The sequence below is a fragment of the Frigoribacterium sp. CFBP9030 genome (assembly GCF_034045195.1).
Classification (GTDB): domain Bacteria; phylum Actinomycetota; class Actinomycetes; order Actinomycetales; family Microbacteriaceae; genus Frigoribacterium.
This window is the reverse complement of record NZ_JAXCWG010000006.1, coordinates 1-115,343: the sequence shown is the minus strand read 5'-3', so window position 1 is coordinate 115,343 and position 115,343 is coordinate 1. Positions and strand designations below refer to the sequence as shown.

Sequence of the window (115,343 nt, the reverse complement as noted above, 5' to 3'; positions counted from 1 at the left end):
TCGGCCCGAACGCCTCGCCGGGCACCACGGCGACGTCGGCCTGCTCGAGGATGAGGTCCGCGAGCTCGAGCGAGGTGGTGGGCGTGACGCCGTTCCACTCGCGGCCGAGCAGACCGGTGACGTCGGGATAGACGTAGAAGGCGCCCTCGGGGGTCGGGGTGACGACGCCCTCGATGGCGTTCAGCTCGCGCACGATCGTCGCGCGACGGGCGTCGAAGGAGGCGCGCATCGCCTCGACCGCGTTCTGGGAGCCGGTCAGCGCGGCGATCGCGGCGCGCTGAGACACGTTCGACACGTTCGAGGTCAGGTGCGACTGCAGATTCGCGGCACCGGCGATCACGTCGGTCGGGCCGATCATCCAGCCGACCCGCCAGCCGGTCATGGCATAGGTCTTCGCGACGCCGTTGACGAGGATCGTCTGGTCGGCCAGCTCGGGGACGGCCTGCGTGATCGAGGTCGCGACGACCCCGTCGTAGGTGAGGTTCTGGTAGATCTCGTCGGTGACGACCCAGACGCCGTGCTCGAGGGCCCAGCGGCCGACGGCCTCGACCTCGGCGGGGGAGTAGACGGCCCCCGTGGGGTTCGACGGCGAGCAGAACAGCAGCACCTTGGTCTGCTCGGTGCGGGCGGCCTCGAGCTGGTCGACGGTCACCTTGTAGCCCTGGTCGGCCCCCGCGAAGACCTCGACCGCCACGCCGCCGGCGAGGGCGATGGCCTCGGGGTAGGTCGTCCAGTACGGGGCCGGCAGCAGGACCTCGTCGCCGTCGTCGAGAAGCGCTTGGAACGCCTGGTAGACGGCCTGCTTGCCGCCGTTGGTGACGATCACCTGCGAGGTCGTGACCGTCGTGCCGCTGTCGCGGAGCGTCTTGGCGACGATTGCCTCGCGCAGCTCGGTCAGACCGGCGGCCGCCGAGTACCGGTGGTTGCGGGGGTCGCGAACCGCAGCCGCCGCCGCCTCGACGATGTGGTCGGGGGTGGCGAAGTCGGGCTCGCCCGGACCGTAGCTGATGATCGGACGCCCTGCGGCGACGAGGGACTTCGCCTTGGCGTCGACCTTCAGGGTCGCGGACTCGGCGATGGAGGCGATGCGGGACGAGAGGCGGCGCGCTGGCGTGGTCACGCCCGCCAGCCTAGCCCGCGGCCTCGGCTTTACACCGGCCCGGGCGGTCGCCTACACTTGTCGAGGCGGTCGATGATCGCCAAGCTTTTGCGCGCCTCACGGCGTCGCTCACCGCCGTTGTTCAGGTGGTGGGGGCTTGGCATCGACACCGAAGGGCGGTGGCTCAATTGGTAGAGCAGCGGTCTCCAAAACCGCAGGTTGCAGGTTCGAGTCCTGTCCGCCCTGCAGCCCGGTCGGGCCGTCGCGACTGATCCAGCAGGTTTCAGCGCGACGGTCCGAATCACGGACACAGGCCTGCGGGCCGAGCTCGGAAGGTACCCACAGTGGCGAGAAAAGACGTTGACGTTCCCAGCGAGGACGTCGTCGACAAGGCGAAGAAAGACACCGCGGCACGTCGCGGTCCCTTCGCCCGGATCGCCCTGTTCATCCGGCAGGTGATCAACGAGCTCAAGAAGGTCGTCACCCCGACCCGCAAAGAGCTGTTCAGCTACACGGGCGTCGTGCTCGTCTTCGTCGTCATCATGATGGCGCTGGTCAGCGGTCTCGACACGGTGTTCGGCATCGTCGTCGGCTACGTCTTCGGCAACGGCCCCACCGGCAGCTGAGTCCGGCGTCGCTCCTGACGCCACACGCGATCCGGCCCCGCCCGACGGCCAGCCGATCCGAACCCCACGAACGGAAGTAGAACCCTTTGCCTGACAACGAGCGCGACGACATCGATCTCGCCACCGCTGCGGAGCAGTCCTCCGAGGTCGAAGAGGCCCAAGAGGGCGGCACGCTGGCCGCTGACGAGGACTCCGTCGAGCCCGCCGAGAGCGAGGCCATCACGGTCGTCGACGACGGCGAGGCCGGCACCGACAGCACCGACGACCTCGATGGTCTGCTCGACACGCTGGCCGAGGCCCGCGACCCCGAGGCCGACGCCATCGTCGACGACGCTCTCGACATCGACGACGCCGCCGAGGCGGAGGCCGCCGTCGAGGCGACCGACGATGAGGCCGAGACCGAGGCCGAAGACGCCGCGGTCGAGTCCGACACCGTGGTCACCGCCGACGCCGACGTCGAGATCGACTCCTCGTCCGACGACGTGGTCGTCGCCGAGGCCGAGCAGTCCGTCCAGGACGCCGACGCGCAGGCCGCGTTCGGCGACGAGGTGCTCGACGGCGACGACGTCGCCACCGACGACGAGGCCGAGCCCGTCGAGGTCGACCCCTATGAGGAGTTCCGCTCCGAGCTGCGCGGCAAGCCCGGCAAGTGGTACGTCATCCACAGCTACGCCGGCTTCGAGCGCCGCGTGAAGCAGAACATCGAGAACCGCATGGTCTCCATGACCATGGAGGACTACATCTACCAGGTCGAGGTCCCCATGGAGGACGTCGTCGAGATCAAGAACGGGCAGCGCAAGCTGGTCACCCGTGTGCGGATCCCCGGCTACGTGCTGGTGCGCATCGATCTCAACGAAGACAGCTGGTCGGTCGTCCGCCACACCCCCGGTGTCACCGGCTTCGTGGGCAACGCCCACAACCCGACGCCGCTGCGTTTCGAGGAGGCCTTCAACATGCTGAAGAGCCTCGTGCAGATCGACACGACCCCGGCACCCGTCAAGGGCGGCGCCAAGGGCGGCAAGCAGGCCCAGCGCGTCATCCCCGCCGAGGTCGATTTCGAGATCGGCGAGACGATCACGATCAAAGAGGGGTCGTTCGCCGGTCTTCCCGGTACGATCAACGAGATCAAACCCGAGAGCGGCAAGCTCACGGTGCTCGTCTCGCTCTTCGAGCGTGAGACACCGGTCGAGCTGAGCTTCGACCAGGTCACCAAGCTCTAACACCTCCGTGACGTGGTGCGCCTCCGGGCGGACCACCCCACGCCGACAGATCACCGGAGTCCGCCAGCGGGCCACCGGGAGAGCGGACTGCGACCGCAGCCGGCTCGACACCCACAAGAAGGAAAAGAAGAATGGCACCGAAAAAGAAGGTCACGGGTCTGATCAAGCTTCAGATCAACGCCGGCGCCGCGAACCCCGCCCCGCCCATCGGCCCGGCCCTGGGTCAGCACGGCGTGAACATCATGGAGTTCTGCAAGGCGTACAACGCCGCGACCGAGTCGCAGCGCGGCAACGTCGTCCCGGTCGAGATCACCGTGTACGAAGACCGTTCGTTCACGTTCATCCTGAAGACCCCGCCCGCGGCGGAGCTCATCAAGAAGGCGGCCGGCGTCGCCAAGGGATCCGGCACCCCGCACACCGACAAGGTCGGCAAGCTGACCATGGACCAGGTCCGCGAGATCGCCACCACCAAGCAGGCCGACCTGAACGCCAACGACATCGACGCCGCGGCGAAGATCATCGCCGGCACCGCCCGTTCCATGGGCATCACGGTGGACGCGTAAGCACACGCCCCCGGGCACCCCACCACCCCAGACATCCGTGGGAGAGCCGGCCAGGCTCGTAACCACACTCTCGAAATCAGGAGATTTCCGCATGGCTCAGAAGTCCAAGGCGTACCGCGCCGCTGCCGAGAAGATCGAGGCAGGCAAGTTCTACAGCACCAGCGAGGCCGTCGCCGTCGCTCGCGAGACCGGTTCGAAGAAGTTCGACTCGACCGTCGAGGTCGCGCTCAAGCTCGGCGTCGACCCCCGCAAGGCGGACCAGATGGTCCGTGGCACGGTCATCCTGCCGCACGGCACGGGTAAGACCGCCCGCGTCATCGTCTTCGCGACCGGTGCGGCAGCCGAGGCGGCTCTCGCCGCCGGCGCCGACGAGGTCGGTGGCGACGAGCTCATCGAGAAGGTCGCCGGCGGTTACACGTCGTTCGACTCCGCGGTCTCGACCCCCGAGCTCATGGGCAAGGTCGGCCGTCTCGGTAAGGTCCTCGGCCCGCGCGGTCTGATGCCCAACCCGAAGACCGGCACCGTGACGCCGAACGTGGCTCAGGCCGTCAACGACATCAAGGGCGGAAAGATCGAGTTCCGTGTCGACAAGCACTCCAACGTGCACTTCGTCATCGGCAAGGCCGGCTTCTCGGAAGAGCAGCTGAACACCAACCTCGACGCCGCGCTCGACGAGGTCGTCCGCCTCAAGCCGTCGTCCTCGAAGGGCCGTTACATCACCAAGGGCACGCTGTCGACCACCTTCGGTCCCGGCATCCCCCTCGACATCAACGTCTTCTAGGCTTCAGCCTCGATCACACCGATCGTCACGACAGGCCGTCCCGCTCTCGAGCGGGGCGGCCTTCGTCGTCCCCTGGCACGATGGCCGGGTGACCGTCTCCATCCGCCTCGCCGCCGCTCCCGACGTCCGACCGCTCGCGCACGTCGCAGCCGTCACGTTCCCTCTGGCCTGCCCACCCGGCACGCCCCTCGTCGAGATCGCCCGGTTCGTCACCACCACCCTCAGCGCCGAGCGGTTCGCCGAGTACCTGGACGACCCCGCGCGGACCCTCCTCGTCGCCGTCGACGAGGAGATCGCAGATGTCGTCGGCTACGCGATGCTGATCGATGGCGAGCCGTCCGACGCCGACGTCGCCTCAGCCGTGACGGCCCGGCCCACGGTCGAGCTGAGCAAGTTCTACGTGATGCCCGACCGGCACGGGCAGGGCGTGGCGGCGCGCATGATGGCCGCGGTCTTCGAGGCCGCCGCCACCGATGGCGCCGAGTCCGTCTGGCTCGGCGTCAACGGCGAGAACGTGCGCGCTCAGGCGTTCTACGCCGGGCGGGGCTTCGAGACCGTGGGTGCGAGGCGCTTCGTCGTGGGCGGTCGCGAGCACGACGACCTCGTGCTCGAGTGCGCCGTCTGACACGCTGCCGGCAGCAGGGTCACTCGTCGCCGACGCGCAGCACCAGCTTGCCGCGGGTGTGCCCCTGGGCGAGCCTCCGCTGGGCGTCCGCCGCGTCAGCGAGGTCGTAGACGTCGTCGATGTACACCCGGACGTCGCCCGAGTCGAGGAGGCGCGTGACGACGGCCAGGGTCGCCGCGTCGGGGGTCACCGCGAAGCCCGTCGAGCGGACGCCCGCCTCGGTCGCCAGCTCGGCGACGGCGGGCCAGGTCGACGGCGACGCGTGCACGAGCAGCCCGCCCGGTCGGAGAACCGGGAGCGATCGTCTGGCGACGTCGACGTCGTCGAGGAGGTCGACCACGACGTCGATGTCCCGCACCGTGCGGTCGAACTCCGAGACGGAGTAGTCGACGACCTCGGCCGCTCCGAGTTCGCGGAGCCAGCCCGAGTTCCGACTCGAACCCGTCGCCACGACGTGCGCCCCGAAGTACGAGGCGAACTGCACGGCGAAGTGCCCGACCCCGCCCGCGCCCGCGTGGACGAGGATGCGCTGGCCCTCGTGGGCCTTGGCGAGGTCGACGACGAGGCCCCAGGCGGTCAGGGCCGCGAGCGGCACACCCGCCGCCTCGACATGCGAGAGCGCGGGGGGTTTGCGGGTGACCGACTGCGCGGGCACGCTGACGTAGGGGGCGTAGCTGCCGCCTCCTCGGGGGAACGCGGTCATGCCGTAGACGGCGTCGCCGACCCGGAGGGGATGGGCCGCGTACGGCGTCTCGACGACGACCCCGCTGAAGTCGCGCCCGGGTACGACGGGGAACGCGGTGGGGGCGACGCCGTCCCCGAGACCCTCGCGCGCCTCCTCGTCGCAGCGGTTGACCCCGGCCGCCACGACCTCGATCAGCACCTCGCTGCCGATCCGTCGGGGCCGGGGGACGTCTCGGGCGACGATCCGATCGGCACCGCCCGTCTCGTCGATCACCATCGCGCGCATCGTCGTCGCCATCGTCGTCGTCATCGCTCTCCCTCGGACCCCTGGGCGCGGTGCACGTCAGGTGCACGGCCGGCCTTCGCGGGTCCTCCCCAGTAAAGGGCGACCGTGAGTCGGACGTGTTTCGACGGTGTCACTGCTCGGAGAAGTCTCGACGGGGCGAGCGGAGCAGCAACGCGCGGCCCGGCCGCGGAGTCAGCGCAGCGGGTCGTACGGCGGGGGCTCGTACGCGCGGCGACCGAGCGCGAAGGGGTCGACGGGCGCCTGCCGCGCGAGGGTGTCGAGCACGTGGTCGGCGAGCGTGACGAGGCGGTGGATCTCGTCGTCGTCGCGGTCGACCCAGCGGCTGAGGGGCACCTCGTCGACGGGCACGAAGTCGAGGTGCTGCTCCCAGACGACGAGGGTGCGCTCGGCGCCGAGCACGTACTGCTGCCAGAACACCTGACGCAGGTACGTGCGCGGGATGCTCGTCCACGCCTTCTTGGTCGTCTTGATCTCGCAGAGCTCGACCCGGCCGTCGGGCCGGACGGCGACACCGTCGGGGGTCGCGAGGTGGCGGCGCTGGTCGGCGGCGTGGAACAGCTTCGAGCTGGGCTCGATGCCGTGCTCGCGCAGCACCCAGCGGGCGATCTCGGGCTCGCGCGCACGACCGTGATCGGTGTAGGCGTTGCCGCCGAAGCCGTTGCCGTACATCTTGTCGAGCACGACCGCCTGCACGGCCTTCGCGCTCGACAGGCGGGCCACGTCCGTGGCCGTGATGCCCTGGCTGCGGGCCCGGAGCCAGGCGATGCGGTCGGTCGAGTCGGCCAGCACGCGGGTCTCGTGGGCGGGGAGGCGGAGTCGCCGAGGAGGCGCGGGCTCGGTCTCGTCGTCGTCCCACAGGGAGAGCATGGGCTGGACGACGGTCATGCCTCCATTGTCGCTCGTCGAGGCGGCTCGATCGAACCGGCGGAGACCGTGTCGGCCGGACTCGGCCGGAGTCGGGGCGTGTCGCACGGAGCGGGCGCCTGCCTCGTGCGTCAGACCGCGGCGGCGAGCTCGTCGATGGCGGCGGGGGAGAGGGCGTGGTGGATCGCGAGCATGCTCGCCCCGATCATCGCCGCCCGGTCGCCCGACCGGGACTGCACGATGCTGAGGTGCTCGGTGGCGAGGGGCATCGACCGCGTGTACACGATCTCGCGCACCCCGGCGATGAGGTGCTCGCCCGCCTGGGCCATCGAGCCGCCGATGGCGATGACCGACGGGTTGATGACGTTGACGCAGGCGGTCAGGACCTCGCCGAGATCGCGACCGGCCTGACGGACGGCCTGGATCGCCTCGATGTCGCCTCGACGGACGAGATCGATGACCTCGCGACCGCCGGCCACGTCGCGGCCCGAGGCGCGCAGCGCGCGGGCGATGGCGGGCCCCGAGGCGACGGCCTCGAGGCAGCCCACGTTGCCGCAGTGGCAGGCGATGCCCGCGCCGCGGGGGATCTGCACGTGCCCGATGTCACCGGCGATCCCCTGCGCGCCGCGCTGCAGGCGACCGCCCGAGATGATGCCCGAGCCGATGCCGGTGGCGACCTTGACGAAGAGGAAGTGGTCGGTGTCGGGGAACGCGTGACCGCGCTCGCCGAGGGCCATGATGTTGACGTCGTTGTCGACGAGCACGGGCACGTCGAGGTGACGCCGCATCCAGCCGGGCACGTCGAAGCCGTCCCAGCCGGGCATGATCGGCGGGTTCACGGGGCGGCCCGTGCCGAACTGGACGGGGCCGGGCAGGCCGATGCCCACGCCGATCAGGTCGTCCCGACTGCGGCTGAAGCCCGAGAGGAGCGTGTCGGCCGCGGTGAGGAGGGCCGTCAACCCGGCCACCGGGCCGTCGGCGATGTCGATCTCGGTACGCAGCACGGCGAGCTCGTCGCCCATCAGATCCGTCAGGGCGACGTTCAGATGCCCCGCCCCGAAGTCGGCGCCGAGCACCACCCTGGCCGACGGGACGAGGGCGACCCGCGACGGCGGGCGACCCCCCGTGGAGACCGCGTCGGCGAAGGGGCCGACGAGACCGAGCTCGATGAGCGCGTCGAGTCGCAGGCCGATCGTCGAGCGGGCCAGCCCCGTCATGGTCGCGAGCTCGGCGCGAGTCCGCGGCCGACCGTCGCGGAGCAGCTGGAAGAGCTCGCTCGCGCCGGCGCTCCCCAGCGCCGACGACCGGGTCGTGTCGGACATGTGAGCAGTAAAGCACAGGCGGAGATGACGATCGAGACAAGCTCGTCGATTCACGACGACTTTTGCTTGCGCGTCGACAGAAGCGGTCCTATGGTGAGTCTCGATCACCGGCGATCGACTCCCGAACGGGGGTGGTTCCGTCGGTGCCGCCACCACTCGAAGAGGAGTCCATCAGGTGACATCACCGATCTCGGTCCAGCTCTACACCGTCAGGGACGCCATCGCGGCGGACCTGCCCGGCACCCTCCAGCGCCTCGCCGACATCGGCTACACGCAGGTCGAGCCGTGGGGGTTCGTCGAACGGGTCGACGAGTACGCGGAGGCCCTCCCGGCCGCCGGCCTCACCGCGCCGAGCGCCCACGCCAAGCTCGTCGGACAGGACCTCCAGCCGATCTTCGAGGCCGCGGTGCGCCTGGGCGTCTCGACGGTCATCGACCCGCACATCGACGAGACGCGCTGGATCACCCGCGAAGACGTCGAGGCCGTCGCCGCCGAGCTGGGCGAGGTCGCCGAGGCGGCGCGTGCGCACGGTCTCACCGTGGGGTACCACAACCACGCGTTCGAGCTCGAGAACCTCATCGACGGCACCCCGGCCCTCGAGGTCTTCGCGGCGGCGCTGCCCGCCGACGTCGTGCTCGAGATCGACACCTACTGGGTGGAGGTCGGGGGCGTGGACGCCGCCGAGCTGCTCGCCCGCCTGGGCGACCGCGTGCGGTTCCTGCACATCAAGGACGGTCCGAAGACGAAGGACGACACCGAGCAGGTCGCCGTCGGCCGGGGCACGATGCCCGTCCGCGACATCCTGCGCGCCGCACCGCAGGCGCTCGCCGTCGTCGAGCTCGACGATCACAACGGCGACGTCTTCACGGCGCTCGAGCAGAGCCACTCGTTCCTGGACGGGGTGCGCGCATGACCGACACGACCACGGCCTCCGCGACCACCGCCTCCTCGGGGGGCCCCTCCGCCGTGGCGAAGACCGGGCCCGTCGGAGTCGGCGTCATCGGCGCCGGCGTCATCAGCGACCAGTACCTCGGCAACCTGACGCGGTTCCCCGATCTGAAGGTGCTGTTCATCGCCGACATCGACGAGGCGCGCGCCGCGGCGCAGGCCGAGAAGTGGGGCGTCCCGGCCAGCGGTTCGGTCGACGACCTGCTCGCCGTCGACGACGTCGAGATCGTCGTCAACCTGACCATCCCGGCCGCTCACGTGGAGGTGGCCCTCAAGGCCGTGGCCGCCGGCAAGCACGTCTGGGGCGAGAAGCCCTACGCGCTCGACCGCGAGAGCGGGGCGCGACTGCTCGCCGCGGCGAAGGAGGCCGGCGTGCGGGTGGCCGTGGCCCCCGACACGTTCCTCGGCGCCGGGCTCCAGACGGGTCTCCGCGTCGTCCGCCGCGGCGACATCGGCACGCCTCTCACCGGGCTGGCGCTGTTCCAGGTGCCCGGCCCCGAGTCGTGGCACCCGAGCCCCGAGTTCCTGTTCGCCTACGGCGCCGGGCCGATGTTCGACGTCGGGCCGTACTACCTCACGACGCTCGTGCAGGTCTTCGGCCCGGTCGCGAAGGTCACGGCGACGTCGTCGAAGGCGCGCGACACCCGCACGATCGGCTCGGGCCCCAAGGCGGGGACGGTGTTCCCCGTCGAGGTGCCGACGCACATCAGCGCGCTGCTCGAGTTCGAGAGCGGCGCGAGCGCGCAGGCGGTCTTCAGCTTCGACTCGAAGCTGGCCCGTGCGGGCTTCGTCGAGATCGCCGGCACGGAGGGCACGGCCGTGTTCCCCGACCCGAACGAGTTCGAGGGCGACACGCTCGTGCACACCGGCGCCGACGAGCCGACGGTCGTGCCGTCGAGCGGATCGACCTTCACCCGCGGCACCGGCGTCGCCGAGCTGGCGCAGGCCATCCGCGGCGGTCGGCGCGAGCGGGTGCCCGGCGAGCTCGCGTTCCACGTGCTCGACGTCATGGTCTCGCTCGCCGAGTCGGCCGATCGCCACGAAGGCGTCGTCGTCGACTCGACCCTCGAACCGACACCCGAGCTGCCGGAGGACTGGGACCCTTCGGTCGCGACCCTCGGCTGAACCGCCACCGACGCCCGGCCCCGGGCGCCCCTCGACGACGAGACCGGCACCCGGGGCCCCGGGCCGCAGCACCCCCGCCCCACCCCACAGACCGCACCACCGACGCACAGCACCAGAGACACAGCACCAGAGACACAGCACCACCAGCACCTTCCCTACTCGAAGAAGAGAAATCTCGAAGATGAGACACCAGGAGAAGTCATGACGAACAAGACCCGTTGGATCGCAGCACTGGCCGTAGGAGTCGTGGCCGCAGGGTCGATGACCGCCTGCTCCGCCTCAGGCGGCGACGGCGACAGCAAGACGATCACGTACTGGGCCAGCAACCAGGCCCCCACGGTCGAGAAGGACGCGGAGATCCTCCAGGAGTCCATCGACCGCTACACGGAGGAGACCGGGGTCGAGGTCGAGCTCGAGGTCATCCCGTGGTCCGACCTCTACAACCGCATCCTCACCGCCGTGTCGAGCGGCGAGGGCCCCGACGTGCTGAACATCGGCAACACATGGGCGGTGTCGCTGCAGTCGAGCGGCGCGTTCGTCCCGTGGGAGGGCGACCCGCTCGAGGCCGTCGGCGGGCAGGACCGCTTCGTGCAGTCCAGCTTCGCGACCGGTGGCGCCGAGGGGCAGGCTCCGACGTCGGTGCCGCTCTACGGTCTCTCGTACTCGCTGTACTACAACACGGCCATGTTCGAGGCGGCCGGCATCACCGACCCGCCCGCCACGTGGGACGAGTTCGTCGAGGATGCCAAGAAGCTGACGATCGACACCGACGGCGACGGCGAGATCGACCAGTGGGGCGTGACCATGGCGGGCTCGAGCATCTCGAACAACTCGCACCAGGCGTTCGTCCGGGGTCTGCAGAACGGCGGGGCCCTGTACGACGACAGCGGCGAGCCCGACTTCGCGAACGACGGCGTCGTCGCCGGCGTCAAGCAGTGGGTCGACCTCATGGCCGTCGACAAGGTCGTCTCGCCCTCCGACGCCGAGAGCGTCAACGGCTCCGACATGGCGGCGACCTTCGCCGACGGTCAGGCCGCGATGTTCTTCGACCAGGCACCCGACGCGAACCTCGCCGCCCGTGACTTCACGGACTACGCCGCGGCACCGGTGCCGATGGAGAGCGCCGACGCGACGGGTCTGCTCGGCACGCAGAGCCACGTCGCCGGCATCAACGTCAGCGTCTTCGACAACTCGGATAACAAGGATGCGGCGATCGACTTCGTCAAGCACCTCACGAGCGACGAGGAGCAGGTCTACCTGAACCAGTCGTTCAGCTCGCTGCCCGTCGTCACCAGCGCGTACGACGACCCGGCGTTCCAGTCGGAGACCATCAAGCTGAAGCAGGTCACGCTCGCCGACCACGCCCAGCCGATGCCCCTCTTCCCCTCGGAGGGACAGATGGAGACCCTGGTCGGCACCGCCGTCAAGGGACTCCTCGCCACCGCTGCCCAGGGCGGTTCCGTCAGCGAGGACGACGTGAAGTCGGCCCTCGAGGACGCGAACAGCCAGATGAGCTCGGGTCAGTAGCCCGTCCCACCGCTGCAGGTCGGGGCGGCCGGTCGATCGACGACCGGCCGCCCCGGCCGAGGCCCCGAGAGGACCCTCATGACCGTCAACGTCCTGCCCCCCGCGACGTCCGAGAAGGACACGCCGCCCGATCCGCATCAGCTGGCTCCGATCGAGCCCGCGAAACGCAAGAGGCACCGCTCACCCCTGGCGTACCTCCTGGTCACGCCGGCCGCCCTGGCCGAGCTGCTCGTCCACATCGTCCCGATGGTGCTCGGCATCTGGATCGCCTTCATCACCCTCAACCAGCTGAGCATCGCGAACTGGGTCAACGCCCCCTTCGTGGGGCTGCAGAACTTCGTCACCGCGCTGAACCCGAGCTCGCCGATCGCCACGCAGCTCTACGGGGCGCTCGGACGGACGCTGCTCTTCACCGTGATCGTCGTCGCGATCGCCTGGAGCATGGGCATGCTCGGAGCGGTGCTGCTGACCAGCTCGTTCAAGGGCCGCGGAGTGCTCCGCACGCTCTTCCTGGTGCCCTACGCGCTGCCCTCGTACGTCGGCACGATCGCCTGGGCGTTCATGTTCAACCAGCGCGACGGCGCCATCAACCGGTTCCTGGTCGACGACCTCGGGATCCTGCAGGACCGCCCCTTCTGGCTGCTCGGCGGCAACTCGTTCTGGGCCATCGTCATCGTCACCGCGTGGCAGTTCTGGCCGTTCGCGTTCCTGATGCTGCTGGCCGCGCTGCAGAACATCCCGGGCGACGTCTACGAGGCCGCCAGCCTCGACGGCGCGAGCCTCTGGAAGCAGTTCACGCAGATCACGCTGCCGATGGTCAAGCCCGCGAACGCGGTGCTGCTGCTGATCATGAGCCTCTGGATCTTCAACCAGTTCAACGTGCCGTACGTGCTCTTCGGCCCGGCGTCGCCCGAGCAGGCGACGTTGATCTCGCCGCTGATCTACCAGCAGTCGTTCAACAACTGGAACTTCGGTCTCGGCGGTGCCATGAGCGTCATGCTCCTGGTGGTCCTGCTGATCGCCTCGGCGTTCTACATCCGCATGGTGCTCCCGAAGGGACAGAACGACAATGATTGAGACCCGCGGCTTCAAGATCTTCCGCTTCTTCGGGCTGGCCTTCCTGTCGCTGGTCGTGGTCATCCCGCTCTACGTGGTGCTCACGACCTCGATCAAGCCGCTCGCCGACGTGCAGGGGCTGTTCACCTGGATCCCCTCGCGGGTGACGCTCGAGCCGTACGTGCAGATCTGGCAGACGGTGCCCCTGGCGACGTACTTCAAGAACAGCCTGATCGTCACGGTGTCGGCGACGATCCTGTCGGTGTCGATGGCCGTGCTGGCCGCCTACGCCCTGGCCCGCATGAGGTTCCGCGGCCAGCGCAGCTTCAGCCTGGTCGTCCTGTCGACGCAGATGTTCCCCGGCATCCTGTTCCTCCTGCCGCTGTTCCTCATCTTCGTGCAGATCCAGCGCACGGTCGGGGTGCAGCTGACGGGCAGCTACCTCGGGCTGATCATCACGTACATGACCTTCTCGCTGCCGTTCTCGATCTGGATGCTGACGGGGTACTTCGCGTCCATCCCGAAAGAGCTGGAGGAGGCCTCGATGATCGACGGCACGGGTCGCCTCGGCGCCCTGTTCCGCGTGATCATCCCGGTCGCGAAGCCCGGCATCATCGCCGTCGCCGTGTACGCCTTCATCACCGCCTGGGGCGAGGTGCTCTTCGCCTCGGTGCTGACCAGCAAGGACACCCGCACCCTGTCGATCGGACTCCGGGCCTACGCGTCGCAGCAGGACGTCTACTGGAACCAGCTCATGGCCGCCTCGGTCGTGGTGTCGCTGCCGGTTCTCATAGGCTTCATGCTCGTGCAGAGACACTTGATCACCGGGCTCTCGTCGGGGGCCGTGAAGTGACCCCTCCGGGCGAGGTCGCGGCGGTCGGTCTCGCCCTCCAGGGGGAGACCGCCGGAGGCGCGGCTCCGGTCGAACCGCTCCGTGTCGGCATCGTGGGCGGGGGCTTCATGGCCCGCGTCCACGCCGGCGCGGCACGGGCGGCCGGTGCCCGAGTGGTCGCCCTCGCTTCGTCCAGCGCCTCGAGCGCCGGCCGCGCGGCCGGCGCCCTCGGCGTGGACACCGCGCACGAGACGGTCGACGACCTCGTGCGCGACCCGCGGGTCGACGTGGTCCACGTCTGCTCGCCGAACGCGACGCACGCCCCGGTGGCGCTCGCGGCGCTCGCGGCGGGCAAGCACGTCATCTGCGAGAAGCCGTTGGCGACCTCGGCCGCCGAGGCGACGGCTCTGGTCGAGGCCGCCGCCGCGGGCGGACTCGTCGGCGCCGTCCCGTTCGTCTACCGCTACCACCCGATGGTGCGCGAGGCCAGGGCCCGGGTCGCGGCGGGCGAGGCCGGTCGGGTGCTCAGCGTGCGGGGCTCGTACCTCCAGGACTGGCTGCTCGACAGCGGCGACGTCGACTGGCGGGTCGACTCGGCGGCCGGCGGGCCGTCGCGGGCGTTCGCCGACATCGGCAGCCACCTGGTCGATCTGCTCGAGTTCGTGATCGGCGATCGGCTGGCGCGGCTGACGTCGACCACCAACCGCGCGCACGACAGCCGGGGCGGCACCCGCGTCGACACGGAGGACGAGGCCGCGGTGGTCTTCGAGACCCTCGGCGGTGCGATCGGGACCCTCTTCGTGTCGCAGGTCGCCCCGGGTCGGAAGAACCGCCTCCTGCTCGACGTGTCGGGCACCGCCGAGAGCCTCGAGTTCTCGCAGGAGGAGCCCGAGACCCTCTGGGTCGGCCGCCGCTCGGGCGCACGCCTGGTGCCGCGCGACGCGTCGATCCTCTCGCCCGACGCCGCACGGCTCTCGACCGTGCCGGCCGGCCACCCGATGGGGTACGTCGACGCCTTCGCGGCGTTCGTCCGCGACGCCCACGACGCCGTCCGCGGCGGCGCGCCCGAGGGGCTGCCCACCTTCGCCGACGGCCTGCGGGCGGCACGGGTCACCGAGGCCGTGCTCGACTCGGCGGCCGGCCGCACCTGGGTCGACGTGCCCTGAGCAGGGCGACCGCACCCGCGCCGAGACCGACGACCGCCCCGAACGAGAAGGACCCATGACCGAGAGCTCCCGCCCCGTCACCCTGTTCACCGGCCAGTGGGCCGACCTGCCCTTCGAGGAGGTCGCCGCGCTCGCGGCCGGCTGGGGGTACGACGGGCTCGAGATCGCCGCATCGGGCGACCACCTCGACCTCGAGCGAGCGGACGTCGACGACGCCTACCTGCGGTCGCGACTGGAGGTGCTCGACCGTCACGGGTTGAAGGTCTGGGCGATCTCGAACCACCTCACCGGGCAGGCCGTGTGCGACGATCCGATCGACTTCCGACACCAGGCCATCGTCCGCCCCTCGACCTGGGGCGACGGCGACCCCGAGGGCGTGCGGCAGCGCGCCGCCGAAGATATGAAGCGCGCCGCGCGCGTCGCCCGCAAGATGGGGGTCGACACCGTCGTCGGCTTCACCGGCTCGAAGATCTGGCCCTACGTGGCGATGTTCCCCCCGGTGCCCGCCTCGGTGATCGACGCCGGCTACCAGGACTTCGCCGACCGCTGGAACCCCATCCTCGACGTCTTCGACGCCGAGGGGGTCCGGTTCGCGCACGAGGTGCACCCCAGCGAGATCGCCTACGACCACTGGACGAGCGTCCGCACCCTCGAGGCCATCGAGCACCGTCAGGCGTTCGGCTTCAACTGGGACCCTTCGCACATGCTCTGGCAGGGCGTCGACACCGTGGGCTTCATCACCGACTTCGCCGACCGGATCTACCACGTCGACTGCAAGGACACCCGGATCAAGCCGCCGTCGGGTCGGTCGGGCGTGCTCGGCTCGCACCTGCCCTGGGGCGACCCGCGGCGCGGCTGGGACTTCGTCTCCACCGGTCACGGCGACATGAACTGGGAGGACGCCTTCCGCGCCCTCGACTCCATCGGCTACGACGGCCCCATCTCGATCGAGTGGGAGGACGCGGGCATGGACCGCCTGCACGGCGCTCCCGAGGCGCTCGCGCACATCCGTTCGCTGCTCTGGAAGCGGCCCACCGCCTCCTTCGACTCCGCCTTCTCGAACCAGTAGCCCGAGAGACCTCGACATGCCCCGCACCCTCCTCCCCGGCCAGCGCTGCCGCGTGCTGATCGTCGACCCCGCGACCGGGGCGACCGAGACCGTCTTCGAGAGCCGCACCCTGCTGGTCGAGGCACCCAACTGGAGCCCGGACGGCCGCTGGCTGGTCGTCAACGGCGACGGTCTGCTCTGGCGCCTGCCGGTCGACGCCCGCGCCGTCGACGAGACCGCGCTCGAGGCCGTGCCGATGGGCGACGTGCCCGAGATCAACAACGACCACGTGATCGCGCCCGACGGGTCGGTCGTCTTCGTCAGCGCCCGTGACGGGCACGTCTACGAGATCCCGTGGGAGGGCGTACCCGCGGGGGAGTCGGCCCGCCGCGTCACGCGTCCGCACCCCGAGGGGCGCAACCACAAGAACTACCTGCACGGGGTCTCGCCCGACGGCGGCACGCTCAGCGTGATCGTGGGCGCCCTGCCGGCGCCGGTCGCCGACCCCGGAGCCGAGGAGGCGCGGGTCGACTGGCGCACGAACGTCGCCCTGGTCGCGGTGTCCGACGGCGCGGCCACCCCGGTCACGGACGACGAGCACCCCGACGACGGGGCCGAGTTCGCTCCCGACGGCGCCCGGCTGTGGTTCAACTCGGAGCGCGCCTCCGGGGGAGTCGCCGGTCACGCTCAGCTGTTCCGCACGGGTCTCGACGGCGCGGGGGCGGTGCAGGTGACGCACGACGAGCGGGTGAACTGGTTCCCGCACGTGTCGCCCGACGGCTGCACTCTGCTCTACGTCTCGTTCGAGCCGGGGACGCTCGGTCACCCCGAGAACCGCGACGTCGTGCTGCGCACCCTCCCGCTCGGCGGCGACGGCCTGCCCGAGCCGGGGGCGACGCCGCACGACGTCCTCGCGCTGTTCGGCGGCCAGGGCACGGTGAACGTGCCCGGCTGGTCGCCCGACTCGTCCCGTTTCGCCTGCGCCGACTACCCCCTCGCCTGAGCGACGTCACGGCTCGTCCATCGGCGCTGCACAGTCCGCTCATAGGAATCTCCCGATACTGGAGAATGTGACCACGACGCCCCCCGCCACCGCAGCCGCCCCGAGACTCACCCGGGCCGACGGATCGCCTCTCCGAGTTCTCGTCGTCGACGACGAGAACAGCCTCACCGACCTGCTCTCGATGGCGCTCCGGTACGAGGGGTGGGACGTCAAGGCCGCCTCCGACGGGCAGAGCGCGCTGACGCTCGCCCGCGAGTTCAAGCCCGACGCGATGGTGCTCGACTGGATGCTGCCCGACATCGACGGTCTCCAGGTGCTCGGCCGCCTCCGTCAGGGCGGCGACGACACCCCGATCCTGTTCCTCACCGCGAAGGACGCCGTCGAGGACCGCGTGCAGGGGCTCACCGCCGGGGGCGACGACTACGTCACCAAGCCGTTCTCCCTCGAGGAGGTCGTGGCTCGACTCCGCGGGCTGATCCGTCGTTCGGCGTCCGCGCTCAGCGAGAGCGCCGACTCGCGCATCACGGTGGGCGACCTCGTGCTCGACGAGGAGAGCTACGAGGTGCACCGAGGCGATCGCGAGATCGAGCTGACGGCGACCGAGTTCGAGCTGCTCCGGTTCCTGATGCGGAACCCGCGTCGGGTGCTGAGCAAGGCGCAGATCCTCGACCGGGTCTGGAGCTACGACTTCGGCGGCAAGTCGAGCGTCGTCGAGATCTACATCTCGTACCTCCGCAAGAAGATCGACGCCGGCGAGGAGGCCATGATCCACACCGTGCGCGGCGTGGGTTACGTGATCAAGCCCGTCTCGTGAGTCGGCCCCTGCCCTCTCCGACCGGGTCGCGCCTCCGGAATTCCTGGCGGAGCCTGGGGCGGAGCATGCCCGGTGTCGCCGGCCCCCTCACCCTCCGGCAGCGTCTGATCCTCAGCATCGTGGCGCTCGTCGTGCTGCTGACCGTGGTGATCGGCTCGCTCAGCGTGCTCGTGCTGCGCGTGTCGCTGATGGACCAGCTCGACGGCGAGCTCGCCGGGGCCACCACGCGGGCGGCTTCTCAGGGCGGCGCGTCCGAACCCTCCCTCTCGCCCGACGGCGACGAGCTCAACGGACCGCGTCAGGCTCCCGGCACGGTGACCGCCGTGGTCGTCGACGGAGTGGTGCGGGCCGCCTACCGCATCACCGACGGGGGCGACCTCGAGACCGTCGACCTCGGAGGATCCGGCGACTCGCTGGCCGCCGTCGTCGAGAGCCCCGTCGACGGCGACGGGCGGACGCCGGCGATGACGGTCGACCTCGGCGGCGATCTCGGGTCGTACCGGGTCGAGGCCCTGCGGGGCACCCTGCTGTCGAGCTCGACGCCGGCCTATCTCGTCGTCGGTCTGCCCACCAGCAGCGTCGACCGCACCATCACCGTCATGGTCGTCGCCATCGCCGCCGTGACGATCGTCGGTCTCGCGGTCGCGATCGCCATCGCCTTCGCCGTGGTCCGTTCGGCGCTGCGGCCGCTGCAGCGGATGTCCGACACGGCCCTCCGGGTCGCCGAGCTGCCGCTGGACCGCGGCGAGGTGGCGCTCGCCGAGCGCGTCGACGAGCAGGACACCGACACCCGCACCGAGGTGGGTCGCGTCGGCGCGTCGCTGAACCGCATGCTCGGCCACGTCGCCGGAGCGCTGGAGGCGCGGCAGCAGTCCGAGAACAAGGTGCGGCAGTTCGTCGCCGACGCCTCGCACGAGCTCCGCACCCCGCTCGCCTCCGTGCGCGGCTACGCAGAGCTCACCCGTCGCATGAACACCGATCTGCCCGACGACGTCGTCTACGCCATGGGGCGGATCGAGTCCGAGGCGCTGCGGATGACCTCGCTCGTGGAGGACCTCCTGCTGCTGGCCCGACTCGACGAGGGGCGCGACCTCGTGCTCGCCGACGTCGACCTGACCCGCATCGTGCTCGACGCCGTGAACGACGCGCATGTGGCCGGACCGTCGCACGACGTCGACGTCGACGTGCCCGACGAACCCGTGGTCGTCTCGGGCGACGGCATGCGGCTGCACCAGATCGTCGCCAACCTGCTGACGAACGCCCGCACCCACACGCCCGACGGAACCCGCGTGCACGTGACGCTCTCGGTCGAGCCGGGCGCCGCCGTCGTCCGGGTCGCCGACGAGGGCCCGGGCATCGACCCCGGGGTGCTGCCCGTGCTGTTCGAGCGGTTCGCCCGGGCCGACAGCTCGCGGTCGCGCAAAGCCGGATCGACCGGTCTCGGCCTGGCGATCGTGCAGGCCGTGGTGCAGGCGCACGGCGGTCGGGTCGACGTCGACAGCTCGCCGGCCGGGGCCGCCTTCACCATCCGACTGCCGTTCCCCGCGACGGCCGCCGCTCGGCCCGACGCGAGCTGACGCCGGCGCAGGAGGCGCGACTTGCGTGATCGCGCCTCCTGCGTCTACTCTGTTCACAGCCCAAGACCGCCGGTCGTGTTCGCCTGCTCGCAGACGGATGCCGAAGGTTCTCGAGAGAGAGCGACCAGCGCAGGTGTGTGAAGTCGTTCCTCTTCTCGAAGAGATCCAGCTCCGTGCGCTTGCGCCGGAGCTTTTTTCTTTGTGCTGAACACCTCAGACCCGAGATCAGTCCTCTGATCTCAGACCTGAGGCGTGCAGCGTTCGAGGCCGGGGGGCTACCGGCACACCCACGTTTTAGGAGAGCCATGGCGAACAAGGAAGCATCGGTCGCCGAGCTCACGGAGAACTTCCGTGACTCGACCGCCGTTCTGCTCACCGAGTACCGCGGTCTCACTGTTGCCGAGCTGAAAGAGCTCCGCAAGTCCATCAGTGCAGACGCGACGTACGCCGTGGTGAAGAACACGCTCAGCAAGATCGCGGCGAACAACGCCGGAATCAGCTCGTTCGACGACGAACTCGTCGGACCTTCTGCGATCGCCTTCGTGCACGGAGACCCTGTCGCCGTCGCCAAGAGCCTGCGTGACTTCGCCAAGGCACACCCCGCTCTGATCGTGAAGAACGGTTACTTCGACGGTAACCCGCTCACGGCAGACGAGGTCAAGCAGCTCGCCGATCTCGAATCCCGAGAGGTGCTGCTGGGCAAACTGGCCGGCGCCTTCAAGGCTTCGCTGTTCGGTGCTGCCTACCTGTTCCAGGCACCGCTGTCGCAGGCCGTTCGCACGGTCGAGGCGCTGCGTGCCAAGCAGGAAAGCGACAGCTGAACAGCTGTCGTACCAACCCACACTTTAGAAAACCCATAAGGAGAACACCATGGCGAAGCTCACGCAGGACGAACTGATCGAGGCCTTCAAGGAGCTCACGCTCATCGAGCTCAGCGACTTCGTGAAGAAGTTCGAAGAGGTCTTCGAGGTCACCGCTGCTGCCCCCGTGGCCGCCGCCGGTGCCGCCGGCCCCGCCGCCGCCGCTGAAGAGGTCGAAGAGCAGAGCGCCTTCGACGTCGTGCTCGAGGCTGCTGGCGACAAGAAGATCCAGGTCATCAAGGAGGTCCGTGCGCTCACGAGCCTCGGTCTCGGCGAGGCCAAGGCCGTCGTCGACGGTGCCCCCAGCACCGTCCTCGAGGGTGCTTCGAAGGAAGCCGCCGAGAAGGCCAAGGGCCAGCTCGAGGCTGCCGGCGCCACCGTCACCCTCAAGTAATTCCGCTTCACCGCTTCACACGAAAGGCGTCACCCTCCGGGGTGGCGCCTTTCGCCGTCGCGCCCCGTGCGCGTGCCCGTGCGTGCGGGCGTGCGTGCGTGCGAGCGTGGCAGGGGCTTCGGCGGGTTCCCGTCATCGGCGGCGGGTCAGCGCTGACCCGCCGCCGATGACGCGGACCCGCCGCACCTGGACCCAGGGGAGGGCCACCTAGAATCGGGGCATGCCAACGGAAGCCGGTTCGGCGCCCTCCACGATGACCGAGAACTACCTCAAGGTCATCTGGAAGGCAGACGAGTGGGCCGTCGACGGCGACGCCCCCGGCATCACGACGAACGAGATCGCGGCCACGCTCGGGGTCGGCGCCTCGACGGTGTCGGGCAACCTGCGGAAGCTCGAACGCGACGGCTTCATCGACTACGAGCCGTACCGCCGCATCGCCCTGACCGAGACCGGTCGCGCCGTCGCGATCGCCGTCGTGCGCCGTCACCGACTGATCGAGACGTACCTCGTCGAGCGCCTCGGCTACGGGTGGGACGAGGTGCACGACGAGGCCGAGATCCTCGAGCACGCCGTCAGCGACCGCCTGCTCGAGGCCTTCGACGTCGAGCTCGGCCGACCGACCGCGGACCCGCACGGCGACCCGATCCCCGCGAGCGACGGCACCACCGTGCGCCCCGTCGCCCACCGGCTGGGCGAGTTCGCCGAGGGCGAGTGCGGCTACGTGGTGCGCGTCTCGGACGACGAGCCCGAGCTGCTGCGCTACCTCAGCTCGCTCGACCTGCGGGTCGGCGCCCACGTGCGGATCGGCGAGCGCCGCGACTACGCGGGGTCGTTGCAGGTCGTCGTCACCGACGCCCACGACCTGCCCGTCGAGACGGTCGAACTGGCCGGGCCGGCCGCCGCCTCGGTCTGGGCGAACTCCGAGCCGCACACGCACGTCTGACCCCGGGGAGGGCAGGCCGCTCGCGCACCCGGTCTCGGACCGGACCCGATCGACGCGGCCGGGTGGCCGGGGCAGACGGGCGGCTAGGGCAGACGGGTGCCGGCCGGGTCGGCGAGGAGGCGCGCGAAGGCGAGCTCGGCGGCCCCGATGGTGAGACGGTCGGCTCCGAGCTCGGCCGGGACGATGCGCAGATCGTCGGCCGAGCCGGGCAGCGCCTGAGCGGTGACCCCGGCGAGCAGACGCTCCGGCTCGGCCGCGAGCAGCGACGCGAGGAACCCGCCCAGCACGATGAGACTCGGATCGAAGACGTTGACGACGTTGCGGAGGGCGATCGCCAGGAAGTCGACCTGGCGCTGCACCTCGACCCGCGCCTCCGACCCCGGGGTCGACGCGACGAGCGCCGCGGCGAGCTCGTCGACCTGCGACCGGTCGAGACCGGTCACGGCCAGCAGCTCGGCCTGACCGACCTCGGTCTCGAGGCAGCCGGTCGCCCCGCAGTGGCAGAGTCGCCCGACCGAGTTCACGAGCGTGTGACCGAGTTCGCCCGCGTAGCCGCCGGCTCCGACGAGCGGGGCGCCGCCGACGAGGACTCCCCCGCCGACACCGCTCGCCCCGCCGTTGAGGAACACCAGGTCGTCGACCCCGCGCCCGGCCCCGAAGCGCCCCTCGGCGAGGGCCGCGGCGGACGCGTCGTTCGCCGCGCGAGCCGGCAGACCGGCGGCGTCGGCGACGAGCTCGGCGAACGGCTCGTCGACCCAGCCGAGGTGCGGAGCCAGCCGGACGAGACCTCCGTCGGCGCGGACGAGACCGGGCACGGCGAGGCCGACCCCGACCTCCACCACGCCGGGCGACGCGGCGCGCAGCTCGTCGATGACCGAGGCGGCGACAGCCGCCGCGCCCCGTGCCGTCGGGATGCCGTCGGTCTCGTGGCGGATCCGCGAGCGCACGACGCCGTCGAGCCCGACGACCCCGACGGTCACGGCGTCGATCTCGGGGTTGACGGCGTACGCGACGACGTCGCGGCTCGCGGCGACCACGGGGCTCGGTCGGCCGACCCGGGCGATGCCCACGGGGTCGGTCTCGATGACGAGTCCGCGCTCGGCGAGCTCGCCGACGAGAGCCGCGATGGTCGATCGGTTCAACCCGGTCGCCTGCGTCAGCGCCGAGCGCGAGCGCGGGCCTGCCGCGTGCACGAGCCCGAGCACCGCCGACAGGTTCGTCTGGCGCACACCGTCGGCGCGCGCCCCGGGTTCGATCGTCACGTGGCCTCCTCGGCCGAGCGTACCGGCTCGCGGTACGGGGGCGGCAGGCGCCGTGTCAGTCCCAGCCGACGCCGAAGCGCTCGAGCTGCGGAGCCACGCGCGTCGACCCGGACGAGGAGGCGGTGGTCTCGACCGACACCGCGCCTCCTGCCCGCGTCACGACGAAGTCGGCCGTCTCGCCGTCGGGCGTCGTCACGGTCACCGTGCGGGCGCCGTCGCCGCCGGGGAGCACCCGCAGCACGAGCCCGTCGAGGTAGTCGTGGTCGGGGCGGTCGTCACGCCCGCCCATCGGGATGACGGCACCCTCACGGACGTACAGCGGCAGGGTCAGCACCCCGTGGGTCTCGGTGCGCCAGACACCCGCCCCCGCGTCGACGACCTCGCCCGTGAACCAGTTCGTCCAGCGCCCGGCCGGCAGGTAGACCTCGACGGTGCCGTCGGCGGAGAACACCGGCGCCACGAGCAGGTCGTCGCCGAGCAGGTACTGCGTGTCGATGTGCGCCGCACCCCGGTCGCCCGGGAACGCCAGCGCCATCGGCCGCATGACCGGCAGCCCGGTGCGGGTGGACTCGAGCCCCGCGGCGTAGAGGTAGGGCATCAGCCGCAGCTTGAGCTTCGTGAAGACCCGGGTCACCTCGACGGCCTCGTCGTCGAACGCCCACGGCACCCGCACCGAGCTGCTGCCGTGGAACCGGCTGTGGCTCGAGAGGAGACCGAACGCCGTCCAGCGCTTGTAGACGTCGGGATCGGGCATGCCCTCGAAGCCGCCGATGTCGTGACTCCAGAACGAGAAGCCGCTCATCGCGAGCGACAGACCGCCACGCAGCGTCTCCGCCATCGATTCGAAGGTCGAGGTGGAGTCGCCGCCCCAGTGAACGGGCAGCGCCTGGCCGCCGGTCGTCGCCGAGCGCGCGAAGACCACGGCGTCGCCCTCGCCGCGGACCTCCTCGAGGACGTCGAAGACGGCGCGGTTGTAGAGCTGCGTGTACCAGTTGTGCATCCGCTCGGGGTCGGAGCCGTCGTGCCAGACCACGTCGGTGGGGATGCGCTCGCCGAAGTCGGTCTTGAACGCGTCGACGCCCTGGGCCTGCAGCCGACGCAGATGGCCCTGGAACCAGGCCGTCGCGTCGGGGTTCGTGAAGTCGACCAACCCCATGCCCGCCTGCCAGAGGTCCCACTGCCAGACGCTGCCGTCGGGGTTCCTCACGAGGTAGCCGGCGTCGGCCGCCTCGCGGAACAGCGTCGAGCGCTGCCCGATGTACGGGTTGATCCAGACGCAGACCCGGAGGTCGCGCTCGTGCAGACGCGCCAGCATGCCCTCGGGGTCGGGGAAGACCCGAGGGTCCCATTCGAAGTCGCACCACTGGAACTCGCGCATCCAGAAGCAGTCGAAGTGGAAGACGCTGATCGGCATGTCGCGCGCGGCCATCTCGTCGACGAAGGCGGTGACCGTCTCCTCGTCGTAGTCGGTCGTGAACGAGGTCGAGAGCCACAGGCCGTACGACCAGGCCGGCACGTGCGCCGGGCGACCGGTGAGCCGCGTGTACCGGTCGAGCACATCGGCCGGGGTCGGGCCGGCGATCACCAGATAGCGCAGGGTCTCGCCCGCGACCGAGAACTGCACGCGTTCGACCGCCTCGGAGCCGATCTCGTACGAGACGTGCCCCGGGTGGTCGACGAGGACGCCGTACCCGCGGTTCGTCAGGTAGAACGGCACGTTCTTGTAGGCCTGTTCGCTCGAGGTGCCGCCGTCGGCGTTCCAGACGTCGACGGTCTGCCCGTTCTTCACGAGCGGACCGAAGCGCTCGCCCAGCCCGTAGACCAGCTCGCCGACGCCGAGCGACAGCTGCTGCGAGACGTACGACGGGGCGTGGTCCGTCGCCGTGCCCGGACGCCCCGCGCCCTTCAGCACGGCGCCGACCATGGCGCCGTCGATCCGCGCGTCGGGGGCCACCTGGTGGTACCCGACCGACTTCGCACCCGAGCGCGTGAGCACGGTGTCGCCGTCGCGGAAGACGAGGTCGAAGGGACCGCCGCGACCCAGGGAGGCGGTGAGCCGCCCCGAGGACAGCGTCGCACCTCCTTCGGTCACTTCGGCGACGCCGACCCCGGCCGGGCCGCCCTCGGCGCCGACCAGGTCGAAGCCGATCTCGTCGCGACCGCCGGCGAAGTGCGTGACCTCGACGGCGATCACGCCCTCCATCGGCGAGCTGAGGCCCACGGTGAGCACCGGCCGGTTGAGCGTGTCGCCGCGGTGCGCGATGACCTTGGTGGGGGCCGTGACGGCGAGCGAGCGCCCGTCGTCACCGGTCTCGACGTCGTAGACCTCCTGGCCGAAGAGGGAGGAGACGCCGGGACGCGTCTGCCAGAAGCCGTCGGTGAACTTCATGGGGTGCCTTTCGAGCGGTGCGCGCTACTTGACCGCACCGGCGGTGATGCCGCGGGTGAGGGTGCGCTGGAAGAGGAGGAAGAACACGAGGGTCGGGATCAGGCCGAGCAGCGCCGAGGCGCTGGTCGTCGTGACGTCCATCAGGCGGTCGCCCTGCAGCGCCGTGATGGCCACCGGCACCGTCTGGTTCGCGTTCGAGACGAGGAAGGTGAGCGGGATGAGGAACTCGTTCCAGGTCCAGATGAAGAAGAAGATCGCGAGCACCGACAGGGTCGGGCGGCTGATCGGCACGATCACGCGCCAGAGGATCTGCCACCGGCTGGCCCCGTCGAGCGACGCGGCCTCGAGGACCTCCTTCGGGAAGGTCCCGTAGACGCTCGACAGGAGGTACGTGCCGAACGCGCTCTGGATCACCGTGAAGATGATGATGACCGCCCAGATGTTGTCGTAGAGCCCCACCTGCTTGAACAGGAAGTACAGCGGGTAGAGCAGGGCCTCCTGAGGCAGCATGTTCGCCAGCAGGAAGAGCACGATGATCCAGGTGCGGCCGCGCACCCGCCCGATGCCGAGCGCGTAGGCGTTGAACACCGAGATGACGACGGCGAACACCGCGACGAGGCCGGCGATCACGAAGCTGTTCCAGAGCTTCTGCGGGAACTCGACGCGGTTCCAGAAGTTCACGAGACCGTCGAAGTAGAGCGACGTCGGCAGGCTCAACGGCCCGCCGGCCGTGTAGTCGGCGGGCGACTTGAACGAGTTGACGAGGATCAGCAGGAACGGCAGCGCGATCAGCACGCCGAACAGCACGGCCGCGGCGAGGATCGCCCAGTCGGCGGCCGTCTTCTTGCGCCCCCGCTGCTTCGCCTTCGGGAGGCGCGGGTCGGCCACCGCAGGACGGATGCGGTCGTCGTCGACCGGGGGTACGACGGTCGTGGCCATCAGCGGCCCCTCTCTGCTCGTTCGGCCCGGTTCTGGGCCTTGATGAAGAACACCGTGATGACGACGATGACGAGGGTCAGCGCCGTCGCGATCGTGGCGCCGTAGCCGACCTGCTGGCTCTGGAAGAACTCGCTGTAGGCGTAGTAGCTCGGCACGATCGTCGAGTCGCCGGGCCCGCCGCGGGTCAGGGCGTAGATCGGACCGAACACCTTGAGCGCCGCGATCGTGCAGGTGAGCACGACGACGAAGATCTCGGGTCGGATGATGCTGACGGTGATCGCGCGGAACCGCTGGAACCAGCCGGCCCCGTCGAGCTCGGCGGCCTCGTACAGCTCGGGGTCGACCCGCTGCAGGGCCGCCATGAAGATGACCACGGGGTAGCCGAGCTGCACCCAGACCATGACCACCATGATGCTGAGCAGCGCCGTGTCGGGGCTGCCGAGCCAGTTGTGCTGCAGCGCCCCGAGCCCCACCGCCTCGAGGACGGTGTTGAGCGCGCCGTTCTCGGGTCGGAGGATCCAGCCGATGACGATCGCGGCGATGGCCACGGGCAGGATCTGCGGCAGGTAGTACGTCGCCCGGAGGAACGACGCGAGTCGGCCGCCGAACTTGCGGCCGATCAGGTCGAACAGCATCGCGGCGAGCAGCAGGCCGAGCAGGGTCGGGACGACGACCATCGCGATGATCAGGAACACGCTGTTCTGGAACGACGTCCAGAAGCGCTCGTCCGACATCAGCTCGCGCCAGTTGTCGAGGCCGGCCCAGGTCGGCGGCCGGATGCCGCGGTAGTCGGTGAAGCTGAGGTAGACGTTCCAGACCAGCGGGACCAGCACGACCACCGTGAAGAGGACGAACCCCGGGATCAGATAGAGCCAGAACCCCCGGCGACCGGAACCCGGCAGCAGGCTCTCCTCCGGGGGGAGGGCGGGGCGGGCCACGCGACCGGAGTCGCCGGCACCGCGGCGGGGGCGCCCGGAGCCCGGGAGGGCCGGCGACGTGGGCCGACCCTCCTGGGCGCGCTGCGCCTCCTTCGTGTCGACGGAGGTCATCGCGTCACTCTCCGGTGATGTCGTCGACGCCGCTCTGGTACTGGTCGCCGAGGGTGCTGAGCATGTCGTCGGGTGAGGTCGAACCGTTCACGAGCTCTTGTGTGCCGGCGACGAGCTGGTCGTAGAACGTGGGCGTGGGCCAGTCGGGGTAGAAGGCGAGCCCGTCGCGCTCGAGGAGCGTGTTGAAGTTCGCGATGAGCTCCTGGCTCTTCGGGTCGGTGATGTCGGCCGGGTCGGCCTTGACGGGCACGCCGCCGTTGTTGCCGATGAGGTTCTGGATCTCGGGGCGCATCGTGATGTCGATGAACTTCGTCGCGAGGTCCTTGTTGGCGGCGTTCTCGGGGACGACCCAGAGGTTGCCGCCCGAGCCCGGAGCCATCTCGCTGCCCGGGAACAGGAACGTGCCCCAGTCGAAGGTCGCCTCGTCGGCGACACGGCCGGCCCACCAGCTGCCGGAGACCATGATCGGCGCGCCGCCGCTCATGAACGTGGTGCCCATGTCTTCCGCCTTGATGCCCGTGACGTCCTTCGAGATCCAGCCGTTGTCGACGTACTCCTGCAGCTTCTCGGCCGCGTAGGTCAGCTCGGGGCCCTGCCAGTCGACGTCGCCCTCGTAGAGCTGGTAGTCGTCGACGAACGAGCGGTCGGCCTGCGAGAGGGCGAGCTGGTAGAAGAGCTGCCCCAGCGGGTACTCGGCACCGGCCTCGGCGAGCGGGGTGATGCCGGCGTCGGCGAAGGTCTGCAGCGCGGCCTCGAACTCGTCGTACGTGGTCGGCACCTCGATGCCCTGCTCGGCGAAGGCGTCCTTGTTGTAGAAGACCTCGACGTACTCGCCGTAGTTGGGGATGCCGTACCAGCTGCCCGAGCCCATGATGCCGCGCTCGTCGTACTTCGACGTCGTGGCGATCGACGGGGCGAGGTCGTCGTCCCAGCCGTACTCCTCGACGGCGTCGTCGAGGTTCGACAGCAGCCCCTGGCTGGCGAGCAGACCGGCGGTGGCGTTGCCCTTGTTGTACTCGAGGATGTCGGGGGCCTCGTCGGAGTTCAGCACCTGGCTGGCGGTGGAACGGATCTGCTCGAAGCTCTTCGCCTCGAACTCCACGGTCGCGCCGGTCTCCTCCTCGAAGGTCTCGATGGCCTGGTCCCAGGCGATGCCCATCGCGCTGGTCTCGCTCTCGAAGTGCCAGAGCTTCAGCGTGTTCGGGTCGGATGACCCTCCGCCGCCGGCGGAGCAGCCGGCGAGCAGTGCGGCGGTGGCCACGAAGGCCGTGCCGGAAGCGGCGATGCGTCGTTTGTTCAAGGTTCTACCTCCTCGTAGAGTGCCCGTCGCCTTCATCGTCGAAGCGTTTCGACGATGAACAGGGGGCGACGGAGCGGGTGGTGATTCGGTGGTGCGGTGGTGCGGTGGTGCGGTCGGGTGGGTTCAGGAGGCGCGGGCCGGCTCGATGACCGACCCCTTCGCCAGATAGGTGGGCGCGATCAGCTCGACACCCGTGTCGACGCGGCCGTCGATGCGGTCGAAGGCGGCCTCGACCGCTCGCGAGCACATCTCGTCGATGGGCAGCGGGATGGTGTCGAGCGGCGGGTCGAGCTCGTCGGCGGGGTAGCTGGCGCAGGCGGCCAGCACCGAGAGGTCTCGAGGGATGTCGACGCCGAGCCTGCGCAGATGCTGCATCGCGGCCTCGGCGGTGGGCTCGCTGCAGTGGAGCACCAGTGCGGTCATGTCGGGCAGTCGACCGCGGAGCTCGTCGACGGCGCGGATCGCGGAGGCGCGACCGAGGTCGGTCGCGACGGTCAGGCTCTCGACACCCCGATCGGCGGCGCGGGCCGCGAAGGCGTCGTCGAAGCGTCGGATGAAGCCGGTGTCGCGCTCGAGGTACGAGGCGGGGTGGCCGATGACCCCGATCGACCCGTGACCGTGGTCGGCGAGGCGGTCGACGACGAGACGCGCGGCCGACTCGAAGTCGAGATCGATGCAGGCGAGGTCGTCGACGTCGCGCGGGATCCCGATGAAGCCGGCCGGGAGGTCGAGCTCTCGCACGAGGTCGACGCGCTCGTCGACCGTCGCCACGCCGAGGGCCACGACCCCGTCGACCAGCGAACTCGAGGCGACCCGGCGGATGCCCGAGACCTCGTCGTCGGTGGCGAGCAGCAGGACGTCGTAGTCGCGACGGCGCGCGGCCTCGACGACCGCGGTGACGAACCGCATCTGCGTGGGCTGGTGGTTGTCGGCGCGGATCGGCGCGCTGAGGGCGAGGATGTTGGTGCGCGCGCCGGCCAGCATGCGGGCCCCGGCGTGCGGGCGGTAGCCGAGACGCTCGACGGCGTCGGTGACCCGCTGCCGCGTGCTCGAGGCGATCGAGCGTTTGCCGGAGAGGGCGTACGACACCGTGGAGATGGAGACGCCGGCGGCCTGCGCCACATCGTGGATCGTCGCCATCGTGACCTCACCGTCTCGTCGTCGTGTCGTCCGACCCGTCGAGGCGAAGCGCTTCGACGAGGTTCGAGAGGAGACGATACGACAGCTCCGACCGATGCGCAAGGTGTTTGTCGCCGCCGTCAACAAATGCCCGCAGCCCCTCGACCGAGCCGCCTCGGACGTATAAGTTGTAAGCGACAACAATCGCGACCAGCGCCTCCGGCGACTCGCGCCATCGACCACGAAAGGGACACCGATGTCCGTCACCCCCACCCGCGAAGACAAGTTCTCGTTCGGCCTCTGGACGATCGGCTACACCGGAGCCGACCCGTTCGGCGGCCCCACCCGCCCCGACCTCGACGTGGTCGAGGCCGTCGAGAACCTCGACCGCCTCGGCGCCTACGGCCTGACCTTCCACGACGACGACCTCTTCGCCTTCGGCTCGACCGAGGCCGAGCGTCAGAAGCAGATCGACCGCCTGAAGGGCGCGCTCGACGCGACCGGCATCGTCGTGCCGATGGTCACCACCAACCTGTTCAGCGCACCGGTCTTCAAAGACGGCGGGTTCACGTCCAACGACCGCGGCGTGCGCCGCTTCGCGCTCCGCAAGGTGCTTCGCAACATCGACCTCGCCGCCGAGCTCGGCGCCGAGACCTTCGTCATGTGGGGCGGCCGCGAGGGCGCCGAGTACGACAGCGCCAAAGACGTGCAGGCCGCCCTGTCGCGTTACAAGGAGGGCGTCGACATGCTCGCCCAGTACGTGACCGACAAGGGCTACGGTCTGCGCTTCGCCATCGAGCCGAAGCCCAACGAGCCCCGCGGCGACATCCTGCTGCCGACGCTCGGCCACGCGATCGCGTTCATCGACACGCTCGAGCGCCCCGAGCTGTTCGGCGTCAACCCCGAGGTCGGCCACGAGCAGATGGCGGGCCTGAACTTCACGGCCGGCATCGCTCAGGCGCTCTACCAGGGCAAGCTGTTCCACATCGACCTGAACGGTCAGCGCGGCATCAAGTACGACCAGGACCTCGTCTTCGGTCACGGCGACCTGCAGAACGCGTTCTCCCTCGTCGACCTGCTCGAGCACGGCGCCCCTCAGGGCGGCCCGTCGTACACCGGCCCCCGCCACTTCGACTACAAGCCGTCGCGCACCGAGACCATCGACGGCGTCTGGGAGTCGGCCGCGGCCAACATGCGCATGTACCTGCTGCTGAAGGAGCGCGCGCAGGCGTTCCGCGCCGACCCCGAGGTGCAGGAGGCGCTGGTCGCCAGCCAGGTCGCCGAGCTGTCGACCCCCACCCTCGCCGAGGGCGAAGGCTACGACGCCCTGCTCGCCGACCGCGCCTCGTACGAGGACTTCGACGCCGACGCGCACTTCGGCGGCCACGGCTACGGCTTCGTCCGCCTGCAGCAGCTCGCGGTCGAGCACCTGATGGGCGCTCGCGGCTGAGGGCGGACGCGCCAGCGTTCGCGCCGCGAGCGCTGACGCGCCCCAGCGCGTCAGACGGAGCTAGATGCGGCTGAGGCCGATGACGGGTCGCCCACTCACCGGTGGGCGACCCGTCGTCGTGCGTCGACCCCGATCAGTGCAGCATGGACGCGCGGTGCGACGATCTCGGCCCACCGGCGGTGCAGGGTCGACCACGAGAACAGGTCGCGGACGGTCATGTCCGCGAGGGCCGCGAGCGGGAAGTCGACGTGGTCGACGCCGATCAGCTCGCGCGAGAGGCGCTCGGTGACCGCGTTGAGCCGGTCGACCTGCCCCGTGATCAGACGGGAGGCGAGCGGCGGGAGCGGTCGGAACTGGGCCATCGGCGGGATGGCGGCGAAGACCACGGCGCACTCCTCGCCGGCCTCCTGCCGGATGCGGCCGACGAGCAGCCGCAGATCGCGCTCCCACGCGCTGGGGCTCGTGGCCGACAGCACGTCCGCGATCCCGAGGAACACGACGGCCGCGCTGGCCCCCTCGGCCGAGAGCGACGGCATGGTGACGGCGGTGCGCGCCGTGAGGACGGGCGAGGTGAGCTCCGACCAGGTGAGGCCTCGACCCCGGGAGTGAGCCACGCGCGAGGCGACCTGACTCGATGTCGTCATGCCGTGGCTCAGCACGCCCATGCCCGCGACGGCGATGCTGCCGATGAAGGCGATCCGCTCGGGGGACGGCCCGGTGATCGCCGGGCTGCGCTCGTCGCGGGGGAAGACGGCGGACGCGAGGTCGCGTCGGTACATCTCCAGGTGGAAGGCGAACAACGGCCGCCCGAGGGTGACGAGGACGGCCATCGGCCCCGAGAAGCGGGTGGCGACGGTGCGGTCGGGGTGGGGCTGGGGCATGCGGTCCTGGTGACGTCATCGCCGCGGGCGGCGAGGGGATCTCCGAGCGAGACCGCTCACGAGTCTCTGGGGGGAGCGCCCGTGGATCCAGACGCATTCGCAATGGGGACAATGCCTGCGTTCCGCTCATCGTCCCCTCAAATGCGGACACGGCCGGACGAAGCGCTGATGAGAAGGTCTTTCCATCGAGGGGAGGCATTCGAGAGGTACGAGTGGACGCGGGAACGGCCCCACGAATTGGGGCCACGTCGTGACGACCCAGGGAGCCATATTGCACACTGCTGTGCAAGATCGTAAGATCGCACCGTGACCACGACTCCTTCGACCCGGCGAGCGCCCCGGCGCGACGCCACCGCCAACCGCGAGGCGCTGATGGCGGCCGCCGTGCGCCTCCTGAACACCGACCCGGGGGTGCCCCTCGAGGCCATCGCGGCCGAGGCGGGGCTGTCGCGGCGCAGCGTCTACGGGCACTTCGCGACCCGCGACGACCTCGTGCGCGAGGTGACGCTGCGCGGCGCGGCGCGCATCGGGGCCGCGGCCGTCGTGCAGCCGAGCTCGAGCGATCCGGTCGTGCAGCTCGCCGCCCTCGGCGCGCGCCTGTGGTCGGAGGTCGAGCACGTGCGGGTCATGGCCCAGTTGACCGTCCGCGGCCCGTTGATGCACGTGGTCGGCGAGGCGCTGGCGCCCCTGCGGGCGTTCGTCCGCGAGACCGTCCGGCGCGGCGTCGTCGAGGGCCGGATGCGCTCCGACATCGACGTCGACACGCTGGCGCACCTGGTCGAGGGTGCCGCGTTGTCGGTGCTGGACGAGGCGACCGCGCGCGATCTCGGTCGCGCCGAGGGGCACCGGCTCGTCATGCTGGCCGTGCTCGCCGTCGTCGGCCTCGGCTGGCGCGAGGCCCAGGAGCTCATCGCGGGCAGCCCCGAACTCGAGCTGGGCGCCCCGGCGGCCGGCGGCGCCCCCACCGACGCCTCCGCATCCCTCGGCGACCCCGCCGACGCGGCGGTGTCCGCATGAGACTCGAGCTGCTCGGCGCGGCAGTCGGCGACGGCCCCGGCGCCCCTCTCGCCCCGCTCACCGTCACCGCCGACCGGGGCATCCCCGGCTTCGTCGCCGTCGAGACCGAGAACGGCCCGACCGTTGCGAGCCTCGTCGCCGGCGGACGGATGGCACCCGAGCGCGGCCGCGTCCTGCTCGACGGGAGCGACGACGCCGACGCGATCCGCGCCTCCTTCGCCCTCGTCGACACCCCCGGCGTGGCCGAGCCGTTCGGCTCGCTCACCGTCTCGCAGGTCGCCCGCGAGGAGCTCGCCCTGGCGGGTCTCCGCAGCGACCGCGCCTCCGTCTCCCTCCTCGTCGAGTCGCTCGGTCTCGACGAGCACCGGCGCACCCGCCTGCACGCGCTCCCCACCGAGCGCCGCGTGCGACTGCTCACCGAACTGGCCGTGCTGCGCCCCGACGTGCGCGGAGTCGTGCTCACGACGCCCGAGCGGCACGGCGGCGACGTGCACGCCTGGCTCGACGTCGTCGGCGATCTGGTCGCCCGCGACTACACGGTGCTGACCGTGACGAGCTACGCGGCCCTCGCCCAGGCCTCGATCCCCTCGCCCGACGTCGACGACGACGCCCCGTCTCCGACACCCGAAAGCGACCCCTCGTGAAGATCGTCACCCTCGTCCGTTCCGAGTTCCAGCGGCTGACCTCGACGGGGCTCGCCCGCCTCGCCCTCGTCGCGCTGATGACGGTGCCGCTGCTCTACGGCGGCCTGTACCTGTGGGCCAATCAGGACCCGTACGCGAAGCTCGACAAGGTCCCCGCCGCGCTGGTGAACGCCGACTCGGGCGCCGTGTCCGACGGCGAGACCGTCGACTACGGCGCCGATGTCACGAAGGAGGTGCTCGACGGCGGCGACTTCGACTGGCACGAGACGACCGCCGAGGAGGCGCGGGCCGGCCTCGAAGACGGAACGTACGACTTCACGTTCACGATCCCGACGGACTTCAGCGCCGACCTCGTGTCGGCGTCGAGCGACGACCCGCAGCGCGCGCAGATCGTGCTCGCGACCAACGACTCCAACAGCTATCTGTCGACGACCATCGCCGAGCAGGCCGCCAAGACCATCAGGGCGTCGGTCACCGAGCGGGTCGGCAAGGAGGCCGCGACGCAGCTGCTCGTCGGGTTGTCCGACATCCGCACCAGCCTGGGCGACGCGGCCGACGGCGCCGCGCAGCTGAACGACGGCCTCGGGACGAGCGTCGGGGGCGCGGATCGACTCGCCACGGGTGCGGCCGACGCCCGTGACGGCGCCGACCGGCTCGCTGCCGGCGCCTCCGACGCCCACGACGGCGCCGACCGGCTCGCGACGGGGGCCGCCTCGGCCGACACCGGCGCTCGCACACTCGCCGACGGCGTCGGAGCGCTGAGCACCGGCGCGACGACGCTCGACGCCGGGTTGCAGCAGCTGCGCTCGAGCACCGCTGAGCTGCCCGCGCAGACGCAGGCGCTCGCCGACGGCGCCGCCCAGGTGGCGGCGGGTAACGATCAACTGGCGACGACCGTCGCCGGGGCCGCCGCCGACAGTCAGACCGCGGTCGACGCGCTGCCCGAGGCGCAGGCCGCCGCGCAGTCCGACATCGCCGCCGCTCTGGCGGCGCAGGGCTACGACGCCGATCAGATCGCGGCCATCGCCGCCACGTTCGCCCCCGTCACCGACGACCTCACGACACGACTGACCGGCGCGAACACGCAGCTGCAGGCGCTGAACGGCTCGGTCGCGCAGCTCTCCGCCGGTGCCGACCAGGTGGCCGCGGGCACGAGCACCCTCGCCGAGCAGACCCCGGCGCTGACCTCGGGCATCTCGTCGGCCGCCGACGGCTCGGCGCAGCTGTCGACCGGCGCCGCGACGGCGGCCTCGGGGGCGACCGACCTCGCGACCGGACTCGGCACGCTCGACTCGGGCGCCGCCTCCCTCGCCGACGGCCTCGGCACCCTCGACACCGGCGCGACCACACTCGCGTCGGGGCTCGACACGCTCGCCACCGGCACCGTCGATCTGCACGACGGCCTCGTGCAGCTGCGCGACGGCAGCACGACCCTCTCCGACGGGCTGCAGAACGGGCTCGCGCAGATCCCGGCGAGCACCGACTCGAGCCGTGACGACCAGGCGTCGGCGATCTCCGACCCGGTGTCCGTCACCGATCGCGCCCTGACCAGCGCCGGCACGTACGGCGCCGGGCTCGCCCCGTTCTTCATCAGCCTCGCGGCGTGGATCGGCATCTACGCGCTGTTCCTGATCGTCAAGCCGCTGTCGAAGCGGGCGATCACGGCCGTCAAGGCGCCGGGTCGCGTCGTGGCCGCCGGCTGGCTGGCGCCCGCGCTGCTCGGCCTGGTTCAGATGGTGGCGCTGTTCGGCATCGTGACCGGCCCGCTCGGCTTCGACGTCGTGCACCCCTGGGCCATGGTGGGGCTGATGGTGCTGGCCTCGGCCACGTTCGCGGCGATCATCATGATGCTGAACGTGCTGCTCGGCAGCGTCGGGCAGTTCCTCGGGCTCGTGCTGATGGTCGTGCAGCTCGTCACCGCCGGCGGCACGTTCCCGTGGCAGACCCTGCCCGCCCCGCTGGCGGCCCTGCACTTCGCCCTACCGATGAGCTACGCCACCGACGGACTGCGCCAGGTGATGTACGGCGGCAGCCTCCCGACCGCTGCCGGAGACGCCGGCGTGCTCGCCTGCTGGCTGCTGGCTGCCCTGCTCGTCTCGTACCTGGCCGCCGCCCGGATGACCCGCCGACGGACCCTCCGCGACCTCCGACCGTCGCTGATCGGCTGACACCCGGGCGCCAGGGGCGGCACCGCCCGAGGTGGTGAACCGAGGAGGCGCGGGTCGGGACCATCCCGACCCGCGCCTCCTTCCGTGGCATGTCGCCTTGACGTTCCACATGCCGGTGAACAAAACTGTCGTGATGCACACGCACCGCGCGACACCCACGCCCGCCGTCCTGGCCTACCCGATGCATGGGCAGACCAAATTCACGACCGAGGGGTACCGGACGCGCGACGCCCACCTCGTGGAGTGGCTCGGGCACCTGACCGGAGACCGCGGGGGCGTCGCCGTGGTGTCGCGACCGGAGCCTGCGGTGCTCGCGGTCGGGGGGTCGTGGCGGGGCGGGCGGCCGGGGCGGCGACGACCGGGCGGGCCCCCCGGTGTCGCGGCAGGGACGCGGCCGATCGAGACGACCACCTGGCGGCTGCCCGACCCGCGCGACCGACGGCGGTGGTGGGTCCGCTCCGCCGACGCCTACCCGGGGCTGCCCCATGCCTGGCGCGATGTCCCCGCCGTGGTGTGGAACCCCTTCACGGCACTGGCCCTCCCGCACGCGAACCCGTTCGTGACCGGACGCACGACCGTGCTCGACCTGCTCGACGACTGGACCGTGCACCACGCGTTCGCGGGCATCCGACCGGAGGTCGAGCGCGCCTACGCCGCCGCCTTCGCCTCGGCCTGCCAGGTGACGGCCAATGCCGAGGGCACGGTCGAGCTCGCCCGCCGCTTCGGCCGCGACGACGTCGTGCTGCTGCCGAACGGCTGCGACCCCGAGCGGTTCGACAGCACGTCGGCCGCGACGGGTCCGCTCACCGTCGGCTACGTCGGCAAGATCGGACGGCGTCTCGACCTGGGCGGCATCGTCGCCTGCGCCGAGGCCGAGCCCGACGTGCGCTTCGTCTTCGCCGGCCCCGTGCTCGACCGCGAGTACCACCCGCCCCTCGCGACGCTGCCCAACGTGACGCTGCTGGGCGACGTGCACTACGACGACGTGCCCGCCCTGCTGCGGACCTTCGACGTCGGCTGGGTGCCGCACCGGGTGGGGAGCGGGGAGCGGGCCGGAGGCCGGGGCGGCGGGGGCGAGGTGGGGGGCGACATCATCAAGACCTACGAGTACCGGGCGGCAGGGCTGCCCGTGCTGACGACCCCGGTCGACGGCTGCGATCGCCGCGGCCTCGACGAGGTCGCCGTCCTCCCCATCGATCGGCACGCCGAGCGGATCGGCGCCTTGAGTCGATCGGGCCCCCGCGTCGCTCGCCGCCCGGCCGCCATCCCCCGTGAGGCGACCTGGCGACTCAAGGCCGAGACCGTCCTCGGCGCCCTCGCCCCGGCGACGGTCGCGCGGAACCCCCGATGAGGGTCGCTCTCGTCGCCGCCCCGCTGATGGCCCGGAGCGGCGTGCACCGCTCGGCCCACGACCTCGTCGCGGCCGCCCGGGCACGGGGTCTCCCCTGGACCGCCCTCCTCGGCATGCGACCCGACGCGGCCGGTGCGCCGATCGAGGCCCCGGGGGTCACCGAGACCGTGCTCGTGCGCCACGGCGTCGACGTGCTCCGCGAGGTGCATCGCGCCGTGCACGCCGACCCCGACGTCCGACGGGCCGACGTCGTCGTCTCGCTGGTGCCGCAGAGCGACATGGTGATCGCGGCCTCGCGCGCCCTGCGCCACACGCCGCGGGTCGCGTGGGTGCGGGGTCTGCCCTGGCCCGCGGCGGGCGAGCAGCGTGGTCTCCGTCGACGGCTGCTCGCCGCCCTCGAGTCCAGGGCGCTCCGCACCCTCGACGACGTCTGGGCGACCTCCCCGCTGCTCGCCGGCCAGGTGTCGCGGGCGCGGGTGCCCGCGATCGTGCCCGCCGGCGTACCCGGTCTCCCCCGCACGAGCCACGGCGATCAGGAGGGGCCGCTCGTCTGGGCGGGTCGGCTCTCGGTCGAGAAAGGGCCCGGCGAGTACCTCGATCTCGTGCGCCGCGTCGGGGGTCCGGCGCGCCTCCACGGCTCCGGTCCGATGGAGGACGGACTCCGCCGTCGACGGATCCCCGGTCTCGACTGGGCCGGCTGGCTGCCGGCCGAACGACTCTGGCGCGACGCCGGCATCGCCGTGACGACCTCGTACCGCGACGCCTTCGGCCGCAGTCCGGTCGAGGCCGCGTCGGCCGGCGTGCCCGTGCTACTCAGCGACGGGACGGGCGCGGCACCGGCCCTGTACGTCGATCCCGAGCTCCGGCGGCGATTCGTGCTGCCCCTCGGCGACCACGACGCGTGGGACTCCGCCGTCCGCGACCTCCGCGGCGACGCCGATCTGCGGCGCCGAGTCTCGGACCACGTGCACGCGAACGCCTCCGAGCTGACCATCGAGCGATCCCTCGACCACGCGCTGCAGCGGCTGCGCGCACTGGCACCGCACCTCCACCCCACCACCGAACGGACGACAGGCTCATGACGCTTCTCGACCTCGTCGGCGCCCTGCGCCGGTCCGCCCTGCTCGTCGTCGCGATCACACTGGTCGGCGTCGCCGCCGGCGCGGCCGTCGTCGCGCTGACGACCCCGCTCTACACGTCGTCGACCCTCCTCTTCGTGTCGGTCCGTTCTGCGGCGGCCACGACGGCGGGCGAACTCGTCCAGGGCAACGCCGCCGCCCAGCAGAGGGTGCAGTCGTACGTCGGCGTCGCGACGAGCCCGCGGGTGCTGCAGCCCGTCGTCGACGAGCTCGACGACGGGACGACCCTCTCGTCGCTCGCCCCGCAGGTGTCCGCCGAGACCCCGGTGAACACCGTGAACATCCGCATCACGGTCGTCGACGCGGACCCGGCACGGGCCGCGAGTCTGGCCGGGGCGATCGCCGAGAGCTTCCGCACGGTCGTCGTCGACGAGCTCGAGACCCCCGCGCCCGGCGGCACGAGTCTCGTCGGGGTCGAGACGCTCGCTCCCCCGGTGGTCGCGACGGCGCCGTCCAGCCCCGACCTCGCCGTCGACGTGCTGCTGGGCGGCCTCGCCGGCCTGGCCGTCGGCGTCGCGGCCGCGGCGCTCCGAGCCCGTCTCGACACGCGGATCCGCAGTCGCGCCGACATCGAGGCGGTCACCGGCGGCACCCTCCTCGGGGCGCTCGGCTTCGACCGCGACGCCGAGCAGAGACCTCTGGTCGTCGCCGCCGACCCGCGCAGCCCGCATGCCGAGTCGTTCCGCTCGCTGCGGACGAGCGTGCAGTTCATCGGCCTCGACCGGACGGCGCGCTGCCTGGTCGTCACGTCCGCACTGCCCGCCGAGGGCAAGACGACGACCGTGGCGAACCTCGCGATCGCCCTCAGCGAGACCGGGTCGCGGGTGATCGTCGTCGACACCGACCTGCGCCTGCCTCGGCTCGCCGACGTGCTGGGCCTCGAGGGGGTCGTCGGGGTCTCCGACGTGCTGCTCGGCAAGGCAAGTCTCGCCGACGCCGTCCAGCCGTGGGGGCGGGGCGGACTCGACGTGCTGCCGGCCGGGACGCTGCCGCCGAACCCGAGCGAGCTGCTGGGGAGCAACCGCATGGCCGATCTACTCACCGAGCTCGCGCGGCACTACGACCACGTGCTGCTCGACGCCCCGCCGCTGCTGCCGGTCACCGATGCAGCCGTGTTGAGCCGCCTCGCCGACGGTGCGATCGTCGTGGCCGCGGCGGGCCGATCGACCCGAGGGCAGCTGACCGCCGCCCTCGAGATGCTGACGGCCCTCGACGCGACGTCGTTCGGCGTCGTCGCGACGATGCTTCCCGCGACCGGGCCGCAGGCGTACGGGTACGGGTACGGGTACGGGTCCGCCGGGCCGCAGGGGCGGAAGCGTGCCGCGGCCTCGGAGCCGCGCCCACCCCGCGCGACCGAGGAGCCCAGCCCCGCGCCGTCCTGAGCCCGGCCACACGCCCCGCCGCCTCCTCCACCTCGCCCCGTCTCCTCCACCTCGTGCGTGCAAATCGCGACCAAGTCGGCGTCTGAAGGCGGTTCCGGGGGCGATGAGGAGCGTTTCGGCACCGTTTTGTCGGGTTCGGCACGCCCAAGCCCACCGGCGCGGTCGGGTTCGGCCCGCCAGACGCCAGCGACACAGCCGTCCCCGCCCACTCAGCCGACGCAGCCGACTCAGCCGACTCAGCCGAGGAGGGCGCGCAGCTCGGTCTCGTAGGCGGCGCAGACGTCGCTCCACGCGTAGTGCCTCCGGGCCCGCCGCCGCCCCGCCTCGCCCAGCTCGGCCCGTCGCCCGGGGTCGTCGAGCAGATCCGTGACGGCGAGGGCGATCGCGCCGGGCTCGGGGGCGACGAAGACGCCGGCCGCGCCGAGCACCTCGCGGTTGTACACGGTGTCGCGGGCCACGACCGGGGCGCCGCAGATCATCGCCTGCACGAGTGCCGGGTTCGTGCCGCCGACGCTGTGCCCGTGGAAGTACACGCCCGCGTTCCGCCAGAGGGCGAAGAGACGGCGGTCGTCGCGGAGGTGCCCGAGGTGCACGATCTTCGGCGAGCGCGCCGCCAGCTCGGCCACGCGGTCGTCGAGCTCGCCGCCGTAGCCGCTCGACCCGACGATCACCACGGTGTGCCGGCGAGCGACGACCTCGGCCGCCGCGACGAACTCCGCGACCGTGTTCTCGGGGACGAAGCGGGCGACGAACAGCGCGTATCCGCCCGGCTCGAGGTGGGCGTCGGCGATCGACAGCTCGGCGGTGACGGGGTCGGGTTCGTCGGCTCCGTAGGGCACGAAGACCCCGTCGACCCCGAACTCGTCGAGCCAGCGACGCTCGATCTCTCGGGCGTCGCAGACGATGCGGTCCGCCCAGCGCGCCGTCGCCATCGCCCCGCCGCGGAAGACCGCGCGCGCGACGCGACCCCACTTGGCGCGCTCCCACTCGATGCCGTCGACGTTGACGAGCGTCGGCACCCCGCGCCAGCGCAGCAGCGGCAGCCAGAAGCCGTTCGCGCAGTTCATCACCAAGGCGACGTCGGGGCGCCTCCGCACGGCATCGACGATCGCGGTCAACCCGTAGGTCAGCGTGCTGAGCGACCGGGTCTCGAGACCTCGGGTCTCGCGGCGCAGGATGCGCGGGTCGGCGCCATCGGCGCTCGTCGCCCCGGGTCGACCGTAGACGGTGACGTCCCACCCGGCGTCGGCGAGCGCGGGGGCGAGTCGGCGGACGGCCGTCTCGAACCCGCCGTAGTGGCTGGGGTAGCCGCGAGTCCCGATCACCGCGACTCGCGGGCGCCGCCCGGACGGGCCGAGGGGGCCGCCCGGGATCGCGGCGGCAGGACGACGGGACGGGTGGCGGGTGGGTGTCATGCGAGGCTCTCCGGTCGGTGGGGGTCGGGCACGGTCGGTCGGCCCGCGAGCGCCGTCGCCCCGGCGGCGAGGACGGTCATAGAAGGCCAGAAGACGTAGTCGAAGGTCACGAGCATCCCGACGAAGACGGCGCAGAGGGCCCGGGCGAGGGGATCGCGCGTCGCGAGGGCGACGACGAGCACGGCGATCATCAGGGCGACGCCGATCACCCCCTGCGTGGCGAGGGTGGTGACGAGCTGGTTGTCGAGCACCCAGAACCCGTCTTGGGGGAACAGCCCCTCGTCGTAGAGCCGCTCGACCGTGCCCACGCCGCTGCCGAACAGGACCTCGGCGAACGGGCGACCGAGGAGGCGCGGCACCGATCGGAGGGTCCCGGCCCGGTTCTCGTACGAACCGGACGACAGGAACCGGTCGGACGCCACACCGAGCTCGTCGACGAACACGACGACGACGACCAAGACCCCGAGGAGCGCCGCCGCGGCACGGACGACCCCGCGCCCCTCGGTGGCCGACACGATCAGCACCGCGACGGCGAGCACGGCGGCGAGCACGATGCTGCGACTGCCCGAGAGGAGCATCCCGGCGACGAGGGCCGAGCCGACGAGCACCCTGACCGGGCCGGGGACGCGGCGCCGCGCGGTGATCGTCACCACGAAGGCCACGCAGAGCACGACCCCGTAGGGGATGGGGTGCCCGAGCGTGCCCTGGACCCGCTCGAGCCCGCCGGGCAGGAGCGTGTTCACCAGCACGTACGCGTTCACGTCGCGGTGGCGCAGCCCCCAGGGCACCGGGTCGCCCGTGACGAACTCGACGACACCGAGCGCGACCTCGAGCAGGCCGAGCACGACGACGCCGACCCCGAGCACTCGGAGGTCGGTCTCCGTCACGCGCAGCAGGCACCACGCTGCGCCCACGGCGAGCAGGCCCACGCGCACCGTCAGACCGATGGCCTCGGGGTAGCCGACGGCGGTGGTCACGAGGGCGAGGCCGAACGACGTCGCCGTCAGCCCGACGACGACGCCGCCTCGCCGCCTCACGGGTGCCCCCGGCAGCACCGCGGCGACGGCCAGCAGCCCGATCGCGCCATGGACGGCCCCGGTGCGGATGCTCTCGGGGGCCGCCGACGACGCGGTGCCGACGAGCAGCCCGAGTGCGACCACGAGGAGGGCGCCCCGGCGTGCGGCGGAGGGCACGAGCAGAGCCCCCACCACCATGACGGCCAGGACGATCAGCCCCGCGGCGATGACACCCGGCCCGGTCGTCGACATGCCGCTCACGCGACGGCCCCCGAGGAGGCGCGGTGCGCGCGGACGAGGAGGGGCACCACCACCGCCGCCTGCACCCCGATCGCCACGGCCTCGGCCGCCGCGAGACCCGCGAGGGCGCCGGTCGCGCCGCCGACCGCTCCGCCCCACAGCACGCCCGTCACGCCGACCACGGCGGCGGCCGTCGCCGCGGTCGTCGTCGTGCGGACCGCGTCGAGCGTCACGAGGGCGAGCCCGAACGCCCTCGACTGGCAGGTCAGGGCGACGAGCAGCGCCGTCGCGACGACCGCCGACCCCTCGACCGTGACGGCACCCGTGAAGACGACCGCCACGACCGGCGGCATGGCCGTCAGCACCGTGACGGCCGACGCCGCGGCCAGGCCGGCGTTGAGGACGAGCGACGCGACCGTGCGGCGCGCGGCCACCGTCTCGTCGGGCGAGCCGACCCAGACCTGGAGTCGCTGGGGCACGACCGCGACGATGCCGAGCCCCGCGCGGGCCAGCCGGTCGACGGCGGCGAAGGCGGCCACGGAGCCGGGCGCCACGGCCTGCAGCAGCGCGGCCGGCAGGGTCTTGTACAGCGCGGTGACACCCCGCCCGGCGGTCACCACGAGCTGCCCGCGGACGATCGACGGCACGGCCAGCAGACGCTCGCGGGCCGGTGCGACCCGGACGCCCGCCGCCCGCGCGGTCGCGACCAGGGTGACCACCACGGCGAGCAGCGAGGCGAGGCCGTACGCCTCGAGCGGCCCGCCGAGGGCGATGACCCCGGCAGCCGACAGGGCGAGGACGACCCGCGGCAGGGCCTCGCAGAGCAGCGTCAGCCCCGGTCGACCGAGACCCACGAAGAGCCAGGTCGGGCTGAGCGCACCACCGGCGACGCCGAGGGTCAGCAGCACCGCCGCCCCGCGGTGCTCGTCGACGAGCAGCGTCACGGTGACGACCGCGACGGGCGCGAGGACGGCGAGCGCGACGAGGCGAGAGGCGAGGGCGTCGTGGTGGATCTCGGCGTGCCTCTGCGGATCGCGCGCGACGCGCTGCGGGCCGACGACCACCCAGCCGAGCTCGGCGACCACGGCGACAGCGGCCCCGACGGACAGGGCGACGGCGCAGACCGCCCAGCCGTCGGCCCCGAAACGCGTCGTCACGGCCGGCACGACGGCGAACGGGGCGAGTGCGACGACGACGGGCGAGGCGCCGTAGAGCAGCAGGGTCGTCAGGTGCCCGACGAGGCGCCTCACCGTCCGACGCCCGGGACGCCCCGGTGCGCCCGCTCGCCGAGGTGCGCGCCGAAGTGGGCGTCGAGTCGAGCGAACCCGCGTGCGACGAGGGCCTCGAGCGCCGGTGCGATCGGTGCGGCTCGCTCGTCCGAAGCGATCGCCGAGGCTGCGACGGCGCCGGTGCCGCTCGGGCGCCCGCGCCTCTCGTCCACGTCGATCAACGCGGCGGCCAGGGAGGCGGCGTCGCCCGGCTCGGTCTGGACGAGCAGCGGCCCCACCACCGCCTGCAGCTCGTCGAGCGCCGCGCTGCGCTGCGTGACGACCGTCCGCCCGCAGGCGAGGCCCTGCCAGACCTTGTTGGCGACGACCGAGAGGGCCTTGGGCGAATCGCCGAAGACGCCGAGCACCACGTCGCTCCGCCCGATCAAGGCGAGGAGCTCGCTCTCGGCGACGGGGTCGACGAACCGGCAGGAGGCGCGGAGCCCGTTCCGCTCGACGAGCCGGCGGATGCCGTCGCGGCGGGGTCCGCCTCCGACGAGCATCAGCTCGACCGGGCGCCGCCGCCGCACGAGGGCGAGCGCCTCCACGACCCTCTCGGTGCCGTGCAGGGGGATGTAGTTGCCGTAGTAGAGCACCCGGAGGACATCCGAGGGCGGGGGCGGCGGCAGATCACGGGCCCAGGCGGGGGCCCCGACGGGGAGGGCGACGACGGGGGTCGACCCGGCCACGGGGCGGAGCGCCTCGGCGCGGGGCTCCGTGTCGATCAGGACCACGTCGGCGAGCCGGACGGCGAGCCGATCGAGCAGCCGCAGCCGCAGCGCCCGTGCCGATCTCGGCGGGACGACCCCCCAGTCGAGCACCGCCGTCTCGTGCAGCCCGATGAAGCGGTCGACCACGAGGCGGGCGCCCCGTGCTCTCGCCACCAGCCAGGCCCACGGCGCATGAGTCGTCCGCATCTCGGCCAGCACCACGACGTCGGCGTGACGGGAGCCCTGCCAGAGACCCCGGGCGTCGACGAGCGCCCGGGTGAGGCGCGAGCCGTGCCGCCGGCGGGCGACGACGGTGATCTGCGCACCGAATCGATCGGCCAGGTAGGCGCGGATGCGCGCGTTGCGGGGGTACGCGACGTCGTGGACGCCGTAGTAGAGGACTCTCACGGCCCGCGTCAGAGGGCGACGACGTGGTCGCCCGTCAGCACGTGGCGGGTGTCGAAGGTGGGCACGCCGTGCAGAAGCGACAGGTCGACGCCGTCGTGGTCGGTGACGACGACGGCGGCGTCGACCTCGGCCACGACGTCGCGGACGAGATCGACCCGGCGGATGCCCTCGGGCCAGTAGCGCTCGTGCACGTGCGGATCGACGGCGACGACCTCGGCGCCCTGCTGCAGCAGGGACTGGGCGATCTTCAGCGCCGGCGCCTCGCGCACGTCGCCGGAGTTCTTCTTGTAGGCCAGACCCACGAGCAGCACGCGCGACCCGCGGACCGATCGAGAGCAGTCGTTGAGCATCGACTGGACCCGCTCGACGACGTGGTCGGGCATGTGCTCGTTGACGTCGTTCGCCAGATCGACGAACCGGAACGGCTGACCCAGCTGGCGACGCACCTGCCACGACAGGTAGCTCGGGTCGATCGGCAGGCAGTGCCCGCCGACGCCCGGGCCGGGGGTGAAGCGCATGAAGCCGAACGGCTTCGTGGAGGCCGCGTCGATGGCCTCCCACACGTCGACGCCGAGGCGGTGGGCGAACACGGCGAGCTCGTTGACCAGCGCGACGTTGACATGGCGGAAGGTGTTCTCGAGGAGCTTCGTCAGCTCGGCTTCGCGGGTGCCCGAGACCGGGACGGTGCGGAGGACGAGATCGTCGTAGAACCGCGTGACGGCCGCCAGCGAGGCGGCGTCGATGCCCGAGACGACCTTGGGGGTCTCGACGAAGCCCCACTTCCGATTGCCCGGGTCGATGCGCTCGGGGCTGTACCCGACGTGGAAGTCCCGCCCGGCGCGGAGCCCGGAGCCGTGCTCGAGCAGGGGCACCACGAGCTCCTCCGTCGTGCCCGGGTACGTCGTCGACTCGAGGATGACGGTGGCGCCGTGCCGCAGTCGCCCCGACAACGACCTCGAGGCGCTCTCCACGAACGAGAGATCGGGCAGCCCGTCTCGGAGCGGCGTGGGGACGGTGATGACCGCGACGTCGAAGGCTTCGCCGATCTCGTCGTAGTCGGCGGTGACCCGGTAGCGACCCGAGTCGGAGGCCGCCCGGAGGGCCTCGTCGGTGACGTCGTCGACGTACGACGAACCCGCCAGGAGACCGCCGATGCGATCCAGGTCGAGATCGACGCCGACCACCCGGTACCCGACCTCGACCGCCCGCATGGCCAAGGGCAACCCGACGTACCCCTGCCCGACGACCACGACTGTGCTGCTCATGTCAACGCCCCTCTCGACGCCCCCTCGTGGGGAGTCTGGGACGATCTAAGCACAGACGATATAGCAACCGAAGAATATTACATGGGGCTGTTCATGACTCGATGCCGTCGACGGCCGCCGGGTCGGCGTCGTGCAGGAAGGTCGCGAGGCGCTCGACCTCGGAGGTCTCGCCGATGGCCGCCGCGCCCCGACGCAGCGCGTAGAGGGAGCGGAGCACCCCACGGTTGGGCTCGTGACTCCACGGGACGGGCCCCTGACCGCGCCAGCCGGCGCCGCGGAGGGCGTCGAGTCCGCGGTGGTAGCCGACCCGTGCGTAGGCGTAGGCCTCGAGATGGGCCCCTCGCGCCTCCGTCTCGTCCGACAGGAGAGCCCAGGCCAGTGACGACCGAGGATGCGCGGCCGCCACCTCGGCGCGGCTCATGGTCTCGAGGGCGGCCAGCACCTCGGGCTCGGCGGGCAGGAGCGTCTCGGGCACGCCGAGGAGGTTCTGAGAGGGCATGCGGATCAGGTTATCCGGCGACGGGGCGGATCGCCTGACCCTTCCGATCGGCAGTATTTCATGTAACGTATCTCATGTTTGCCGATCCGACTGGAGAATGATGTCCGAGCCCCACGAGCCCCTCGTATCCGTCGTCATCCCCGCCATCGCCGTCGACGACCATCTGCTCCAAGCGGTCTCGTCGGCGCTCGGCCAGACGTGGTCGCGGCTCGAGGTCGTCGTGGTGCTCGACGGGGCGACGGGGGACGAGAGCGACCTGCCGGTCGACCCGCGCCTCCTCGCGGTCCGCCTCGAACGACGGAGCGGGACGCCCGTCGCCCTTAACACGGGGATCGCCGCATCGCACGGCGAGTTCGTCGCCCGCCTCGACGCGGACGACCTGGCCGAGCCCCAGCGCATCGCGCGACAGATGTCGGCCTTCGCGTCGCGACCCGAGCTCGTGGCCCTCGGGTCGTCCGTCACGGTCGTCGACGCCGACGGGGCACCCCTCCGGCACCTCGTCGCCCCCACCGGGCCCGATCTCCGACGCTTGCTGCTCACGCGGAACGCCCTGACGCACTCGGCCACGACCTACCGCCGCTCGGCGTTCGACCTCGTCGGCGGCTACGACACGCGCTGCACGCGCATGCAGGACTACGACCTGTGGCTCCGCCTTGCGACCGTCGGCCCGATCGACAACGTGCCCGAGGCGCTCATCTCCTACCGCGTGCACGACGGGCAGCACAGTCGGCGGACTCCGCCGTGGGGCCCGGCGACCCGCAGCGTGCTCGCCGGCCGACGCCGACTGGCGGCCGCGCTCGGCTCGCCGCCGGCGGCCCAGCGGGCCCGCGACGCGGTGTGGATCGCCGCCCAGTTCGTGCGTCACGTGGGCCTCCGCCGCCCCCGGTACCTCCCCTCCCGGCTGACGCGGGGTCCGCGCCGGGGCGTGCTGCTCGTCACGACCGCCGACGGCAGCCTCGACGTGCTCTACGCGGGTCAGCTGCGGCGCTGGATCGCGCGAGGTGTCGGCCCGCTCGCGGTCGCCTCCGCCGACACGGGCCGTCTGGCGGCGGTCGGGCGCCGGGAGCGCGTGGCGACGCACGCGCTCCCCCTCGTCCGCGAGCCGGCTCCCGTCGACGACGTGAAGGCGCTCGGGGCGGCGACGAGGCTGCTGCTGCGTCTTCGCCCTGCCGTCGTGGTCTACGGGACTCCCAAGGCCTCGCTGGTCACGGCCCTGGCGGCGACGATCGCTCGGGTGCCCCGACGGGTCCATGTGCTGCACGGGCTGCGGCTCGAGACCCAGACGGGTCTCCCCCGTCGCATCAGCCTTCTCGCGGAGCGCCTCGTGGCCGTGCTGTCGACCGAGACGGTGGCGGTGAGCCGCCCCCTCGTCGACGTCTGCCGCGAGCTCGGCATCCCGACCGGCCGCACGACCGTGCTGGGCCACGGCTCGGTGGGCGGCGTCGACGTCGAGCGCTTCGAGGCGGCGGGTCGCGACCCCGAGCGGCGGCGCACCGTCCGGTCGGCGCACGGCCTGGACGACGACGACCTCGTCGTGGGCTTCGTCGGGCGGGCCTCCGCCGACAAGGGACTCGTCGAGCTCGTCTCGGCAGTCGACCGGCTCCGCCGGGAGGGCCTCGCCGCGCACCTCGTGATCGTGGGCCCCGACGAGGGCCTGGCCGACCTCCCGCCCGAGACCCGTCGGCTGCTCGGCCAGGAGGGGTTCGCCCTGCACGGTCCCGTCGACCACGCGTCCGAGGTGCTGGCCGCGTTCGACGCGTTCTGCCTCCCCTCGCACCGCGAGGGGCTGGGCTCGGTCGTGCTCGAGGCGAGCTGCGCCGGGGTGCCCGTCGTCGTGAGCGACGCCCCGGCCCTCGCCGAGGTCGTGAGAGACGGCGTCACCGGGCTCGTCGTCCCCCGACGGGACGACGTCGCGCTCGCGGACGCCCTCCGCACCGTCCTGACCGATCGGCGAGTCGCCTCGGCCCTCGCCACGGCCGCCGCAGCCTCGGTGGCCGAGCGCTTCGATCACCGCGACGTCTGGGATCGGGCCGCCGAGCACCTCCTCGGGCACCTCAGCGCGGCGGGCGCTGCGGGCGCCGCAGACCCGGCGAGCGCTGCGGACCTCGCCAGCGCCGCGGACCTCGCGGGCGCAGCGGGCGTCAGAACCGGTGCCGACGCACCCACGCGTGCATGACCACGGCGGCCGCCGCCGACGCGTTGATGCTGCGGGTCGAGCCGAACTGCGAGATCTCGAGCACGGCGTCGGAGGCCGCGATGGCCTCGTCGCTGAGACCCGGGCCCTCCTGACCGAAGAGCAGCACGCAGCGCTCGGGCAGGTCGAACGTCTCGATGGGCACCGATCCCTCGACGTTGTCGACCGCCAGGACGGGCAGCCCGGCCTCCCGCGACCACGCCAGGAAGGACGCGACGTCGGGGTGGTGCAGCACGTGCTGGTAGCGGTCGGTGACCATCGCCCCGCGCTTGTTCCACCGCCGCCGACCGACGATGTGGACGGTGTCGGCGGCGAAGGCGTTCGCGCTCCGCACGATCGACCCGATGTTCATGTCGTGCTGCCAGTTCTCGATGGCCACGTGGAAGGGATGGCGGTGCTCGTCGAGATCGGCGACGATCGCCTCCATCGTCCAGTACCGGTACCGGTCGATCACGTTGCGGGAGTCGCCGTCGCGGAGCAGCTCGACGTCGTAGCGTTCGTCGACGGGCCAGTCGGACTCGCCGCCCGGCCAGGGCCCCACGCCGTGCAGGGGCTGCAGGGCATCGGCCGGCGTCGGGTCGGAGGCGTCGTCCTGGGACATCAGGCCAGGGTACGGGTGTCCGCGTCGAGGAGGCGCGCCTCCTGAGCTCCTGGAACGTCGCGTCGTGATGGCGAGGGCGGGAGCCGGGGGCACCTCAGTAAGGTGGCCGCATGGCTACCCGCGACGAAGTCGAATGCTGGCTCACCGACATGGACGGCGTGCTCGTGCACGAGAACCATGCTCTGCCGGGGGCGGCCGCACTGATCCAGCAGTGGCAGGACGAGGGCACCCCGTACCTGGTGCTGACGAACAACTCGATCTTCACACCGCGCGACCTCGCGGCCCGGCTGCGGGCCTCGGGGCTCGACGTGCCCGAGGAGCGCATCTGGACGTCCGCGCTCGCGACCGCCGACTTCTGCCGCTCGCAGATGCCGAACGGCTCGGCGTTCGTGATCGGCGAGGCCGGCATGACCACGGCGATGCACGAGGCCGGGTTCATCATGACCGAGACCGCCCCCGACTACGTCGTCGTGGGCGAGACGCGCAACTACTCGTTCGACGCCATCACCAAGGCCGTGCGACTGATCCGCAGCGGCTCGCGCTTCATCGTGACGAACCCCGACGCGACCGGACCGAGCGCCGAGGGGGTGCTGCCCGCCACCGGGGCCATCGCGGCGATGATCCAGGCGGCGACGGGGAAGTCGCCGTACGTGGTCGGCAAGCCGAACCCGATGATGTTCCGGTCGGCCATGAACCGCATCGGCGCGCACAGCGAGAACACGGCGATGATCGGCGACCGGATGGACACCGACATCATGGCGGGCATCGAGGCCGGCCTGCACACCATCCTCGTGATGACCGGCATCAGCGACCAGGCCGAGATCGAGCGGTACCCCTTCAGGCCGAACGAGATCCTGACCGGAGTGCACGAGCTCGTGCGGGCCGAGCCGGTCGAATCCGACGTCGTCCCGTCGGAGTTCTGACCCTCTGCTCGGCCCGCTCGACGGCGGATCAGAGGTCGACGACCACCGCCGCCCAGGACAGGCCGACGCCGAACCCGACGAACAGGGCCTTCTGCCCGCGGGACACCTGCCCGCTCGCCAGCCCGGCTTCGAGCGCCAGGGGGATGGACGACGACGTCGTGTTGCCCACGTCGTGCATCGCGACGACGAACCGGGCCGGATCGATGCCGAGCTTCTTGCGCAGGGTCTCGAGCATGAAGGCGTTCGCCTGATGCAGGACGAACACGTCGATGTCGTCCATCGTGAAGCCGGCCAGCTCGAGTGAGCGGTCGACGACCTCCGGGACCACCCGCAGCGAGAACGTGAACACCTCGGGGCCGTTCATGTAGAGGTCGCGCCCCGACGGCGTCAACCCGCGGGCCGCCGGCAGCGACTTCGGAGCGAGCACCGACGGGTCGGCGAACCCGCCACCGGGGACGATCAGGTGCTCCACCCCCGACCCGTCGGTGCCGTAGGCGAAACCGGTGAGGGCCGGCGCCTCCGCCGACGCCGTCACGAGGGAGGCGCTGGCGCCGTCGCCGAAGAGCGACCGCAGCTGCCGGTCGGCCGGGTTGATGAAGCGCGAGATCGTGTCGACGGTCACGAGCAGGATCGTCCGGGCCTGCCCCGACTCGATCAGGCCCTTCGCGACCCCGAGGGCGTAGATGTAGCCCGAGCAGCCCACGGTGAGGTCGAGCGCGCCCACATGGTTCCGGAGACCGAGCCGGTGCTGCACGAGAGAGGAGGTCGACGGCATGGTGAAATCGGGGCTCTGCGTGCAGAGGAGCAGGAAGTCGACGTCGTCGCGATCGACGCCGTGCTCGCGGAAGAGACGCTCGGCCGCGCCGACGGCCAAGTCGGACGAGGTCTCGCCGTCGACCACGTGGCGGCTGACGATGCCCGTCTTCGCCGCGAGGCGGTCGATGTTCTCGGGGGCGAATTCGCGGTTCAGCTCGTCGTTGTCGACGACCCGCGGGGGGACGAACGACGCGACCGGCCCGAGGGCGGCGTAGCGGAAGGGAGCCGAGGAGGCGCGGGTCGTGCTCATCGCGCCGCCCCCGGGAGCATCACGGCCGGCACCCCGAAGACCGTCGACCCGGGGCGGACCCGGCGGAGGACGACGCTGCCGGCGCCGACGCGGGCAGAGGCGCCGACCTCGACGCCCGGGCGCAGGATGGCGCCCGTGGCGACGAACGCCCGGTCGCCGACCGTCACCCCGCCGAGCAGGGCGGCCCCGCCGCTGACGGTGGCGACGTCGCCGACGACGACGTCGTGACCCAGGGCGGCGGACGTCTGGAGCCAGACGTGCGCCCCGACCGTCACATCGGTCGAGACCACGACGAACGGATAGACGACCGACCCCTCGCCGATGCTCGACCCCGGGAGGAGGACGGCGGTGTCGTGGACGAATGTCGCGTAGACGACCCCGGCGGCGTCGAGCCGCTCGACCACGGACGCCCGCGACCGCGGCTCGCCGATCGCGCACAGCACGAGGTCGGAGGAGTCGGGGACGTACGCGTCGATCGTGGAGACGACGGGTGCCGGAGACCCGGGTCGTTCGCCGGAGTCGTCGATGAAGACGACCTCGTCGATGCGCTGGTCGGCGAGGAACCTCGGCGACGACCGCACCATGGCGAGCAGCTCGCGACCGGCCCCGCCGGCGCCGACGAGGACGAGGCGACGACGCGTCTCGACGGGATCGAGACCCCCGGTCACGCGATGACGGGTGCGGTCAGGGCCTGGACGTCGGCCAGCGTGACGCAACGAGCCAGCGCCTCGGCGTCGACGACGACACCGCACGAGGAGTCGGCCTCGGCGATGAACATCGCGTTGGCGAGGGAGTCCCAGCCGATGTCGGAGAGGCGGTCGGTCAGTGCCACGGAGCCGGGCTCGGCGTCGACGAGATCGGCGGCGAGGGTGAGCAGGTCGGTGTCGTTCATGTGTCCTCACGGGGTCGAGGAGCACGGCTGTGCTCCGACCATCATGCTACCCGTGGTACATGTATTTCACAATATCAATCCTCACTTTCGGTGAGGCTCACCGGTCGGCTCGGAGGGCGGCCGGTTCAGAGCAGAGCCGGGACCACCACCTCGGGTCGCATCATCGCGTCCGACACGATGGCGGCCAGCGCCGCCGGGCCGTCGGCGGAGGCCGCCTCGGGTGCGGCGAAGGCCGATCCGACGAGGAGGAACAGGACCAGCAGGGCGAGCACGACGACGACACCGGCCGCCACCCCCAGCAGGATCTTGCGTTCGCGAGGCCACGTCTCGATGCCGCCACCCGAGGAGGTGCGGCGCGGCCGGGTCTCGTCACCGCGCCTCCTCGAACCGGGCTCGTCGATCGGGGCCGACGACCCGGATGGGGCGGAGAAGCCGGCGAAGGGGTCGGACTCGGGCTCCGGCGCCGCCGAACCGCGACGTCTCGGCCCGGGCTCGTCGTCGTCGCCGAACAACGGGACGAAGGGCGCATCGGACGGCGTCGACCGTGCCCGGCGAGGCAGGACCGAGGTCGCGGCGTCGTCGGCCGGCTCGTCGTCGACGACGTCGTGCTGCCCACGCTCGGAAGGGTCGTGCGCGCCTCGCCTCGCGCTGGACTCCGAGTCGTCGGAATCGACGGGGTCGACTTCGTCGGAGAGCGACCACGAACCGGCAGGCAGGGTCTCGGCGGAGTCCGGTTCGGCGACGGGCTGGCGGACGATGCCGAGGATCTCGGTGAACGTCGGTTCGTACTCGTCGTCGCGGTCGGAGGGCGACGGATCGCCTGCGGCGTCGCGCGGAGCCGGTTCGGGCGCAGTCGCCGCGGGCGCCACGGCCGGCGGGGGCAGCTGACCCGCCGCCTCGGCGAGACGTCGCTCGCGGCGCGTCATCTCGTGGTGCTCCTCCACCCACCAGGGGTCGGCCGACGAGGCGGCGGCCGGCGTCGTCGCGCCGACGGGGGCCGCGTCGGAGTCGCGGCCGGGGATCTGGACGGACTCGGGACGGGATGCGGGCTCGGGCTCGGGCTCGGGTGTGGGATCGCGTGCGGGCTCGGGCTCGGGCTCGGGCTCGGGTGTGGGATCGCGTGCGGGCTCGGGCTCGGGTGCAGGTTCGGCCTCGGCCTCGGCCTCGGGTGCAGGCTCGGCCGCGGGCTCAGGCTCAGGTGCCGCCTCGGCCTCAGGCTCCGGCGGAGTGCCGGAGGGGGCCTCGGACACCGGCAGCGCCCGGGTCTCGTTCAGGGGTGCGGGCTCGGGTGGATCGACGACGGGAGGGGCGTGGTCGACGACCCGCTCCTCCTCGGGGCGGTCGTCGGCGGGCAGGGTGAACGCCCGGGTCTCGGCGTCGGAGGTCACGATGTCGTGCGCCTGCGTCGGCGGCAGGTCGTCTTCGAGGTGCGGCTCGGGCACCGGCTCAGGCTCAGGCCCCGGCTCGGGCTCGGGCTCGGAGGGCAGCGCGCTCCAGTCGAAGGTGCGCGGCTCGGCGGCGAGGTCGGACGCGGTCGGGGTCGTGAGGATCGCGGTGAACGGGCCCGGCTCGTCCGTGGACTGAGAGCGCGGAGGATCGGCAGGAGCCGAGGGGGCCGGCGACGACGCGGGCGCGGGGGTCTCGAGCGAGGGCCGCTGCTCGCGAGGCGGGGCCGCGGGGGCCGCGTGCTCGTCGGCCGCAGCCTCGGAGGCGTCCGAGGGCGCTTCGGTCGGGGTCGGCTCGGCCGAGGCGGCCCGGCGCAGCGCCGCGAGATCGAGCGCCATGGGGTGCCCGGAGCTGCGCGAGACGGTCGACTCGTCGGTCGGCGCCGGGGGGACGGGCAGGGACGGCGCGCGGCGCGGCACGACGGGGACCACCGGGACGGACGCGGCGACGGCGCTGGGCGACGAGGGCTCGGGGTCCGTCGCGGGGATGGGGGGCGTCGCGGGCCGGATCTGCAGCTCGGGCTCTGACGGCTCCGTCACCGGCGCTGCCGCCGCCTCCGGAACGGGTTCGGGCTGCTCGGTGTCGTCGGGCTCGGGCTCGGGCTCGGGCTCGGGCTCGGGGCCACCGAACTGCGCGGCGAGCCAGTCGGCGGGGTCGCGCTCGGCATCGTCGGCGTCGCGACCGGTGGCCTCGTCGGTCACGGCCGCAACCCGAGATCGTCGAGATCGATGGCGGCGAGATACGGGTAGCCGGCGGCCTCGATGACCTCGCGGGCGCCGGTGCTGCGGTCGACGACGACGGCCACGGCGGCGATCTCGGCGCCGACGGCCTCGAGCGCCCTGGCGGCCGCGAGCGGCGAGCCTCCGGTCGTCGACGTGTCTTCGAGCACGACGACCCGCTTGCCGGCGAGCTCGGGGCCCTCGACCTGCTTGCCCCGCCCGTGGTCTTTGGGCTCTTTGCGGACCACGAACGCGTCGTAGTCCTTGCCGAGCGCGACGCCCTGGTGCAGCACGGCGGCGGCGATCGGGTCGGCGCCCATGGTCAGACCGCCGACGGCGAAGACGTCGGGGACCTCGTCGATGAGGTCGACCATGACCCGGCCGATCAGCGGAGCGACCCGGTGGTCGAGGCTGACCTTGCGGAGGTCGATGTAGTAGGTCGCCTTCTTGCCGCTCGTCAGAGTGAAGTCGCCGTGGAAGACGGCTTCGGAGCCGATGAAGTCGATGAGCTGTGTGCGTGCGTCGGTCACGCGCCCAATGGTACGGCAGACCCCTCCACAGGCACCGGCTCGGCCTCCTGGCGACCACGGGGGCGGCGTCACGGGACCGGCACCGCGCCTCCCCGGTAGCGTGGTCGGCATGCGAGTCGCCACCTGGAACGTCAACTCCGTCCGCGCCCGAGTGGGCCGTGTCGTCGACTGGCTGGTGCGCGAGGACATCGACGTCGTCGGCCTGCAGGAGATCAAGTGCAAGCCCGAGCAGTTCCCGTTCGACGCGTTCCGCGAGGCGGGCTACGAGGTCGAGCTGCACGGCCTCAGCCAGTGGAACGGCGTGGCCTTCGCCAGCCGCCTGCCGATGGACGACGTCGAGATCACCTTCCCCTCGCAGCCCGGCTTCGCCAAGGGCCAGGAGGGCCCCGATCAGCCGAAGGAGGCCCGCGCCATCGGCGTCACCGTCGAGGGGGTCCGACTCTGGAGCCTCTACGTGCCCAACGGCCGCGAGCTCGGCGACCCCCATTACGACTACAAGCTCGACTGGCTGTCGAAGCTCGCCGCCGAGACCCGGGCATGGCTCACCGAGAAGCCCGATCTGCCCCTGGCCCTGATGGGCGACTGGAACGTCGCGCCTCTCGACGCCGACGTCTGGGACATGTCGGTCTTCGAGGGCAGCACGCACGTCAGCGCTCCGGAGCGCGAGGCCTTCGCCCGGTTCGAGCAGGTCGGCCTCACCGACGTCGTCCGCCCGCGGATCCCCGAGGGCTACACCTACTGGGACTACAAGCAGCTCCGGTTCCCGAAGAACGAGGGCATGCGGATCGACTTCATCATGGGCTCGAGCGCGTTCGCCGACCTCGTGACCTCGGCCGCCATCCACCGCGACGAGCGGAAGGGCGACGCCCCGAGCGACCACGTGCCCGTCGTGGTCGACCTCGACCTCGACACCGAGCTGGACGACGATCGGCCGATGATCTTCTGATCGGGGGCGCAGGCTACGCGAGCAGCGCCGCGATGACGACGAGCACCGGCACCGCGACGATGGTCGTGACGAGCACCGTGTCGCGGGCGACGACCACCCCCGTCCGATAGCGCTGCGCGTAGTTGAAGACGTTCTGCGCCGACGGCAGCCCGGCCAGCACGACCGCCACGAACAGCTCGTGCCCCTCGAAGCCGAAGACGAACGAGCCCAGCAGCCACGCGACGAGCGGCATCACGCCGAGCTTCAGCACGGTCGCGAGCACGACGTCGGCGCGACCCTCGCGGGCCTGCAGCGGTCGGGACCCGACGAGCGACATGCCGAACGAGATCAGCACCACGGGCACCGCGGCGCCTCCGACGAGCACGAACGGCTGCATCACGGCCTCGGGGATCTCGAACCCGGTCACGGCGACGACGACGCCGAGGGCCGACCCGATCAGCAGCGGGTTCGTGAACGGCCGCGCGATCGTCCGGCCGAGGCTGCTGCCGCGATTGGTGGCGGTGTCCATGACGGCGAGCACGATCGGCGTGAGCACCAGCAGCTGGAACAGCAGGACGGGCGCGACGAACGTGGCGCTGCCCAGCACGTAGGTGGCGACGGGCAGACCGATGTTGTTCGCGTTCACGTACGCGCCTCCCATCGTCCCGATGGCGGTCTCGGCCGCCGACCTCTTCAGCACGAGCTTCAGCACCAGCACCGAGATCACGGCCGCGACGAGCGACGCGGCGGCGCTGACCACCAGGAGGCGCGAGAACAGCAGATGGACGTCGGCTTGCGAGATCGTCGTGAACAGCAGGCAGGGCGTCAGCACGAAGAACACCATGCGCGACAGCACGTGGTGCCCCTGCGGCCCGAGGAGGTCGATGCGGCCGACGACGTAGCCGACGGCGATCACCGCCCCGATGATCCCGAACCCGATCAGCACTCCGCCCATGCACCCATCTTGGTGCAGACGGCAGGCGACGCGGTCAGGCCGTGCGCTCGGCCGCCCCCCGGAACTCCGTCATCGTCGCGACGCCGTCGGCCGAGACCCCCTCGCGCGACAGGACCACGCGCACCGTCCGAAGGAGGATCCGCGCGTCGAGCAGCGGGGACGCCTCGTCGACGTAGCGGACGTCGAGGGCGAGGCGGTCCTCCCACGGGATCGCATTGCGGCCGGCCACCTGCGCCAGCCCGGTCAGCCCGGGGGCGACCTCGTGCCTCCTCGCCTGCTGCGGGGTGTAGCGGTCGAGGTAGATCGGCGGCAGGGGCCGCGGGCCGACGAGACCCATGTCGCCCCGGACGACGTTGACGAGACCCGGCAGCTCGTCGAGGCTCGTCGACCGCAGTAGAGCACCGAACCGCGTCAGACGGTCGGCGTCGGAGACGAGCCCCCGGCTCGGATCGACGGGCAGCATGCTGCGGAACTTCCAGAGTCGGAAGACCCGGCCGTCTCGACCCGCACGGTCTTGACGGAAGAGGATCGGGCGACCGAGCCGCAGGGCGACCGCCGCGGCCGTCACGAGCAGCACGGGCGACAGCACGACGAGCGCGAGGGAGGCGGTGGTCGCCTCGAACGCCCGCCGCGCGACCCGCGCAGGACGTGAGCGCCAGGCCGCACGCGAGCGCCAGCCCGCACGCGAGACCCCGGCCGGCCGGGTGTTCGGGGAGGCGCGACGCGTCGGCGCCCCGTCACGCACGGACACCCGCCGCATCGAGAGCGGCCGACAGGCGGGAGCAGACCCGGTCGAGATCGTCGTCGTCGAGCACGGAGCCGCTCGGCAGACTGAGGCCCCGGTCGAAGAGCGACTCCGCAGCCCCCGTCACCAGGTGCCCGTTCGACGCGAACACCGGCTGCAGATGCAGGGGCTTCCAGAGGCGGCGGGTCTCGATCGCATCCGCCGCGAGGGCGGTTCCGACGATCGCGACGGCGGCGGGGTCGTCGAAGACGAGCGACGTCAGCCAGGCGTTGTCGGCGTGGCCGGCGGCGCCGGCGGTGAGGCCGCCGTCGGACCCGGCGTCGAGCCCGCCGTCGTGCAGCAGTCGCACACCGGGTCGACCGGCGATCAGCGATCGGTATCGCTCGCGGATCGCGTGCCGTCGGGCGATCATCTCGCCCAGTCTGGAGAGCTGCGCCCGACCGAGAGCCGCCAGGACGTTGCTGAGCCGGTAGTTGTAGCCGATCTCGTCGTGCTCGTAGTGCGCCACCGGGAGGCGCGCCTGACTCGCGACGCGCCGCGCATCGGCCGCGAGCTCGGCGTCGTCGGTCAGCAGCATGCCGCCGCCCGAGGTGGTCATGATCTTGTTCCCGTTGAACGACACGGCCGAGGCGCGGCCGAACGAGCCCGCCGGACGCCCGTGGCGGCTCGCCCCGAACGACTCGGCGCTGTCGCAGAGCACCGGCACGCCGTGGGCCTCGGCGACCGCGCCGATGCGCTCGAGATCGGCCACCCGCCCGTAGATGTCGACCGGCAGCACGGCCGAGACGGCCTTCCCCGAGGCGGCGAGCGCCGTCAGCGCCTCGTCGAGCAGATCGGGGCACAGGTTGCCGGTCTCGGGGCTGCAGTCGACGAAGTAGGGCACGGCGCCGGCGTGGACGGCGGCGTTGGCCGTGGCGGCGAAGGTGAACGAGGTCGTCACGACGAGCGAGCCCGGGAAGACGCCGAGACCGCGGAGGCCGAGATGGAGGGCCGCCGTGCCGGAGGACAGGGCGACGCCGTGACCCGCCCCGACCCGGTCGGCCACCTCGCGCTCGAAGGCGTCGACCTCGGGGCCGAGCGGTGCGACCCAGCCCGAGCGGAGCGCGCGGTCGACGGCGTCGCGCTCGGCCTCGCCGATGTCGGGTGCGGACAGGTGGATTCGCGACGCCATGGGTCTCCTCGGTGTATGTGACATACGGATATTACACGTGACGGAGGCTCACGTCGAGAGCCGACCCGCGCCTCCTCGGCTCGCGGTGGTCGATGATGGAGGGGTGACGCGACTCCACGACCCCTCGGCCCATTCGTTCGCCTCCGACAACTACGCGGGGGCACACCCCGAGGTGCTGCAGGCCCTGATCGACGCGAACGGCGGCCACGTCGGCTCGTACGGCGCCGACCCCTACACACGGAGGCTCGCCGAGGTCGTCGTCGAGCAGTTCGGCGAGGGCGCCTCGATCGACCCGGTGCTGACCGGCACGGGCGCCAACGTGGCCGCGCTGCAGGCGCTGACGCCCCGCTGGGGCGCCGTGATCTGCGCGACGACGGCCCACGTCTACACCGACGAGGGCGGTGCGCCCGAGCGCCTCGGCGGCATCAAGCTGCTGACCGTGCCGACGCCGGACGGCAAGCTCACCCCCGAGCTGATCGACCGCCAGGCGCACGGCCGCGGCGACCAGCAGCGCCCCCAGCCGCTCGCGGTGACCATCACGCAGAGCACCGAGCTCGGCACCGTCTACACGCCCGACGAGCTGCGGGCGATCACCGACCATGCGCACTCGCTCGACATGCGGGTGCATCTCGACGGCGCCCGCCTCGCCAACGCGGCGGCCTCGCTCGGCGTGCCCCTGCGGGCGATCACCCGCGACGTCGGCGTCGACTCCGTCTCGTTCGGCGGCACCAAGAACGGCCTCGTGCTCGGCGAATCGATCGTGACCTTCACCGAGGAGGCGCGGGCCGGCCTGGTCTTCCTCCGCAAGATGGACGCGCAGCTGCTCTCGAAGATGCGGTTCGTCTCGGCGCAGTTCCTGGCGATGCTCGACGACGACCTGTGGCTGCGGTCGGCGACGCAGGCGAACGCCATGGCCACCCGACTCGCGTCCGGCCTCGCCGACCTGCCCGGAGTCACGATCACGCAGGCGGTCGACGCGAACGCCGTGTTCGTGGTGCTGCCCCGGCACGCGGTCGAGCCCCTGCGCGAGCTGCACCGCTTCTACGACTGGAACCGCGCCTCCGGCGAGGTCCGCCTGATGTGCTCGTTCGACACGACGCCCGAGCAGGTGGATCGATTCGTGGGCGATGCGGGCGCGCTGCTGCGCCCATGATGACATTTCTGCATATTTAATATTTGATGTAACATGAGGTCTTGTTCAGATCCGGCGTCCCGACGCCCCGAACCGAGGACCCTCATGACATCGCTCCGCCTGCGCAACGCTCTGACCGCAGGGCTCGTGCTCGCCCTCGCCGCCCCACTGGTCGTGGCGTCGAGCCCGCATCCGCCCGCGGCCGCGACCTCGGCGTCGGCCGCGACCGCGGCGACGCTCTTGTCCGACGCCGTGCCCGGCGGCCCCCGTCCGACCTCGATCCGCCTCAGCGACGACGACGCGTCGACCACCGTGCTCGTCCACGGGCTCGGCTCCGCGAGCCAGGCGCAAGGCCGCGAGAACCGGTCGATGCGCCACAGCGACCGCCAGCCGACCGGGCGCTTCGCGTCGAACGGCGACACCCTGACCGTGACCGTCCCCGACGACGCCCCCGCCATGTCGATCGCCATCGGCCTGTTCGGGCCGCACGCGGCGTACAACGACGGAGCCGACCGCGGCCAGTGGTCGAGCGCGCTCACCCCGGGCGTGAACACGATCACCGCACCCCTCGACGGCATGGTGCACCTGACCAGCACCGTCGAGGGCGGTTCCGCCGACGTGATCGTCGAGGGCGGACGCCCCGTCCCGGTGTTCATCGCCGGTCAGACCACGAACGAGGCGCTGCGAGCCGAGATGACGCGCCTCGCCGACGCCCCGTTCGTCCAGGTGATCGGCGACCGCTTCTTCGGGGACTTCCAGACCGATGCGACGGGCACGGTGATCGTCCGGGTCGACATGGAGACCCGGGTCGCCGAACTCGACCACGCCATCGAGGTCACGAACCGCACCTACGGTCTGCGCGACGACGGAACCGGACTCGCCCGCAAGTCCGGTCACCGCATCTACGTCGCGGCGCCGGACACCGGCGGCGGCTACGCGAGCGCGACGCACGAGCGCGTGAACTTCCCCGTCCGGACGGGGGCCGCAGGCGACCTCTTCCGTGCCTCCGCAGACGACCAGTGGGGCTGGTGGCACGAGGTCGGTCACACCTATCAGACCCCGACCTTCAACTGGGCCGGTCAGGGCGAGGTGCTCGTCAACCTCTCGCCCCTCCACATCCAATCGAGCAACGGGTGGCCGAACCGACTCGACCGCATGGTGGGCGGCTTCGACTCGTTCTTCGCGCAGCCGGTCGAGGAGCGGGTGTACATGTCGGAGGGCAACGTCTGGACTCGGCTCTTCCTCTACGACCAGCTGCGCCGGGCGTTCGGCGACGACTTCTACCCCCGGGTGAACCAGGAGTACCGCGTCATGCGCGCCCTGGGCGAGCAGCAGCCCTCGGGCGCCGAGGCCCAGCGGCAGCTGTTCGCGGTGACGACGTCGCGCGTCGCCGACCGGGACCTCTCCGAGTACTTCCGACAGTGGGGCTTCGCTCTGGACGACGAGACGAAGGCCGCCCTCGCCGAGCTGCCGCCCCTGCAGAACCCGATCTGGGAGAACCGGCTGTCGACCGAGCCCGTCGTCGAGCGCGCGGTGCCCGCGTACACCGTCCCGGTGGGCGCGCTCGACGCCGTCGACGAGTCGGTCACCCTCGGTCAGCGCGCCCTCGTGACACCGCCGACGACGCGCGACCTCCGCGACTCCGACGGCGCCGGCGAGGTCGAGGTGCTCGGCACGAGCCTCGACGCGGCGGGTGTCGGCACGGGCGCGGGCGCGGCACGTCTCACCGCCGTGAACGACACCGGCGTCCGCGAGGTCCTCTCGACGCCGGTGACCGTCACCCCCGGCTCTTCCTTCCAGTTCAGGGGCCGGCAGGACCGCGTAGTCGCGACCCTCGCCCTCGAGCCGACGACCGACGAGCTCCGGATGACGGCGGGGACGACCTACACGGCGCACTCGGACTTCGGCGCCGACGAGTACGTCGGAGCGACCGTGTACGACGCCAGGGGTCGCGAGCAGAGCTCCTTCTCCATCGCCGGGCGCGACACCGCCCATGCCGCCGCCGCGGCGTTCGACGGGACCTCCGTCGGCGAGGGCTGGTACATCACGATCCGCCACCGGGAGGCGGGCAGCCGGCTGTCGCGCTGGGACGCCGACAGCCCCGTCGGGCGGAACGACGCGAGGACGCAGCACTACCGGGTGGTCGACGACCGCCTGACCGCCGTCGACTCCGTCCCGACCGCGCCCGACGGCTCGATCTCCGCCGTGCCGGCGAACGGCACGGTGCTGCTGAGCCGCGGTTCGTCGACCGCCGTCCCCGTCACGATGGAGGCGGTGGACCGGGTCACGTCGCTCGAGACCGAGCTCGTGCTCACGGCCCCTGCGGGCACCGTGTTCTCCGGATCGCAGGAGGCGCTGGTCACCGAACTGCGCCTCCCCGGCCGGTCGTGGGCCGTCACCGGCAGCGTCACCGCGACGGACGGCGTGCCGAGCGACGACGGTCGGACGCTGACGCTCACGGTCCGCGGGGCGAGCGGGCTCGATCTGCCCGACGGCGCGCGTCTGCGCTGGGCACCCGTGGTCGCCGTCCCCGACGAGGGGGCGCCGATCGGCGGCGGCCTCGACTGGACCCTGACGGGCACCGCCGGGGGTGCGGCGGTCGCGACCGGGAGCTGACGACCGGCCGTGCGCGAGACGGCGGGCGAGGAGGCGCGGGAATGACGGGTGCGCCCTGATGCGTTACAGGATCGGCGGCCCGATGACGCGCCTCCTCGCCCCGTCCCCCAGCAGAAAGACGCGCCATGTCGATCACCGAGACCACCTCGTCCACCGCCGCCCGCACCGCCGTCACCAGCGTCCCGATCGTCAGCGAGCTCGCCGAGCGCTGGAGCCCGCGCTCGTTCGACGCCGCCGCCACGGTCAGCGACCAGCAGCTCGACGCCCTGCTCGAGGCCGCCCGCTGGGCGCCGTCGGCCAACAACAGCCAGCCGGCGCGCTTCGTCGTCGCCCGACGCGGCACGCACCACTTCGACACGATCGTCGACGCCCTCGTCGGGTTCAACGCCGGCTGGGCCGTGAACGCGTCCGCGCTGATCGTCGCGATCGCCGAGACCTCGTCGGTCGAGGGCGACCTGCGCCCCACCGCCGAGTACGACCTCGGCCAGGCCGTCGCCCACCTCTCGGTCCAGGCGCAGGCCGAGGGTCTGCACACCCACCAGATGGCCGGCGTCGAGTTCGAGCGCATCGTCGCGGCGTTCGACCTCGCCGAGAACCTCAAGCCGATGACGGTCACGGCGGTCGGCGTCGTCGACAGCGCCGACAAGCTGGCCGACGCCCTCGCCGAGCGCGAGACGGCGCCCCGCACGCGCCTGCCCCTCGGCGAGCTCGTCGTCGCCCGCAGCTAGGACCCCGGCGAGGCCGCCCGCCTGATGGCGGCCCTGACGCTTTCTCAGGTGTGTGATATTCTATATGAGATTTCACTGCCTCAGGGAGCCTCATGCATACGCGTCTCGTCCGTTCCGCCCTCACGACCGTCGTCGTGGCGGCGTTGACCGCCCCACTGCTCGTCGGGGCCGCGCCGCAGCCGGTGGCGGCGGCCGCGCCCGGCGACTCGAGCCCGTCCGCGGGGCCGTCGTCGAGCCACGGCGCGTCGGACGCCGTCGTCACGTCGTCGACCCCCGGCGGCCCTCGACCGACGTCGATCCGCCTCAGCGAGGACGACGCGACGACGACGGTGCTCGTGCACGGCCTCGGCGACGCGCAGACGGAGCGACAGCGCGAGAACCGCCGGATGCGGCACAGCGACCTGCAGCCGACGGCCCGCTACGTCCGCGCCGGTGAGGAGCTGACCGTGACCGTACCCGAGGGCGCGCCCGCCCTCTCGCTCGTGATCGGTCTCTACGGAGCCCACTCCGAGCACAACGGCGGCGGGGCGCGCAACCGCCAGAACTCGGCACTCACCCCGGGCGTCAACGTCGTCACGGCGTCGCTCGACGGCATGGTCTTCCTGCGGAGCACCGTCGACGGCGGTTCCGCCGACGTCGAGCTCTCGGGCGGCGAGCCCGTCCCGTCGTTCGTGCTCGGCCAGACGACGAACGACGAGCTGCGCGCCGAGATGGCCCGCCTCCCCGACGCCCCGTTCGTCACCGTGATCGGCGAGCGCATCTTCGGCGACTTCCAGCGATCGCGCACCGGCGCGCAGATCCTCGCCGCGGACGTCCCCGCGCGGGTGGCCATGTGGGATCGCAGCGTCGAGATCACCAACGACACCTACGGCCTGCACGACGGCGCCACGGGTGTCGCCCGCAAGGCCCCGCATCGCATCTACGTCGCGTCGCCCGACAACATCCCCGGCGCGTACGCGACGGCCGGCGACGAGAGCATCAACTTCCCGGCGAACGGGGCCGCCCGCGACCTGTTCGTGCGCGACGAGACCCGCCTCTGGGGCTTCTGGCACGAGATCGGTCACACCTATCAGGCCCCGAACTACCTCTGGGCGGGGTTGAGCGAGGTCACGGTGAACATCTCGCCGCTGCACATCGAGTCGGCGCAGGGCTGGTCGAGCACCATCGACTCCCCCGGTCACCTCAGCACCCTCGACCGCTACTTCGCCCGCCCGGTGGAGGAGCGTTCGTACGCGTCGTCGGGCACGAACGAGATCGTCTTCGACCACCTGCGTCGGGGGTTCGGCGACGAGTTCTACCCTCGCCTCAACCAGGAGATGCGAGTCATCGCCGCCCGGGGCGAGAGCGATTCGCTGACCGACGAGGCGAAACGCCAGCTGTTCGCGATCACGGCGGCCCGGGTGGCCGACCGAGACCTCCGCGAGTTCTTCCGCCAGTGGGGCATCGCCCTGTCGCCGGCCACGTCGACCGCGATGGCCGAGCTGCCGGCTCTCACGGAGCCCATCTGGCGGAACCGGCACAGTCGCGACCGGATCCGCGAGGACACGATGCCGGCCTTCACCTACCCGACGGGATCGATCGACCGGATCGACGAGCAGGTCGCCGTCGGACAGCGACAGCTGGCCACCGCCCCCGAGGCGACGGGGCTCGCGAACTCCGACGGCGTCGGGTCGATCCGGGTTCAGGATCACACCGTCCGCGCGAACGCGGCGGGGGTCGGTGCCGGAACGGCGGGAGTGACGGTCGCGAACGAGTCGGGCATCCGCGAGATGTTCTCGACTCCGCTCACCGTGCGACCCGGCAGCATGTTCGAGTTCATCGGCATCGCGTCCCGCTACATCGGCTGGATGGCGCTCGAGCCCGCCACGCACGAACTGCGGTTCTCCGCCTCGTCCGGCTACCCCAGCCATGACAGCTTCCGCGGGCGGGAGTACGTCGGCGTGACGGTATACGACGACCGCGGTCGCGAACGCTCGTCGCTCTCCATCGAGGGCCAGGACACCGCCCACTCCGTCGCGAAGGCCTTCGACGGCAGTCGCGCCGAGGACGGCTGGTACGTCGTCGTCCGACACCGTGAGGCGAACACGCGCCTGACCTGGTGGGACGACGACGTCCAGCAGCCGCGCGATGCGGCGACCGTGCGCCTCCTGAAGGTCGACGGCACCCGCCTCGTGCCCGTGACGGCGATCCCCGGTCGCGGGGCCGCGGCGACGGTCGCTCGAGGCCTGCCCGGCGAGACCACCGACACCGCGCGGGTGGACGTCCGATCGCGTCAATCGGGTGTGATGACGGTCGAGGCGCCCGCCGGTACGACGATCGCCGATGTTCAGGTCCGTCGCACGAACGACGACCACGCGTGGCCGTCCATCGACTACGACTACGCCGACGACCGGCGTCGCGTGACGATCACGAGTCGGACCGGTGACGGCTCCATCGCCTACGGCCCCGGCGGCGACAACCACGTCACCGTCTCGTTCGACGTCGCGGAGGACGCCCCCGCCGACACCCTGCTCGGCGGCGGGCTCGCCGAGGTGACCGCGGTCGGCGGGTCGATCGCCCTCGCCGGGGCTCACGTGTCCGTCTCCACGTCGTCCGTCGAGCACGGTGCGCTCTCGCCGAGGTCCGCTGAGCAGGTCACGCTGACCCGAGGCGGCACCACCCGCGTGCCGTTCGAGGTCGCCGTCTCGACCGCGGCCCTCACGCGACCCACGGGGACGATCACCCTGACGGCGCCGACCGGCAGCACCTTCGCCGCCGGCCAGGACACGATCCGCGGCGCCTGGTACCGCGACGACCTCCCCGACGGAAGAGGCATGCGCCTGACCGGCACCCGCTCGGCCGACGGGACCCGGTACGAGTACTCGTGGGCGCCCATCGACGATGCGGCACCGAACTGGTCGTCGCCCCGGCACGAGGTGCTGCGCTGGTCGCTCGACGTCGTGACCGCCCGAGACGCCGACCCGGAGGCCGGCGCCCTCGGCTACGCCGTCACCGGCACCTCGGAGACCGGCGCCTTCGACGCCCGCGGTGGCACGCCCACCATCCCGGAGGGCGTCGCGAGCCTCGTCGCCGGCCAGGTCGACGAGACGGTGACCCTGCTGCGGGGAGGGTCGGCCCCCGTCCCGTTCGTCGTCCAGACCACGACCGCCCTCGACGGGCTCACCGGTCGCCTGGAGCTCATCGCTCCTGCCGGCACCGTGTTCACCGACGCCGAGGAGGCGCTGGTCACCCGGGTGCGCGCCCCCGGGGGCCGGTGGGTCGCCACCCCCGACCTGGTGGTCGACGACGCGACGCTCGGGCGCGAGGGGCGCTCGATGACCCTGTCGGTGCGGACGACCGGCGATCTCGGGCTCGAACCCGGTTCGGAGCTCCGCTGGGCCGCAGACGTCGAGGTCACGACCGGCGCGGCCGTCGGCGACGCCGACCTGCGCTGGGTCTTCAGCGGCGAGGCCGACGGACGAGAGGTCGCTGCGCGCGACTGACTCCTCGGCGCGCCGGCGGCGTCGTCCGCCGCCGGCTGCACGTCGACGACAGCCCGGACCGATCGGGCGGCACCGCACAGACGAGGAGGCGCGACCTGCCAGACAGGTCGCGCCTCCTCGGTCTCTCCGGTCGCGTCAGCCGGCCAGGCCGCGGTAGAGCTCGATGTGCGCCGCGACCATCCGCTCGATCGAGAAGCGCTCGCGCATCGGGGCGGCGTTGTCGGCGAAGCCCGCCGCGACGTCCTCGTAGTCGCGCATCAGGTCCAGCGTCAGCGGCAGCAGACTGCCGACATCGGCGACCTCGAGCACGGGGTGGGCGGCCGGCAGCTGCTCGACGACACCGCCGACCCGGAACGAGATCACCGGCAGCCCCGAGAAGCCGCTCTCGGTGACGACCGTGGGCTGCGCCTCCGTCCGCGACGCCACGACCAGGAAGTGCGCGTCGAGCAGGCGCCGTCCGAGCTCGGCACGGGTCTGAGGGCCGACGAAGGTCACGGCGTCGGCCACCCCGAGCTCGGCCGCGAGCCGCTCGAGCTCGGGCCGGAGGGTCTCGCGCTGCGACACGATGTCGAGCACGGCGGGGACCCCTTCGCGGCGCAGGTCGGCGATCAGCCGCACCGTGAGGTCGACCCGCTTGAGCTCGATCAGCTGCCCGACCGAGACGAACCGCCAGGGCTCGCCTCCGGCCGGTCGCCGACGGAGGCGCGACGGGAAGTGCGAGGGCTCGACGCCGTTCGCGATGACGTGCATCCGCGCGGGGTCGACCCCGTCGACGATGTCGAGCACGAGAGCGCGCTCGGTCTCGCTCATCACCACCAGGGCGTCGCTGTGCCGATACGCGCCGGCGAGCACCCGCTGCTGCAGCCGCGAGGCGGGGGCCTCGGTCTTGTGCCGCGTGAAGACGACCTTCGACCGGGTCGGGGCGAGCAGACGCACGCACGACCGGGTCAGGTGGTTGAGGTGCACGAGGTCGTAACCACGCCAGCTGGTGTGCAGGCCGGGGGCGACGGGGGTGACGTCGATGCCGGCCGCGATGAGACCGTCGAGGAGGAGCGACTCGCCCGACTCCTGCAGGTTGCGAGCACGGAACTCGGGGGGTGCGCCGAAGATGGCGGCGTCGAGGAGGACGCGCATGATGATGACTCCTGTCGAAGGGGGCGGGACGGTCAGACGGATGCGACCGCGGTGGTGTCGTGGAGGCCGGATGCCCGCGCGGCGTCGGCCCAGCGCAGGGCGTCGGCGATGCCGTCGTCGACGGTCAGGCGCGCCTCCCAGCCGAGCAGGTCGCGGGCGGCCGAGACGTCGGCGAAGGCACCGGCCGTGTCGCCGACCCGCCGCCCCGCGACCTCGACCCGGGGGGCGTCGCCGACGACGCGCGCGAAGGCCTCGACCAGCTCGAGGACGGTCGTGCCCCGACCGGTGCCGAGATTGAGGGCCCGGAACGGCCTGGACGCGTCGACGACCTCGTCGAACCGGTCGACGACGAGGGCGTGAGCCTCGGCGAGATCCCAGACGTGCACGTAGTCGCGCACCCCCGAACCGTCTCGGGTCGGCCAGTCGAGGCCGGTGACGGTGAAGGGCGACCCCGCCTGCCAGGCGGAGACCAGTCTGCCGAGCGCATGACTCGGCGTCGGCAGCTGCAGACCGGTGCGGAGCGCCGGATCGGCCCCGATGGGGTTGAAGTAGCGGAGGGCGACGGCCCGGAGGCCGCCGGCCGTCGCGCCGGCCTCGAGCACGCGCTCGACGACGGCCTTGGTGTCGGCGTACGGACTGAGCGGCGCCAGCGGCGACCCCTCGTGCACGACGCCGTCGATCGGCGTCTCGTAGATCGCCGCCGACGAGCTGAAGACGACGCGATCGAGGCCGTTGCGCGTGAGGCTCGTCAAGAGGGAGACGGTGCGGGCGACGTTGCAGTCGAAGTAGCCGAGCGGATCGGCGACCGAGTCGGGCACGACGATCTTGGCGGCGCAGTGCACGACGACGTCGATGTCGGGGTTCTCGCGGGCGATCCGATCGATCAGGGCCGCGTCGGCGATGTCGCCCCGGTAGAAGCGGTGGCGTTCGGCGAAGGCCGCGACACCCGTCGACAGATCGTCGAGCACGATCACGTCGTGCCCTCGGTCGACGCAGGCCGAGGCGATGGTGCTGCCGATGAACCCGGCGCCGCCGGTGATGAGAACCGTCACGGCCTCCCCTTCGTCTGTCTTTGTGGGCCACTTTGTAGAATATCACATTGCTGACAGATATTCAGAGATGCGTGACGGGCCCTCGGTCGGATCTCGGACGTCGGACGAGTCGCGCCGACCTGACGAGGGCGCAGACGACCGCGCCGATGAGCACCGAGGCCATCAGCCACAGCTGCGGGTCGCCCACCCCGCGGGCCGACACGGCCACGAGGCAGACGGCGACCGACGCGGCCGTCGCCACGAGGTCGCTCACCAGCCAGACGCGCAGGTGCCCCCGAGCGGCGCAGACCATCGAGAGGGCCGTCGCCACGCCGCGGACGACGGCGGCGGCCAGCAGGACGACGCCCGCCACGACGACGCCCGGGTACCGGTCGGTCAGCAGCCCGGCGGCGCCCCACTGCACGACCCCGGCGATCAGCGCGCAGGCGAGGCAGACCGCGCCGACGATCGCGACGAACCGGTCGGCACGGAGGGGCGATCGACCCGACCGCGGGTCGATCACCAGACGCCCGACCATGTTCTTGCCCAGATAGACGGGCACGAGCAGCACCAGCGCGGCGAAGCGGTTGGCGACGGCGAAGGTCGCCACGGCCTCGAGTCCCCCGACCATCTGCAGCGCCCACAGCACGACCCACGGCCCGATCTGACCCGCCGAGGCCGCGGCGAGCCCGGTCAGCGTCACGCCTCGATCGCCGGTCGACGCCGCGGTCACCCCTGCGGTCACCCCTGCGGACGACGCCGGTCGCGACCCGAGGAGCGCCTCGACACCCGGCCGACGGGAACACCGGGCGACGGCCGCCAGGACGCAGAGCGCGACGACGGCGTCGAGCAGCACGAGACCGACGGCCGCGCCGAGGGCCCCCGCCCACAGCCCGCCGGCGACGGCCAGAAGACCCGAGACGAGACCCCGGGACCCGTCGACGACCGCGGTCGACACGGTGCGCCCCGACCCCGCCAGCACGCCGACGAAGGTCTCGGTCACCGTGATGCCGCCGGCGGCGAGACCCACCGCGAACGCGGCGAGCGCGAGCTCGGGATGCCCGTAGACGACCGAGAGACCGACCGAGACGACGACGCCGTCGGCGAGCGCCACGACGCCGAACCAGCGCTTGCGACCGCGGACGGCCTCGGCGAAGGCGACGAGAGGGGATTCCCTCGCCGCGCCTCCTGCACCCTCCGTCGCGGTGCGACGACGGGCCGCCGAAGCCGCCGCCGACACGGCGAAGGCGGAGCTGCTCAGCGAGGCGACGCCGAAGACCGTCGCCTGCACGAGCGAGAACAGCCCGAACTCCGTCGGCGAGACGACGAGCGCCAGGGTGGTCAGCGCGACGAACTGGACGCCCTTGCCCGCCAGCCCGGAGGCGGCGGCCACCGCCGGGCCCGACCAGGAGGCGCGCGAGGGTCGGGCGGTCACGGCGCCGCCACCGCAGGCACGGGCTCCGAGGCCGTGGCCGTGGCCGTCGCCGGGAGCCTCGCCGCACGGTCCGCCGCCTGCTGGACCGCCCGCTCGGCGGATCGGTGGCGGATCGAACCGAGCCAGATGGAGAAGACCACGGCCGCGAGACCGAGCAGGATCGTGGTGACGGTCGTCGTGGAGGTCGACCGCACCGTGGCGAGCAGCGCGGAGAAGACGACGCCGTAGACCGCCGCGTCGACGGGACGACCGAGGCCTCGGCGGTCCCATCGACCGAAGGTCATGCCGAAAGCGACGAACAGGAGGGCCGAACCTGTGGTGCCGAAGTTCAGGAACGACTCGGCCACGATCGAGTAGCCGATCGCGTAGTGCTCGACCCTGTCGCGCAGCAGCGTGCCCACGAGGCGCGGATCGACCGCCGAGTACTCACGGTCGACCCCGGCGAGCAGCTCGACGAAGCGGATGGTGCCGACCGCGAAGGTCATGCCGTGACGATGGGCCTCACCCTGATCGACCCACGACACGGTCTCGACGACTGGTCTCAGGGTCGCGCCCATCTCGACGGTCGCCGCGAGCGGGGAGCCGAGCATCTCGCCGACGCTCGTGTCGGCGAGACCGTTGTCGCGGATGCGTTCGACGCTGCTGACGACGACGAGTCCCGTCACGACCACCAGCACCGCGATCACCTGACGCGGCATGGGACGGAGGCGCGCGAGGACGACCACGAGGCCGACGAGGGCGTAGAGCGCCGACGACCGCGACCCCATCACCAGGGTGCTCGCGGCGAAGACGCCGAAGAACACCAGCCCGACCGTCCGGACGGACGACCTGCGGCCCGCGACGACGAGCGACATGCCCGAGAGCGTGAAGGTGATGCCGGCGGTGAGCGACGGGTTGGCCGCGACGGTCGCGTCGTACAGCCGCTTGCCCCCCTGCCCGAGCAGCAGCCCGGGCTCGACGAGGGCGATCGTGCCGAGGACGTAGGCGACCGTGACGACGACGATGACCGTGCCGGTGAGGGTCATGGCCGCCTCCGTCTGCGCGCGCGCCCGCCCCGCCTCGTCGTCGAGCGCCTGCACGGCGGGACCGGAGCCGGTCGGCCGCCGTCGTCCGAGCAGGACGTAGCCGAGCGTGAAGGCGAGCAGAGCCCGGGCCACGAGCCAGACGGCCCGGAGGACCTGGCCGTTCGGGGTGAACCACAGCGAGAAGTAGTCGACGTCGTCGCCCGGGATGTCGGCCCCGGCGAGGGAGAACGCCACGAGCGGCACATGGAAGAGGACGAGCACGACGAAGAACATCGGCCCTCCGCTCCAGAGCCCGAGGGGGGCGGATCGGACGAGCAGACCGGTGCAGACGATCGCCACGACCACGGTGAGGCCGAACACGCGCATCTCGGCACCCACCCCGGTCGGGACCCCGGAGAGGAGCGACCACACCAGGACGATGGCGACCGCGAGGGCGGCGATCGCACGTGAGAGGCCGAGACTTCCAGGAGAGGACATGAGTGACATAGTAGAATATCATGTTGATATGGGCAACAGCAATCTGAGGGCCCATCGCTCCCTTGTGATCGATCCTCAGATGTGTATAGGATGCAACATATCAATACTCAGCCCAGGGAGAACCGTGACCTCATCCACCGTCGGCGACGTGGCCAAGAAGAACTGGCTCCTCCTGATCGCGTCACTCGTGCTCGGCGCCTTCGGGGGTGTCGGCCTCGCCTCGATCCAGCCGCCGCTGTACACGTCGACCACGCAGGTCTACGTCTCGGTGGACCTCACCGTCACGCAGAGTGCGAACGATCTCCTCCAGGGCGGCAACGCCGCCGAGCAGCGCGTCCGGTCGTATCTCGACCTCGTGACGAAGTCGACGGTGCTCGAGCCCGTCGCCGAACGCCTCGGCGTGACCCGCCAGTCCCTCGCGACGCAGGTGTCGGCCTCATCACCCTCGCGCAGCGTGCTCATCGACATCACCGCGACGGACCCCGATCCGACCCGGGCCCGCGACATCGCGGACGCCGTCAGCGAGCGCTTCCGGGACGTCGTCGAGAACGAGATCGAGCGTCCCGCCGGCTCTGACGCATCGTCCGTCACCCTGCTGGTCACCGAGCCGGCCGAGATCCCCTCCACCCGGTCGTCGCCGTCGCTGCGGACCAACGCGGTGATCGGCGCACTCGTCGGCCTCCTCCTCGGCCTCGTGGCGGCCGCCGCTCGCATGGTGCTCGACACTCGCATCCACGGGGCGGCCGACGTCGAGGCGTCGTTCGCCCCGCCGGTGGTCGGCTCGGTCCCGTTCGTCCGCGACACCGCGGAGCGCCCCCTGATCGTGCAGCACGCCAACCGCGGTCGGGCCGCCGAGGCCTTCCGCACGCTGCGCGCGAACCTCCGCTTCCTCGACAACGGCGCATCGAAGCGAGCGTTCGTCGTCAGCTCGGCCCAGCAGTCGGAGGGCAAGTCCACGACGGTGACCAACCTCGCCGTCGTCCTGGCCGAGACGGGAGCCCGGGTGGCGCTCGTCGACGGCGACCTCCGACGCCCGCGCGTGGCCGACATCATGGGGCTCGAGGGGGCCGTCGGCCTCACCGACGTCCTGATCGGCCGCTTCGAGCTCGACGACGTGCTGCAGCCGTGGGGCGCTCACGCGCTCAGCGTCCTGCCTGCCGGCAGCGTGCCGCCGAACCCCAGCGAGCTGCTCGGATCGGCGCAGATGCAGCTGCTGGTCGAGTCGCTGACCTCGCGCTTCGACTACGTGCTGATCGACGCGCCCCCGGTGCTGCCGGTCGCCGATGCGACCCTGCTGGGCGCCATCACGAACGGCGTGCTGATGGTCGCCGCCGCCAAGAGGTCGAAGCGCGCCGAGCTCGCCGCCGCCCTCCGGGCCTTCGACATCGCCGACGTCCGCTGCCTCGGCGTCGTCGTCACCATGACCCGCTCCAAGAAGGCGAGCGACGGCTACGGCTCGGGGTACTACGACCAGGGCGCGTCCGACGGTCGGCCCTCTTCGAGCCCGGCACCGCGCCTCCCGGTGTGACCCTCGCGGTCGACCTCGGGGCAGACTGTCCGTCATGCGCACCTGGGTGAAGATCTGCGGACTCACGACCGACGAGGCCGTCGACGCCTCCGTCGAGGCGGGCGCCGACGCGGTGGGGTTCGTGCTGGCCGCGGGCAGTCCGCGCACCCTGCAGCCGTCCGCCGCGCGACTGCTGGTCGGCCGGGTGCCGTCGTCGGTCGAGACGGTGGGCGTGTTCCGCGGCCAGGCCGTCGCGGAGGTCGTCGAGCTGGCACGCGCCGCGGGGGTCGCGACCGTGCAGCTGCACGGAGACGAGTCGCCGGGCGACGTGGCCACGGTGCAGGCCGCGGGGTTCCGGGTCATCCGGGCCGTGAGCGTCGACGCGTACGCCGACGAGTCCGAGGAGGCGCGGCGCGGGTTCCGTGAAGACGCACTGCTCATCGACGCGGTCGCCCCCGGAGCCGGCGCCGCCTTCGACGGCGCCCCCCTGCTGGCCGCTCCGCCGCATCGCGACTGGATCCTGGCCGGCGGTCTCTCCCCCGAGACCGTCGCCGCCCGCATCGACGAGCTGCGACCCGCAGGGGTCGACGTCAGCTCGGGTGTCGAGTCGTCTCGCGGGGTGAAGGACGTCGGGCTGATCCGCGCCTTCGTGGCCGCGGCCCGAGCCGACTAGGGCAGGTCGGGCCAGGTCGGGTCGGGTCTGCGGCCAGTCGGGTCTAGGGCAGGTCGTCGAGCACCTCGGCCTCGGGTTCGACCACGTCGAAGCGGGCGACCGTGAGCGAGTCGCCTCCCGGAGCGACCTCGACGCGGACGGTGTCGCCGTCGACGACGTCGCCGCCGAGCAGCGCCATCGCGAGCTTGTCGTCGATCTGCCGCTGCATCAGCCGGCGCAGCGGTCGTGCACCGTAGATCGGGTCATGCCCGCGCTCCGCGAGCCAGGCGCGGGCGTCGGGGGTGACCGCCAGCGACAGGCGACGATCGGTCAGGCGGCGGCCGAGACGGTCGACGTAGAGCGACACGATCTGCCCGAGGTCGTCGGCGGTGAGCGTCGAGAACACCACGATGTCGTCGAGACGGTTCACGAACTCGGGCTTGAAGGCCTGCCGGACGAGCCCCTGCACGAGCTCCTCCTTCTCGGGGTCGCTCAGGGTCGGATCGGTGATGACCTGCGACCCGAGGTTCGAGGTCAGCACGAGGATCGTGTTCCGGAAGTCGACCGTGCGCCCCTGGCCGTCGGTCAGCCGGCCGTCGTCGAGCACCTGCAGCAGCACGTCGAAGACCTCGGGGTGCGCCTTCTCGACCTCGTCCATCAGCACGATGCTGTACGGACGGCGGCGGACGGCCTCGGTCAGCTGACCGCCGGCCTCGTACCCGACGTACCCGGGAGGCGCGCCCACGAGACGGGACACGCTGTGCTTCTCGCCGTACTCGCTCATGTCGATGCGGACGAGGGCCTTCTCGTCGTCGAAGAGGAAGTCGGCGAGCGCCTTGGCGAGCTCGGTCTTGCCGACGCCGGTCGGCCCGAGGAACAGGAACGAGCCCGTGGGGCGGTCGGGGTCGCTGATGCCCGCGCGGGTGCGCCGGACGGCCTCGCTGACCGCCGAGACGGCCGCGCGTTGACCGATGATGCGCCTCCCGAGCTCGCTCTCGAGGTGCAGCAGCTTCTCGGTCTCGCCGCTGAGGAGGCGCCCCACCGGGATCCCCGTCCAGGCCGCGACGACCTCGGCGATGTCGGAGTCGGTGACCGAGTCGCTGACCAGGCGGTCGCCGGACTTCTCGAACGACTCGGCGTCGTGCAGTCTCTTCTCGATGTCGGGGATGCGTTCGTAGCTGATGCGGGCGGCGTCCTCGTAGCGCCCCTCGCGGAGCGCGCGGTCGGCGTCGATGCGCGCCTCGTTGAGGTCGCTGCGGAGGGTGCCGATGCCCTGCAGGGCCGCCTTCTCGGCCTGCCAGCGCGCGTTCAGATCGTCGTAGGCGGCCTGCTGCTGCTCGATCTGCTCCCGCAGGGCGGCGAGTCGGGCCTTCGCCGCGTCGTCGGTCTCCTTCTTGAGGGCTAGCTCTTCGATCTGGAGGCGCACCAGGCCCCGGTAGAGCTGGTCGAGCTCGACCGGCGACGAGTCGATCTCCATCTTGAGTCGCGAGCCCGCCTCGTCGACGAGGTCGATGGCCTTGTCGGGCAGCTGGCGACTGGGGATGTAGCGGTTCGACAGGGAGGCGGCCGCCACGAGGGCGCCGTCGGTGATCGTGACACCGTGATGCGCCTCGTAGCGCTCTTTGAGGCCACGCAGGATGGCCACGGTGTCCTCCACGCTCGGCTCGCCGACGTAGACCTGCTGGAACCGGCGCTCGAGCGCGGCGTCCTTCTCGATGTACTGGCGGTACTCGTCGAGGGTGGTGGCGCCGATCAGACGGAGCTCGCCCCGGGCGAGCATCGGCTTGAGCATGTTCGAGGCGGCGACGGAGCCCTCACCGCCGCCGGCGCCCATCAGCGTGTGCAGCTCGTCGATGAACGTGATCACCTGGCCGTCGCTCTTGGTGATCTCCTTGAGGACGTCCTTCAGGCGCTCCTCGAACTCGCCCCGGTACTTGGCGCCGGCCACGAGTGCGGCCAGGTCGAGGCTGATGAGCCGTTTGTCTTTGAGACTGTCGGCGACGTCGCCGGCGACGATGCGCTGGGCGAGACCCTCGACGACGGCGGTCTTGCCGACACCGGGCTCGCCGATCAGCACGGGGTTGTTCTTGGTACGGCGGGTCAGGACCTGGCTGATGCGGCGGATCTCGGAATCGCGACCGATGACGGGGTCGAGCTTGCCGCTGCGGGCGATCGCGGTGAGATCGACGCCGTACTTCTCGAGAGCCGACTTCTGCTTCTGGTCGGAGGCCGGGGCACCCTGCATGTTCGCCATGGAACAGCCTTTCTCGAAACTTGAGTGGGACGGACTCAAGTTTACGCGCGGGCGCTCGAAACACAAGCGGTCCTCTGTTTGGAATTACAGATGTTTTAAGTAAGCATGTCATCTGCTGCGCCGCGTCCGACGGCGCCTCACGAAAGCGATCACATGAGAAGAACCATCCGGAGACTGCTGACCGGCGGGGTCGTCGCAGCACTCCTCGCCGGGGGCATGACCCTCCCCGCGTCAGCAGCGCCTGCGCCCACCTCGTTCAGTTCACCATTGGTCTTCCAGAATCCCACGGGCGGTTACATCGCCTACTCCCCCGGGCCACCTGTCGGCGACATCGAAATGCGGAGCTTCCGCGCGACGACCCACGCGACCTACTCTCAAGCCGCTGGGTCGGCCGTCTCGGTCTCTCTGCCGGACCCCGGCGCCGGCGACGCCATCGTCAAACTCGCCGGCGGTGAATGCCTGACCACCCTCGATGGGGCGGGGCCGGGTCGCACCCTCGTCGCATCGAAGGCCTACTGCGGCGGGTACGGCTACACCTGGTCCGTCACGCGGGATGGCCGCGTCATCTCGTTCTTCGGCTCCACGGGCATGGGGCCGACCCAGCCAGCTCAGACGGGATACTGGCCGTTCACCGGTCTGCGCCCTCTCCTCTCCGCCGGAGGCTATCCGCTCGGAGGCAGCCGATTCGAGGCCGACCCGCTCGTCGTGCGCGTCGACCGCGTGAACGACATCGCCCGCACAGCCGTCCTGTCGGGTACGGCGACGAAGAACGCCCAGGTCCGAGCTCAGGGTCGGACGACGACCGCGGACCCGACGACCGGCATCTGGTCGCTCGATGTCCGTGATCTCGCGGTAGGGGCCAACAACATCGATGTGATCCAGCGAGTCGGAGGCGTCGATCGGGACACCCAGACGGCACGCATCGACATCGTCGACGGCGGGCGAGTCGTGCCGGCGCCGGTCTCTTCGGTCGAGCTGGCGCGGGGCGGCGAGACCGAGGTGCCCTTCATCGTCTCGAACCGAGCAGCCCGAGCGAACATGACGGGCGTCGTCGAGCTGACGGCCCCCGAGGGGTCGACCTTCACACCGGGGCAGACACGCGTCACCGCAGGGGTCAACACCGCGGGCGAGGGCTCGGCCTGGACCCCGCTCCCCCGTCTCGACCTCACGAACGGCCGGGTCGGAGACGGCGGCCGGACGATGACCTTCGATCTGGCCAGCGGCTCGGGGACTCTGGCCGCGGGTCAGTACTACCGCTACGGGCTGTCCGTGACGACCCCCGCCTCCTCGGCTCCCCTCGAGTCGAGCATGAGCTACGTGTACCGCGGCGACAGCTCGGCCGGCGACTACCGGGCCGCCGGCAGCACCGCGACCACCGTCGTGGGCTCGGCGGACATCGACACCCGCGTCGGGGCCAGCACGCCCGGCGGCACCACGGACTGGGGACGCAGCGACGTCCAGGCGACCGAGGTGCAGGGGGCGATGACGCTGACCGCCCCCGAGAGCACCCGCTTCGCCGACGCCGAGGCCCGGCGCACCTCCGACGACACGGCCCGCGACGACCACCGCGTCGCCTACTCGAACGATCGACGCACGGTCACGATCGACGGGCCGACCGACGGCTCCGCGCTCTGGGGCTCCGCGCACCAGTACGCCGCGTTCCGTCTGACCCTCGACGCCGACTCCGAGCCCGGTGCCGTGCTGACGGGCGGCGAGGTCGCCGTCCGCGGCGCCGGCGGTGCCACGCTGGCCGAAGGGGCGTTCCAGGTCGCGGTCGACGAGGCCGTGCCCACCCTGACCGCCGAGATCACCCTGCTCGACGACGTCACACGACCCGCCACCATCGGCGGCGTCGGCGACGACGGAGGCACGGTGACCGTCCGCGAGGGCGACGCCGTGCTCGGTGAGGCGCGCGTCGTCGACGGTCGCTGGTCGCTCGAGATCCCCGTCTCGATCGGCCCCGGCCGCCACACCCTCACGGCCTCGCAGTCGGTCGACGGACGCCCGTTCGGCAGCGTCGAGGCCGCACTCGACCTCGGCGCGGCCGTCGACGTCGTCGAACCGGCGAACGGCAAGATCGTCCCCGGCCGGACGACCGTGCGGGGCACGGGCGCACCCCGAGCCGAGATCACCGTCACCGCGGCGGGCAGCACGGTCGACACGACCGTCACAGCGGACGGAGCCTGGGAGGCGCGGGTCGAGATCCGCCCCGGACACACCGCCGTCGCCGTGACCGCGTCGCAGCACGCCCGCGGTGACATCGTCACCACCGACACGGCGCAGGTCGTGCCGGACGCCCCGCAGGAGCTCCGCGAGGTGGTCGTCACCGAGCCGTCGTCGCACTTCTACACGCCGCTCGAGGGCACCACCGTCGAGGGGACGGCCACGCCGTACGCGACCGTCGACATCCGCGTCCAGTGGGGCTTCACCATCGCCACGGTGGAGGCCGACGTCGACGGTCGATGGGCCTTCGACCGGGCGTTCGGGCCCTCGGCCCGGTACGAGCTGACGGCCACGCAGACGCTGGTCGACGGCAGGACGTCGTCCTCCCCCGTCTTCGAGCTGTACGCCGACGGCTCGTTCGTGCCCGTCGTCGTGACCAGCCACGAAGACGGCGGCACCTACGTGCCCGGCAGCGTGACCTTCACCGGCCGTGCGACGCAGGGCGCCTACATCGAGGCGCGCAATCAGTACGATCGCCTGCTGTTCTCGACCCGCGCCTCCCAGGTGGCCGGCGTCTGGACGGCCTCGACCGGGCTCGGACCCGTCGCGACGTACGAGATCACCGTCACCCAGAAGGCCCCCGACGGCACGACGGGGCAGACCAGGCTGACCCTCTCGCCCGACCTGCCGTTCCGCGACCTGGCGGTGACCAGCCATGTCGACGGGGAGACGTACCGACCGGGCCCCGTGCTGTTCACCGGCACGGGCACGCCGACCGGACGCGTCGTCGCGACGAACCAGTTCGGCGTCGTCGTCGGCGAGACCACGATCGCCACGGACGGCAGCTGGTCGTTCCGACGCGATCTCGGACCGGACGCCGACTACGACCTGACGTTCACCCAGCGGTTCCGTGACGAGGAGGACTCGGTGCGACTGCGCCTGCTCGCCCCCGTCTGGCAGCCGCTCGCGATGACCAGCCCGTCGATCGGCGACCGCTACACGCCGGGCGAACCGACCGAGTTCACCGGCCGGGCCACCCCCTTCTCGACCATCACGGCCACCACCGCGCTCGGCGGGACGCTCTTCTCGGTCGAGACGGGAGCCGACGGCGTCTGGCGGAGCACCCGGGTCTACGGCCCGGACAACGTGTACCGGATCGACATCGCCCAGGTGGCGCGGAACGGCCGCACCGACTCCCTCGACACCTTCGTCTGGGCTCCGGACCTCCCGTGGGCACCGCTCGCCGTGACCAGTCACGTCTCCGGCGAGACCTACCGGCCCGGCGAGATCGAGCTGCGCGGGACGGGAGCCCCCGGTGCCGTGGTCGAGATCACGAACCAGTGGGGGACCCTGATGGGCCGCCCCGAGGTCGGCGGCGACGGGACCTGGTCGATGCGCCGGACTCTCGGACCGACCGCGGACTACGTGCTGCGCCTGGTCATGACGAAGGACGGACGACAGGACGAGATCGCGGGGTTCGAACTCCGCTCTCCCCGGTTCAGCGACATCGAGCTGACCGCCCCGAGCCCCGGCGAGGGATACATCGAGGGTCGCGACTACACGATGACGGGGCGGGCGACGCCGTTCGCCACCATCCGCGCGACGACGTCCCTCGGCAATCCGCTCTTCGAGACCACGGCGGACCGCGACGGTCGGTGGGCCCACACCCGGCGCTTCGGCCCCACGCACGTCTATGTGATCGACCTCACGCAGGAGACGCGCGCAGGAGAGACCGGCGGGTACCCGCGATTCACGTTCGCACCGGCCGACGAGGCGGGCGCCTCCTGATGCGGGCCACCCGGCGCGCCACGACAGACGAGACGATCGACGAGAGGAACACCATGACCAGACGACCGACGCGATCCCTGCGACTCCTCGCGGCCCTCGGGGCGGCGGCGCTCCTGACCGGATGCACCACCGGTGACGACGATCCGGACGGGGGCCCGTCGTCACCGACGCCGGCCGTCGCGACGACGGAGGCGAGCCAGACCGTCTACGGAGAGTGCGTCGACGGGGTGGCCACCATCCTCGCCGACGACCTCGACGGACGCTTCGAGCTCGGCGACTGCTCGACCGTGAGCGTCGTCGGGGTGGACGGCGACATCGTCCTCGGCCAGGTCGAGCGCCTCGTCCTCGAGGGCGACCGGAACACCGTCGTCGTCGCGGAGGTCGCACACGTCGCGTTCGGCGGGAACGGCAACGTCGTCGAGCACGGCGGCGCCGAACCCGAGGTCGTCGACGACGGCGACGAGAACCGGATCGCGCCGACCGACTGAGTCCGCGGAGCGGCACGACGCGCACCACCCAGAGGGGCATCGCCGGCGGCGGTGCCCCTCTGGCATGTCGTCCGTGTCGCTTATTCCGATGACATGTGTCATTAATGAGAGTCGTGATCCTCGACCGGGATCCTCCGACGACCAGAAAGACGACCAGCACATGAAACGACTCCCTCAGGCGGCGGGCGCTCTCGCTCTCGCCGCCGTCCTGCTCGGCGGGGTCCTCACGCCGCCGGCGGTGGCGTCGACCGTCACCCCGAATCCGTTCACGACCCCGCTGGCGTTCCGCTCGGCCGACGGCGGCTACGTGGCCTACCGGGAGAGCCCCGAACCCGACGACGACGGCCGGTACTCGTTCCGCGCCACCCGGCACGCGGAGCTGGCCGATGCGCTCACCACCGCCACGCGCGTGGCCCTGCCCGAGCCCGGCGCGGCGGCGGCTCCGGTCAGCCTGCCCACCGGCGACGCGTGCCTGACGTCCCTGCCGGTCGGATCCGACGCGCTCACGCTCGTCGCCGCGCCCGACGCCTGCGACGACCCCGCCGGGCTCTGGCTGGTGACGCGCGAGGGTCAGGTGCGGCCCTCGTCGGGCGACGTCGGACTCGGCGCGGTCCAGGCGGCCGACCCGTCGGTGTGGCCCAACACGGGCCTCCGACCCGCGCTGACGGCACCGGCGGCGCCCCTCGCCGACCGACGGTTCGATCGCCGCCCGCTCGAGGCCGAGCTGGTCCAGGTGAACGACATCGCCCGCACGGCCGTCATCACGGGAACGGCCACCTCGTTCGCCTCCGTGCGGGTCGGTGCCGTGCGGGCCGACGTCCGAGAGGACGGGACCTTCCGGATCACCGCGACGCGACTCGCCATCGGGCACAACGAGCTCCGGATCGAGCAGGTCGTGGCCGGCGAGGTCGTCGACGCGGTCGCCCTCGACGCCGACGTCGTCGACGGCGGCCGCATCCTCCCCGCGGCAGGCCCCACCGTCGACCTCGAGCGCGGATCCGACACCGGCGTGCTCCTCGGAGTCACGACGATCGACGACTTCGCCCGCCTCGAGGGCGTGGCCGAGATCACCGCGCCGAGCGGCACGACCCTCTCGGCGGGCCAGACGACGCTGTCCGCCGAACGTCGCGGCTCCGACGGGACGTGGGCGCCCGACACCAGGCTGGATCTCGTCGGCGGGACGACCGCGGCCGACGGTCGCCGCGCCTCCTACGATCTGCACTGGCGTGATGCGGCCGAGGTGCTGCCGTCCGGGAGCGAGGTCCGGTGGACGGTCGACGTCGCCACGCCGGCATCCGCGTCCGCTGCGGCGGGTTCGCTCGGCTTCGGCTTCTCGGGGACGGGTGCCCCCAGCGACTTCCGCGCCGTCGGCTCGACGCCGACCACCATCACGGTGCCGCCCCGCGAGGTGACGGCCCAGGTGACGCTGCCCGACGCGCTCGACGAGCGTGCGGTGGTGTCCGGCGAAGGCCACGAGGGGGCTCGCATCGAGGTGAGCGTCGACGACGCCCCTCTCGGGACGACCGAGGTCGTCGACGAGGCCTGGGCGCTCGAGATCGACCCCGACCTCGGCCCGGATCGGCACGTGCTCGACGTCGTGCAGAGCATCGACGGCGCACCCGCCGGACGCACGAGCGCCGAGGTCGACTTCGGACCGGCGGTCGACCTGGTCGCGCCCGTCTCGGGCCAGGTCGTCCCCGGCGGGACGACCGTGTCGGGCACCGGTGCGCCCGGGGCCGAGGTCACCGTGGAGGTCGACGGCCGCTCGGAGACCGCGGCCGTCGTGGACGGCGCGTGGTCCGTCGAGGTGGAGCTGCCGCCGTCGCACGACGAGAGCACCATCGAGGTCGCCCAGCGGGCGCGGGGAGACGTCCGGTCGGCCGACCGGGTGCGGGTCGTCGCGGACGCTCGACAGGAGCTCTCGCCGGTCGTCGTCGACGGACCGGCCGACGGCTGGTACCGCAGCGGCGAAGCCACCACCCTCTCGGGGACGGCGACGCCGTACGCCCGCGTCGTGGTCCGCAACCAGTGGACGAACGAGGCCGGTCGCGCCGTGGCGGACGCCGACGGCGCCTGGTCGTTCGAGCGCGCGTGGGGGCCGACGGCCGCCTACCGGCTGACCGCGACGCAGACCCTGGTCGACGGCCGCACCTCGTCGTCGGCCGAGTTCACCCTGCTCCCCCTGGGCTCGTTCCGAGCACTCGAGGTCACCAGCCACGCGGCGAACGACAGCTACGTGCCGGGCCTCACGACCTTCAGCGGCGTCGCGACCCCCGGGGCGTGGGTGACGGCGACCAACCAGTGGGATCGACGCCTCTTCGCCACGCGGGCGTCGCAGACCACCGGCGAGTGGAGCGCGCCGGCCGAACTCGGTCCGGTGGCCGACTACGACGTGCGGATCTCGCAGACGGCGCCCGACGGGCAGCCCGACCAGGTCCGACTGCGCCTGACGCCCATCATCGGGTGGGTGCCGGCGACCGTGACCAGCCACGTCGACGGCGGCGAGTACGTGCCGGGTCCCGTGACGCTGGCCGGCGCGGGCACTCCCCGGGCGACGATCGCCATCACCAACCAGTGGGGCGTCTCGATGGGCACCACGACCGTCGGCACCGACGGGCGCTGGTCGGTCCGTCGCGACATGGGGCCTCGAGCCTCGTACGCGCTGACCGTCGTCCAGACCCGCGGATCGGAGACGAACACCGTCGAGCTCGTGCTGAACCCGCCGGCCTGGCGGGCACTGCAGCTGCTCAGCCCGGAGGTCGGCGACCGCTACGAGCCGGGTGCGCGGACCGAGTTCCGCGGAGTCGCGACTCCGCACTCGACCGTGACGGTGACGACCGACCTCGGCTCGGTGCTCTTCCAGGCGCCGGTCGCCGCGGACGGCACCTGGTCGAACACCCGGGCGTACGGCCCCGTCCGGACGTACACGCTGACGATCGAGCAGGCGGCGACGACCGACCAGGGCGACGCGCTGCGGTTCGTCTGGGCGCCCGACATCGCCCTGCGGCCGGTCGCCGTGACCAGCCACGACGACGGCGAGACCTACCGCCCGGGTCCCGTCACGCTCGGCGGCACGGGCACGCCAGGCGCCACCGTGCGGGTGACGAACCAGTGGGGTGCGGCCATGGGCACCTCGGAGGTCGATCTCGACGGCCGCTGGAGCATCCAGCGCGAGCTCGGGCCGCGGAGCGACTACATCCTCACCGTGCAGCAGGACAGAGCGGGCGAGACCGACGAGACGCGCCTCACCCTCCTCGCACCCGTCTGGCAGCGCATGACCATCGACTCCCCGGTGGTCGACGACGGTTACGACAGGGACGTCGACGTGAGGTTCGCCGGACGCGCGACGCCGTTCGCCACGATCGACGTCTCGACGGCCTCCGGGGTGCAGCTCGCGGCCCCCACGGCCGACCGGAACGGCGACTGGTCGTTCACCCGCCGGTTCGGCCCCGAGCACGTGTACACGCTCGTCTTCACGCAGCAGGCCGCGGGCCACGCCGACGACGCGCTCGACCCGATCCGGTTCGGGCCGGCCGGGGGCTGATCGATCCGACCGGCTCCGCGTCGCCCGCTCGGGGCGACGCGGGGCCGGCCGGCGCCCGAGGCGCGTCGGGCCGCATCGGCTCGGGCGAGCGCAGACTGGGACGATGCTCGATGTGACTCTGGCCCGCCGACTCCACGACGCCGGGCTGCGCTGGCATCCGACCACCGGCGACCGGTTCGTCATCGATCGAGGCGAGTTCGTCGGCGATGTCTTCACCATCAGCGAGATGACCATCGAGGCCCACGAGTACCCGACGGGCACCGTCCTCGGCTTCAACGGGACGACCGAGTGGGCGCTCGACTCCGTCGCCGCCGACCAGTCGCTCTGGCTGCCCCGGGAGGACCAGCTGAGGGCCCTGCTGGCGCGGTCGTTCCGCTCGTTGACCCGCGCCTCCTCGGCCGACGGCGACGGCGACGCTCACGTCGACGAGGCGGACCCGACAGCCGAGCGGATCGTCTACGAGGTCCGGGTCGACTCGTCGGGCGGAGAGCGCGTCTTCCGGGCCGCCGACCCCGAGGACGCCTACGCCGCCGCCCTGCTGGCCTACATCGACGCGTCGCTGAGCCTCTAGGCCGGCTCGAGCCGACCTCAGCGTCGGACGGAGACCGTCACCGTGAACTTGGCGGTGCGGGCGACCTGCCGCGTGGGGCCCACGGCGCGCTCGAGCGCACCGCGGTATGCGAGTGGCGAGTTCCACACGCACCAGAGCTCGCCGCCGGGGGCGAGCATCCGAGCCGCGGCGTCGAACAGCTTGTGCGCGATGCCGGCGTGCACCGTCGCCCCGACGTGGAACGGCGGATTGAGCAGCACCAGATCGGCCGACCCGTCGGGGATCGACGACCCGGCGTCGTCGCGCCGCACCTCCACCCGGTCGGCGACCCCGTTGGCGGCGGCCGTCGCCTCGGCAGACGACACGGCGGCCCACGACTGGTCGGTGGCGATCACCCGCCAGGCGGGGTGGTCGAGCGCCCACGAGGTGGCGAGCACACCCGTGCCGCAGCCGAGATCGACCGCGAGCGGGGTCTCGTGCGCAGGCGAAGCCCCGGGCCTAGCCCCCAGCGCAGCCCCGGGCTCCACCCCGCTGAGCGCCTCGAGCAGCGCCCGCGTGCCGATGTCGACGGTGGATCCGGCGAACGCGGCCCCGTGGGCGACGACGACCAGATCACCGTGGCGGGAGGTGCGCGGCCAGTCGGGTGCGCCTCCTCGGACCGGCCCGGACGCGGTGACGACGCGCGACTTCTGACGTCCGAGCCCGGCCGTCACCGACGCGAAGCGACGCGCGAGGACGTCGTTCATCGCGGTGGTCATGTGCTTGACGCGCCCCCCGGCGAAGACCTGGACGTCGGGGTCGGCGTGCCGGGCCACGAGCGCCGCGATCTCGTCGAGGGCGTCGAGCCCCCGGGGCAGCTGCAGCAGCACGACCCGGGCGCCGTCGACCAGCGCGGCGTCGAGCGCATGCCCGACGACCACGGCCGACGACCCCAGCCTCTCGGTGTTGGCGGCGAGCGCCAGTTCGCCCGAACGGGCGTCCTGGTGCGAGCGGATCGGGTGCGCGCCGACCAGGGCGGCTGCGCCGAGGGCGAGGGCGCCGTAGCGATCGCCGATCACCGTGACCCGGTCGGGATGGGCGACCAGCGCCTCCTCGGCGGTGTCGAGCAGCAGCCGGTCGGTGGCGTCGTGGGCCAGCAGCTCGGGCGCCTCGACGTCGGGCCATCGGCGGAGCCGGTCGAAGTCGATCACCCCGACACGGTACCGGTACGGCGGTGAGCCCGCGTCAGCGGAGCGGACGCCAGACGACGAGCGACGTCTGGCGTGCCGGGCGGGTGCCGTGCTTGAGCGGCACCACGCCGCTCTCGCCGGCGGCGAAGACGCGGCTCCCGGGGCGGTTGACGAGCTCGTCGGCGAGTGCCCGCTCGAGCTCGCGCACCCGCGAGTTCAGGGCGGTCACCTGGTTCTCGAGCTCGAGGATGCGTTTGATCCCTTCGAGCGAGACGCCCTCGCCGCCGAGGCGCGAGATCTCGCGCAGCTGCACGACGTCGCGCATCGAGTAGCGACGCGACTTGCCGGCGGTCCGCTGCGGCACGACCAGACCGAGCCGGTCGTACTGTCGCAGCGTCTGAGCGTGCATGCCGGCCAGCTCGGCCGCGGTCGCGATGGCGAAGATCGGCGACGACTCGTCCATCGCCCAGCCGGTCGCCGGGTCGGCCGGGTCTCTGCGCTCGGTCATCGTCGTCGTCCGATCAGGCCCGGGCGCGGGCGATCAGGTCGTCGCGCGGGTTCTCGGCCGGCAGCGCGGCGGCCAGCGCCTCGACGGCCTCGCGGGCCTTGTCGTTCAGGTGCGCGGGCACGGCCACCTGCACCGTGGCGAGCAGGTCGCCGGTGCCGTTCTTGGTCGCGACACCGCGCCCCTTGACCCGCAGCACGCGGCCGCTCGGAGTGCCCGCCGCGACGCGCAGACGCACCGGGTCGCCGCCGAGGGTCGGCACCTCGATGGTCGCGCCGAGCGCCGCCTCGGCGAACGTCACGGGCACGTCAACACGGAGGTTCTGGCCGTCGAGCTCGAAGACGGGGTGCTTCCGCACCGCGATCGTCAGCACGAGGTCGCCGGCCTCGCCGCCGTCGGGGCTGGGCTCGCCGCGACCGCGGAGGCGGATCTTCTGGCCGTCGTGCACGCCCGCGGGGATCTTGACCTTCATCGGCTTGCCGTTGGAGGCCTGCAGCGAGATGGTCTCGCCCACGATGGCGGTCTGGAAGTCGAGCGTGGTCGTGGCCGTCATGTCGCGGCCCTTCTGCGGCCCGCCGAACCCGCGGTAGCCGCCGCTGGTCTGACCGAAGCCGCCACCGCCGCCGCCGAACATGCCGCTGAAGATGTCGTCGAAGCCGCCGCCACCGCCGCCGGGCTGCCGGTACTGCGTGCGCTGACCGCCGCCGCCCTGCCCGAACATACCGCCGAAGACGTCCTCGAAGCCGCCGCCTCGGGCGCCGGGGCCGCCGCTGCCGGCCGAGAAGCGGGCACCGCCGCCCATGGCGCGCACCTGGTCGTACTCTTTGCGCTGCTCGGGGTCGGCGAGCACCGAGTGCGCCTCGCTGACCTCTTTGAACTTCGCCTCACTGGCCGCGTCGCCCGGGTTGGAGTCGGGGTGGTACTTGCGAGCGAGCTTGCGGTACACCTTCTTCAACTCGGCGGGGGTGACGTCTTTGGAGACACCGAGGACGGCGTAGAAGTCTTTATCGAACCAGTCCTGACTCGCCATGCGGCACCTCCTTCCATGGATCTTGGCCGCCCGCGAGGGGCTGCCGGAGAGAATGTGGGAGGCGGTGGGCGCCTTCTCGAGGCGCCCACCGCCGGTCGCGACTCGCGTCGCGGTGTGGTTCTACTGCGGTGCGTGCACCGCGACCTTGGCGGCCCGGATGACCCGGTCGCCGATCTTGTAGCCGGGCTCGATCACGTCTGCGACCGTGTTGACGGTCACGTCGGGGCTCGGCAGCTGCACGAGGGCGTCGTGCATGGTCGGGTCGAAGACGTCGCCCTTCGCGCCGATCTGCACGAGCCCGAACTTGTCGAGACCCCCGCGGATCTTCTGCGCGATGACGGTCATCGGACCCTCGGCGAGGTCGCCGTGCTGCTCGGCCCGGACGAGGTCGTCGAGCGCGGGCAGCAGCGACCGGACGACCTCGGCGACGACGGCCTCGCGGTTCGCCTCGCGATCGCGCTCGACGCGACGGCGGAAGTTCACCAGCTCGGCCTGCGCACGGAGCATGTCCTGGCGCATGTCGGCGACGAGATCGCGGTTCGCCTCGTCGAGGATGGCCTCGTCTTCGGCGCTCATCGCGGCCGCGGCCTCGGCCGCCCCTTCGGGCGCCTCGGCGTCGCTCGGCACCTCGACGTCGGGCGCCTCGACGGTCGGGAGGTCGTCGACCCCGTCGACCGCTGCGGTGCCGCCGTCTTCGGACGGGACGTCGGCGCTCGCCTCGGGCCGGACCTCGCCGGTCTCGGGGTCGAGTCGCCGCTTGTCTCGGACGACCGGCTCGGACTGCTCGTCGTCGGCGGGACGGTTCTGCTCGTCAGTCATGCGGACCTCTACTTCTTGTCGTTGTCGTCGTCGTCCACGACCTCGGCGTCGACGATGTCCTCGTCGTCGGCCGGGGTCTGACCGTCGCCCTCGGAGCCCTCGGGCCCGGCGGCACCCGCGGCACCGGCCTGGTCGGCCTGCCCCTGCGAGTAGATGGCCTGGCCGAGCTTCGACTGGCTCTCGTTGAGCTTGTCGAAGGCGGGCTTGACGGCGGACTCGTCGTCGCCGGCGAGGGCCGACTTCAGCGCGTCGACGTCGGCCTGGACCTCGGACTTGACGTCGGCGGGGAGCTTGTCGTCGTTGTCCTTGATCAGCTTCTCGATCGAGTAGACGAGCTGCTCGGCGTTGTTGCGGGTCTCGTTGGCCTCGCGACGCGCCTTGTCTTCGGCGGCGTGCTCCTCCGCCTCGCGGACCATGCGCTCGATGTCGTCCTTCGAGAGCGACGAGCCGCCGGAGATGACCATCGACTGCTCGGTGCCGGTGCCCTTGTCTTTAGCGGACACGTGCACGATGCCGTTGGCGTCGATGTCGAAGGTGACCTCGATCTGCGGCACGCCGCGCGGCGCGGGGGCGATGCCGGTCAGCTCGAAGGTGCCGAGGTTCTTGTTGTCGCGGGTGAACTCGCGCTCGCCCTGGAAGACCTGGATGGCGACGGACGGCTGGTTGTCGTCGGCCGTCGTGAAGGTCTCGCTGCGCTTGGTCGGGATGGCCGTGTTGCGCTCGATGAGCTTGGTCATCGCGCCGCCCTTGGTCTCGATGCCGAGGCTCAGCGGGGTGACGTCGATCAGCAGGACGTCCTTGCGCTCGCCCTTCAGCACGCCGGCCTGCAGGGCGGCGCCCACGGCCACGACCTCGTCGGGGTTCACGCCCTTGTTGGGCTCGCGACCGCCGGTCAGCTGCTTGACGACCTCGGTGACGGCCGGCATGCGGGTCGAACCGCCGACGAGGACGACGTGCGAGATGTCGCCGACCTTGACACCGGCCTCCTTGATGACGTCGTTGAAGGGCTTCTTGGTGCGGTCGAGGAGGTCGCTCGTCCACTGCTCGAACTGCGAGCGCGAGATGGTCTCGTCGAGGTTGAGCGGGCCGTCGGCCGTCAGCGTGAGGTAGGGCAGCTGGATGCTGGTCGAGGTGCTCGACGACAGCTCCTTCTTGGCCTGCTCGGCGGCCTCCTTGAGGCGCTGCTTCGCGATCTTGTCGGTCGACAGGTCGACGCCGTTGTTGTCCTTGAACTTCTTGATCAGGTGCTCGACGATGCGGTTGTCCCAGTCGTCGCCGCCGAGGCGGTTGTCACCCGAGGTGCTGCGCACCTGGATGGTGGAGAAGTCGTCGTCTTTGCCCACTTCGAGCAGCGAGACGTCGAAGGTTCCGCCACCGAGGTCGAAGACGAGGATCAGCTCGTCCTCCTTGCCCTTGTCGAGGCCGTAGGCCAGGGCCGCGGCGGTGGGCTCGTTGATGATGCGGAGCACGTTGAGACCCGCGATCTCGCCGGCCTCCTTCGTGGCCTGACGCTCGGAGTCGTTGAAGTACGCGGGCACGGTCACGACCGCGTCGGTGACCTCTTCGCCGAGGTACTGCTCGGCGTCGCGCTTCAGCTTCGCGAGGATGCGCGCGCTGATCTCCTGGGGGGTGTACTTCTTGTCGTCGATCTCGACCTTCCAGTCGGTGCCGACGTGACGCTTGACCGACGCGATGGTGCGGTCGACGTTGGTGACGGCCTGGCGCTTGGCGGTCTCGCCGACCAGCACCTCGCCGTCCTTCGTGAACGCGACGACCGAGGGGGTCGTGCGCAGACCCTCGGCGTTCGCGATGACGGTGGGCTCGCCGCCCTCGAGGACGCTGACGACCGAGTTGGTGGTTCCGAGGTCGATTCCTACTGCACGTGCCATGTGCTGTTCTCCTTCGTGGTGCGCTGTTGCGGAAACTTGTGGGGCCGGCCTTGAGTCGGCCAGGCTCAACTTTACTCGCGCCCTGGCCGAGGTCAAGCTGTGAAGCTGAAAGTTGAGCCAGAAACACTCAAGTCTCGAACGGGGGTCGCCCCCGGAGGAGGCGCGGTGCCGGCAGGACACCCCCGCCGACTAGGTTGACCCCCATGACCGCAGCGCAGACGCTCGCCGACACCGCACCGATCCCCCGTGGCCGGGTGATCTCGTGGGCGCTCTGGGACTGGGGCTCGGCCGCGTTCAACGCCGTCGTCACCTCGTTCGTCTTCAGCACGTATCTGGCGAGCGGCGCGTTCGTCGACCCCGCGATCGTCGCGGCGGGTGGCGACGCGCTGGTGAAGGCCAAGGCGGACAACGCCACCGTCATCTCGACCGCCCTGACGATCGCCGGGCTCCTCATCGCGCTGCTCGCGCCCGTGCTCGGCCAGCGGAGCGACGGCTCCGGTCGACGCAAGCTGTGGCTCGCGGTCAACACCGGCCTCGTCGTGGCGGCGATGGCCGCGATGGTCCTCGTCGCCCCGGTGCCGGGCTACCTCGTGTTCGGCGCGGCCCTGCTCGCCGTCGGCAACATCTTCTTCGAGTTCGCCAGCGTCAACTACAACGCGATGCTCGTGCAGGTCTCGACGCCCAAGACCATCGGCAAGGTGTCGGGATTCGGCTGGGGCCTCGGCTACGTCGGCGGCATCGTGCTGCTGCTGGTGCTGCTCGTCGCGTTCCTGCAGAGCTTCGGCGTCGAGGGCCGCGGCGGGCTCCTCGCCGTGCCGACCGGGACGGAAGGAGGCGCGTGGGACGTCCGCTGGGCCGTCCTCGTCTCGGCCGCGTGGTTCGCCGTGTTCGCGGTGCCGGTGCTGCTCGCGGTGCCCGAACCGCCCGCCACCGCGGCACGCGCGCGGGTGGGGCTGTGGGGTTCGTACCGCCTCCTCGGCTCCACGATCGCGAAGCTCTGGCGGACCAACCGCCAGGTGCTGCTGTTCCTGCTGGCCAGCGCGGTGTTCCGCGACGGCCTCGCGGCGGTGTTCACCTTCGGCGCGATCATCGCGGCGCAGGTGTTCGGCTTCACCCCGAGCATGGTCATCTACTTCGCGGTCGGGGCGAACCTCGTGGCCGGCATCGGCACGTTCGTCGGCGGCTGGCTCGACGATCGGCTCGGGGCGAAGACGATCATCGTCGGGTCGCTCGTCGGTCTCGTGATCGCCGCCTTCGCCGTGCTCGCCATCGGGACAGCGACGGATCTCTTCTGGGTCTTCGGCCTGGCGCTCGCCCTCTTCGTCGGGCCGATCCAGTCGGCGAGCCGGTCGTTCCTCGCCCGCGTCACGCCGCCGGGGCGCGAGGGCGAGATCTTCGGCCTCTACGCCACGACGGGGCGCGCGGTCAGCTTCCTGGCCCCGGGGCTCTTCACGCTGTTCGTCTCGGCGACGGGCGACACGCGCTACGGCATCGTCGGCATCGCCCTCGTGCTGCTCGCCGGGCTCCTGCTGATGCTTCCGGTGAAGGGCGTCCAGCGGTCCATCGACTGACTCCCACGGTCTCGATGAGGGCGATTCGAATGTAATATACGAGTCGGCCGCCCCGATCGGTCTTCCCTGCACCTCATCCGAGAGAAGACATGAAGAAGAAGATCACCACCGGGCTGGCCATGGCCGGTCTCGCCGCACTCACCCTGGGGACGGCCTCACCCGTCGCCGCAGAACCGGGCTCCGGGGCCCCCGTCGCGAACGAGACCACGGCCGCGGCGTCACCGTCCTCGACATCCACCTCGGCGACCGCCGCCGCAGCACCTCGCATCGCCTCCATCGAGCCGTCCGACCGCGACGAGCTGTCGGTCATGGGCATGGCCCCGGGCGCCCGCGTCGTGGGCATCCGCGTCGAGGGCGGACCGAGCGAAGGCGCCGGTGTCGTCGACGGCCGCTTCGCCGCCCTCATCGACATCGCCCACCTCGGCAAGAACGCCACGCTGATCTCGTACACCCCGCAGGGCGTGGTCGAGGTCGACTTCGTCCTCGAGCCCCAGTACGCCGAGGGCGAGAACGAGGCGCCCGGCACGCCCGTCATCCACGCCGTCAGCCAGTACGACGACGACAGCTTCGTCATCGAGGGCACCGTGGCGCACCAGCCCGATCTGTTCTCGAAGACCGAGGTGTGGGCCAACCGATCCGGGATGTCGTGGGACTTCCCGTCCGAGAACGGGTCGTTCTCGCTCACCGTGCCCGCCTCGCGCGCCGGCGAGATCATCGACGTGACCGCCTACTACCGGGGCCACGCGAGTGAAACTGCCCAGGTCGAGCTCGTCGAGACCGAGCGCAACACCGCCTCCGAGGTCCACCCGCTCGAGGTCGAGTCGCCTACGGCGGGCGACGTGCTGGCGGCCCCCGAGGCGACGTTCACGGGGTCCGGGATCCCGAACTCGCAGATCGTCGTGAGCCGCGACGAGAAGACGAACCGCGCCTCCTCGACCCTGTGCGAGACCCGCGTGACCTCGCTCGGCGACTGGAGCTGCACCTCGCCGGCGCTTCCCGCCGGGAGCTACGACACCGTCGTGACCGAGACGCCCACCTGGACCACCGCGCCGAAGCAGACCGCGGGCACCGCGTTCTCCGTCGCCGACACCACGCCCGATCCCGGCGCGTCGAACACCGGCGGCCCCGCGACCCCGATCCTGTCGTCGGTGACGGAAGAGGCCGACGGCAGCCTGATCGTCCGTGCCATCGTCAACGGCGCGGGCCAGGCCCGCATCGAGGTCGGCGACCACAGCGAGACCCTGCCCCGCGGGCAGCACGGTCGATTCCCGTTCACGCTCGACGGATCGATGCTCGGCCAGACCGCGACGATCACGGGTGTGTCCCCTGAGGGCGATGGCGACTCCATCGAGATCGATCTGACCCCGACCGAGGCCCCGGCGGGCTCGCCGCTGGCAGCCCCGCAGGCGCACGGCGTGACGAAGTCCGAGGGCGAGCCGTTCTACGTCCAGGGCACGACCTCGTACTTCGACGACGAGTACTCCGTCCCGTCGGTGATCGCGCAGGTCGACGGCGAGTTCATCGGTGCGACGGGGGCCACCTGGAACGGCGCGTTCTTCATCGCCATCCCGGCCGAGTACGCCGGTCAGGACATCGACCTCATCACGGTCCGGAACGCCGAACTCTCCGAGGCGACCACGATCACGGTCGAGCCGACCGAGGGCAACACGGCCTCCGAGGCGTTCCCGCTCGAGGTGACCTCGCCCGCCGAGGGCGAGAGCGTCACCCCCGACCTGACCTCCCTGGTCGGCGAGGGCATCCCCGGCGCGCGGATCTCGATCGAGTCGTCGGCCACCGAAGGCGACGCGCCGCTCATCACGAGTGTGCTCGGCGACGGCAGCTGGAGCGTGCCCGTCACTGCTCCCCTGCTGGCCGGCGACCACGAGATGACCGTCACCGAGACGCCGTACTGGCCGGGCGTGGCCTCGGTCACCTCGGCCCGCTCGTTCACCGTCTCCGACGGCTCCGACGGCTCCGAAGACGGCGACGACTCCGAAGGCGGCGAGTCCGACGAGCGAGCGATCACCGTCACCACACCGGTCGACGGCAGCACCTTCGCCGCCGGCAGCGTCGTGACCTACACCGGCACGGCCACCCCTGAGGCCACCGTCTCGGTCCGTCTCGGCTACGGCTTGGCGCCCCTGGTCGCCGAAGCGGACGAGAACGGGAACTGGACCGTGTCCCGCTGGCTCGGCAACGCGCCCTACACCGCGACCATCACCCAGTCGAAAGACGGCAAGCAGATCGGTGAGCGTCACACCGGCCCGACCATCACCCCCGCCGCGACGACCGCACCGATCGTCGTCACCGCACCCACTGACGGCGGCACCTTCGCCGCCGGCAGCGTCGTGACCTACACCGGCACCGCCACCGCCGAGGCCACCGTCTCGGTCCGCCTCGGGTACGGCCTGGCGCCCCTGGTCGCCGACGCCGACGAGAACGGCGACTGGACAGTGTCGCGCTGGCTCGGCAACGCGCCCTACACCGCGACCATCACGCAGTCCAAGGACGGCAAGCAGATCGGCGGGTCGCACACCGGCCCGACGATCACGCCTGCCGCCACGACCGCACCCGTCGTGGTCACCGCACCCGTCGACGGCAGCACGTTCGCCGCGGGCAGCGCCGTGACGTTCACCGGCACCGCCACCCCGGGCGCCGACATCGCCGTGCACCTCGGCTACGGACTCGCACCCGTCACCGGGACCGCGAACGCCTCCGGCGACTGGAGCGTCTCGCGCTGGCTCGGCAACGCGCCCTACACCGCCAAGGTGATCCAGTCCAAGAACGGCACCCCGCTCACCGCCACCCACACCGGGCCCACCATCACCCCCGCCCGCTAAGACACGGCGGGGAACCGTCCACTGGCGTGAGCCGCCTCGACGACACGACGAAGCCCCCGGAACGAGCCCACGCTCGCTCCGGGGGCTTCGTCGACTCGCGGCCACGATGGTGACGCTCTCCGGCTGCTGATGCGCGGAAATCCCGCGGTCCCTCATTGTGATCACAGGGTCAAGGTGTGCGCTTTGCGAATGTAATATACGACATGGCCGCCCCGATCGGTCTTCACCGTCCCCAGTCGAAAGAAGACATGTCCAAGATCATCACCGGGCTGGCCACTGCCGGTCTCGCGACCCTCGTCCTCGGGGCGACCACCCCGCTCTCGGCCGCGGCCGTCCCCGCGAACGGCGACCGGGCTGCTGCCGCCGTCGACGCGGAGGACCGCGCCACGGCCTCGCTCCCCACGCCGCAGGTCGCCTTCATCCAAGCTGAGGAGAGCGGTTCCCGACTCACCCTCGGCGGCCTCGCGCCCGACGCCGACTTCGTCCGAATCGACGTCGCGAACGGTATCAGCGGCGGAACGGTCGGGGTCTGGAACGGCCGCTTCACTCATTCGATCTCCGCGCAGGACGTCGGCAAGACCGCGACCATCCGCGCATACGACTACTCCTCGCGCAGCAGCTCCGCCGCCGAGGTCGCGCTCGGGCCGATGTCCGCCGAGGGCGAGGACGAGGCGCCCGGCACGCCCGTCATCCACGCCGTCAGCCAGTACGACGACGACCATCTCGTCATCGAGGGAACGATCACCCATCGCCCTGGCCTCTTCCACAAGACCGTGGTCTGGGCCGAGGGATCGGGCATGTCGTTCGACTTCCCCTCCGAGAACGGCGCCTTCTCGTTGACGTTGCCGATCGCCCGTGCAGGTGAGGTCATCGACGTGACCGGCTCCTACGGGAGCCATGCGAGCGAAGCGGCCCAGGTCGCGCTCGTCCCCACCCAGCGCAACACCGCCTCCGAGGTCCACCCGCTCGAGGTCGCATCGCCCACCGCGGGCGACTTGCTCGCGGCCCCCGAGGCGACCTTCGCCGGCTCCGGCATCCCGAACTCGCAGATCGTCGTGACCCGCGACGAGAAGACGAACCGCACCTCCTCGACGCTGTGCGAGACCCGCGTCTCGTCGCTCGGCGACTGGAGCTGCACCTCGCCGGCACTCCCCGCCGGAAGCCACGACACCGTCATCACCGAGACACCGACCTGGGCCTCCGCCGCCAAGCAGGAGACGCGCACGGCCTTCAGTATCGTCGACGACGCCGATGACGACGCCGGCTGGACGCCGAGTCAGCCGATGCTGTCATCGGTCACCGAGAACGCGTCGGGGAGGATCGTCGTCCGGGTCATCGCCAACCGCGCGACCACGGCCGAGATCGTCGTCGGAGACCACGAGGAGACCGTGCGCGGCAGCAACGGACGCTTCGCCTTCGAGCTCGACGGCTCGCTCGCCGGTGCGACCGCCACCGTCACCGGCCTCCTGGCCGAGAACCGCGGCCGATCCCTCGAGATCCCCCTCACGCCGGTCGCCGCCCCCGACCCGTCGCCTCTCGCGGCACCTCGGATCCACGGGATCGTGGGCGATGCTCAGAACGGCTTCTCCATCGCGGGGACGACGTCGTACTTCGCCACCGAGTTCGACGTGCCGGGCGTGATCGTCCAGCACGAGGGGCGCTTCATCGGCGGCGCCGACACCACCTGGAACGGCGCGTTCATGATCCCCGTCGACGCCAAGTACGCGGGTGAGGAGCTCGACGTCATCACCGTCCGGGATCTGGCCATGTCGGACCGCACCACCGTCGTGGTCGAGCCCACCGAGGGATTGGACGCCTCCGACATCTTCCCGATCGACGTCACCTCGCCCGCCGAGGGCGAGACCATCCCCGCCGACACCGAGGTCTTCACCGGCACCGGGATCCCTGGATCGACCGTCGCCATCAGCAGCACGACGGAGACCTCCGAGACCCTCGCCGGCGAACTCGGCAAGGCCGACGTGCTCGCCGACGGCAGCTGGCGCGTCGAGCTCGACGCACCGCTGTCCGCCGGTGACCACGAGATGACGGTCACGGAGACCCCGTTCTGGGAGGAGGCCGCGCCGGCCGTGTCGACCCGGTCGTTCACGGTCGCCGCCGACTCCGAAGGCGGCGACGACGGCGAGGTCGCCGAGAAGCCCATCACGGTCACCGCACCCGTCGACGGCAGCACCTTCGCCGCCGGCAGCGTCGTGACCTACACCGGCACCGCCACCCCCGGCGCCGACATCGCCGTGCGCCTCGGCTACGGCCTCGCACCCGTCACGGGGACCGCGAACGCGTCCGGCGAGTGGACCGTCTCCCGCTGGCTCGGCAACGCGCCCTACACCGCGACCATCACCCAGTCGAAAGACGGCAAGCAGATCGGTGAGCGTCACACCGGCCCGACGATCACCCCGGCCGCGACGACCGCACCCATCGTCGTCACCGCGCCGGCCGATGGCAGCACCTTCGCCGCCGGCAGCGTCGTCACCTACACCGGCACCGCCACCCCGGAGGCCACCGTCTCGGTCCGCCTCGGCTACGGCCTCGCACCCCTGGTCGCCGAAGCCGACGAGAACGGGAACTGGAGCGTGTCGCGCTGGCTCGGCAACGCGCCCTACACCGCGACCATCACCCAGTCGAAGGACGGCAAGCAGATCGGCGACCGTCACACCGGCCCGACCATCACCCCGGCCGCCACCACCGCACCGGTCGTCGTGACCGCACCCGTCGACGGCAGCACCTTCGCCGCGGGCAGCGTCGTGACCTTCACCGGCACCGCAACGCCGGGTGCGGACATCGCCGTGCACCTCGGCTACGGCCTCGCACCGCTGCTCGCCGAGGCCGACGAGAACGGGAACTGGAGCGTCTCGCGCTGGCTCGGCAACGCGCCCTACACCGTCAAGGTGATCCAGTCGAAGAACGGCACCCCGCTGACCGCCACCCACACCGGGCCCACCATCACCCCGGCCCGCTAAGACACCGGTCTGACCCGCCGAAGGGCGGGAGTCGCCTCGGCGACACGATGAAGCCCCGGGGCGAGCAAGCTGCTCGCCCCGGGGCTTCGTCGTGCGCGGGGTGCGGACGCCGGATGACGGCGCCCGCGCCCGATCAGGGCGCGGCGTCGGGCAGCGCCTCGTCGGACCGGAGGGCCTCCCGCACGCTCTCAAGACCCGCCGGGTCGATCGCGAGGTACGACTGCCCGTCGGCCGACGTGCCCCCACCCGCGACCGGCAGGGTGACCGCGTGCAGGCTCGACGGCGTCAGCCCGCGCGAGCTCCAGCCGAGCTCGAGGAGGCGCGCCGGGGTCAACGACGCATCGACCGCCAGGTGGTCGGCCGTGACGCCGACGAACTCCGACACCCGGGCGGGGTCGGTCAGCGTGCCGCGGCTGACGACCCCCTGGGCCAGACCCGTCAGGAACGCCTGCTGGTTGCGGACCCGCTGGTGATCGGCGTCGGCGAACGAGTAGCGCTCGCGCACGAAGGCGAGGGCCGCGTCGCCGTCGAGGCGGTTCAGCCCCTGACGGAACTCGTGCGGACCCGCGGTGAAGGGCTGCTCGGAGTCGACGACGACCCCGCCCAGGGCGTCGGTCATGGCGCGGAAGCCCTCGAAGTCGATCTCGGCGACGTGGTCGACCCGCACCTCCAGCAGCTGCTCGACGGTCTGGACGGTGAGCGGGACGCCTCCCCAGCTGTAGGCGGCGTTGATCTTCGCCTCGCCGTGACCGGGCACCTCGACCCATGAGTCGCGCATGATCGAGAGCACCTCGACGGACGAGCGGTCGGCCGGCAGCCGGACGAGCATGATCGTGTCGGAACGCCCGCTCTCGCCCTCGACCCGGGTGTCGGACCCGAGCAGGAGGACGTCGACCGCTCCGTCGTCGTCGGCCGCCGGGCGCCCCTCGTACTCGGGGAGTGCGCCGGCGATCGTCGTCGAGCGGTCGCCGAACGACGCCCCCAGACGGACCAGGTACCCGGCGCCGACCACCGCGGCCAGGACGGGCACGCCGACGAGGACGGCGAGCGTGACGACGACCACGGCCAGTCGCCGCCTCCGCCGCCGCTCGGCCTGTCGGCGTGCGCCCCGCGAGGGTGCGGGCTCGAGACCCAGCTCGGCGAGACCGTCGACGCTGTCGCTGCCCACGTCGACGCCCGAGCGGGGCGCTCCGCCCGACGCGCTCATCGCACACCTCCGGCGGTCTCGGCCGCGTAGGCCTCGCCCAGCGTCGACGCCACGAACTCGGGGAACGACTGGACCTCGGGGTCGAACAGCTCCCCGTTGACGATCGCGGTGGGCGTTGACGTGACCGCCTCGACCGAGTCGTAGGGCAGGGGGCCGGCGAGCGCGCGGCTCGTGGCCGCGGTCACCCAGCCCGCGAAGCGCTGGTCGGCGACGCACTCGGCGATGGCCGAGGGATCGTCGAAGGGATGGGCCTCGTCGACGATCCGAGCCAGACCCTCGATCGAGTGCCCCCGGCTGCCCGGGTCGGGCTGAGCGGCGAAGAGGGCCTGGTTGACCGCCCAGAACCCGTCGGGCTCGAGGTCGGCGACGCAGGCGGCCGAGGCGGCGGCCCGCGTGGCGTACCGCGAGCCCAGCGACGACCGGTCCGTGACGGACAGCGGGTGGATCTGCACGGTCGCCGCGCCGGACTCGACGAGACCCGTGAGGTAGTCGGCGTTGTCGAGCTCGAACTGCGCGCACCCCGGGCAGTGGTAGTCGACGTAGACGGCGATGTCAGCCACGTCGGAGGCCCCGGGGGTCGGCGAGGCGTCGGGTTCGGCGTCGACGGCCCGGGCGGGCGATCGCTCGGCGACGAGACCGGTGCCGATGCGGACGCCGTCCGCGGCGGTGTTGGCGGGGCCCGATCCCGTCGGCGACGAGGCCGACGCCACGAGCACCGCGGCCACCGTGGTCACCAGCGCGAGCGCGACCACGGCCGATCCGCCCTTCACCAGCGCGACCGTCGCGCGCTCCCGACGACGGGCTCGCCGTCGGCCCTCCTCCGCCTTGATGCGAGCCGCGGCCCGCGCATCGCTGCGCGCATCGGGCCGCCCGTCCGTCTGTGCCCCGTGGTCGTGTCGGGTGCCGTCGTCGTCGAGCATCCGCCCTCCTTCATCCTAGATAATTCCTCACATCATATTTCACAGGGGCGGTGCTGGCAATACGTCGGAACGAGCCTCCACCGCAGGGACGACGACAACGTCGGGGGCCAGCCCTAGGCTGACGCCGTGACTGCCTTCGACGACGACTACGACATCCGCACCTTCCCGGCCGCCCTGGCCCCCGAGTCCACCGACGACGAGCCGCGGGCCGATGCCGAGACGGCCGGCTGGGTCCGTGCCGAGGCGCTCGGATTCCATGAGGCGGCCCCCGACGAGAACGCCGTCGGCCGCACGGCCCGCCGACTCGCGGCCGACGGCCGCACCGAGACGGGCGTCTACCCGCGCGAGCCCCGCGACGGCTCCCTCGACGCCGAGGGCCAGCCCGTCGCGACGTTCGAGTCGTTCGTCAAGTCACTCAACGTCGGCGGCGGCCGCCTGCTCGACGCCCACCTCATCTCGGGTGTCACCGTGCAGCCGACCCACCGTCGCCGCGGGCTCCTCCGCCGTCTGATGACCGACGACCTCGCGCGCGCCAAGGGCGCCGGTCTCGCGGTCGCCGCGCTGACCGCGAGCGAGGGCTCCATCTACCGGCGCTTCGGGTTCGGGGTGGGGGTGCGCGAACGCACGATCGAGGTCGACCCGCGCCGCGCCTCCGGCCTGCTCGGCGAACCCGAGGGCAGCACCGAGCTCGTCTCGCGCGACGCCCTCGTCGAGCTCGCCCCTGCGGTCTTCGCCCGGTACCACGCCCGCACCCCGGGCTCGATCGACCGACATGAGGGCGCGTGGAACCGCCTGCTCGGGCGCGAGCGCCCCGACGGCACCCCCGACCCCGCGGTGCGCGGCGCGGTGCACCGCGACTCGTCCGGGGTGGTCGACGGCTACGTCGCGTACCGCCTCGAGGGCGCCGACGGGGCGCGCGCCCTCGTCGTGCTCGATCTCGTCTCGGCCACCGACGACGCCTACCTCGGCCTCTGGCAGCTGCTGCTCTCCGTCGACCTCGTCGCGACCGTGCAGTACGCCGGTGCTCAGCAGAGCGATCCGCTCGGGCACGCCCTCGTCGACGGACGGGCCGTGCGGGTCACCCACGACGAGGACCACGTCTGGTTCCGGGTGCTCGACACCGTGGCGGCCCTGCAGGCGCGCCCCTGGGCGGCCGACGGGGTCGTGACGATCGCCGTGGGCGACTCGCTCGGGCACGCGGCCGGCACGTTCCGCGTCACGAGCGAGGGCGGCAGCGCCACCGTCAAGCGCGCCGCGGTGCGCCGGGCCGACATCGAGCTCGACGTGGCGACCCTCGGCTCGCTCTGGCTCGGCGGCGTCGACCCCGTCACCCTCGCCGCGGCGGGGCTCGTGCGCGAACGCCGCAAGGGGGCGGTGCAGACCGTGCGGGCGATGATCGCCGCCGATCGACCGCTGCACAGCATCACCCACTTCTGATCCCCACTTCTGATCCCGGCGTCGAGGGGTCACGACGCGCCGCCGAGCCCCGAGGCGGGCGGCATGTCGTGACCCGTCGAGGCGGAGATGCAGGAGGCGCGGGTCGGGTGACCCGCGCCTCCTGCGCCCTGGGATGGGGCACGGCGCCGCCGCGGCACGCGACGACGCCGTGGTCTCACACGGCCGAGCTGCGCTCGAGGCCGTTGGCCTGCGCCACGCCGCCGTACCAGCGCGCGCTGGGCTTGGGGGTGCGCTCGAAGGTGTCGCGGTCCCAGGCGATCAACCCGAAGGTGGGGCGGAATCCGCTGGCCCACTCGTAGTTGTCGAGGGCGCTCCAGTGCTGGTAGCCGAGCACCTCGATGCCCTCGTCGATGGTGTCGTGGATGTGCTCGAGGGCGCCCTGCGTGTAGGCGATGCGGCGGCTGTCGTCGGCGGTCGCGATGCCGTTCTCGGTGACCATGACCGGCACGTGGCCGGACAGCTCCCACGCGCTGCGGATGCCCTCGGCGGCGGCCGGCGGCCAGAACTCCCAGCCGGTCAGCGTGGTCTCGAGCCCGTCGGCGACCGGGCGCGGCCCCTCGGGGCCGACGAAGGTCTGCGTGTAGGCCTGCACGCCGACGAAGTCGTCGCCGGCCGCCATCTCGCTGTACCAGTCGTCGCGGATGTAGCCGTACTCACGGGTCTTCTCGGCGGCGCCCGGCTCGTCGACGGCCTTGAACGCCTGGGTCGCGACCGTCCAGCCCGACTTGACGCCGGCGATCTGCGACAGCACCTCGCGGCTGCGCTTGTGCGAGGCGAGCAGCGCGTCGGCGACCTCGAGGTCGGGGTTCGGCAGACCGTACGCGACCAGGTTCGAGGCGTCCTCTCCGCCGGCGAGCATCGCGGCGATGTTCGGCTCGTTGATCGTGCAGACGTAGCGGACGCCCTCGGCGACCACGGGCAGGGCGAGCTCGGTGTAGCGGGCGAAGAGGTCGGCGGCGTCGGGTGCGCGCCAGAAGCCGTCGCGCTCGAACCAGCGCGGCACCGTGAAGTGCATCAGCGTGACGATCGGCTCGATGCCGAACTCGTGGCAGGTCTCGACCATGCGGCGGTAGTGCGCGATCTGCGCCTTGCTGACGACGCCGCGCTCGGGTTCGATGCGGGCCCACTCGATGCTGAACCGGTAGCTGTTCAGCCCCAGCTCGGCGAGCAGGCGGATGTCGTCGCGGAACCGGTTGTAGCTGTCGGCGGCGTCGCCGCTCGGCTCGACGATGGTCGTGCCGGGCGTATGCTCGTGCACCCACCAGTTGGAGTTGACGTTGTTGCCCTCGATCTGGTGGGCCGCCGTCGCGGCGCCCCAGAGGAAGTTCTCGGGGAAGGTGAGCACGGAGTGCTCCTTTCGGTGATCGTGGAGGAGGAGCGGGTCAGGAGGCGCGGGTCGACCCCGGCACGGAGCCCCAGAAGTCGGCGAGCAGCGCCACGGTCGCCTCGGGCTGCTCGATCTGCGGCGAATGCCATGCACCGGCGACGATCTCGTAGCGGGCGCCGAGCCGGGAGGCCATGTCGCGCTGCCACGGGATCGGCCACGCGGCGTCCCATTCGCCGTGCGCGACGAGCACGGGCACGCCGGTGGCGGCGAGAGCCTCGGTGGTGTCCTCCGGCAGCTCGAGGATCCGCGCACCGCCGATGAGGCTGTGCGGGCTCGTGCGCCGCATGCGCATCCGCACGAACGCCAGCTCGGGGTCGAGGGCGGCGAGCTCGGCGTCGTCGAGGCCGAGCGTGATCGGGTTCGTCGAGTCGAACAGCGCGGCGCCGCCCTTCTCGGCGACCAGGTGGCGTTCGAGGTGCTTGCGATCCGCCCAGCCGTGCGGGCCCGAGCAGAGCATCGTGTACGACGAGAACAGCTCGGGCGCCAGCAGCACGGCTGCGCGGCCGATCACTCCACCGAGGCTGTGGCCGAGCAGGTGCACGGGGCGACCGTCTGCGAGCAGCGGGGCGATGCGCACGATGTCGCGCGCCTCCTCGTCCAGGGTGTGATCGTCGAGCGAAGGAGGCGCGACCGAGTCGGCCTGACCGCGTCGCGAGACCACGATCACCTCGAACCCGGCGTCGCGCAGCAGCGGCATCGTGACGCGGAAGTCCTCTTTCGAGCCGGTGTACCCGGGGACGACGAGCACGGTGCCGCGGGCCGGGGCCTCGGGCACGACGCGGTAGGCGCTCAGCCGGCCGACGGGCAGGTCGATCGCCACCGTGTCGACCCCCTCGGCGACCGGCAGATCGCCGAACACGGGATGCGGCGCGAAGTCGTGCAGAGTCATCGGAGCTCGCCCCGTGCGAGGGAGCGCCGCGGGTTCGGCACCGCGTCGAGCAGCTTGATCGTGTACGGATCGGTCGGCCGCTGCAGCACCTCGGCCGTGCCGCCCCGTTCGACCACGGCGCCCTGGTTGAGCACCATGATGTCGTCGGTGATCAGCCGCGCGCTCAGCAGGTCGTGGGTGATGTAGAGCAGCGAGACGCCCCACTGCTCGCGGAGGTCCTCGAGCAGGGCGAGCACGCCGGCCCGCAGCGAGACGTCGAGCATCGAGACCGGCTCGTCGGCGATGATCACCTGCGGGTCGCTGGCGAGCGCCCGGGCGATCACGACGCGCTGCCGCTGCCCGCCCGACAGCTGGTGCGGCAGCTTCGCCGCGAACTGCTCGACCGGCGTCAGACCGACCGTCTCGAGCAGTTCGAGCACCCGGCGCCGCGCCTCCTGACCGGTGAGGCCCGTGAAGTTCACGACCGGGCGGGTGAGCGTGTACTCGACCGTGTGCAGCGGGTTCAGCGCCGCGTACGGGTCCTGGAAGACCATCTGCACGTCGCTGCGGAAGCTCCGCAGCGCGCGACCCCGCAGCTTCGTCACGTCGGTGTCGCCGAACGTGACGCTGCCGCTGGTCGGGCGCTCGACGCCCGTCACCAGCTTGGCGATCGTGCTCTTGCCCGAACCGCTCTGACCGACGAGGGCCAGCGATCGACCCGGCTCGAGGCTGAACGAGACGTCGCGCACCGCGCGCACGGGCTCGTCGCCCCGCCGAGGAGGCGCGTAGGTCTTCGACACCCCGCTCACCACGATGGGCTGCTGCGCGATCCGCTGCCCGCGGGTCGACACGGTCGGCACCGAGCTGGTCGTGTCGACGCGGCGCTCGCCCCGCGCGTGGCGGACCGAGCGGTCTTCGAAGCCCGGCAGCGAGACGACCTCGGCGCGCGGGTCGGCGTAGTGCGAGAGCAGCATGCGGGTGTAGTCGTCCTGCGGGTCCTCGAGCACGTCGAGGCTCGCGCCGTCTTCGACGATGCGGCCCTCGTGCATCACGAGCACCCGCTGCGCCGACTCGAGCACGATGCCGAGATCGTGGCTGATCAGCACGGCCGTGAAGCCCTCGCTGCGCTGCAACGCGATGATCGTGTCCATCACGGCGTGCTGCACGAGCACGTCGAGGGCCGTGGTCGGCTCGTCGAACACCATCAGCTGCGGCTCGAGCGAGAGCGCCAGGGCGATCGACACGCGCTGCCGCATGCCGCCCGACAGCTCGCCGGGGAATCTCGCGAGCACACCCGGGTCGAGCTCGACCTTCGAGACGAGCTCGACGGCGCGGCTGTGCCACTGGTCGCGCGGCACGTGGCCGTGGGCCTTGAAGACGTCGACGAAGTGGTTGCGGATGGTGCGCACCGGGTTCAGCGCGTTCATGCCCGACTGCAGCACCATCGCGAAGCCGCCCTGCCGTTGCTGACGCAGGGCCTCGGTGCCGAGCGACTGCACGTCGGCGCCGTCGAACAGGATGCTGCCGCCGTTGGTGCGGGCCGGCGGCTTCTGCAGCCGGGTGAGCGCGTAGCCGAGCGTCGACTTGCCCGAGCCCGACTCGCCCACCAGCCCGACGAACTCGCCGCGCTTCAGCTGGAAAGACACGTGGTCGACGGCCTGGACCGGCTCAGCCCCGGCGCTCTCGTACACGACGCTCAGATCGCGGACGTCGAGCAGCACGTCCGCTGAGGCGGCGGAGGCGGTGCGCTGGTTGGTGGGGTCCGTCGCGGTCATGCGCGCGCCTCCTTGGCCTTCTTGGCTCCGCCTTCGCGGAGGCGGGGGTTGCCGACGGCGTCGACGCCGAAGTTGATGAGGGTGAGGCTCATCGCGAGCAGGGCGATGCAGAGACCCGGTGCGAACAGCAGGATCCACTGACCGGTGAGCAGGGCGTTCGAGTTCTGCGCCCAGTAGAGGATCGTGCCCCAGCTGACGATCGACGAGTCGCCGAGCCCGAGGAACTCGAGGCCCGCCTCGGCGAGGATCGCGCTGGTCGCGGCGCCGAAGAACGAGCCCGTGATCAGCGACGTCATGTTCGGCAGGATCTCGCGGAACACGATGCGCCCCGAGCTCTCGCCCGAGAAGCGGGCCGCCGTGACGAAGTCCCGCGAGCGCAGCGACTGCGTCTGGCTGCGGAGCACCCGCGCGCCCCACGCCCAGCCGGTCACGACGATGACCGCCATGATGACCAGGATGCCGCCGTTCTGCAGGTAGGCCGCGATGACGATCATCAGCGGCAGACCCGGGATCACCAGGAACAGGTTGACGATGAAGCCGACGACGTCGCCGCCGAAGCCCTTCATGTAGCCCCAGCTGAGACCGATCGCGACGGCGATGACGGTCGACAGCACGCCGGCGACGACACCGACGAGCACGCTGATGCGGGCGCCGTAGATCAGCTGGCTCAAGACGTCCTCACCGGCGGCGGTGGTGCCCATCCAGTGGGCCCAGCTCGCGTCGGCGCTGCGCTCGAAGCCGTTCTCGCTGCCGCCGTAGGGGGCGATCAGCGGGGCGAAGATCGCCGTCAGCACGAAGACGCCGAGGATGATCACACCGATCTTCGCCTTGGGGTTCGACCAGATGGTCGCGGCCATGCGGCCGATGGTGAGCCAGCGACTGGGCGCCTTCTGCTCGGCGGGGCCGCTCGGCGGCGCGCCCTCGGGCAGGTGGACGGACACGGTGGAGGTCATCGGCGGGTCCTTGGGTCGAGCACGCCGTACAAGATGTCGACGAGGAAGTTGGCGACGAGCACGCTGACCGTGATCATCAGGAAGAGGGCCTGCATCAGCGGGTAGTCCTGGCCGATGACGGCGTTGAACAGCAGGTAGCCGATGCCGGGGTAGCCGAACACCTGCTCGACCAGGATCGAGCCGCCGACCACGCCGCCGAGCGCGAGACCGAAGCCGGTGAGGTTCGGCAGGATCGCGTTGCGGGCGGCGTAGCGCACGGCGACCGTGCGGCCCTTGAGGCCGTTCGCCTCGGCGAAGGTGACGTAGTCGTCGCCGAGCGTCGAGATCATCGCGTTCCGCATGCCGAGGATCCAACCGCCGAGACTGGTCAGGAGGATCGTGATGGCGGGCAGGACGGCGTGCAGCAGGGCGTCGCCGACGAACGCGGGGGTGAACCCGGGCGTCGTCGTGGCCCCGTAGGCGCCGGTGGTCGGGAACCAGTGCAGCACGTAGCCCAGGAAGAACAGCAGCAGGAGCGCCGTCCAGAAGTACGGGAACGTGCTCATGAAGCTGCCCGACAGGGTCGGCAGCGAATCGAGCCAGGTGCCGCGCTTCCACGCGGCGGCCACGCCGATCAGGGTGCCGAGCACGAAGGCGATGATCGTGCAGACCCCGACGAGGATCAGCGTGTACGGCAGCGCCTGGCCGACCAGGTGGCCGACCGTCTCGGGGAAGAACGTGTAGCTCGTGCCGAAGTCGAGACGCACGACCTGGCCGAGGTAGCTGACGTACTGCTCGAGCACGTTGCCGCTCGGCACGCCGAGCTGGGCCTCGATCGCGGCCCGGGTCGCGTCGGTGACGGGCCCGTTCTGCGACAGCTTCGCGATGGCGGCGTCGGTCGGGCTGCCCGGCATCAGCCTCGGCAGGATGAAGTTCAGGGTGACCGCGGCCCACAGGGTGAGCACGAAGAGACCGAGTTTCTGGGCGGCGTACTTCACTGGTCTCCCCCGTCGTTCTGCACGCGCTTCAGCTTCGTGAAGATCAGCAGCGGTGCCTGGTCGTAGTTCTGCGGGGCCATGTACGGGTCCTTCGCGGTGGGCCAGCCGGTGAACTTGGCGTCGTTGAACAGACCCCAGAGCCCGCCGTAGTAGAGACCGATCACGGGCAGCTGGTCGTAGACGACGTTCTGCAGCTGGTACGAGAGCCGCTGCTGGTCGGCGGGGTCGGTCGAGGCCTTCCACTCGTCGAGCAGCTCGTCGACCGCGGGGTCGCTGAAGCGCTCGTAGTTGGCGGCCGTGGTCTCGCCGATCGGCGTCGCGAAGTCGCTGTTCAGCAGGTTGTTGAACGCCTGGTACACGTTGCCGTTGCCCATGCCGCCCATCGCCATGTCGAACTCGCCGTTCGCGATGGCCGACTGGTAGCCGGCCGGCTGGGGAGCCTGGATCTGCACGTCGATGCCGATCGCGCCCAACTGGCTCCGCACCTCCTGAACCGCCCGGAGCCAGTCGGTGTAGCCGTTGGCCGTGAGGATCGTGATCTTCAGCTGCTGACCGTCGGGGCCGACGAGCCGGTCGCCCTGCTGCGTGTAGCCCGACTCGGCGAAGGCCGCGAGGGCGCCGTCGACGTCCTGCTCGATGATGCCGTCGTTCGGGATCGAGGGGTCGAGGTCGTCCTCCTGGTTGGGCAGGATGAGCCCGGTCTGCCCGGCCGGCTCGAGGTAGCCCTCGGTGGCCGACTCGGCGATCGGACCGCGGTCGAGCGCCAGCGCGATGCCGCGACGCACGTTCACGTCGTCGAAAGGCGCCTTGGTGAGGTTCGGCACGAGGCCGATCACACCACCCGGCGGGAACCAGAAGTGGTTGTCGGGACTGGCCGCACCCCAGGTGCCCTCGACGTCGCTGATGAACGAGTACGACCAGTCGTAGCCGCGCGTGACGGTGTCGAGCTGGTTGTTCGTCGCCGGCAGGATGAGGTGGCCGATCTCGATCTTCTCCGCCTGCCAGTACGACTCGTTCTTGTCCATCGAGTACTGCTGCGGCGAGTAGTTGCCGAGCGTGAACGGGCCGGTGCCGACGGGGTCGGGGTTGCGGAACGTGGTCGGGTCGTCGACGTCCTTCCACAGGTGCTCGGGCACGATCGTCGTCTGGCCGATGATCTCCATCGCCGGCACGTCGTCGGTCTGCAGGTGGAAGACCACGTGGTCGCCCCGGGTCTCGATGGTCTCGATGTGCTGCCAGGCGCCCTTGAGGTCGAGCGACGGATTCTCCTTGATGAGGTCGAACGTGTACACCACGTCGGCCGGAGTCATCTCGGTGCCGTCGGACCACTCGACGCCGCTGCGGATCGTCATGTCGACGGTGCGCGCGTCGGGCAGCGTCGTCTCGCTCGCGAGCCACGGCGTGATCTCGTTGTCGAGCGGGTTGATCTCGAGCAGGGGCTCGTAGATCCACGTGGAGGCGGTGCGCTTGTTCGTGAGGAACGGGTTGAAGTTCCGCTCGAACTGCGGGTTGCCCTTGTCGGCGTTGATCAGCATCGTGTCGTCGCCGATCGTCGGATCGGGTTGGCTGCGGATCTGGATGCTGCAACCGGCCAGCAGGAGCGCGGCCGCCGTGGCGGCCGCCGCTGCTCGCACCAGCGCGCGGGGTCTTGACGTGTGCTTCATCGCCACGGTTCTCTCATTCGTCGTCGAGGTGAGTCTGATGAGTGTAAGCGCATACATGCGGCAACGGCAAGCGGTTCGCGGGGTGCGGCGGGTTCGTGTCATCGGGCGGGTCAGCGCTGACCCGCCGCCGATGACGGGAACCCGCCGAACCCGGTGCGGACGCGCGGCGGAGCACGGCGGACGCGAACCCGGTGCGGACGCGCGGCGGAGCGCGGCGGACGCGGGCACGGCACGGTCATTCGAGATCGAGAGAGTGCGCAGCCGGCCCTCACCTCGACCCGCCATCATCGAGAGCAGGCCGGGAACCCGATCCCGCCGCCGAGGGAGGATGCCCATGGTCACCGCATCGCAGCTCGCCGCCCTCGCCCGCACCCTGCCCTCGGTCGAAGCCTCCGCCGACGCGATCGCGGCCGACTTCTACGATCGGCTGTTCGCGGCCCGACCCGATCTGCTGCGCGACCGCTTCAACCGCGGCGAGCACGCCCAGGGCCGCCAGGCCCGCGAGCTCGCCCGCACGATCGTGGCCCTCGCCGAGGCGATCATCGACGCCGCTCCGGGCAGCGGGACGAGCAGCAGCGCCCGCGCCGCCGAGACCCTGCACCCGACGGCACGGCAGGCCGGCGCCCCCACGCTGGCCGGGTCGACGGCGGCGGAGATCACCTCGCGACTCGCTCAGCGCCATGCCGCGCTCGGCATCCGCCCGGGCGACTACGCCGTCTTCGAGACGTCTCTGCGGGAGGCGATGCGCACCTCCCTGGCTTCGGACTACGACGCCGACGCCGACGAGGCGTGGACGGCGCTCTACCGCCAGGTCACCGACGAGGTCGCGGCGGCCGTGACCGATCTCTACGCGAAGGCCGACCTCGAACCCGACGAGGAGTGGCGCGAGGCCCTCGTCACCGAGCACCGCATCGAGGCGGAGGACGTCGTGGCGCTGACCCTGGTCTCGGCGGACAGCGAGGCGCTGCCGCGGTACCGCGCAGGCCAGTTCGCGTCGGTCCAGGTCGAGCTGCCCGACGGCGCCCACCAGATCAGGCAGTACAGCCTGCGCGGCGGACACGACGAGCAGTGGCGGATCAGCGCGCGCGTCCTCGACGGCGGCGGATTCGTGCCCGACGGCGAGGTGTCGCAGCATCTGCGCGACGCGATCGCGGTGGGCAGCATCGTGCGGGTATCGCCGCCGATCGGCTCGCTCACCATCGACGAGCTGGACGACGCGCCCCTGCTCTTCGTCTCGGCCGGCATCGGGTGCACGCCCGTGCTCGGCATGCTCGACCACCTCTCGCGCACCGAGCCGGCGCGCCGCGTCACGGTGCTGCACTTCGAGCGGACACCCGAACGTCACGCCCACCGCGCCGAGCTCGAGGCGCTCGTGGCCGGCATGCCGAACGCGTCGCTGCGCGTCAGCTACACGCAGGGGAGCCTGAGTGCGCTGGGGGCCGGGGCCGGCGGCGGGGGTGCCGGGGCCGGGTCGACCGGCGGCGGACCGGTCGCGTTCGCCGGCGAGTCGATCGACGGCCCGGGCGCCTACCTCGACCCCATCGACCTCGGCACGGTCGCCCTCACGCCGCAGCACCGGGTGTTCCTCTGCGGGCCCGTGCCCTTCATGGCGATCGCCCGCGCCGCCCTGATCGAGCACGGCGTCGAGGCGGATCGGGTGCACTACTTCGTCTTCGGCCCCGACGACGGCAGCGTGACGGGCATCGACACCGGGCAGCGCAGACGGTAGTCGGGCCCCGGAGGCGCGGGGGCCGGGCCGAGGAGGCGCGGGGGCCGAGCCGAGGAGGCGCGGGCCGGGTTCACGAGGCAGGGGCCGGGAGGTCAAGGGCCGGGAGGTCGAGGGCCGAGCCGAGGAGGTGGGGGCTGCGGAGGCGCGGGCCGGCCTCAGGAGGCGCGAGCCGGACCCAGGAGGGGCGGGCAGCTCTCGCGGAGCAGGACCTCCACGGGCAGGGTGACGCGCTGCGGCGGCATCCCGGGGTCGGTCAGGCGCCGGACGATCGAGCGGACGGCGACACGCCCCAGCTCGCCCATCGGCTGCCGGACCGTCGTGAGACGCGGAGTCGAGAAGCGACCGGCCTCGATGCCGTCGAAGCCCGTCACCCGCACCCGACCGGGCACATCGACACCGGCCCGATCGAAGACGTCGAGCACCCCGAGCGCCGTCTGATCGTTGGCGCACACGACGGCGTCGGGCAGCGCGCGCCCGCCGACCGCGGGCCCGGCACCGGCACCGGCAGAGCCCGATCCGGGGGCGAGCAGCGCCTCCGCGACCCGGCGTCCGCCGTCGCGGCTGAAGTCGCCGCGCTCGACGCGCACCCGGAGATCGGCCCCGCCGGCGGCCTGGCGTCCGGCGACGGCCTCGTCGAACCCGCGATGCCGGTCGGCCTCGTCGGGCGAGTCGGAGGGGCCGGTCACGTAGACGACGTCGGCGACCCCGCGCCCGTCGAGCACGAACGAGGTGAGGGCGCGCATGCCCGCGACGTTGTCGACGCTGACGTGATCGAGCTCGTCGCCCGGCCGCGAGTCGGCGAGGACGACCACGGGGATCCGCCGCGACACGTGCGCGAGCAGATCGGCCGGCACGGTCTGCGCCAGCACGGCGAGCCCGTCGACCCGCCCGGCGATGTCGTTGACGATCACCTCGCGACTCGACCCGCGACCGGCCGCGACCATCAGGGCGAACCCGCGCCGCCACGACTCGACCTCGGCACCGCGCAGAACCTCGTCGAAGTAGAGGTTGGCCGGGTTCGACCAGTGACCGCCGGTCGCCACCGGCCCGGCGACCCGCGCCTCCCTGTCGTCGAGGAGGGGGATGCGACTCGAGTCGGTCAGCACCGCCCAGTCGGGTTCGGGCTCGTCGATGGCGTCGTGCCCGGGGAGGAACAGCCCGAGCACGCCGTGCCGCCGCCCCGCCAGCCCGCGGGCCGCGCCGCTCGGCACGTACCCGAGCGCGCGCACGGAGTCGAGCACCCGGGTGCGGGTCTCGGGGCGGACGTCGTCGGGTCGGCGGAGCACCCGCGACACCGTCGCGATCGAGACGGCGGCGTGCGCGGCCACGTCGTAGACGGTGGGGGCCTTCGTCACGGAGTCCTTCTTCAGCTGGCGGTCCGCACCATCCTAGGCATGCGACGAGGAGGCGCGGGTCGACCCGTGCCTCCTCGTCACGCCCTCGAGGGCGTCGGTCGCCTGCTCGGCGCGGCGCCTACTTCTCGGCGGGCAGCTGCAGCACCTGACCGACCGTGATGACGTTCGGGTCGGTGACGGTGTCGAGGTTCGCACCGGCCAGGGTGATCCAGCCGCCCTCGATGTCGAGGTCGGTGGCGATGAGGTCGAGGCTGTCGCCGGCCTCGACCGTGTAGGTCTCGCCGCTGGTCGGGACGGCGGCGATCTCGGGTACGACCGGCGCGGCGGGTGCCGCGGGCGCCGCCGCCTCGGCCGGGGCGGTCGTGGTCGACCCGGTGCTCGGCGCGGCGGCCTGGGGAGCCGGTGCGGCGGCGGGCGCCGGTGCCGGTGCCGGTGCCGGTGCCGGCGCTGCGGCGGGCGCGGGTGCCGCACCGCTGGTGCCGCTCAGTCCGAGCTGCGACGAGCACGAGGGCCAGGCTCCCCAGCCCTGCGACGCGAGGACGCGCTCGGCGACGGCGATCTGCTCGCTCTTGCTGGCGTTCGCGGCCGACCCGGTGCCGCCGTTGGCGGCCCAGGTGCTGGGGCTGAACTGGAGCCCGCCCGAGTAGCCGTTGCCGGTGTCGATCGACCAGTTGCCGCCGCTCTCGCACTGCGCGAGGGCGTCCCAGGTGGCGACGTCGGCCGCGCTCGCAGGTGCTGCGGCGAGCCCGATGCCGGCGCCGGCGAGGGCGACGACCGCGGCCGTGCCGAGCAGACCGCGGGTCTTGCCCCGGCCGGTCTTGGTGCGGGCGGACCCGACGTCGTGGGCGGAGGTGGTGGCGCGTGTGATTCGTGACATGTGTACGTGTGCTCCGTCGAGGTCACCCCGGCACGGCGCTGATGCGCTCGAACCGCTGCCCGCCTCTCACCAGATAGGTCGGATGGCGGCGACCGCAGCCCGGGCAGCGGGGTGACGTGCGGTGCCGTCGTGACGCCCGCACGACGGCGGGATGTCTCGAGCCCCTGAGCGGGACAGCGGCCCACCGTAGTCACGAGGCCCGAGAGGGCCAAGCCCGACCGAGCGGTCCACCGGAGGCGCGGGTCGGGTTCTCCACAGGCCGATCGCCATGGCCATCGGCGACGACCCCTGAACGTCCGTGTTCGCTGGGAATCGGTCACGGCGCCTCGCCGAAGCCGGTCACCCCGGCGGCAGCCAGACTCTCGCCGAGCGCCGGAGCCATGTCGACGGCGAACGGCCCGGAGTAGTGCACGTAGTCGATCTTGACGACCGAGTCGCCCACGAAGGCCGGGCAGACGTTCTCGAGGCAGGTGAAGTCGCGGGCGTCGATCCACGGCTGATCGCGGGCGGCGACGACCTCGCCGATCGCGGCGGCCCGCTCGAGCCAGGGCCCGCCGACCCGGGTGATGCAGTCGACGGGCGACCCGCCGGGCCGGTAGCACTCGCGGACGCTCGCACCGGGCGGCGGGGGCGACAGATGGACCACCTGGCCGACGTGCGGCTCGATCCGGTCGAGGTACCGGGCGAGCCCGTCGGCGAGCTCGGCCACCGTGGCGTCACGCCCCGCGTCGGCCAGGGGCATGGGCTCGTAGGTGTTCTGCACCACGACCACGTCGGGCTTCGTCGCCTCGACGGCCTCGAGCGTCGCGGCCCGGTAGTCGGCGCAGTCCGCGGTGTCGTCGGTGTCCCACGCGAGGTCGACGAACGAGCAGGCGAACCCGACCCGCCCGACGACCCGCAGGTCGCTGTCGGGCGCCTCGGCGAGCGCGACGAACGCATCGAGCTGGTGCGCCGCCGTCGAGTCGCCGACCAGCATCACCGTCGTGCTCGCGTCGGCGGGCCCGAACGTGCAGCGCTCGACGGGGGCGAGTCTCGTGATGTCGCCGCAGGGCAGATTCGCGCCCCCGGGCACGACCCCGTCGACGGGCGGGTCGAGCTCGGGCCAGGTGGTCGTGGCGAGGGCCGCGGCCACCTGCTCGCGGAGGGCCGTGCCGGCCGGGCCCACGGCCGGGGTGCCACCGGCCTCGTCGACGCCACCCGCGCCTCCTGCAGGTCCGTCGCCCTCGCCCGCGCCGCCCGCGGCACCCGTGCCCGAGGAGCCCGGCGCCCCCGAGGCGCCGGTCGCACCCGCCGCGATCACCGGCGGCGCGGGCAGCGGGCGGACGTTGTCGGCCGCGAGGGCCACGACCGCGGCGGCGACGACGGCGAGCGCCCCGACCGCGGCCACTCGCTGCTCGCGGCCCCGACCGGGCGTGCGGGGGCGGTCGCCCCGACGCGGCCGGTCGCGAAGGCTCCACGACGCGGTCATGGCCGGCTTCTCGACGAGGTGGTGGCAGACGACAGCGAGCGAGGACGCCGCGATGTAGACGGCCGCCGTCGACTCGGGCGCGATCGACCGGATGACGACGAGTGCCGGGAAGTGCCAGAGGTAGAGCGAGTAGCTGATGTCGCCGATGTAGCCGGCGACCCGGTTCGTCAGCACGACCGGCGATCGCGCGCCCGGCACCGAACCGCCGGCGAGGACGGCCAGGGTCGCCGCCACGGGCACGACGGCCCACGGGCCGGGGAACCCCCAGGCCTCGTCGATCATCGCCATCGAGGCGACGATGACCAGCAGCCCCAGCCACGACAGGACGGTGCCCACCGCAGGAGGCGCGGCTCGCCAGACCCCGATCGTCACGGCCAGCAGCGCCCCCGCGCCCAGCTCCCATGCGCGGGTGAGCGTCGAGTAGTAGGCGAGCACCGGGGCGTCCGCCGTCTGGACGACCGCCCAGACGAAGGAGGCGGCGCACACCACCACGAGGACGGCCGCGAGCACCCCGCGCAGTCGCCGGGCCGAGATCGCGGCGACGAGCAGCACGACGAGGGGCCAGACGAGGTAGAACTGCTCTTCGACCGACAACGACCAGAAGTGCCGGAAGGGCGAGATCGGCCCGTCGGCGGCGAAGTAGTCGGTGCCCTGCGCCGCCTCGTGCCAGTTGGCCAGGAAGACCGCCGACCAGCCGGCGTCGACGGCCGACGAGATCAGACGGTTCGTCGACAGCAGACCCGCCACCGCCGCGAGGGTGACGACGAGCACGGCGAGCGCCGACGGCATCAGCCGCTTGACCCGGCGGAGGTAGAAGCCGCGCATCGAGATGCGCCCCGTGCGGCTGTGCTCTCGGACCAGCAGACCGGTGATGAGGAACCCGGACAGCACGAAGAAGACGTCGACCCCGACGAAGCCGCCCCGGGGCCAGCCCGACACGTGCTCGACGACGACGGCCAGCACGGCCACCGCCCGGAGGCCCTGGATGTCGAGACGTCTGCCGCGGGGTTCTCGGCGGACGGCGCGACCCGCGGGCGCGCTGCCTTCTTGCGACATGGATCCTCCCGGGGTCGTCGACTCCCGGGAATGCTACATGCTTTTATGCCTCATGCCTGCGTGATCCATGATCAGGCCGCTGTTGTCCACAGGCCCTAGGCGCGGCCGCCCCTGGGGAGGGGAGATCGACCTCCGTCATCCACAGGCGAGGACGAGGACGAGGACGAGCCCGAGCGGCGGCGACGGACGCCCCCGCCCACGACGAGCACGACACCGGCGATCACGAGAGCGGCTGCGGCCCAGAGACCCTGCGCAGGCTCCGACCCCGTGTAGGCGAGCTGCGCGGGCCCGCCGGCCGCGACCGCTACGGGCACCGTGCCCGCCGGGTCGGCCGCGTCGGCCGGGTCGGCCGCGTCGGCCGCGTCGGCCGTGCCCGCCGG

The 115,343-nt window shown here is 71.9% G+C and carries 91 protein-coding genes and 1 tRNA gene (1 of these 92 running past the window's edge); 44 read left to right on the top strand and 48 right to left on the bottom strand.

Annotated elements, in window-relative coordinates; genetic code table 11:
- A protein-coding gene (locus tag SOM13_RS08870) for a pyridoxal phosphate-dependent aminotransferase (protein WP_320479473.1) crosses the window boundary here: on the bottom strand, positions 1-1,120 show its 5' portion. The gene continues 83 nt to the left of window position 1, outside the view; only the first 1,120 of its 1,203 coding nucleotides appear in the window; its start codon is at positions 1,118-1,120; its stop codon lies beyond the left edge, outside the window.
- Positions 1,121-1,272: 152 nt separating this feature from the next.
- On the opposite strand from SOM13_RS08870, the gene SOM13_RS08865 reads away from it, so the two are divergent.
- The 6 genes from SOM13_RS08865 (at position 1,273) to SOM13_RS08840 (ending at position 4,914) form a co-directional block, all read left to right on the top strand.
- Positions 1,273-1,345: transfer RNA gene (locus SOM13_RS08865), tRNA-Trp, on the top strand.
- 98 nt (positions 1,346-1,443) lie between these two features.
- Positions 1,444-1,725, top strand: a complete 282-nt coding sequence (gene secE / locus SOM13_RS08860) for a preprotein translocase subunit SecE (protein WP_055795792.1) — start codon at positions 1,444-1,446, stop codon at positions 1,723-1,725.
- Positions 1,726-1,811: 86 nt separating this feature from the next.
- Positions 1,812-2,945, top strand: a complete 1,134-nt coding sequence (nusG, locus tag SOM13_RS08855) for a transcription termination/antitermination protein NusG (protein WP_243214577.1) — start codon at positions 1,812-1,814, stop codon at positions 2,943-2,945.
- A gap of 131 nt (positions 2,946-3,076) precedes the next feature.
- Positions 3,077-3,508 carry a 50S ribosomal protein L11 gene (rplK, locus tag SOM13_RS08850; protein ID WP_055795796.1) on the top strand — a complete coding sequence of 144 codons (432 nt, stop codon included), beginning with the start codon at positions 3,077-3,079 and terminating at the stop codon, positions 3,506-3,508.
- Between the two features lie 91 nt (positions 3,509-3,599).
- Positions 3,600-4,289, top strand: coding sequence for a 50S ribosomal protein L1 (gene rplA, locus SOM13_RS08845; protein ID WP_055795799.1), 690 nt, complete (start codon positions 3,600-3,602; stop codon positions 4,287-4,289).
- 88 nt (positions 4,290-4,377) lie between these two features.
- A complete protein-coding gene (locus SOM13_RS08840) occupies positions 4,378-4,914 on the top strand; it encodes a GNAT family N-acetyltransferase (protein WP_320479472.1) in 537 nt (178 codons plus the stop codon).
- A gap of 19 nt (positions 4,915-4,933) precedes the next feature.
- On the opposite strand, the gene SOM13_RS08835 is transcribed toward SOM13_RS08840, so the two are convergent.
- From SOM13_RS08835 to SOM13_RS08825, 3 genes are all read right to left on the bottom strand, one after another.
- Complete coding sequence (locus SOM13_RS08835) at positions 4,934-5,908, bottom strand: NADP-dependent oxidoreductase (RefSeq protein WP_243214575.1); 975 nt, start codon at positions 5,906-5,908, stop codon at positions 4,934-4,936.
- A 168-nt stretch (positions 5,909-6,076) separates the two neighbouring features.
- Positions 6,077-6,790 carry a YqaJ viral recombinase family protein gene (locus tag SOM13_RS08830; protein ID WP_243214574.1) on the bottom strand — a complete coding sequence of 238 codons (714 nt, stop codon included), beginning with the start codon at positions 6,788-6,790 and terminating at the stop codon, positions 6,077-6,079.
- Positions 6,791-6,900: 110 nt separating this feature from the next.
- The gene (locus SOM13_RS08825) at positions 6,901-8,091 is read right to left on the bottom strand and encodes an ROK family transcriptional regulator (RefSeq protein WP_243214572.1); all 1,191 of its coding nucleotides are present in this window, start codon (positions 8,089-8,091) and stop codon (positions 6,901-6,903) included.
- Positions 8,092-8,266: 175 nt separating this feature from the next.
- Here SOM13_RS08825 and SOM13_RS08820 point away from each other — a divergent pair, with 175 nt between their 5' ends.
- From SOM13_RS08820 to SOM13_RS08760, 13 genes are all read left to right on the top strand, one after another.
- Positions 8,267-9,004, top strand: coding sequence for a sugar phosphate isomerase/epimerase family protein (locus SOM13_RS08820; RefSeq protein ID WP_192058766.1), 738 nt, complete (start codon positions 8,267-8,269; stop codon positions 9,002-9,004).
- Positions 9,001-10,164, top strand: a complete 1,164-nt coding sequence (locus SOM13_RS08815) for a Gfo/Idh/MocA family oxidoreductase (RefSeq protein WP_320479471.1) — start codon at positions 9,001-9,003, stop codon at positions 10,162-10,164. The genes SOM13_RS08820 and SOM13_RS08815 overlap by 4 nt, the downstream gene beginning before the upstream one ends.
- Before the next feature lie 201 nt (positions 10,165-10,365).
- The gene (locus SOM13_RS08810) at positions 10,366-11,691 is read left to right on the top strand and encodes an ABC transporter substrate-binding protein (protein WP_192058762.1); all 1,326 of its coding nucleotides are present in this window, start codon (positions 10,366-10,368) and stop codon (positions 11,689-11,691) included.
- A gap of 78 nt (positions 11,692-11,769) precedes the next feature.
- Positions 11,770-12,768 carry a sugar ABC transporter permease gene (locus tag SOM13_RS08805; RefSeq protein WP_320479470.1) on the top strand — a complete coding sequence of 333 codons (999 nt, stop codon included), beginning with the start codon at positions 11,770-11,772 and terminating at the stop codon, positions 12,766-12,768.
- Complete coding sequence (locus tag SOM13_RS08800; RefSeq protein WP_192058758.1) at positions 12,761-13,600, top strand: carbohydrate ABC transporter permease; 840 nt, start codon at positions 12,761-12,763, stop codon at positions 13,598-13,600. Before SOM13_RS08805 ends, SOM13_RS08800 begins: the two co-directional genes overlap by 8 nt.
- The gene (locus SOM13_RS08795) at positions 13,597-14,745 is read left to right on the top strand and encodes a Gfo/Idh/MocA family oxidoreductase (RefSeq protein ID WP_320479469.1); all 1,149 of its coding nucleotides are present in this window, start codon (positions 13,597-13,599) and stop codon (positions 14,743-14,745) included. Before SOM13_RS08800 ends, SOM13_RS08795 begins: the two co-directional genes overlap by 4 nt.
- A 55-nt stretch (positions 14,746-14,800) precedes the next feature.
- Positions 14,801-15,814: a sugar phosphate isomerase/epimerase family protein gene (locus tag SOM13_RS08790; protein WP_192058756.1), complete on the top strand. Its 1,014-nt coding sequence runs from the start codon at positions 14,801-14,803 to the stop codon at positions 15,812-15,814.
- Between the two features lie 16 nt (positions 15,815-15,830).
- Positions 15,831-16,796, top strand: coding sequence for a biopolymer transporter Tol (locus SOM13_RS08785; RefSeq protein WP_320477845.1), 966 nt, complete (start codon positions 15,831-15,833; stop codon positions 16,794-16,796).
- A 55-nt stretch (positions 16,797-16,851) separates the two neighbouring features.
- Complete coding sequence (locus SOM13_RS08780; RefSeq protein WP_374231395.1) at positions 16,852-17,610, top strand: response regulator transcription factor; 759 nt, start codon at positions 16,852-16,854, stop codon at positions 17,608-17,610.
- A 65-nt stretch (positions 17,611-17,675) separates the two neighbouring features.
- Entirely contained in the window at positions 17,676-19,187 is a 1,512-nt protein-coding gene (locus SOM13_RS08775; protein WP_197981659.1) for a sensor histidine kinase, read from the top strand.
- A 305-nt stretch (positions 19,188-19,492) separates the two neighbouring features.
- Positions 19,493-20,008: a 50S ribosomal protein L10 gene (rplJ, locus tag SOM13_RS08770; protein WP_192058752.1), complete on the top strand. Its 516-nt coding sequence runs from the start codon at positions 19,493-19,495 to the stop codon at positions 20,006-20,008.
- A 49-nt stretch (positions 20,009-20,057) separates the two neighbouring features.
- On the top strand, positions 20,058-20,441 hold the full coding sequence (gene rplL / locus SOM13_RS08765) for a 50S ribosomal protein L7/L12 (RefSeq protein ID WP_192058750.1): 384 nt from the start codon (positions 20,058-20,060) through the stop codon (positions 20,439-20,441).
- 220 nt (positions 20,442-20,661) lie between these two features.
- On the top strand, positions 20,662-21,384 hold the full coding sequence (locus tag SOM13_RS08760; RefSeq protein ID WP_320479468.1) for a metal-dependent transcriptional regulator: 723 nt from the start codon (positions 20,662-20,664) through the stop codon (positions 21,382-21,384).
- Between the two features lie 83 nt (positions 21,385-21,467).
- Here SOM13_RS08760 and SOM13_RS08755 read toward each other — a convergent pair whose 3' ends face one another.
- The 6 genes from SOM13_RS08755 to SOM13_RS08730 all read right to left on the bottom strand — a co-directional run bounded on the left by SOM13_RS08755 (position 21,468) and on the right by SOM13_RS08730 (position 29,463).
- Positions 21,468-22,646 (bottom strand): ROK family transcriptional regulator, encoded by a 1,179-nt coding sequence (locus tag SOM13_RS08755; protein WP_192061545.1) that lies wholly within the window; start codon positions 22,644-22,646, stop codon positions 21,468-21,470.
- Between the two features lie 55 nt (positions 22,647-22,701).
- Positions 22,702-25,035 carry an alpha-xylosidase gene (gene yicI, locus SOM13_RS08750; RefSeq protein WP_320479467.1) on the bottom strand — a complete coding sequence of 778 codons (2,334 nt, stop codon included), beginning with the start codon at positions 25,033-25,035 and terminating at the stop codon, positions 22,702-22,704.
- Between the two features lie 24 nt (positions 25,036-25,059).
- The gene (locus SOM13_RS08745) at positions 25,060-25,974 is read right to left on the bottom strand and encodes a carbohydrate ABC transporter permease (protein WP_192061547.1); all 915 of its coding nucleotides are present in this window, start codon (positions 25,972-25,974) and stop codon (positions 25,060-25,062) included.
- A complete protein-coding gene (locus SOM13_RS08740; RefSeq protein WP_320479466.1) occupies positions 25,974-27,023 on the bottom strand; it encodes a sugar ABC transporter permease in 1,050 nt (349 codons plus the stop codon). Before SOM13_RS08740 ends, SOM13_RS08745 begins: the two co-directional genes overlap by 1 nt.
- Before the next feature lie 4 nt (positions 27,024-27,027).
- A complete protein-coding gene (locus tag SOM13_RS08735; RefSeq protein WP_244637295.1) occupies positions 27,028-28,323 on the bottom strand; it encodes an ABC transporter substrate-binding protein in 1,296 nt (431 codons plus the stop codon).
- 123 nt (positions 28,324-28,446) lie between these two features.
- Complete coding sequence (locus SOM13_RS08730; RefSeq protein ID WP_320479465.1) at positions 28,447-29,463, bottom strand: LacI family DNA-binding transcriptional regulator; 1,017 nt, start codon at positions 29,461-29,463, stop codon at positions 28,447-28,449.
- Positions 29,464-29,698: 235 nt separating this feature from the next.
- Here SOM13_RS08730 and xylA point away from each other — a divergent pair, with 235 nt between their 5' ends.
- Complete coding sequence (gene xylA, locus SOM13_RS08725; protein ID WP_192061551.1) at positions 29,699-30,892, top strand: xylose isomerase; 1,194 nt, start codon at positions 29,699-29,701, stop codon at positions 30,890-30,892.
- Positions 30,893-30,987: 95 nt separating this feature from the next.
- Here xylA and SOM13_RS08720 read toward each other — a convergent pair whose 3' ends face one another.
- Positions 30,988-31,773, bottom strand: a complete 786-nt coding sequence (locus SOM13_RS08720; RefSeq protein ID WP_243214452.1) for a GDSL-type esterase/lipase family protein — start codon at positions 31,771-31,773, stop codon at positions 30,988-30,990.
- Between the two features lie 306 nt (positions 31,774-32,079).
- On the opposite strand from SOM13_RS08720, the gene SOM13_RS08715 reads away from it, so the two are divergent.
- The 6 genes from SOM13_RS08715 to SOM13_RS08690 all read left to right on the top strand — a co-directional run bounded on the left by SOM13_RS08715 (position 32,080) and on the right by SOM13_RS08690 (position 39,474).
- Positions 32,080-32,790 carry a TetR/AcrR family transcriptional regulator gene (locus tag SOM13_RS08715; RefSeq protein ID WP_320479464.1) on the top strand — a complete coding sequence of 237 codons (711 nt, stop codon included), beginning with the start codon at positions 32,080-32,082 and terminating at the stop codon, positions 32,788-32,790.
- Entirely contained in the window at positions 32,787-33,434 is a 648-nt protein-coding gene (locus SOM13_RS08710) for a hypothetical protein (protein WP_320479463.1), read from the top strand. The genes SOM13_RS08715 and SOM13_RS08710 overlap by 4 nt, the downstream gene beginning before the upstream one ends.
- Positions 33,431-35,602, top strand: coding sequence for a YhgE/Pip domain-containing protein (locus tag SOM13_RS08705; protein WP_320479462.1), 2,172 nt, complete (start codon positions 33,431-33,433; stop codon positions 35,600-35,602). Before SOM13_RS08710 ends, SOM13_RS08705 begins: the two co-directional genes overlap by 4 nt.
- A 133-nt stretch (positions 35,603-35,735) precedes the next feature.
- The gene (locus tag SOM13_RS08700) at positions 35,736-36,953 is read left to right on the top strand and encodes a glycosyltransferase (RefSeq protein ID WP_320479461.1); all 1,218 of its coding nucleotides are present in this window, start codon (positions 35,736-35,738) and stop codon (positions 36,951-36,953) included.
- Positions 36,950-38,035, top strand: a complete 1,086-nt coding sequence (locus SOM13_RS08695; protein ID WP_320479460.1) for a glycosyltransferase family 4 protein — start codon at positions 36,950-36,952, stop codon at positions 38,033-38,035. Before SOM13_RS08700 ends, SOM13_RS08695 begins: the two co-directional genes overlap by 4 nt.
- Complete coding sequence (locus tag SOM13_RS08690; RefSeq protein ID WP_320478129.1) at positions 38,032-39,474, top strand: polysaccharide biosynthesis tyrosine autokinase; 1,443 nt, start codon at positions 38,032-38,034, stop codon at positions 39,472-39,474. The genes SOM13_RS08695 and SOM13_RS08690 overlap by 4 nt, the downstream gene beginning before the upstream one ends.
- A gap of 236 nt (positions 39,475-39,710) precedes the next feature.
- Here SOM13_RS08690 and SOM13_RS08685 read toward each other — a convergent pair whose 3' ends face one another.
- The 6 genes from SOM13_RS08685 to SOM13_RS08660 form a co-directional block, all read right to left on the bottom strand.
- A complete protein-coding gene (locus tag SOM13_RS08685; protein ID WP_320479459.1) occupies positions 39,711-40,889 on the bottom strand; it encodes a glycosyltransferase in 1,179 nt (392 codons plus the stop codon).
- Positions 40,886-42,157, bottom strand: a complete 1,272-nt coding sequence (locus tag SOM13_RS08680; RefSeq protein WP_320479458.1) for a hypothetical protein — start codon at positions 42,155-42,157, stop codon at positions 40,886-40,888. Before SOM13_RS08680 ends, SOM13_RS08685 begins: the two co-directional genes overlap by 4 nt.
- Positions 42,158-42,162: 5 nt before the next feature.
- A complete protein-coding gene (locus SOM13_RS08675; protein ID WP_320479457.1) occupies positions 42,163-43,395 on the bottom strand; it encodes a hypothetical protein in 1,233 nt (410 codons plus the stop codon).
- Positions 43,392-44,531, bottom strand: a complete 1,140-nt coding sequence (locus SOM13_RS08670) for a glycosyltransferase (protein ID WP_320479456.1) — start codon at positions 44,529-44,531, stop codon at positions 43,392-43,394. The genes SOM13_RS08675 and SOM13_RS08670 overlap by 4 nt, the downstream gene beginning before the upstream one ends.
- An 8-nt stretch (positions 44,532-44,539) precedes the next feature.
- Positions 44,540-45,796, bottom strand: a complete 1,257-nt coding sequence (locus tag SOM13_RS08665) for a nucleotide sugar dehydrogenase (RefSeq protein WP_320479455.1) — start codon at positions 45,794-45,796, stop codon at positions 44,540-44,542.
- Between the two features lie 91 nt (positions 45,797-45,887).
- Complete coding sequence (locus SOM13_RS08660) at positions 45,888-46,295, bottom strand: DUF3151 domain-containing protein (RefSeq protein WP_192061563.1); 408 nt, start codon at positions 46,293-46,295, stop codon at positions 45,888-45,890.
- Between the two features lie 100 nt (positions 46,296-46,395).
- Between SOM13_RS08660 and SOM13_RS08655 the strand changes: the two genes are divergently transcribed.
- On the top strand, positions 46,396-48,471 hold the full coding sequence (locus SOM13_RS08655) for a glycosyltransferase (protein WP_320479454.1): 2,076 nt from the start codon (positions 46,396-46,398) through the stop codon (positions 48,469-48,471).
- On the opposite strand, the gene SOM13_RS08650 is transcribed toward SOM13_RS08655, so the two are convergent.
- Positions 48,437-49,090 carry an RNA methyltransferase gene (locus SOM13_RS08650; protein WP_320479453.1) on the bottom strand — a complete coding sequence of 218 codons (654 nt, stop codon included), beginning with the start codon at positions 49,088-49,090 and terminating at the stop codon, positions 48,437-48,439. The two genes, SOM13_RS08655 and SOM13_RS08650, sit on opposite strands and share 35 nt — an antisense overlap.
- 110 nt (positions 49,091-49,200) lie before the next feature.
- Between SOM13_RS08650 and SOM13_RS08645 the strand changes: the two genes are divergently transcribed.
- Complete coding sequence (locus SOM13_RS08645) at positions 49,201-50,013, top strand: HAD-IIA family hydrolase (protein ID WP_192061566.1); 813 nt, start codon at positions 49,201-49,203, stop codon at positions 50,011-50,013.
- 28 nt (positions 50,014-50,041) lie between these two features.
- On the opposite strand, the gene SOM13_RS08640 is transcribed toward SOM13_RS08645, so the two are convergent.
- The 5 genes from SOM13_RS08640 to pyrE form a co-directional block, all read right to left on the bottom strand.
- Positions 50,042-51,079: a ketoacyl-ACP synthase III gene (locus SOM13_RS08640; RefSeq protein ID WP_320479452.1), complete on the bottom strand. Its 1,038-nt coding sequence runs from the start codon at positions 51,077-51,079 to the stop codon at positions 50,042-50,044.
- A complete protein-coding gene (locus tag SOM13_RS08635; protein WP_192061568.1) occupies positions 51,076-51,747 on the bottom strand; it encodes a NeuD/PglB/VioB family sugar acetyltransferase in 672 nt (223 codons plus the stop codon). The genes SOM13_RS08640 and SOM13_RS08635 overlap by 4 nt, the downstream gene beginning before the upstream one ends.
- Positions 51,744-51,971, bottom strand: coding sequence for a phosphopantetheine-binding protein (locus SOM13_RS08630; protein ID WP_320479451.1), 228 nt, complete (start codon positions 51,969-51,971; stop codon positions 51,744-51,746). The genes SOM13_RS08635 and SOM13_RS08630 overlap by 4 nt, the downstream gene beginning before the upstream one ends.
- Positions 51,972-52,096: 125 nt before the next feature.
- A complete protein-coding gene (locus SOM13_RS08625; protein WP_320479450.1) occupies positions 52,097-54,118 on the bottom strand; it encodes a hypothetical protein in 2,022 nt (673 codons plus the stop codon).
- The gene (pyrE, locus tag SOM13_RS08620) at positions 54,115-54,666 is read right to left on the bottom strand and encodes an orotate phosphoribosyltransferase (protein WP_320479449.1); all 552 of its coding nucleotides are present in this window, start codon (positions 54,664-54,666) and stop codon (positions 54,115-54,117) included. Before pyrE ends, SOM13_RS08625 begins: the two co-directional genes overlap by 4 nt.
- A 109-nt stretch (positions 54,667-54,775) precedes the next feature.
- Here pyrE and SOM13_RS08615 point away from each other — a divergent pair, with 109 nt between their 5' ends.
- Positions 54,776-55,612, top strand: a complete 837-nt coding sequence (locus SOM13_RS08615; protein ID WP_320478118.1) for an exodeoxyribonuclease III — start codon at positions 54,776-54,778, stop codon at positions 55,610-55,612.
- A gap of 13 nt (positions 55,613-55,625) precedes the next feature.
- Here the strand turns inward: SOM13_RS08615 and SOM13_RS08610 are convergent, their stop codons facing one another.
- The 3 genes from SOM13_RS08610 to SOM13_RS08600 are packed head-to-tail and all read right to left on the bottom strand — an operon-like array spanning position 55,626 to position 58,462.
- The gene (locus tag SOM13_RS08610) at positions 55,626-56,546 is read right to left on the bottom strand and encodes an AEC family transporter (protein ID WP_320478117.1); all 921 of its coding nucleotides are present in this window, start codon (positions 56,544-56,546) and stop codon (positions 55,626-55,628) included.
- 34 nt (positions 56,547-56,580) lie between these two features.
- Positions 56,581-57,297: a sugar transferase gene (locus tag SOM13_RS08605; RefSeq protein WP_320479448.1), complete on the bottom strand. Its 717-nt coding sequence runs from the start codon at positions 57,295-57,297 to the stop codon at positions 56,581-56,583.
- Complete coding sequence (locus tag SOM13_RS08600; protein ID WP_320479447.1) at positions 57,284-58,462, bottom strand: DegT/DnrJ/EryC1/StrS family aminotransferase; 1,179 nt, start codon at positions 58,460-58,462, stop codon at positions 57,284-57,286. Before SOM13_RS08600 ends, SOM13_RS08605 begins: the two co-directional genes overlap by 14 nt.
- Positions 58,463-58,565: 103 nt before the next feature.
- Between SOM13_RS08600 and SOM13_RS08595 the strand changes: the two genes are divergently transcribed.
- The 4 genes from SOM13_RS08595 to SOM13_RS08580 all read left to right on the top strand — a co-directional run bounded on the left by SOM13_RS08595 (position 58,566) and on the right by SOM13_RS08580 (position 66,420).
- A complete protein-coding gene (locus SOM13_RS08595) occupies positions 58,566-59,615 on the top strand; it encodes a threonine aldolase family protein (RefSeq protein ID WP_243213894.1) in 1,050 nt (349 codons plus the stop codon).
- Between the two features lie 84 nt (positions 59,616-59,699).
- Complete coding sequence (locus tag SOM13_RS08590) at positions 59,700-62,210, top strand: M60 family metallopeptidase (RefSeq protein WP_320479446.1); 2,511 nt, start codon at positions 59,700-59,702, stop codon at positions 62,208-62,210.
- Between the two features lie 125 nt (positions 62,211-62,335).
- Positions 62,336-62,938 carry a nitroreductase family protein gene (locus SOM13_RS08585; RefSeq protein ID WP_192061578.1) on the top strand — a complete coding sequence of 201 codons (603 nt, stop codon included), beginning with the start codon at positions 62,336-62,338 and terminating at the stop codon, positions 62,936-62,938.
- A gap of 92 nt (positions 62,939-63,030) precedes the next feature.
- Positions 63,031-66,420, top strand: a complete 3,390-nt coding sequence (locus tag SOM13_RS08580) for a M60 family metallopeptidase (protein WP_320479445.1) — start codon at positions 63,031-63,033, stop codon at positions 66,418-66,420.
- A gap of 135 nt (positions 66,421-66,555) precedes the next feature.
- On the opposite strand, the gene SOM13_RS08575 is transcribed toward SOM13_RS08580, so the two are convergent.
- The 4 genes from SOM13_RS08575 to SOM13_RS08560 all read right to left on the bottom strand — a co-directional run bounded on the left by SOM13_RS08575 (position 66,556) and on the right by SOM13_RS08560 (position 71,522).
- Positions 66,556-67,554, bottom strand: coding sequence for a glycosyltransferase family 4 protein (locus SOM13_RS08575; RefSeq protein ID WP_320478112.1), 999 nt, complete (start codon positions 67,552-67,554; stop codon positions 66,556-66,558).
- A gap of 32 nt (positions 67,555-67,586) precedes the next feature.
- Positions 67,587-68,606 (bottom strand): UDP-glucose 4-epimerase GalE, encoded by a 1,020-nt coding sequence (galE, locus tag SOM13_RS08570; RefSeq protein WP_320479444.1) that lies wholly within the window; start codon positions 68,604-68,606, stop codon positions 67,587-67,589.
- Between the two features lie 61 nt (positions 68,607-68,667).
- Positions 68,668-70,020: a hypothetical protein gene (locus SOM13_RS08565; RefSeq protein WP_320479443.1), complete on the bottom strand. Its 1,353-nt coding sequence runs from the start codon at positions 70,018-70,020 to the stop codon at positions 68,668-68,670.
- Positions 70,017-71,522, bottom strand: a complete 1,506-nt coding sequence (locus tag SOM13_RS08560; protein WP_320479442.1) for an O-antigen polymerase — start codon at positions 71,520-71,522, stop codon at positions 70,017-70,019. Before SOM13_RS08560 ends, SOM13_RS08565 begins: the two co-directional genes overlap by 4 nt.
- A 124-nt stretch (positions 71,523-71,646) precedes the next feature.
- On the opposite strand from SOM13_RS08560, the gene SOM13_RS08555 reads away from it, so the two are divergent.
- The gene (locus SOM13_RS08555; RefSeq protein WP_320478108.1) at positions 71,647-73,050 is read left to right on the top strand and encodes a polysaccharide biosynthesis tyrosine autokinase; all 1,404 of its coding nucleotides are present in this window, start codon (positions 71,647-71,649) and stop codon (positions 73,048-73,050) included.
- Between the two features lie 34 nt (positions 73,051-73,084).
- Positions 73,085-73,702 carry a phosphoribosylanthranilate isomerase gene (locus SOM13_RS08550; RefSeq protein ID WP_320479441.1) on the top strand — a complete coding sequence of 206 codons (618 nt, stop codon included), beginning with the start codon at positions 73,085-73,087 and terminating at the stop codon, positions 73,700-73,702.
- Between the two features lie 43 nt (positions 73,703-73,745).
- Here SOM13_RS08550 and SOM13_RS08545 read toward each other — a convergent pair whose 3' ends face one another.
- On the bottom strand, positions 73,746-75,935 hold the full coding sequence (locus SOM13_RS08545) for an ATP-dependent Clp protease ATP-binding subunit (RefSeq protein WP_192061586.1): 2,190 nt from the start codon (positions 75,933-75,935) through the stop codon (positions 73,746-73,748).
- A 153-nt stretch (positions 75,936-76,088) separates the two neighbouring features.
- On the opposite strand from SOM13_RS08545, the gene SOM13_RS08540 reads away from it, so the two are divergent.
- The 4 genes from SOM13_RS08540 (at position 76,089) to SOM13_RS08525 (ending at position 84,489) form a co-directional block, all read left to right on the top strand.
- A complete protein-coding gene (locus tag SOM13_RS08540) occupies positions 76,089-79,886 on the top strand; it encodes a hypothetical protein (protein WP_320479440.1) in 3,798 nt (1,265 codons plus the stop codon).
- A gap of 53 nt (positions 79,887-79,939) precedes the next feature.
- Positions 79,940-80,374: a DUF3060 domain-containing protein gene (locus SOM13_RS08535; protein WP_192061588.1), complete on the top strand. Its 435-nt coding sequence runs from the start codon at positions 79,940-79,942 to the stop codon at positions 80,372-80,374.
- A gap of 160 nt (positions 80,375-80,534) precedes the next feature.
- Complete coding sequence (locus tag SOM13_RS08530) at positions 80,535-83,918, top strand: Ig-like domain-containing protein (RefSeq protein ID WP_320479439.1); 3,384 nt, start codon at positions 80,535-80,537, stop codon at positions 83,916-83,918.
- Between the two features lie 103 nt (positions 83,919-84,021).
- Entirely contained in the window at positions 84,022-84,489 is a 468-nt protein-coding gene (locus SOM13_RS08525) for a pilus assembly protein CpaE (protein WP_320479438.1), read from the top strand.
- 17 nt (positions 84,490-84,506) lie between these two features.
- Here the strand turns inward: SOM13_RS08525 and SOM13_RS08520 are convergent, their stop codons facing one another.
- The 5 genes from SOM13_RS08520 to dnaK all read right to left on the bottom strand — a co-directional run bounded on the left by SOM13_RS08520 (position 84,507) and on the right by dnaK (position 89,880).
- A complete protein-coding gene (locus tag SOM13_RS08520) occupies positions 84,507-85,658 on the bottom strand; it encodes a class I SAM-dependent methyltransferase (RefSeq protein WP_192061591.1) in 1,152 nt (383 codons plus the stop codon).
- Positions 85,659-85,692: 34 nt separating this feature from the next.
- Positions 85,693-86,100, bottom strand: a complete 408-nt coding sequence (locus SOM13_RS08515; protein WP_192061599.1) for a heat shock protein transcriptional repressor HspR — start codon at positions 86,098-86,100, stop codon at positions 85,693-85,695.
- A 58-nt stretch (positions 86,101-86,158) separates the two neighbouring features.
- Positions 86,159-87,172 carry a DnaJ C-terminal domain-containing protein gene (locus SOM13_RS08510; protein WP_192061592.1) on the bottom strand — a complete coding sequence of 338 codons (1,014 nt, stop codon included), beginning with the start codon at positions 87,170-87,172 and terminating at the stop codon, positions 86,159-86,161.
- Positions 87,173-87,292: 120 nt separating this feature from the next.
- Positions 87,293-87,991 carry a nucleotide exchange factor GrpE gene (locus SOM13_RS08505; RefSeq protein WP_243213906.1) on the bottom strand — a complete coding sequence of 233 codons (699 nt, stop codon included), beginning with the start codon at positions 87,989-87,991 and terminating at the stop codon, positions 87,293-87,295.
- 8 nt (positions 87,992-87,999) lie between these two features.
- Positions 88,000-89,880, bottom strand: a complete 1,881-nt coding sequence (gene dnaK, locus SOM13_RS08500) for a molecular chaperone DnaK (RefSeq protein ID WP_192061593.1) — start codon at positions 89,878-89,880, stop codon at positions 88,000-88,002.
- 203 nt (positions 89,881-90,083) lie between these two features.
- On the opposite strand from dnaK, the gene SOM13_RS08495 reads away from it, so the two are divergent.
- The 3 genes from SOM13_RS08495 to SOM13_RS08485 all read left to right on the top strand — a co-directional run bounded on the left by SOM13_RS08495 (position 90,084) and on the right by SOM13_RS08485 (position 97,269).
- On the top strand, positions 90,084-91,451 hold the full coding sequence (locus SOM13_RS08495; RefSeq protein ID WP_320479437.1) for an MFS transporter: 1,368 nt from the start codon (positions 90,084-90,086) through the stop codon (positions 91,449-91,451).
- 89 nt (positions 91,452-91,540) lie between these two features.
- Positions 91,541-94,291, top strand: a complete 2,751-nt coding sequence (locus SOM13_RS08490) for a hypothetical protein (RefSeq protein WP_320478097.1) — start codon at positions 91,541-91,543, stop codon at positions 94,289-94,291.
- Positions 94,292-94,539: 248 nt separating this feature from the next.
- Positions 94,540-97,269, top strand: a complete 2,730-nt coding sequence (locus tag SOM13_RS08485) for a hypothetical protein (protein WP_320479436.1) — start codon at positions 94,540-94,542, stop codon at positions 97,267-97,269.
- Positions 97,270-97,402: 133 nt separating this feature from the next.
- On the opposite strand, the gene SOM13_RS08480 is transcribed toward SOM13_RS08485, so the two are convergent.
- A complete protein-coding gene (locus SOM13_RS08480) occupies positions 97,403-98,476 on the bottom strand; it encodes an LCP family protein (RefSeq protein WP_320479435.1) in 1,074 nt (357 codons plus the stop codon).
- Positions 98,473-99,396 carry a DsbA family protein gene (locus tag SOM13_RS08475; RefSeq protein WP_320479434.1) on the bottom strand — a complete coding sequence of 308 codons (924 nt, stop codon included), beginning with the start codon at positions 99,394-99,396 and terminating at the stop codon, positions 98,473-98,475. Before SOM13_RS08475 ends, SOM13_RS08480 begins: the two co-directional genes overlap by 4 nt.
- 126 nt (positions 99,397-99,522) lie before the next feature.
- Here SOM13_RS08475 and SOM13_RS08470 point away from each other — a divergent pair, with 126 nt between their 5' ends.
- Positions 99,523-100,833, top strand: a complete 1,311-nt coding sequence (locus SOM13_RS08470; RefSeq protein ID WP_320479433.1) for a GNAT family N-acetyltransferase — start codon at positions 99,523-99,525, stop codon at positions 100,831-100,833.
- Between the two features lie 175 nt (positions 100,834-101,008).
- On the opposite strand, the gene SOM13_RS08465 is transcribed toward SOM13_RS08470, so the two are convergent.
- The 6 genes from SOM13_RS08465 to SOM13_RS08440 are packed head-to-tail and all read right to left on the bottom strand — an operon-like array spanning position 101,009 to position 108,478.
- On the bottom strand, positions 101,009-102,199 hold the full coding sequence (locus tag SOM13_RS08465; protein WP_320479432.1) for a glycoside hydrolase family 1 protein: 1,191 nt from the start codon (positions 102,197-102,199) through the stop codon (positions 101,009-101,011).
- A gap of 37 nt (positions 102,200-102,236) precedes the next feature.
- On the bottom strand, positions 102,237-103,130 hold the full coding sequence (locus SOM13_RS08460) for an alpha/beta fold hydrolase (protein ID WP_320479431.1): 894 nt from the start codon (positions 103,128-103,130) through the stop codon (positions 102,237-102,239).
- On the bottom strand, positions 103,127-104,884 hold the full coding sequence (locus tag SOM13_RS08455) for an ABC transporter ATP-binding protein (RefSeq protein ID WP_320479430.1): 1,758 nt from the start codon (positions 104,882-104,884) through the stop codon (positions 103,127-103,129). The genes SOM13_RS08460 and SOM13_RS08455 overlap by 4 nt, the downstream gene beginning before the upstream one ends.
- On the bottom strand, positions 104,881-105,837 hold the full coding sequence (locus SOM13_RS08450; protein WP_320478089.1) for an ABC transporter permease: 957 nt from the start codon (positions 105,835-105,837) through the stop codon (positions 104,881-104,883). Before SOM13_RS08450 ends, SOM13_RS08455 begins: the two co-directional genes overlap by 4 nt.
- A complete protein-coding gene (locus SOM13_RS08445) occupies positions 105,834-106,814 on the bottom strand; it encodes an ABC transporter permease (RefSeq protein WP_192061607.1) in 981 nt (326 codons plus the stop codon). Before SOM13_RS08445 ends, SOM13_RS08450 begins: the two co-directional genes overlap by 4 nt.
- Entirely contained in the window at positions 106,811-108,478 is a 1,668-nt protein-coding gene (locus tag SOM13_RS08440; protein WP_320479429.1) for an ABC transporter substrate-binding protein, read from the bottom strand. The genes SOM13_RS08445 and SOM13_RS08440 overlap by 4 nt, the downstream gene beginning before the upstream one ends.
- Positions 108,479-108,812: 334 nt before the next feature.
- Here SOM13_RS08440 and SOM13_RS08435 point away from each other — a divergent pair, with 334 nt between their 5' ends.
- Positions 108,813-110,207 (top strand): globin domain-containing protein, encoded by a 1,395-nt coding sequence (locus SOM13_RS08435; protein WP_320479428.1) that lies wholly within the window; start codon positions 108,813-108,815, stop codon positions 110,205-110,207.
- Positions 110,208-110,362: 155 nt separating this feature from the next.
- On the opposite strand, the gene SOM13_RS08430 is transcribed toward SOM13_RS08435, so the two are convergent.
- The 4 genes from SOM13_RS08430 to SOM13_RS08415 form a co-directional block, all read right to left on the bottom strand.
- A complete protein-coding gene (locus SOM13_RS08430) occupies positions 110,363-111,562 on the bottom strand; it encodes a LacI family DNA-binding transcriptional regulator (protein WP_320479427.1) in 1,200 nt (399 codons plus the stop codon).
- 118 nt (positions 111,563-111,680) lie between these two features.
- On the bottom strand, positions 111,681-112,439 hold the full coding sequence (locus SOM13_RS08425) for a transglycosylase family protein (protein WP_320479426.1): 759 nt from the start codon (positions 112,437-112,439) through the stop codon (positions 111,681-111,683).
- 316 nt (positions 112,440-112,755) lie between these two features.
- Positions 112,756-114,963 (bottom strand): acyltransferase family protein, encoded by a 2,208-nt coding sequence (locus SOM13_RS08420; RefSeq protein ID WP_320479425.1) that lies wholly within the window; start codon positions 114,961-114,963, stop codon positions 112,756-112,758.
- A gap of 95 nt (positions 114,964-115,058) precedes the next feature.
- A partial coding sequence (locus SOM13_RS08415; RefSeq protein WP_320479424.1) for a hypothetical protein occupies positions 115,059-115,343 on the bottom strand: 285 nt, incomplete at its 5' end.

Excerpts from the sequence above, each read along its gene's own strand:
- rplK (WP_055795796.1), top strand. The coding sequence starts at position 3,077 with ATGGCACCGAAAAAGAAGGTCACGGGTCTGATCAAGCTTCAGATCAAC.
- rplA (WP_055795799.1), top strand. The coding sequence starts at position 3,600 with ATGGCTCAGAAGTCCAAGGCGTACCGCGCCGCTGCCGAGAAGATCGAG.
- SOM13_RS08835 (WP_243214575.1), bottom strand. The coding sequence starts at position 5,908 with ATGACGACGACGATGGCGACGACGATGCGCGCGATGGTGATCGACGAG.
- SOM13_RS08830 (WP_243214574.1), bottom strand. The coding sequence starts at position 6,790 with ATGACCGTCGTCCAGCCCATGCTCTCCCTGTGGGACGACGACGAGACC.
- SOM13_RS08825 (WP_243214572.1), bottom strand. The coding sequence starts at position 8,091 with ATGTCCGACACGACCCGGTCGTCGGCGCTGGGGAGCGCCGGCGCGAGC.
- SOM13_RS08815 (WP_320479471.1), top strand. The coding sequence starts at position 9,001 with ATGACCGACACGACCACGGCCTCCGCGACCACCGCCTCCTCGGGGGGC.
- SOM13_RS08810 (WP_192058762.1), top strand. The coding sequence starts at position 10,366 with ATGACGAACAAGACCCGTTGGATCGCAGCACTGGCCGTAGGAGTCGTG.
- SOM13_RS08805 (WP_320479470.1), top strand. The coding sequence starts at position 11,770 with ATGACCGTCAACGTCCTGCCCCCCGCGACGTCCGAGAAGGACACGCCG.
- SOM13_RS08800 (WP_192058758.1), top strand. The coding sequence starts at position 12,761 with ATGATTGAGACCCGCGGCTTCAAGATCTTCCGCTTCTTCGGGCTGGCC.
- SOM13_RS08790 (WP_192058756.1), top strand. The coding sequence starts at position 14,801 with ATGACCGAGAGCTCCCGCCCCGTCACCCTGTTCACCGGCCAGTGGGCC.
- SOM13_RS08785 (WP_320477845.1), top strand. The coding sequence starts at position 15,831 with ATGCCCCGCACCCTCCTCCCCGGCCAGCGCTGCCGCGTGCTGATCGTC.
- SOM13_RS08775 (WP_197981659.1), top strand. The coding sequence starts at position 17,676 with ATGCCCGGTGTCGCCGGCCCCCTCACCCTCCGGCAGCGTCTGATCCTC.
- rplJ (WP_192058752.1), top strand. The coding sequence starts at position 19,493 with ATGGCGAACAAGGAAGCATCGGTCGCCGAGCTCACGGAGAACTTCCGT.
- rplL (WP_192058750.1), top strand. The coding sequence starts at position 20,058 with ATGGCGAAGCTCACGCAGGACGAACTGATCGAGGCCTTCAAGGAGCTC.
- SOM13_RS08760 (WP_320479468.1), top strand. The coding sequence starts at position 20,662 with ATGCCAACGGAAGCCGGTTCGGCGCCCTCCACGATGACCGAGAACTAC.
- yicI (WP_320479467.1), bottom strand. The coding sequence starts at position 25,035 with ATGAAGTTCACCGACGGCTTCTGGCAGACGCGTCCCGGCGTCTCCTCC.
- SOM13_RS08745 (WP_192061547.1), bottom strand. The coding sequence starts at position 25,974 with ATGGCCACGACCGTCGTACCCCCGGTCGACGACGACCGCATCCGTCCT.
- SOM13_RS08740 (WP_320479466.1), bottom strand. The coding sequence starts at position 27,023 with ATGACCTCCGTCGACACGAAGGAGGCGCAGCGCGCCCAGGAGGGTCGG.
- SOM13_RS08730 (WP_320479465.1), bottom strand. The coding sequence starts at position 29,463 with ATGGCGACGATCCACGATGTGGCGCAGGCCGCCGGCGTCTCCATCTCC.
- xylA (WP_192061551.1), top strand. The coding sequence starts at position 29,699 with ATGTCCGTCACCCCCACCCGCGAAGACAAGTTCTCGTTCGGCCTCTGG.
- SOM13_RS08720 (WP_243214452.1), bottom strand. The coding sequence starts at position 31,773 with ATGCCCCAGCCCCACCCCGACCGCACCGTCGCCACCCGCTTCTCGGGG.
- SOM13_RS08710 (WP_320479463.1), top strand. The coding sequence starts at position 32,787 with ATGAGACTCGAGCTGCTCGGCGCGGCAGTCGGCGACGGCCCCGGCGCC.
- SOM13_RS08700 (WP_320479461.1), top strand. The coding sequence starts at position 35,736 with ATGCACACGCACCGCGCGACACCCACGCCCGCCGTCCTGGCCTACCCG.
- SOM13_RS08695 (WP_320479460.1), top strand. The coding sequence starts at position 36,950 with ATGAGGGTCGCTCTCGTCGCCGCCCCGCTGATGGCCCGGAGCGGCGTG.
- SOM13_RS08690 (WP_320478129.1), top strand. The coding sequence starts at position 38,032 with ATGACGCTTCTCGACCTCGTCGGCGCCCTGCGCCGGTCCGCCCTGCTC.
- SOM13_RS08685 (WP_320479459.1), bottom strand. The coding sequence starts at position 40,889 with ATGACACCCACCCGCCACCCGTCCCGTCGTCCTGCCGCCGCGATCCCG.
- SOM13_RS08680 (WP_320479458.1), bottom strand. The coding sequence starts at position 42,157 with ATGTCGACGACCGGGCCGGGTGTCATCGCCGCGGGGCTGATCGTCCTG.
- SOM13_RS08665 (WP_320479455.1), bottom strand. The coding sequence starts at position 45,796 with ATGAGCAGCACAGTCGTGGTCGTCGGGCAGGGGTACGTCGGGTTGCCC.
- SOM13_RS08660 (WP_192061563.1), bottom strand. The coding sequence starts at position 46,295 with ATGCCCTCTCAGAACCTCCTCGGCGTGCCCGAGACGCTCCTGCCCGCC.
- SOM13_RS08655 (WP_320479454.1), top strand. The coding sequence starts at position 46,396 with ATGTCCGAGCCCCACGAGCCCCTCGTATCCGTCGTCATCCCCGCCATC.
- SOM13_RS08650 (WP_320479453.1), bottom strand. The coding sequence starts at position 49,090 with ATGTCCCAGGACGACGCCTCCGACCCGACGCCGGCCGATGCCCTGCAG.
- SOM13_RS08645 (WP_192061566.1), top strand. The coding sequence starts at position 49,201 with ATGGCTACCCGCGACGAAGTCGAATGCTGGCTCACCGACATGGACGGC.
- SOM13_RS08640 (WP_320479452.1), bottom strand. The coding sequence starts at position 51,079 with ATGAGCACGACCCGCGCCTCCTCGGCTCCCTTCCGCTACGCCGCCCTC.
- SOM13_RS08630 (WP_320479451.1), bottom strand. The coding sequence starts at position 51,971 with ATGAACGACACCGACCTGCTCACCCTCGCCGCCGATCTCGTCGACGCC.
- SOM13_RS08615 (WP_320478118.1), top strand. The coding sequence starts at position 54,776 with ATGCGAGTCGCCACCTGGAACGTCAACTCCGTCCGCGCCCGAGTGGGC.
- SOM13_RS08610 (WP_320478117.1), bottom strand. The coding sequence starts at position 56,546 with ATGGGCGGAGTGCTGATCGGGTTCGGGATCATCGGGGCGGTGATCGCC.
- SOM13_RS08600 (WP_320479447.1), bottom strand. The coding sequence starts at position 58,462 with ATGGCGTCGCGAATCCACCTGTCCGCACCCGACATCGGCGAGGCCGAG.
- SOM13_RS08590 (WP_320479446.1), top strand. The coding sequence starts at position 59,700 with ATGACATCGCTCCGCCTGCGCAACGCTCTGACCGCAGGGCTCGTGCTC.
- SOM13_RS08585 (WP_192061578.1), top strand. The coding sequence starts at position 62,336 with ATGTCGATCACCGAGACCACCTCGTCCACCGCCGCCCGCACCGCCGTC.
- SOM13_RS08580 (WP_320479445.1), top strand. The coding sequence starts at position 63,031 with ATGCATACGCGTCTCGTCCGTTCCGCCCTCACGACCGTCGTCGTGGCG.
- SOM13_RS08575 (WP_320478112.1), bottom strand. The coding sequence starts at position 67,554 with ATGCGCGTCCTCCTCGACGCCGCCATCTTCGGCGCACCCCCCGAGTTC.
- SOM13_RS08560 (WP_320479442.1), bottom strand. The coding sequence starts at position 71,522 with ATGTCCTCTCCTGGAAGTCTCGGCCTCTCACGTGCGATCGCCGCCCTC.
- SOM13_RS08550 (WP_320479441.1), top strand. The coding sequence starts at position 73,085 with ATGCGCACCTGGGTGAAGATCTGCGGACTCACGACCGACGAGGCCGTC.
- SOM13_RS08545 (WP_192061586.1), bottom strand. The coding sequence starts at position 75,935 with ATGGCGAACATGCAGGGTGCCCCGGCCTCCGACCAGAAGCAGAAGTCG.
- SOM13_RS08540 (WP_320479440.1), top strand. The coding sequence starts at position 76,089 with ATGAGAAGAACCATCCGGAGACTGCTGACCGGCGGGGTCGTCGCAGCA.
- SOM13_RS08535 (WP_192061588.1), top strand. The coding sequence starts at position 79,940 with ATGACCAGACGACCGACGCGATCCCTGCGACTCCTCGCGGCCCTCGGG.
- SOM13_RS08530 (WP_320479439.1), top strand. The coding sequence starts at position 80,535 with ATGAAACGACTCCCTCAGGCGGCGGGCGCTCTCGCTCTCGCCGCCGTC.
- SOM13_RS08525 (WP_320479438.1), top strand. The coding sequence starts at position 84,022 with ATGCTCGATGTGACTCTGGCCCGCCGACTCCACGACGCCGGGCTGCGC.
- SOM13_RS08515 (WP_192061599.1), bottom strand. The coding sequence starts at position 86,100 with ATGGACGAGTCGTCGCCGATCTTCGCCATCGCGACCGCGGCCGAGCTG.
- SOM13_RS08510 (WP_192061592.1), bottom strand. The coding sequence starts at position 87,172 with ATGGCGAGTCAGGACTGGTTCGATAAAGACTTCTACGCCGTCCTCGGT.
- SOM13_RS08505 (WP_243213906.1), bottom strand. The coding sequence starts at position 87,991 with ATGACTGACGAGCAGAACCGTCCCGCCGACGACGAGCAGTCCGAGCCG.
- dnaK (WP_192061593.1), bottom strand. The coding sequence starts at position 89,880 with ATGGCACGTGCAGTAGGAATCGACCTCGGAACCACCAACTCGGTCGTC.
- SOM13_RS08495 (WP_320479437.1), top strand. The coding sequence starts at position 90,084 with ATGACCGCAGCGCAGACGCTCGCCGACACCGCACCGATCCCCCGTGGC.
- SOM13_RS08490 (WP_320478097.1), top strand. The coding sequence starts at position 91,541 with ATGAAGAAGAAGATCACCACCGGGCTGGCCATGGCCGGTCTCGCCGCA.
- SOM13_RS08485 (WP_320479436.1), top strand. The coding sequence starts at position 94,540 with ATGTCCAAGATCATCACCGGGCTGGCCACTGCCGGTCTCGCGACCCTC.
- SOM13_RS08480 (WP_320479435.1), bottom strand. The coding sequence starts at position 98,476 with ATGAGCGCGTCGGGCGGAGCGCCCCGCTCGGGCGTCGACGTGGGCAGC.
- SOM13_RS08475 (WP_320479434.1), bottom strand. The coding sequence starts at position 99,396 with ATGCTCGACGACGACGGCACCCGACACGACCACGGGGCACAGACGGAC.
- SOM13_RS08460 (WP_320479431.1), bottom strand. The coding sequence starts at position 103,130 with ATGACTCTGCACGACTTCGCGCCGCATCCCGTGTTCGGCGATCTGCCG.
- SOM13_RS08455 (WP_320479430.1), bottom strand. The coding sequence starts at position 104,884 with ATGACCGCGACGGACCCCACCAACCAGCGCACCGCCTCCGCCGCCTCA.
- SOM13_RS08450 (WP_320478089.1), bottom strand. The coding sequence starts at position 105,837 with ATGACCTCCACCGTGTCCGTCCACCTGCCCGAGGGCGCGCCGCCGAGC.
- SOM13_RS08440 (WP_320479429.1), bottom strand. The coding sequence starts at position 108,478 with ATGAAGCACACGTCAAGACCCCGCGCGCTGGTGCGAGCAGCGGCGGCC.
- SOM13_RS08435 (WP_320479428.1), top strand. The coding sequence starts at position 108,813 with ATGGTCACCGCATCGCAGCTCGCCGCCCTCGCCCGCACCCTGCCCTCG.
- SOM13_RS08425 (WP_320479426.1), bottom strand. The coding sequence starts at position 112,439 with ATGTCACGAATCACACGCGCCACCACCTCCGCCCACGACGTCGGGTCC.
- SOM13_RS08420 (WP_320479425.1), bottom strand. The coding sequence starts at position 114,963 with ATGTCGCAAGAAGGCAGCGCGCCCGCGGGTCGCGCCGTCCGCCGAGAA.